General features: G+C 69.0%; 103 protein-coding genes, 1 tRNA gene and 3 pseudogenes (2 of these 107 running past the window's edge). 70 read left to right on the top strand and 37 right to left on the bottom strand.

Going from position 1 to position 115,343, the window contains the following annotated elements:
* The 15 genes and pseudogenes from IPJ78_10295 to IPJ78_10225 form a co-directional block, all read left to right on the top strand.
* Positions 1 to 1,992: the 3' portion of a hypothetical protein gene (locus IPJ78_10295; protein MBK7906937.1), read on the top strand. 96 nt of this gene lie to the left of the window's left edge; 1,992 of the gene's 2,088 nt are visible here — the last part of the coding sequence; the start codon falls outside the window, past its left edge; it ends in the stop codon at positions 1,990 to 1,992.
* On the top strand, positions 1,989 to 2,390 hold the full coding sequence (locus IPJ78_10290; protein MBK7906936.1) for a hypothetical protein: 402 nt from the start codon (positions 1,989 to 1,991) through the stop codon (positions 2,388 to 2,390). The genes IPJ78_10295 and IPJ78_10290 overlap by 4 nt, the downstream gene beginning before the upstream one ends.
* On the top strand, positions 2,390 to 3,532 hold the full coding sequence (locus IPJ78_10285; protein MBK7906935.1) for a hypothetical protein: 1,143 nt from the start codon (positions 2,390 to 2,392) through the stop codon (positions 3,530 to 3,532). The genes IPJ78_10290 and IPJ78_10285 overlap by 1 nt, the downstream gene beginning before the upstream one ends.
* Positions 3,533 to 3,536: 4 nt before the next feature.
* The gene (locus IPJ78_10280; protein MBK7906934.1) at positions 3,537 to 4,562 is read left to right on the top strand and encodes a hypothetical protein; all 1,026 of its coding nucleotides are present in this window, start codon (positions 3,537 to 3,539) and stop codon (positions 4,560 to 4,562) included.
* On the top strand, positions 4,522 to 4,839 hold the full coding sequence (locus IPJ78_10275; GenBank protein MBK7906933.1) for a hypothetical protein: 318 nt from the start codon (positions 4,522 to 4,524) through the stop codon (positions 4,837 to 4,839). The genes IPJ78_10280 and IPJ78_10275 overlap by 41 nt, the downstream gene beginning before the upstream one ends.
* Positions 4,840 to 5,081: 242 nt before the next feature.
* Positions 5,082 to 6,673, top strand: a pseudogene (locus tag IPJ78_10270) (DEAD/DEAH box helicase).
* A 23-nt stretch (positions 6,674 to 6,696) separates the two neighbouring features.
* Positions 6,697 to 7,968 carry a hypothetical protein gene (locus IPJ78_10265; GenBank protein ID MBK7906932.1) on the top strand — a complete coding sequence of 424 codons (1,272 nt, stop codon included), beginning with the start codon at positions 6,697 to 6,699 and terminating at the stop codon, positions 7,966 to 7,968.
* A 4-nt stretch (positions 7,969 to 7,972) separates the two neighbouring features.
* Complete coding sequence (locus IPJ78_10260; protein ID MBK7906931.1) at positions 7,973 to 8,326, top strand: hypothetical protein; 354 nt, start codon at positions 7,973 to 7,975, stop codon at positions 8,324 to 8,326.
* Complete coding sequence (locus IPJ78_10255) at positions 8,326 to 9,072, top strand: hypothetical protein (GenBank protein ID MBK7906930.1); 747 nt, start codon at positions 8,326 to 8,328, stop codon at positions 9,070 to 9,072. The genes IPJ78_10260 and IPJ78_10255 overlap by 1 nt, the downstream gene beginning before the upstream one ends.
* A gap of 807 nt (positions 9,073 to 9,879) precedes the next feature.
* Positions 9,880 to 10,419, top strand: coding sequence for an N-6 DNA methylase (locus tag IPJ78_10250; GenBank protein ID MBK7906929.1), 540 nt, complete (start codon positions 9,880 to 9,882; stop codon positions 10,417 to 10,419).
* Positions 10,307 to 12,193, top strand: a complete 1,887-nt coding sequence (locus tag IPJ78_10245) for a hypothetical protein (GenBank protein MBK7906928.1) — start codon at positions 10,307 to 10,309, stop codon at positions 12,191 to 12,193. The genes IPJ78_10250 and IPJ78_10245 overlap by 113 nt, the downstream gene beginning before the upstream one ends.
* 30 nt (positions 12,194 to 12,223) lie before the next feature.
* A pseudogene (locus tag IPJ78_10240) lies at positions 12,224 to 15,386 on the top strand (hypothetical protein).
* The gene (locus IPJ78_10235; protein MBK7906927.1) at positions 15,386 to 17,155 is read left to right on the top strand and encodes a DUF1998 domain-containing protein; all 1,770 of its coding nucleotides are present in this window, start codon (positions 15,386 to 15,388) and stop codon (positions 17,153 to 17,155) included. The pseudogene IPJ78_10240 and the gene IPJ78_10235 overlap by 1 nt, the downstream one beginning before the upstream one ends.
* 388 nt (positions 17,156 to 17,543) lie before the next feature.
* Entirely contained in the window at positions 17,544 to 17,888 is a 345-nt protein-coding gene (locus IPJ78_10230; GenBank protein MBK7906926.1) for a hypothetical protein, read from the top strand.
* A 246-nt stretch (positions 17,889 to 18,134) separates the two neighbouring features.
* Complete coding sequence (locus tag IPJ78_10225; GenBank protein ID MBK7906925.1) at positions 18,135 to 18,899, top strand: helix-turn-helix domain-containing protein; 765 nt, start codon at positions 18,135 to 18,137, stop codon at positions 18,897 to 18,899.
* A gap of 730 nt (positions 18,900 to 19,629) precedes the next feature.
* On the opposite strand, the pseudogene IPJ78_10220 reads toward IPJ78_10225, so the two are convergent.
* A pseudogene (locus IPJ78_10220) lies at positions 19,630 to 20,172 on the bottom strand (dCTP deaminase).
* Between the two features lie 240 nt (positions 20,173 to 20,412).
* On the opposite strand from IPJ78_10220, the gene IPJ78_10215 reads away from it, so the two are divergent.
* From IPJ78_10215 to IPJ78_10035, 37 genes are all read left to right on the top strand, one after another.
* Positions 20,413 to 20,817 carry an NADH-quinone oxidoreductase subunit A gene (locus IPJ78_10215; GenBank protein MBK7906924.1) on the top strand — a complete coding sequence of 135 codons (405 nt, stop codon included), beginning with the start codon at positions 20,413 to 20,415 and terminating at the stop codon, positions 20,815 to 20,817.
* Between the two features lie 8 nt (positions 20,818 to 20,825).
* A complete protein-coding gene (locus IPJ78_10210) occupies positions 20,826 to 21,455 on the top strand; it encodes an NADH-quinone oxidoreductase subunit B (GenBank protein ID MBK7906923.1) in 630 nt (209 codons plus the stop codon).
* Between the two features lie 11 nt (positions 21,456 to 21,466).
* Complete coding sequence (locus IPJ78_10205; protein ID MBK7906922.1) at positions 21,467 to 22,171, top strand: NADH-quinone oxidoreductase subunit C; 705 nt, start codon at positions 21,467 to 21,469, stop codon at positions 22,169 to 22,171.
* A gap of 23 nt (positions 22,172 to 22,194) precedes the next feature.
* Positions 22,195 to 23,409 (top strand): NADH dehydrogenase (quinone) subunit D, encoded by a 1,215-nt coding sequence (gene nuoD / locus IPJ78_10200; GenBank protein MBK7906921.1) that lies wholly within the window; start codon positions 22,195 to 22,197, stop codon positions 23,407 to 23,409.
* Between the two features lie 68 nt (positions 23,410 to 23,477).
* Complete coding sequence (locus tag IPJ78_10195; protein MBK7906920.1) at positions 23,478 to 23,972, top strand: NAD(P)H-dependent oxidoreductase subunit E; 495 nt, start codon at positions 23,478 to 23,480, stop codon at positions 23,970 to 23,972.
* Between the two features lie 121 nt (positions 23,973 to 24,093).
* Positions 24,094 to 25,410: an NADH-quinone oxidoreductase subunit NuoF gene (nuoF, locus tag IPJ78_10190; protein ID MBK7906919.1), complete on the top strand. Its 1,317-nt coding sequence runs from the start codon at positions 24,094 to 24,096 to the stop codon at positions 25,408 to 25,410.
* The gene (locus IPJ78_10185) at positions 25,407 to 26,999 is read left to right on the top strand and encodes a (2Fe-2S)-binding protein (protein ID MBK7906918.1); all 1,593 of its coding nucleotides are present in this window, start codon (positions 25,407 to 25,409) and stop codon (positions 26,997 to 26,999) included. Before nuoF ends, IPJ78_10185 begins: the two co-directional genes overlap by 4 nt.
* The gene (nuoH, locus tag IPJ78_10180) at positions 26,999 to 28,258 is read left to right on the top strand and encodes an NADH-quinone oxidoreductase subunit NuoH (protein ID MBK7906917.1); all 1,260 of its coding nucleotides are present in this window, start codon (positions 26,999 to 27,001) and stop codon (positions 28,256 to 28,258) included. Before IPJ78_10185 ends, nuoH begins: the two co-directional genes overlap by 1 nt.
* A 20-nt stretch (positions 28,259 to 28,278) precedes the next feature.
* Positions 28,279 to 28,755 (top strand): NADH-quinone oxidoreductase subunit I, encoded by a 477-nt coding sequence (locus tag IPJ78_10175; GenBank protein MBK7906916.1) that lies wholly within the window; start codon positions 28,279 to 28,281, stop codon positions 28,753 to 28,755.
* The gene (locus tag IPJ78_10170; protein ID MBK7906915.1) at positions 28,752 to 29,321 is read left to right on the top strand and encodes an NADH-quinone oxidoreductase subunit J; all 570 of its coding nucleotides are present in this window, start codon (positions 28,752 to 28,754) and stop codon (positions 29,319 to 29,321) included. Before IPJ78_10175 ends, IPJ78_10170 begins: the two co-directional genes overlap by 4 nt.
* Positions 29,308 to 29,604, top strand: coding sequence for an NADH-quinone oxidoreductase subunit NuoK (gene nuoK / locus IPJ78_10165; protein MBK7906914.1), 297 nt, complete (start codon positions 29,308 to 29,310; stop codon positions 29,602 to 29,604). Before IPJ78_10170 ends, nuoK begins: the two co-directional genes overlap by 14 nt.
* Before the next feature lie 313 nt (positions 29,605 to 29,917).
* Positions 29,918 to 31,831 carry an NADH-quinone oxidoreductase subunit L gene (gene nuoL, locus IPJ78_10160; GenBank protein ID MBK7906913.1) on the top strand — a complete coding sequence of 638 codons (1,914 nt, stop codon included), beginning with the start codon at positions 29,918 to 29,920 and terminating at the stop codon, positions 31,829 to 31,831.
* Positions 31,832 to 31,926: 95 nt separating this feature from the next.
* Positions 31,927 to 33,441 (top strand): NADH-quinone oxidoreductase subunit M, encoded by a 1,515-nt coding sequence (locus IPJ78_10155; protein MBK7906912.1) that lies wholly within the window; start codon positions 31,927 to 31,929, stop codon positions 33,439 to 33,441.
* Position 33,442: 1 nt separating this feature from the next.
* Positions 33,443 to 34,975, top strand: coding sequence for an NADH-quinone oxidoreductase subunit N (locus tag IPJ78_10150; protein ID MBK7906911.1), 1,533 nt, complete (start codon positions 33,443 to 33,445; stop codon positions 34,973 to 34,975).
* 123 nt (positions 34,976 to 35,098) lie between these two features.
* Positions 35,099 to 36,478, top strand: coding sequence for a phosphomannomutase/phosphoglucomutase (locus IPJ78_10145; GenBank protein ID MBK7906910.1), 1,380 nt, complete (start codon positions 35,099 to 35,101; stop codon positions 36,476 to 36,478).
* A gap of 1 nt (position 36,479) precedes the next feature.
* Positions 36,480 to 38,969 (top strand): UPF0182 family protein, encoded by a 2,490-nt coding sequence (locus tag IPJ78_10140; GenBank protein MBK7906909.1) that lies wholly within the window; start codon positions 36,480 to 36,482, stop codon positions 38,967 to 38,969.
* Positions 38,970 to 39,106: 137 nt separating this feature from the next.
* A complete protein-coding gene (locus tag IPJ78_10135) occupies positions 39,107 to 39,397 on the top strand; it encodes a nucleotidyltransferase family protein (GenBank protein ID MBK7906908.1) in 291 nt (96 codons plus the stop codon).
* Positions 39,398 to 39,431: 34 nt separating this feature from the next.
* Positions 39,432 to 39,746, top strand: a complete 315-nt coding sequence (locus IPJ78_10130) for a DUF86 domain-containing protein (protein MBK7906907.1) — start codon at positions 39,432 to 39,434, stop codon at positions 39,744 to 39,746.
* A gap of 430 nt (positions 39,747 to 40,176) precedes the next feature.
* Positions 40,177 to 41,316, top strand: coding sequence for an ADP-forming succinate--CoA ligase subunit beta (gene sucC, locus IPJ78_10125; GenBank protein ID MBK7906906.1), 1,140 nt, complete (start codon positions 40,177 to 40,179; stop codon positions 41,314 to 41,316).
* Between the two features lies 1 nt (position 41,317).
* On the top strand, positions 41,318 to 42,190 hold the full coding sequence (sucD, locus tag IPJ78_10120; protein MBK7906905.1) for a succinate--CoA ligase subunit alpha: 873 nt from the start codon (positions 41,318 to 41,320) through the stop codon (positions 42,188 to 42,190).
* Positions 42,191 to 42,345: 155 nt separating this feature from the next.
* The gene (gene ndk / locus IPJ78_10115; GenBank protein ID MBK7906904.1) at positions 42,346 to 42,765 is read left to right on the top strand and encodes a nucleoside-diphosphate kinase; all 420 of its coding nucleotides are present in this window, start codon (positions 42,346 to 42,348) and stop codon (positions 42,763 to 42,765) included.
* A gap of 228 nt (positions 42,766 to 42,993) precedes the next feature.
* Entirely contained in the window at positions 42,994 to 43,464 is a 471-nt protein-coding gene (locus IPJ78_10110) for a DUF177 domain-containing protein (GenBank protein ID MBK7906903.1), read from the top strand.
* A gap of 24 nt (positions 43,465 to 43,488) precedes the next feature.
* The gene (gene rpmF, locus IPJ78_10105) at positions 43,489 to 43,671 is read left to right on the top strand and encodes a 50S ribosomal protein L32 (protein ID MBK7906902.1); all 183 of its coding nucleotides are present in this window, start codon (positions 43,489 to 43,491) and stop codon (positions 43,669 to 43,671) included.
* 2 nt (positions 43,672 to 43,673) lie between these two features.
* The gene (plsX, locus tag IPJ78_10100; GenBank protein MBK7906901.1) at positions 43,674 to 44,675 is read left to right on the top strand and encodes a phosphate acyltransferase PlsX; all 1,002 of its coding nucleotides are present in this window, start codon (positions 43,674 to 43,676) and stop codon (positions 44,673 to 44,675) included.
* 14 nt (positions 44,676 to 44,689) lie between these two features.
* The gene (locus IPJ78_10095; protein MBK7906900.1) at positions 44,690 to 45,661 is read left to right on the top strand and encodes a ketoacyl-ACP synthase III; all 972 of its coding nucleotides are present in this window, start codon (positions 44,690 to 44,692) and stop codon (positions 45,659 to 45,661) included.
* A gap of 120 nt (positions 45,662 to 45,781) precedes the next feature.
* Positions 45,782 to 46,717, top strand: coding sequence for an ACP S-malonyltransferase (gene fabD / locus IPJ78_10090; GenBank protein MBK7906899.1), 936 nt, complete (start codon positions 45,782 to 45,784; stop codon positions 46,715 to 46,717).
* A gap of 83 nt (positions 46,718 to 46,800) precedes the next feature.
* Entirely contained in the window at positions 46,801 to 47,535 is a 735-nt protein-coding gene (gene fabG, locus IPJ78_10085) for a 3-oxoacyl-[acyl-carrier-protein] reductase (protein ID MBK7906898.1), read from the top strand.
* 211 nt (positions 47,536 to 47,746) lie between these two features.
* Positions 47,747 to 47,986, top strand: a complete 240-nt coding sequence (locus IPJ78_10080; GenBank protein ID MBK7906897.1) for an acyl carrier protein — start codon at positions 47,747 to 47,749, stop codon at positions 47,984 to 47,986.
* Position 47,987: 1 nt separating this feature from the next.
* Positions 47,988 to 49,241, top strand: a complete 1,254-nt coding sequence (fabF, locus tag IPJ78_10075) for a beta-ketoacyl-ACP synthase II (GenBank protein MBK7906896.1) — start codon at positions 47,988 to 47,990, stop codon at positions 49,239 to 49,241.
* A 7-nt stretch (positions 49,242 to 49,248) separates the two neighbouring features.
* Positions 49,249 to 50,457 carry an aminofutalosine synthase MqnE gene (gene mqnE / locus IPJ78_10070; GenBank protein ID MBK7906895.1) on the top strand — a complete coding sequence of 403 codons (1,209 nt, stop codon included), beginning with the start codon at positions 49,249 to 49,251 and terminating at the stop codon, positions 50,455 to 50,457.
* 3 nt (positions 50,458 to 50,460) lie between these two features.
* Entirely contained in the window at positions 50,461 to 51,327 is an 867-nt protein-coding gene (locus IPJ78_10065) for a menaquinone biosynthesis protein (GenBank protein MBK7906894.1), read from the top strand.
* A 36-nt stretch (positions 51,328 to 51,363) separates the two neighbouring features.
* Complete coding sequence (mqnC, locus tag IPJ78_10060) at positions 51,364 to 52,407, top strand: dehypoxanthine futalosine cyclase (protein MBK7906893.1); 1,044 nt, start codon at positions 51,364 to 51,366, stop codon at positions 52,405 to 52,407.
* A gap of 7 nt (positions 52,408 to 52,414) precedes the next feature.
* Positions 52,415 to 52,909, top strand: coding sequence for a 2-C-methyl-D-erythritol 2,4-cyclodiphosphate synthase (gene ispF / locus IPJ78_10055; GenBank protein MBK7906892.1), 495 nt, complete (start codon positions 52,415 to 52,417; stop codon positions 52,907 to 52,909).
* A 1-nt stretch (position 52,910) separates the two neighbouring features.
* On the top strand, positions 52,911 to 53,600 hold the full coding sequence (locus IPJ78_10050) for a DedA family protein (protein ID MBK7906891.1): 690 nt from the start codon (positions 52,911 to 52,913) through the stop codon (positions 53,598 to 53,600).
* A complete protein-coding gene (xerD, locus tag IPJ78_10045; protein MBK7906890.1) occupies positions 53,601 to 54,527 on the top strand; it encodes a site-specific tyrosine recombinase XerD in 927 nt (308 codons plus the stop codon).
* Between the two features lie 226 nt (positions 54,528 to 54,753).
* Entirely contained in the window at positions 54,754 to 55,341 is a 588-nt protein-coding gene (locus IPJ78_10040; GenBank protein ID MBK7906889.1) for an aminodeoxychorismate/anthranilate synthase component II, read from the top strand.
* Entirely contained in the window at positions 55,341 to 56,633 is a 1,293-nt protein-coding gene (locus IPJ78_10035) for a 6-bladed beta-propeller (protein ID MBK7906888.1), read from the top strand. The genes IPJ78_10040 and IPJ78_10035 overlap by 1 nt, the downstream gene beginning before the upstream one ends.
* Here IPJ78_10035 and IPJ78_10030 read toward each other — a convergent pair.
* Positions 56,527 to 59,016 carry a HAMP domain-containing protein gene (locus tag IPJ78_10030; GenBank protein ID MBK7906887.1) on the bottom strand — a complete coding sequence of 830 codons (2,490 nt, stop codon included), beginning with the start codon at positions 59,014 to 59,016 and terminating at the stop codon, positions 56,527 to 56,529. The genes IPJ78_10035 and IPJ78_10030 overlap by 107 nt on opposite strands.
* Before the next feature lie 5 nt (positions 59,017 to 59,021).
* A complete protein-coding gene (locus IPJ78_10025) occupies positions 59,022 to 59,354 on the bottom strand; it encodes an energy transducer TonB (protein ID MBK7906886.1) in 333 nt (110 codons plus the stop codon).
* A gap of 312 nt (positions 59,355 to 59,666) precedes the next feature.
* Here IPJ78_10025 and kdsB point away from each other — a divergent pair, with 312 nt between their 5' ends.
* The 17 genes from kdsB to dapF all read left to right on the top strand — a co-directional run bounded on the left by kdsB (position 59,667) and on the right by dapF (position 78,817).
* Entirely contained in the window at positions 59,667 to 60,431 is a 765-nt protein-coding gene (kdsB, locus tag IPJ78_10020) for a 3-deoxy-manno-octulosonate cytidylyltransferase (protein ID MBK7906885.1), read from the top strand.
* On the top strand, positions 60,428 to 62,095 hold the full coding sequence (locus IPJ78_10015; GenBank protein MBK7906884.1) for a CTP synthase: 1,668 nt from the start codon (positions 60,428 to 60,430) through the stop codon (positions 62,093 to 62,095). Before kdsB ends, IPJ78_10015 begins: the two co-directional genes overlap by 4 nt.
* Entirely contained in the window at positions 62,095 to 62,925 is an 831-nt protein-coding gene (kdsA, locus tag IPJ78_10010) for a 3-deoxy-8-phosphooctulonate synthase (GenBank protein MBK7906883.1), read from the top strand. Before IPJ78_10015 ends, kdsA begins: the two co-directional genes overlap by 1 nt.
* A complete protein-coding gene (locus IPJ78_10005; GenBank protein ID MBK7906882.1) occupies positions 62,922 to 63,497 on the top strand; it encodes an HAD-IIIA family hydrolase in 576 nt (191 codons plus the stop codon). Before kdsA ends, IPJ78_10005 begins: the two co-directional genes overlap by 4 nt.
* On the top strand, positions 63,494 to 64,459 hold the full coding sequence (locus tag IPJ78_10000) for a KpsF/GutQ family sugar-phosphate isomerase (protein ID MBK7906881.1): 966 nt from the start codon (positions 63,494 to 63,496) through the stop codon (positions 64,457 to 64,459). The genes IPJ78_10005 and IPJ78_10000 overlap by 4 nt, the downstream gene beginning before the upstream one ends.
* Positions 64,459 to 65,043, top strand: a complete 585-nt coding sequence (gene lptC / locus IPJ78_09995) for an LPS export ABC transporter periplasmic protein LptC (protein ID MBK7906880.1) — start codon at positions 64,459 to 64,461, stop codon at positions 65,041 to 65,043. Before IPJ78_10000 ends, lptC begins: the two co-directional genes overlap by 1 nt.
* Positions 65,040 to 66,491: a hypothetical protein gene (locus IPJ78_09990; GenBank protein ID MBK7906879.1), complete on the top strand. Its 1,452-nt coding sequence runs from the start codon at positions 65,040 to 65,042 to the stop codon at positions 66,489 to 66,491. The genes lptC and IPJ78_09990 overlap by 4 nt, the downstream gene beginning before the upstream one ends.
* A gap of 170 nt (positions 66,492 to 66,661) precedes the next feature.
* On the top strand, positions 66,662 to 67,738 hold the full coding sequence (lptB, locus tag IPJ78_09985) for an LPS export ABC transporter ATP-binding protein (protein ID MBK7906878.1): 1,077 nt from the start codon (positions 66,662 to 66,664) through the stop codon (positions 67,736 to 67,738).
* On the top strand, positions 67,735 to 69,222 hold the full coding sequence (gene rpoN / locus IPJ78_09980; GenBank protein ID MBK7906877.1) for an RNA polymerase factor sigma-54: 1,488 nt from the start codon (positions 67,735 to 67,737) through the stop codon (positions 69,220 to 69,222). The genes lptB and rpoN overlap by 4 nt, the downstream gene beginning before the upstream one ends.
* A 31-nt stretch (positions 69,223 to 69,253) precedes the next feature.
* Complete coding sequence (locus IPJ78_09975) at positions 69,254 to 70,240, top strand: glycosyltransferase family 2 protein (protein MBK7906876.1); 987 nt, start codon at positions 69,254 to 69,256, stop codon at positions 70,238 to 70,240.
* A gap of 117 nt (positions 70,241 to 70,357) precedes the next feature.
* Positions 70,358 to 71,416, top strand: a complete 1,059-nt coding sequence (locus tag IPJ78_09970) for a glycosyltransferase (protein MBK7906875.1) — start codon at positions 70,358 to 70,360, stop codon at positions 71,414 to 71,416.
* Positions 71,403 to 72,749 (top strand): hypothetical protein, encoded by a 1,347-nt coding sequence (locus tag IPJ78_09965; GenBank protein MBK7906874.1) that lies wholly within the window; start codon positions 71,403 to 71,405, stop codon positions 72,747 to 72,749. The genes IPJ78_09970 and IPJ78_09965 overlap by 14 nt, the downstream gene beginning before the upstream one ends.
* Positions 72,750 to 72,807: 58 nt before the next feature.
* A complete protein-coding gene (locus IPJ78_09960; GenBank protein ID MBK7906873.1) occupies positions 72,808 to 75,177 on the top strand; it encodes a hypothetical protein in 2,370 nt (789 codons plus the stop codon).
* On the top strand, positions 75,174 to 76,193 hold the full coding sequence (locus tag IPJ78_09955) for a hypothetical protein (GenBank protein ID MBK7906872.1): 1,020 nt from the start codon (positions 75,174 to 75,176) through the stop codon (positions 76,191 to 76,193). Before IPJ78_09960 ends, IPJ78_09955 begins: the two co-directional genes overlap by 4 nt.
* Positions 76,180 to 77,268: a hypothetical protein gene (locus IPJ78_09950; protein MBK7906871.1), complete on the top strand. Its 1,089-nt coding sequence runs from the start codon at positions 76,180 to 76,182 to the stop codon at positions 77,266 to 77,268. Before IPJ78_09955 ends, IPJ78_09950 begins: the two co-directional genes overlap by 14 nt.
* Positions 77,269 to 77,273: 5 nt before the next feature.
* On the top strand, positions 77,274 to 78,011 hold the full coding sequence (locus IPJ78_09945) for a polyprenol monophosphomannose synthase (GenBank protein ID MBK7906870.1): 738 nt from the start codon (positions 77,274 to 77,276) through the stop codon (positions 78,009 to 78,011).
* Complete coding sequence (gene dapF / locus IPJ78_09940) at positions 78,008 to 78,817, top strand: diaminopimelate epimerase (GenBank protein MBK7906869.1); 810 nt, start codon at positions 78,008 to 78,010, stop codon at positions 78,815 to 78,817. The genes IPJ78_09945 and dapF overlap by 4 nt, the downstream gene beginning before the upstream one ends.
* A gap of 192 nt (positions 78,818 to 79,009) precedes the next feature.
* Here the strand turns inward: dapF and IPJ78_09935 are convergent, their stop codons facing one another.
* From IPJ78_09935 to larC, 14 genes are all read right to left on the bottom strand, one after another.
* Positions 79,010 to 79,735: a tetratricopeptide repeat protein gene (locus IPJ78_09935; GenBank protein ID MBK7906868.1), complete on the bottom strand. Its 726-nt coding sequence runs from the start codon at positions 79,733 to 79,735 to the stop codon at positions 79,010 to 79,012.
* Positions 79,736 to 79,776: 41 nt separating this feature from the next.
* Positions 79,777 to 79,850, bottom strand: a tRNA-Arg gene (locus IPJ78_09930).
* A 72-nt stretch (positions 79,851 to 79,922) separates the two neighbouring features.
* On the bottom strand, positions 79,923 to 81,104 hold the full coding sequence (locus IPJ78_09925; protein ID MBK7906867.1) for a hypothetical protein: 1,182 nt from the start codon (positions 81,102 to 81,104) through the stop codon (positions 79,923 to 79,925).
* Between the two features lie 7 nt (positions 81,105 to 81,111).
* Positions 81,112 to 81,867, bottom strand: a complete 756-nt coding sequence (locus IPJ78_09920) for a hypothetical protein (protein MBK7906866.1) — start codon at positions 81,865 to 81,867, stop codon at positions 81,112 to 81,114.
* 66 nt (positions 81,868 to 81,933) lie between these two features.
* The gene (locus IPJ78_09915; GenBank protein ID MBK7906865.1) at positions 81,934 to 82,473 is read right to left on the bottom strand and encodes an adenine phosphoribosyltransferase; all 540 of its coding nucleotides are present in this window, start codon (positions 82,471 to 82,473) and stop codon (positions 81,934 to 81,936) included.
* A gap of 4 nt (positions 82,474 to 82,477) precedes the next feature.
* Positions 82,478 to 83,137: a protein-L-isoaspartate(D-aspartate) O-methyltransferase gene (locus IPJ78_09910; GenBank protein ID MBK7906864.1), complete on the bottom strand. Its 660-nt coding sequence runs from the start codon at positions 83,135 to 83,137 to the stop codon at positions 82,478 to 82,480.
* Positions 83,119 to 83,880, bottom strand: coding sequence for a 5'/3'-nucleotidase SurE (gene surE / locus IPJ78_09905; protein ID MBK7906863.1), 762 nt, complete (start codon positions 83,878 to 83,880; stop codon positions 83,119 to 83,121). Before surE ends, IPJ78_09910 begins: the two co-directional genes overlap by 19 nt.
* Before the next feature lie 41 nt (positions 83,881 to 83,921).
* The gene (locus tag IPJ78_09900) at positions 83,922 to 84,284 is read right to left on the bottom strand and encodes a MerR family transcriptional regulator (GenBank protein MBK7906862.1); all 363 of its coding nucleotides are present in this window, start codon (positions 84,282 to 84,284) and stop codon (positions 83,922 to 83,924) included.
* Positions 84,281 to 85,273: an NAD(P)-dependent glycerol-3-phosphate dehydrogenase gene (locus tag IPJ78_09895; protein ID MBK7906861.1), complete on the bottom strand. Its 993-nt coding sequence runs from the start codon at positions 85,271 to 85,273 to the stop codon at positions 84,281 to 84,283. Before IPJ78_09895 ends, IPJ78_09900 begins: the two co-directional genes overlap by 4 nt.
* Complete coding sequence (gene plsY / locus IPJ78_09890) at positions 85,270 to 85,908, bottom strand: glycerol-3-phosphate 1-O-acyltransferase PlsY (protein ID MBK7906860.1); 639 nt, start codon at positions 85,906 to 85,908, stop codon at positions 85,270 to 85,272. The genes IPJ78_09895 and plsY overlap by 4 nt, the downstream gene beginning before the upstream one ends.
* On the bottom strand, positions 85,908 to 87,227 hold the full coding sequence (der, locus tag IPJ78_09885) for a ribosome biogenesis GTPase Der (protein ID MBK7906859.1): 1,320 nt from the start codon (positions 87,225 to 87,227) through the stop codon (positions 85,908 to 85,910). The genes plsY and der overlap by 1 nt, the downstream gene beginning before the upstream one ends.
* The gene (locus IPJ78_09880; GenBank protein MBK7906858.1) at positions 87,220 to 88,524 is read right to left on the bottom strand and encodes a DUF512 domain-containing protein; all 1,305 of its coding nucleotides are present in this window, start codon (positions 88,522 to 88,524) and stop codon (positions 87,220 to 87,222) included. Before IPJ78_09880 ends, der begins: the two co-directional genes overlap by 8 nt.
* 117 nt (positions 88,525 to 88,641) lie before the next feature.
* The gene (locus tag IPJ78_09875) at positions 88,642 to 90,222 is read right to left on the bottom strand and encodes a glycosyltransferase family 39 protein (protein ID MBK7906857.1); all 1,581 of its coding nucleotides are present in this window, start codon (positions 90,220 to 90,222) and stop codon (positions 88,642 to 88,644) included.
* Positions 90,206 to 91,390 (bottom strand): nickel pincer cofactor biosynthesis protein LarC, encoded by a 1,185-nt coding sequence (larC, locus tag IPJ78_09870; protein ID MBK7906856.1) that lies wholly within the window; start codon positions 91,388 to 91,390, stop codon positions 90,206 to 90,208. Before larC ends, IPJ78_09875 begins: the two co-directional genes overlap by 17 nt.
* A 52-nt stretch (positions 91,391 to 91,442) precedes the next feature.
* On the opposite strand from larC, the gene IPJ78_09865 reads away from it, so the two are divergent.
* Positions 91,443 to 91,814, top strand: a complete 372-nt coding sequence (locus tag IPJ78_09865) for a hypothetical protein (GenBank protein MBK7906855.1) — start codon at positions 91,443 to 91,445, stop codon at positions 91,812 to 91,814.
* Between the two features lie 30 nt (positions 91,815 to 91,844).
* Here the strand turns inward: IPJ78_09865 and IPJ78_09860 are convergent, their stop codons facing one another.
* The 20 genes from IPJ78_09860 to IPJ78_09765 all read right to left on the bottom strand — a co-directional run.
* A complete protein-coding gene (locus tag IPJ78_09860) occupies positions 91,845 to 92,987 on the bottom strand; it encodes a threonine synthase (protein ID MBK7906854.1) in 1,143 nt (380 codons plus the stop codon).
* A gap of 57 nt (positions 92,988 to 93,044) precedes the next feature.
* The gene (gene uvrC, locus IPJ78_09855; GenBank protein MBK7906853.1) at positions 93,045 to 94,925 is read right to left on the bottom strand and encodes an excinuclease ABC subunit UvrC; all 1,881 of its coding nucleotides are present in this window, start codon (positions 94,923 to 94,925) and stop codon (positions 93,045 to 93,047) included.
* Positions 94,909 to 96,450, bottom strand: coding sequence for a murein biosynthesis integral membrane protein MurJ (murJ, locus tag IPJ78_09850; GenBank protein ID MBK7906852.1), 1,542 nt, complete (start codon positions 96,448 to 96,450; stop codon positions 94,909 to 94,911). The genes uvrC and murJ overlap by 17 nt, the downstream gene beginning before the upstream one ends.
* Before the next feature lie 7 nt (positions 96,451 to 96,457).
* Entirely contained in the window at positions 96,458 to 97,828 is a 1,371-nt protein-coding gene (gene bshC / locus IPJ78_09845; protein MBK7906851.1) for a bacillithiol biosynthesis cysteine-adding enzyme BshC, read from the bottom strand.
* 237 nt (positions 97,829 to 98,065) lie between these two features.
* Positions 98,066 to 98,530 (bottom strand): 23S rRNA (pseudouridine(1915)-N(3))-methyltransferase RlmH, encoded by a 465-nt coding sequence (locus tag IPJ78_09840; protein ID MBK7906850.1) that lies wholly within the window; start codon positions 98,528 to 98,530, stop codon positions 98,066 to 98,068.
* Between the two features lie 33 nt (positions 98,531 to 98,563).
* Positions 98,564 to 99,868, bottom strand: a complete 1,305-nt coding sequence (locus IPJ78_09835; GenBank protein MBK7906849.1) for a Glu/Leu/Phe/Val dehydrogenase — start codon at positions 99,866 to 99,868, stop codon at positions 98,564 to 98,566.
* A gap of 60 nt (positions 99,869 to 99,928) precedes the next feature.
* The gene (gene lpxK, locus IPJ78_09830) at positions 99,929 to 100,963 is read right to left on the bottom strand and encodes a tetraacyldisaccharide 4'-kinase (GenBank protein ID MBK7906848.1); all 1,035 of its coding nucleotides are present in this window, start codon (positions 100,961 to 100,963) and stop codon (positions 99,929 to 99,931) included.
* Entirely contained in the window at positions 100,960 to 101,634 is a 675-nt protein-coding gene (locus IPJ78_09825) for a lysophospholipid acyltransferase family protein (protein MBK7906847.1), read from the bottom strand. The genes lpxK and IPJ78_09825 overlap by 4 nt, the downstream gene beginning before the upstream one ends.
* On the bottom strand, positions 101,631 to 102,737 hold the full coding sequence (gene lpxB / locus IPJ78_09820) for a lipid-A-disaccharide synthase (protein ID MBK7906846.1): 1,107 nt from the start codon (positions 102,735 to 102,737) through the stop codon (positions 101,631 to 101,633). Before lpxB ends, IPJ78_09825 begins: the two co-directional genes overlap by 4 nt.
* On the bottom strand, positions 102,730 to 103,734 hold the full coding sequence (locus IPJ78_09815) for a Gfo/Idh/MocA family oxidoreductase (protein MBK7906845.1): 1,005 nt from the start codon (positions 103,732 to 103,734) through the stop codon (positions 102,730 to 102,732). The genes lpxB and IPJ78_09815 overlap by 8 nt, the downstream gene beginning before the upstream one ends.
* A complete protein-coding gene (gene lpxA / locus IPJ78_09810) occupies positions 103,731 to 104,507 on the bottom strand; it encodes an acyl-ACP--UDP-N-acetylglucosamine O-acyltransferase (GenBank protein ID MBK7906844.1) in 777 nt (258 codons plus the stop codon). Before lpxA ends, IPJ78_09815 begins: the two co-directional genes overlap by 4 nt.
* Positions 104,504 to 105,784, bottom strand: coding sequence for a bifunctional UDP-3-O-[3-hydroxymyristoyl] N-acetylglucosamine deacetylase/3-hydroxyacyl-ACP dehydratase (locus IPJ78_09805; protein MBK7906843.1), 1,281 nt, complete (start codon positions 105,782 to 105,784; stop codon positions 104,504 to 104,506). The genes lpxA and IPJ78_09805 overlap by 4 nt, the downstream gene beginning before the upstream one ends.
* A complete protein-coding gene (gene lpxD, locus IPJ78_09800) occupies positions 105,781 to 106,824 on the bottom strand; it encodes a UDP-3-O-(3-hydroxymyristoyl)glucosamine N-acyltransferase (GenBank protein ID MBK7906842.1) in 1,044 nt (347 codons plus the stop codon). Before lpxD ends, IPJ78_09805 begins: the two co-directional genes overlap by 4 nt.
* 27 nt (positions 106,825 to 106,851) lie before the next feature.
* Complete coding sequence (locus IPJ78_09795) at positions 106,852 to 107,466, bottom strand: OmpH family outer membrane protein (protein MBK7906841.1); 615 nt, start codon at positions 107,464 to 107,466, stop codon at positions 106,852 to 106,854.
* Between the two features lie 16 nt (positions 107,467 to 107,482).
* A complete protein-coding gene (gene bamA / locus IPJ78_09790) occupies positions 107,483 to 109,900 on the bottom strand; it encodes an outer membrane protein assembly factor BamA (protein MBK7906840.1) in 2,418 nt (805 codons plus the stop codon).
* Between the two features lie 74 nt (positions 109,901 to 109,974).
* Entirely contained in the window at positions 109,975 to 112,467 is a 2,493-nt protein-coding gene (locus tag IPJ78_09785) for an ATP-dependent Clp protease ATP-binding subunit (protein MBK7906839.1), read from the bottom strand.
* Positions 112,468 to 112,495: 28 nt separating this feature from the next.
* On the bottom strand, positions 112,496 to 113,587 hold the full coding sequence (locus IPJ78_09780) for an ATP--guanido phosphotransferase (protein ID MBK7906838.1): 1,092 nt from the start codon (positions 113,585 to 113,587) through the stop codon (positions 112,496 to 112,498).
* Positions 113,584 to 114,069, bottom strand: coding sequence for a UvrB/UvrC motif-containing protein (locus tag IPJ78_09775; GenBank protein ID MBK7906837.1), 486 nt, complete (start codon positions 114,067 to 114,069; stop codon positions 113,584 to 113,586). Before IPJ78_09775 ends, IPJ78_09780 begins: the two co-directional genes overlap by 4 nt.
* Positions 114,069 to 114,824, bottom strand: coding sequence for an ABC transporter ATP-binding protein (locus IPJ78_09770; GenBank protein ID MBK7906836.1), 756 nt, complete (start codon positions 114,822 to 114,824; stop codon positions 114,069 to 114,071). The genes IPJ78_09775 and IPJ78_09770 overlap by 1 nt, the downstream gene beginning before the upstream one ends.
* On the bottom strand, positions 114,821 to 115,343 hold the 3' end of the coding sequence (locus tag IPJ78_09765) for an ABC transporter permease (GenBank protein MBK7906835.1). 734 nt of this gene lie beyond the right edge of the window; 523 of the gene's 1,257 nt are visible here — the last part of the coding sequence; its start codon lies beyond the right edge, outside the window; its stop codon occupies positions 114,821 to 114,823. The genes IPJ78_09770 and IPJ78_09765 overlap by 4 nt, the downstream gene beginning before the upstream one ends.

Below are 115,343 nucleotides of genomic sequence, written 5' to 3'. Positions count from 1 at the left end.
TTCACCTTCGACTCGACCCTCTTCGAGGAGCAGTGTCTCGGTCGGTTCCTCGGCGTCGAGACGCTGACGGAACGGGACGGGCTCGTGTCGATGCTCGAGCGGGAGAACGCGCTCGGTGGGATCTTCGCCGGCGTCCTCGTCGATCACCAGCGCGCCGGTGTGAACCACTCCATGCGGTGGGACGTCCTTCCCGTGCGGATCACCGGGGGCATACAGCATGCCAAGCTCTCCGTGCTCGCTTGGCAGCGCCACGTCCGCGTGATCGTGGCATCCGCCAATCTCACCGAGCCGGGCTATCGGTCGAATCAGGAGATCGCGACGACGGTCGCACTGACGCCCTCCGAGGTGGACCGCGTCCTGTGGCAGGACGTGAGCCACTTCCTTCGCGAGCTGCTCGAGTTCACACCGTCGTGCGCGGCACGGTCGCGCGCCGAAGCGTTCCTGGCGCGAGTGGAGACCCTCATCGCCGACTGGGCACCGATCGCATCGCGACGCGACTTGCACCAGCGCCTGGTCTGCACGCTCCCGGCGCGTGGGACGGAGGTCGCGGCGCGGAGCACGCTCAGTGAGAGCCTCGCGCTCTGCCAGCGCCTTGGGGGATACTCGCCGACCCGCGTCGCGGTCGCCTCTCCGTTCTTCGATCAATCGGACCACGAGAGGACCGCGATGCAGGCGTTGGGGCGCGCGATGGGTCGCGGGACGCGGCGACGCGTGGAGCTCGCCGTCCCGATGGAGCACATCACGGATGCGACGCAAGCACGCGTGAAGGCGCCGCGGTTCCTGCTGACTCTCGCGCAGGAGTACGCGGACGAGGTCACCGTGACGGCCCTCCCTGCGGTGGATGAGGAGAAGAACCCGCGGGAGTGGCACGCGAAGATGCTCCGGCTGGCCGATGACGGGTACGTGGCGCTCATTGTCGGGTCGTCCAACTTCACGACCGCCGGGCTCGGCACCGATTCTCGCTTCAACGCCGAAGCCAATCTGCTCACGGTGATCCGGGATGGCGACCGGAGAGGTGATGCGGGGGCGTTGGAGGCCATCTGGCCGCCGACGACGACCGTGGCCGAACCCGGCGCTGCTGAGTGGATCGGGAGTGGTGACGAGGAGGGCACCGCAGGGCCCGAGTTGGACCGGATCCCCATGGGCTTCGTGTCGGCAACCTTCCACGCCGGTCCCCCGGACCGGATCGAGCTGGTCCTCGCGGAGAGTGCGCTCCCCGCGCAGTGGAGCGTGTGGGCCACGGGAGAGCCCGTGCGGCAGCTGGTGTCGTCGGATGACGCGATCGGTCCCGAGGGCCCCGGCTGCCGACATATCGCTTGGGTCGGCGCTTCGCCGCCCGACACGCTGATGGTGCGCTGGGACGACGACCGGAAGGGCATCCTGCCGGTGAACGTCGAGGACCCGAGCCGTCTCGCCGCGCCGGCTGACCTCGACGCCCTCGACAGCGAAGCGATGCTACGACTGCTGGCGGCGACGAATCCTGCGGCCGAACTCCGGCTCCTGCTGCGCGAACGCATCGCGGGCGACGAATCCGAGGATCTGCTCGACACCGCGCTCTCGCCCGAGCTGGACCCGCTCCGTCGCTTCGATCTCCGGGAGACCTTCCTGTACCGGGTGAGGGCCCGGGCGCGGCTGATGGAGGGTGTTCGCGCGAACCTTGAGCGCCCGGTCTGGAGCGCGACTGCCTTCGAGTGGCGCCTGCGCGGGATGATCGGACCGCAGGAGGTCGCGCGGCGGCTGGTGCGGGAAGCAGAGACTGCCGCCGATCCCACCGATGCGCTCTTCGCCGCGGCGGACCTCGTGATCGTCCTGCGGGAGGTCACGTTCCGCGACGAGCAGGGAGGACTCCCGGTGTCGCACGTCAGGCGCACCTTCTCGGCGTTCCGGAAGGAGCTGGCGCGGGACCTGGATGCAGCGCTGCGCCCGCTACGCCCGAGGATCGCCGCCAACGTGCTCGCCTTCTGGGACGGGATCGTGGAGGAAGCCAAGTGAGCCGCGTCAGATTCGCACCCGCCGAAGCCCTGCTGCTCGGCAGGAAGCTCAACGACCGCGTCGCGGAAGCCGACCAGCGCCGCCAGCGGACGGAGGTGGAGGAGATCCTCCGGCGCTTTCGGGAGCAGCCGGGCGTGATCCTGGCGGACGAGGTCGGGATGGGGAAGACCTTCGTCGCGCTCGGAGTCGCGGTGTCAGTCGCACTGTCGGAGGCGTCCGGCCCGGTGATCGTAATGGCACCTCCCGCCCTCCTCACGAAGTGGGCAGGCGACCTGAAGGCGTTCGCCGAGCTGTACGTGAGGATGCGACGGTGTGTGACGTCGCGGAGCGTCCCTCGGGCGGGCGGAGCCGGGGGACGGTCATCCGGTTCGGCGTCGCGCGGCACAGCATCGACTTGATGCGGCTCCTCGACGACGCGCCGCGCGAGCGGGCGCACCTCATCTTCCTCGCCCAAGGCGCCATGCGCCGCAAGCAGACCGACAAGTGGATCCGGCTGGCGCTGGTCGCCGAGACGCTTCGCCGCCACGCACGGGGAGGGGCGAAGCGGCTCATCGCGGTGAAGGCCCAGATCCATCGCTTCATGGCGCCCCTCATCTCGGCGCTGGGAGAGGAACGTCAGCACGACCTCGGCGAGCAGCTCTGGAATCATCTGCTTTCCAGCGCGCCGGAATCGTGGCGCGAGACGTACAACGCCGAGGTCACGGACCCGAAGGCGATGCTCCGGGACGATCCGGTCCCGAAGGCGATCGCGCGGGTGCTGCAGCGCGGTGACCTCGATCTGAAGCCGCTCGCGGATGCGCTCGCCGAGATGCCGCTCCGGGCGCGCGGCACGGAGGCGCAGGTCCGCGCGCGCATCAAGGACGTCCAGTCCAGCCTGCGCGAGCTCGAGGGCCGGCTGTGGGCCGATCTGCTCCATCAAGCGCGGTGGCGGTCCCCGCTGCTGATCCTCGATGAGGCGCACCACCTCAAGAACGTCGACGCCGGTCCCGCCCGTCAGCTCAAGCCGTTCGATGACACGGCAGAGCTGAGGACCGGGGACGGGGCGATGGCGAACGTCTTTGACCGCATGCTCTTCCTCACGGCCACCCCCTTCCAGCTCGGCCACAACGAACTGGTGAACGTCCTCAGCCGCTTCGCGGACGTGCGGAAGGGCCAGCCCGAACTTCCGGAGATCGAGCCCCTGCGCGCCGGCCTGAAGCAGCTGGGCGAGGCGCTGACGGCCACCCAGGAGGCCGCGCTGCGGTTCCAGAAGGCGTGGACCCGCCTGGAACTCGCACCCGACACGGATACCGAGGCATGGTGGGCCGCGACGAGTCGAGCGGAGCGGGAGCAGCTGACGCTCCACGAGCGCGCCTGCCGGGATGCCTACGAGGCCGTCGCCACCGCACGGGGCGAGGCGGAACGACTACTTCGACGCTGGGTGATCCGGCACGGGAAGGGTGTTCGGTGGGCCGGGACCGAGGTGGTGCGCCGCGAGCGGCAGGACGGCGCGCGGATGCTCGATGCCGCTCGGCGGGGCGGCCTCGAGATCCCCGGTTGATCGCGTGCTCCCGTTCTACCTTGCCGCCCGCAGCGCCGCACGGCCCTCGCAGGACCTGCTCGGAGAGGCGCTCTCCTCCTCATTCGAGGCGTTCCGGCACACGCGTCAGTCGCGGAGCGAGTTGCGGGACTCCGAGGGAGACGAGAAGGTCGAGGCGAGAGTGCTGTCCGAGGCCGCGTGGTACCTCAAGGCGTTCGACGACGCGATCGCCGGCTCGGCGCTGAAGGAGCATCCGAAGGTCGAGGCGACGGTCCGGCGCGTGGTCGAGCTGTGGGAGTCCGGGGAGAAGGTGGTCGTCTTCGCGTTCTATGTGCACACCTGCCGCGCGCTGCGGGTGCACATCAGTGCCGCGCTGGAGCAGCGGCTGATGGATGCCGTGCGGCGGCGGTTCGAGGCGGCGGGACTCCGGGCCGATGAGCGATCGGTCGAACGAGCCATCACCACCGCTCAGGACCGGTACTTCGACAAGCCGAAGAGCCCGGGACGACGGGCACTGGATGCTCGACTGGAGGCGCTGATCGACGGCGCAGCAGCAAGGGCGCGTGAGGCCGGGGCGCTGGACGGGATACGGGAGGAGCTGCTCGATGTGATGCGCCGGTTCCTGCGGGCCACCTCATCGCTGGCGCGGTCGTTCCCGCTCGAGCACCTGGACGACTGGGAGCACGAGGCGTGTGTCGATGCCTTCCTTGGGAGAGCGGACCGCTCCGGCGTGACCTGGCTGGCGAAGCTCGGGCGGTTCCTGCACTTCATCGCGGACGAGTGCGGTGCTGCCGAGCGTGCAGCCTACCTCGAGGCCATCGCAGACATCAAGGTGGGAGGCATCCAGGTCGAGGATGGGGAGGCCGACGGCACCCGTGTGGTGACCCTGGCGAACATCCAGGTCGCGATGGGGGAGACGAAGCGCGAGACGCGAGAGCGGCTCATGCGGGCGTTCAATACGCCGTTCTTCCCCGAGATCCTCGTGTGCAGCCAGGTGATGGGGGAAGGGGGTGGACCTGCAGCGGCACTGCCGGCATGTCATCCACCATGACCTGGACTGGAATCCGAGCACGATCGAGCAGCGGACAGGACGGATCGACCGGCTGGGGTGCAAGGCCGAGGGGACGAGCACGATCGTGACGGACCTGCCCTACATCGCGGGCGCGTCGGATGAGCGGCAGTACCACGTGATGACCGAGCGGGAGCGGTGGTTCCGGGTGGTGATGGGTGAGGATGCGGTGAAGAGCCTGATCACACCGGATGCGGAGTTGAGGGCGCCGTTGCCCGAGGCGGTGGTGGAGGGGTTGTCGTTCGATCTTTCGCTCTGAGGGGGCCGGGCACATCATGCGAGGCAGGTCGATTGTCCGGAATGCGGCAAGCGCCCTGAACATGCTAGGGTGCCGACGAGATGCGTCGGGTTGCATTCGAGCATCTCAAGTTGGTAGCGACTCGCCGTACTGCCGCGCATCTTTCCCCTCAGGCAGCCAGCAACTGCTTGCGCTTCGCCTGGTCGATCTACCCCACGCGCCGCTCGCGCTCACCATGTCAAGCTGTCTGGAGACGTCCTGGGATGCCGCTTCGACAGATCGCCGTTGATGACTTGCCAAAGCCGGGGCTGTTGGTGCGCTGCCGCACCCGCCGGCACATCGTCGAAGGCGTCACGCCATCCCATGATGGCGGCACCGACACCCTCGTCAGGCTCTCCTGCATCGAAGACGATGCCCTCGGCGACGTCTCCGAAGTCCTCTGGGAGCGCGAGGTCGCCGCAGAATTCATCGCCGACGCAGGCTGGGACCGCATCGGCGAACGTGGGTTCGATGCCCCGGGCCTCTTCGCCGCCTACCTGAATACGATCCGCTGGAATACGGTCACCGCCACGGACCCAGAGCTGTTCCAGGCCCCATTCCGCGCCGGCATCGAGGTGATGGCCTACCAGCTCGAGCCGCTCCGCAAGGCGCTGAAGCTGCCGCGCGTGAATCTGTTCATCGCCGACGATGTCGGTCTCGGCAAGACGATCGAGGCGGGGCTCATCCTGCGCGAGCTCATGCTGAGACAGCGCGTGCAGCGCGTCGTGGTGGCGGCACCGCCTTCCGTCGTACCGCAGTGGCGTGAGGAGCTCGAGCAACGCTTCGGCCTCACCTTCGAGGTCTATGACCGCGCCTACGTGCAGCGGCAGAGGATGGATCGCGGCTACGGCATCAACCCGTGGACGACCCACTCCCGGTTCATCATCTCGCACAGCTTGCTCTCTGACGAGTCGTACGCCAGTGGGCTGCGGGACTGGCTGGGCGAATCAGCTCCGGGAACGCTTCTGATCCTCGACGAGGCGCATCACGCGGCACCCGCGAGCGGTTCCCGGTACGCGATCGATTCGCAGTTCACGCGAACTATCCGTGACCTCGCAGGACGATTCGAGCACCGACTCTTCCTCTCCGCGACTCCACACAACGGGCACTCGAATAGCTTCGCCGCTCTGCTCGAGCTGTTGGATCCCCAGCGATTCACACGCGGGGTGCCGGTCAAGAGCGCCAAGGAGCTCGATGCGATCATGGTCCGCCGGCTGAAGGAGGACCTGCGGCAGCTTCAGGGCGGTTTCCCGCTGAGGCACGTACCGAAGATCTCCATCGATGGGCTCCTCCGGACGCTCCGGAGTTGGTCCTCGCCGCGAAGCTCGATGACCTCGACAAGCTGCGCCGCACGCGGCTCGAGGGGGCTCGGAAGACCGCGCAGGCGGCTGGCCGGCTGACGATCATCAACCTGCAGAAGCGGCTGCTCTCGTCACTTGAGGCTTTCGCTCGCACGGCCACTGTACACGCCGCCACGCTCGATCGAATGGTCGCGGCCGCTCCCGACTCCTCGATCGTGCAGGCGCAGGTATCGATGCGCGATCTGCTCCCGCCGGGATCGGACGACGACGAGGCGGAGGACTCTGAAGAGCGGCGCGACGCTTCCGAGGCCGACGCGATGGAGCGCGCGACGAAGGCATCGGCCGAAGGTGAAAGGTCGCTCCTGATGCGCGAGCGCGACCTGGTGCGTGAGATGGCCACCATCGCGGATGAGCACCGACACGCTCCGGACGCGCGCGTGCGAGCCCTCGTGGATTGGATTCGAACGAACCAGTGCCCCTACGGGACATCGACGAGGCCCACCGCGGAGGAGTGACCGCTGAGTGGGCGCCGCGCCGCGTGATCATCTTCACGGAGTATGCCGATACGAAGGGGTATCTAGTCCGGAAGCTTGAGTCGGCAATCGCCGGGACGGATCGAGCGGACGAACGCATCGCCGTCTTCCATGGTGGTATGGGCGAGGACGCTCGAGAGGCGGTCAAGCGCGCGTTCAATGAGGAACCCGAGCGCCATCCACTTCGGATTCTCGTCGCCACCGACGCGGCGCGGGAAGGTCTCAACCTCCAACATCATTGCGCCGACCTGTTCCACTTCGACCTGCCTTGGAACCCGGCGCGTCTGGAGCAGCGGAACGGTCGTATCGACAGAAAGGGCCAACCAGCAGCCGAGGTGCGCTGCCACTACTTCGTGCTGAAGCAGCGGCCAGAGGATCGCGTGCTCGAGACGCTTGTGCTCAAGACCGAGCGGATCCGGCAGCAACTGGGCAGTCTCGCTCCCGTGCTGGAGCGCGATGTCGAGAACCTGCTCGTGAAGGGGATCGCGCGCGATTCGGTCGACGAGCTCGTGCGGAAGATCGATGGTGTGGAGGCGGATCCTACGAAGAAGGCTCGCGCGCTCGAAGAGCTCGAGTCGTCTCGAGTCGCCAAACAGGACCTCGAGCGTCAGATCGACGTCCTGCAAGGGCTGCGCGACAAAGCGCAGGATCACCTGAACTTCCGCGAACCCGCATTCCGCGCCGCGCTCGACCGAGCACTCGGTCTCGCCGGTGTCGGTCCGCTGCGTGAAGCGGTCGAGCGCGACAGGACGGTCTGGCACGTGCCTATTCCGGCCAACGATCCGAGCTGGCAGGAGACGCTCGATACCCTCCGTCCGCCGCGCGACCGGAAGCAGGCCGTCGCTGAGTGGCGGAACCGCAGCAGCCTGCGCCCTGTGATCTTTCAGGACCGCGGGCTGGGAGACCCGGCTGCCGTGCACCTGCATCTCGAGCAGCGGCTGGTGCAACGGCTTCTTGGTCGGTTCACGGCCCAAGGGCTGGTGCAGTACGATCTGGCACGTGCCTGCGTGGGCTACGTCGAGGATTCGTTGCCCCGGGTCGTGCTGCTCGGTCGGCTCTCGCTGTATGGACCACAGGCAGGACGGCTGCACGACGAGATCATCGCCGTCGCCGCACGGTGGCGTCCACTCGCAGCGGAAGGCGCCGCTGGAGCCCTTCGCGGAGGGCGGTGTCGGCGAATCCAAGACGCTCGACCTGCTGGACCGGACTCTTCCGGAGGCCGATGCCCGGCCCGTTCCCGCGGAGGCCGCCGCGCGGCTCCGAGAATCGCTAGATGAGGACGTGAAAGTCCTGCGTCCGTTCCTCGAGAAGCGCGCCACGGAGGTCGGTGCGGTGGCCACGCGCGTGCTCTCTGAGCGGGGCGAGCGCGAGTCCAAGGAGCTGGCTCGACTGATTGGCGACCGGATCGCGCGTATCCGCGAAACTTCAGACGAGAGTCCTCAGCTCGAGCTCACGCTCGGTTCGGAGGACGAACGTCGACAGTTGCAGGCCGAGCGTCGGCATTGGCAGCGCAGGCTCGAGGCGCTCGAGCGCGAGTCCACGGCGGAGCCGGCGCGGATCCGCGAGTCATACGACGTCAAGCACGCGCGCGTGGAGCCGCTCGGGCTCGTGTACCTCTGGCCGGTGAGCGGCTGATGGCTGAAGCGACGATTCGTGCGCATCGGGATTGGCTCGGGCTCATCCAGCCGGTGGGCCTCGTCGTGGTGCCATCCGCGTTGGTGGATGCCGGGATCATCATCGAGGAGACCGAGCGATCGCGTTGGTCGGCCTACTGCGCACTGCTCCGCGCAGGGAGTGACAAGGACGCGCTCGAGCTGCCTGATTTCGCGGTCTTCGCAGAGCAGGTGCTTGGGTGGGAGTTGAGCTCGGTCGCGGGTTCGGCTTCGGGACCGGTGATGCCCGCAGAGCTCGCGATCGCGCTGCCAGAGCTGAACACCCATCTCGCGCCCACGTACGCGGTCCCCGATCCGGAGAGTCCCGGGACGTGGCAGCTGCTGGTGAAGGCGCTGCCGGCCGGCACGGCGCTCGATCGTTCGAGCAACGTCGGAACGTGGTCAGCGAGCCCACACGATCAGTTCGAGCGTCTGCTTCGCGAGACGGGGGTCGGCATTGGCGTGATCGCCAACGAGCACACCATTCGCCTGGTCTACGCCCCCCGCGGTGAGTCGTCCGGCTACGTGTCGTTCCCCGTGTCGGCGATGGCGCCGGTCGCCGGACGTCCGATGTTCTTGGCGATGGTCGAGCTATTGAAATGGTGGCGCCTCTCGCGTGCCTGTCCTCGCGCGGGCCGCCTGGGGCGGTGCTCCGCGACTCGCGGAAGTACCAGAACACCGTGTCGAACCAGCTGGCAGCACAGGTCCTCGAGGCGCTGTATCACCTGATGCGCGGCTTCCAAGCGGCCGACGAGGCTGTCGAAGGGCGTGTGGTACGGGAGACGCTGAGCCACGCGCCGCAGGAGGTGTACGGTGGATTGCTCACCACCATCATGCGTCTCGTCTTTGTGCTCTACTCGGAAGAGCGTGGGATGCTTCCGCAGGACGCCGCGTGGGTCGAGCACTATGGGGTCGGAGCACTCTATCACAGGCTGTCGCAGGATCGGGCACGGTTCCCTGATACCATGGATCAGCGATTCGGCGCGTGGGCCCGGTTCCTCACGCTGACCAGGATCCTCCACGACGGCGCACATCACGGCAGCATCCGCATCCCGGCACGAGCGGGTGAGTTGTTCGACCCAGACCGATATCCGTTCCTCGAGGGTCGAGCCTGGAGCTCTCGTCGGGTGATGGGAGAGCGACTCAAGGACGTGCCGCGCGTGAGCGACGGTGCGGTCCTCCGCGTGCTCGAGCAGTTGCTGGTGTTGCACGGCGAACGCCTGTCGTATCGCGCGCTCGATGTCGAACAGATCGGTTCGGTCTACGAGGCGATGATGGGCTTCGAGGTGCGCCCGGCGTTGGGCGCGTCGATCTCCGTGATCCCGAAGACGAAGGCCAAGGGGAGTCCCAGCCATCCCGTCTGCGACATCGACGCGCTCCTGCGCGTCACAGGGAAGGACCGAGCGAAGTGGCTCAAAGACTCGTGCGACTGCGAGGTACCAGCCGCGCAGGCCGAGCAACTCAAGCAGGCCTCATCGGTCGAGGGCCTCCTCGAGGCCTCTGCAGCGGCGCGTCTCGCCATACACGCCGCTTCCCGTGCGACCGGGCGGGCTCACCCTGCATCCCTCAGAAGAACGCCGACGGTCTGGCTCGCACTACACGCCACGGGAGCTCACCGAGCCGATCGTGGCCACCACGCTGCGCCCGATCTTCGAAGCGATGGGCGACAGCCCGACACCTCAGCAGATCCTCTCGCTCAAGGTGTGCGACCCGGCGATGGGCTCCGGCGCGTTCCTCGTTGGGGCCTGCCGCTATCTCGGCGACGCGCTCGTTCAAGCGTGGCAGCGCAGCGGTGAGATGCCGACCATTCCACCGGACGAAGACCCGCAGCTCTTCGCACGTCGGCTTGTGGCACAGCGGTGCCTGTATGGCGTGGACCGCAATCCGTATGCGGTTCAGCTTGCCAAGCTTTCGCTCTGGCTCGTGACGCTTGCCCGTGAGCATCCGTTCACGTTCCTCGATCATGCCCTTCGTCACGGGGACTCGCTGGTCGGGCTCACGCGTCGCGATCCAGACCTTCCACTGGGCACCGGGTGGAGGTGGAGCGCCGCAGTTGTGGTCTCAGGTGGTGGATGAGAGGCTGCGCGAAGCGGATGCACTTCGAGACGAGATCGAGGCGCTTGCCGGGTCAGACGACACGCGCGAGAAGCAGCGGCTACTCAAGGACGCGGACGGCGCGCTCCGGAATACGCGGCTCGTGGGCGACGCGGTGATTGCGGCCTTCTTCGGCGCGGACCGAGATCGGAGGCGCGAAGGACTGCGTCAAGAGTACGAGCAACTCGCGGGGCAGGCGCTCGGCGGGAAGGACCTCTTCCGATTGGAGGAACTGGCTGCTGACCTCCGCCGCAGACACCTTGAGCCGTTCCATTGGGAGGTCGAGTTCCCCGAGGTCTTCGCTGGGACGACAGGCGGCTTCGACGCGATCATCGGCAATCCGCCGTTCGCGGGTCACGTGATGATCGTTTCGGCCAATCCACCCGAATACACTTCGTGGCTTCGGATGGTCTATGCCGGTGCAGAGGGGAAGTGCGATCTCGTAGCCTATTTCTTCCGCCGGTCATTCGAACTTTTGCGAGCAGGAGGCGCTTTCGGCCTGATCGCTACCAACACAATTGCGCAAGGAGACACCCGAAACTCTGGCCTGCGTCGCATGTGTGAAGCTGGCTGCACGCTCTTCTCTGTGAGGCGGCGGTATCGTTGGCCGGGAATGGCAGCAGTTGTTGTGAGCGTCGTACACGGTATTCGCGGGGATTACATCGGCCAGAAGGACATCGATGGTTCCCGGGTGGATACCATTACCGCCTTCCTCTTTCATGCGGGAGGCAACGAAGATCCGCGCAGACTTCCTGAGAATGTGGGTGGAAGCTTCGTCGGCAGTTACATCTTGGGAATGGGCTTCACTTTTGATGATGATAGCAGGGGAGCAGCGTCTTCTCTGGAGGAGATGCGTGTACTGTTAGCCGCTGAGCCTCGTTATCAAGCCGTGATCAAGCCATTTCTCGGCGGAGAGGAAATCAATTCTCAGTCGACGCACACTCATCGCCGATACGTTATCGATCTCGGCGTCTTGACCGAAGAGGCCGCGTGGCATGAGTGGCCGCGCGCAATGGAGATTCTCGAGCGGAGAGTGAAGCCAGAGCGTTTACGGTCGAGCGCCGAGAGTGGCTCATCTCATGGCGGACGGGCGCTATTGTGGTGGCAGCACTATCACGGGGCTGCTGAGCTCTACAGGACCCTGAGTGGAAAGGCGCGAACATTGGCGTGCTCTGCGGTGAGCTCGCGCTTCCAGGTGACGTTCGTAAAGACCGGCAGTGTCTTTGCCCACTCCGCAATCGTGTTCCCCAGTGACCGGTACGAGACGTTCGCATGTCTACAATCACGACCACACGAACTTTGGGCTCGATTCTTCGGCTCATCGATGAAGGACGACTTGCGCTACACGCCCACCGACTGTTTTGAGACGTTTCCGTTCCCGCTCGATCATCGGGAGTCAACAGACCTCGAGCAGGCTGGAAGGGAGTGCTATGAGTATCGGGCTGAGCTCATGGTTGCTCGCAATCAGGGACTTACAGACACCTATAATCGCTTCCACGATCCGGCTGACACCTCAGGCGATACGGAGCGACTGCGAGTCTTGCACGCGGCTATGGACCGTGCGGTACTCGACGCCTATGGCTGGACAGACCTCCTGCCGGAGGCAGAGTCCGTTCCCGAGTTCGATGAGGATGAAATCGAACCCGGCACTCGGGCTCGCAGGAAGTACCGGCTTCGCTGGCCGGACGAGGTGCGAGACGAGGTCCTCGCGCGCCTTCTTAAGTTGAACCGCCAACGATCGACTGGCCAGCACTGAGATGTCACACACGCCATTCGCCGGATGACAATGTCCCAGACCTCACGCGAAGTTCGCTCGAATCTCGTTCGTGCGCTCCGGCTCGACCTCATTGGTCCAGACGCTGCGCGTTTTGCGGAGGACCGAGAGTATGAGCAAGAGCGCCTGCCGATGCGCCCCTCGCGGTGGTACCTCACCGGATTTCTGGTACCGCGCGATGCACCCGAGGAAGAGCGCGCCGACGAGACGTCGCAAGACGAGCTCGAGATGGCCGGCGACAGCGATGCGAGCGGCGACGACGATGCTGCGACCGAGAAGGGAGCGGCAAAGCGCGTCTTCCTTCCCTCGTCGTTGGGGATGAGCGTGCTGGTGCCCGCTGGAGCCAGCTCGCTTGAAGCGACTCTTCGATGGGGAGACTACGTCGCCGAGGGGGCCGCCGAGGGTGGCGAAGTCGGTGGGGACGGGCATCAAGGCGTTGCAAGTCGGCCCGACGACATTTGGCGCCGGGAGCCCCGAGAGGTGCGCCTCTCGCTGATCCTCCCAAGTGCGGGCGCGAAGCCTACGGTGGTAGAGGTGCCGGGGAGCGCAGGACTCCGCGTGTATGCGTACGCGCGTGCCGCGGACGGACCGGGCTCCGCACTACCCGCTGGCGCCGCCGCTGTGGCGGTCTTCCTCGTGAACGAGCGCCCTCCGGCAGAAAAGGAGCGCCCTGATCCCTCCTACGCGTTCCAGGCCTCGCTTCAACTGGAGTGTGCCGCCGGATTCCTGGGACGCCCGGACCCGCGGCGCGGCACTCGGGATGAGTGGGACGAGCAGGTGGCGGAGCTCCAGTACGCTGACGTCCTTGAGTTCGGAACGGGGCACAACGTCGGCTGTGATTGGGTCGCAGAAGGTGCCACCTGCCGGACGGTGTGGACGACGTGGATGCCTTCGGCGGTCGTGCCCTTCACCGAGCCGACCAAGCTCGCGGGCGTGATGTTGGGGATGGAGCCGCTGGCAGCGGCGACTCCCAAGGAGCTACAGGCCGGCCTTACTCCGATCGTCGCGCAGTATCGCGCGTGGATCTCAGCCCGGCGTACCGCCCTGCCAGATGATCGCGAGTTGGTGGACCTCCTGTTCTTTCCGACCGGCGGCGGCAAGACCGAAGCCTATCTGGGACTCGCGGCTTTCACCCTGCTGATGCGGCGGCTGAAGAACCCTGGGATCACCGGAGCGGGAGTGTCCGTTCTCATGCGGTACACGCTGCGTCTCCTCACGCTGGACCAGCTTGGTCGCGCAGCGGGGTTGATCTGTGCGCTCGAGCAGCTTCGTGCGCGCGAGATGGATCTGTTGGGCTCTTGGCCGTTCGAGATCGGACTCTGGGTCGGACGTGCGGCTACCCCGAACCGGATGGGCGCATCCGGGGACCAGGACCAAAGCACGGCTCGCAAACGGGTACAGCGCTTTCAGAGCAACCCGAGGAACGGGAGCCCGATTCCGCTCGAGAGCTGTCCGTGGTGCGGTACGCCGTTCTCCAGAGACTCCTTCCGCCTGACGCCGAACGCCAACAGGCCGACGAATCTCGTGCTGACCTGCGAGGCGCGAGTTGCGACTTTCCCGGTGACCGGCCCCTACCGATCGTGGCTGTCGACGAGCCGCTGTATCGTCGCCTTCCGTGCTTCGTGATCGCCACGGTCGACAAGTTCGCGAGCCTGCCCTTCGAGGCGCGGGCTGGAACCCTCTTCGGGCATGTCAGCCGACACGATGCCGAGGGCTTCTACGGAGCGGCGGACCCCGGAATCGGCGGGCCGATCGCTGGCGGGTGCCTGCCGCCCATGGATCTGATCATCCAAGACGAGTTGCACCTCATCTCGGGGCCGCTTGGCACGATCGCTGGTCTCTACGAGACGGCGATCGACCACTTCGCATCACGTACGCTGGACGGTCAGCGCATCAGGCCGAAGATCATCGCGTCCACCGCGACCGTTCGTCGAGCTGAGTCGCAAAGCCGAGCCCTGTTCGCGCGTCCAGGCGTTGAGCTATTTCCTCCGGCCTCACCTGATCGGGCCGACTCCTTCTTTGCGCGTACCGCCGATGTCACCGCGCAGGCACCACGCCAATACGTGGGTGTAGCTGCTCCCGGCCGAAGCCTACGGGTCGTGATGCTCCGGGCTTACGTGGCGCTGCTGTCCTCTGCGCTGAAGGCATACCTACGGAACGGTGGCGACGCTCAGGCCGAGAGCCCGGCTGGCAATCCGGCCGATCCGTACCTGTCGCTGCTCGGTTACTTCAATGCGCTTCGTGAGCTTGGTGGTGCCCGCCGAATCGTGGAGGGCGAGGTCGTCGACCGTGTACGGAGCTACTCGGAGCGCAAGCGAGTCGGAGAGGCAGAGGGGCTCTTCGCTGACCGCGCGGTGGCGTATGAAGTCTGGGAACTCACCTCCCGCGTTGATACTAGCGCGATCGCGACGGCCAAACGACGTCTGGAGCAGACCTGGCGAAAGGCGGACAACGGCCGCAGTGTCGATGTCGCCCTCGCGACCAACATGATCTCAGTTGGCCTCGACATCACGCGGCTTGGGTTGATGGCCGTGCTCGGCCAGCCAAAGGGGAGCGCCGAGTATATCCAGTCGACGAGCCGTGTCGGTCGTGATCCGGAGCGGCCCGGACTCGTGGTGACGCTCCTGACGCTCAACAAGCCGCGCGACCGCTCGCACTTCGAACGCTTCGCGTTCTATCACAAGACGTTCTACCGCTCCGTCGAGCCACTAGCGTGACGCCATTCGCGCCGCGAGCGATCGATCGCGTACTGCCGGCGATCGTCGTTGCGATGGCGCGGCACAGTATCGCGGAAATGACACCGGCGGCGAAGGCGATCGACATCGGTGCGATGCGACATCGCATGGGATTCATTGCGGAGGTACTGGCCGCTCGCGTGACCGAGCACGATCCGTACCTGGAGCAGCCCGCACGCGATGCGCTGAGGACGAAGATCCAAGGCTTGGTCAACGAGCTACTCGATCAGTGGGCGGAGTTCGCCCATCAGCAGAGTGCCGTGGGCGCGGGGCTCAAGTATCAGGAGTTCGAGAAGGTGGAACGAGCGAAGCCGCTGCTGCGGGATCCGCTTGATCTCGAGCTCCCTGCACTTCAGCGCTACGAGCGTGCTTTCAAGGCAGCTCGTTCGATGCGTGACGTCGAGCCCGAAGTGCTTCTGCTCAAGCGAGGAGGCAACTGATGACCAGAGGCATCGGCGCGCTTCGACGCAGCCAGATGGTAACGAGCTTTGGTCCTGGGGCGACGATCGACCTCCCTGATCATTCGGTCATCATCGGTGGCTTGGATTGGTGGCCGGCTCATCGGTGCGAGCGTATCGTCGAGCCACGGCTCGAAGAGGTGTTGGCGCGCGCTCTCAGCATTCCACGGGTCGACTTGCGATCGCCTCCGGCGGACGATGACAAGCCGGGAAGCTCGCCTGTTGGGGTTGGTGTCGAGATCTTCCCACTCTGGTTCGTCGCCGAGCATGTCGTGAAGCGAGGAGCGGGGCGGAGTCGACCGCTGGCGCACCGGAATCACCTGACCGACGGCAAGTACGAAGTCGCACGAGGCGTCAAAGTCCCGGTGACGCCGGTGCGCTTCGTGCAGGCGTGCCTGAATGGTCACATCGCCGATATCGAGTGGTTCGATTTCACGCATGGTGGTCCCACTAGCTGCCGTCGGCAGCTGTGGCTGGATGAGGTCGGGACCAGTGGCGACCTGACCGATCAACAGGTGCGCTGTGAGTGTGGGAAAGAGCGTGCGCTCGTGCTGGCGACCCGCCCCGACGTCCTCGGTGTGTGCAAGGGGCAGCGCCCGTGGCTGCCGCGAGGCGAGCAATGTGGCGCCGGCGGTGCAGGTGGGCAAATGATGCGCTTGCTCATTCGCACGGCGTCGAATGCGTACTACCCGCAAAAGCTTTCGGTCCTCTCACTCCCTGAGTCCGGCGACCGAGCCCGCAACGCCGTGCAGTCAGTGTGGGACGTACTGGTGGCGGTTGAGGATGCAGCGACGCTCGGCGCCTTCAGGAACATCCCGAAGGTGAAAGAGGCGCTGGCTGATTTCAGCGATGAGATCGTGCTGCAGCACATCCACGCAGTCCGGAGCGGAGAGCGGCCTCCTCGCCGGAAGATCAAGATCGAAGAGTTTGAAGCGCTTAACGGAGCAGGGGAGAGCCTCGGAGAGGACCGGCCAGAAGGGATCTTCTTCGCGCGGCGTCATCCCATGCCGTCTCCGACACCCACGGTGCTCGCAGCGGTGGACCACGTCGTCCTCGTGCATCGGCTGCGAGAGGTCACGGCGCAGCTGGGATTCACGCGATTCGAACCCGTCGTCCCTGACCTCCAAGGCGAGTTGGACTTGGCAGTCCGCCGCGCGGCGCTTGCTACTGAGGTATCCTGGCTGCCGGCAATGGAGGCGCGCGGCGAGGGGTTCTTCCTGTCCTTCAAGGACGATGTCCTGGAAGCGTGGCGTCAACGACCAGAGGTTCAGCGCCGCGAGGCCGCGTTCCGAAGGACGCCGAAGGCTGACGCGCTTCCGATCAACTTCGACGCCAGGTACGTCTTCCTCCATTCGCTGGCGCATCTGCTCATCACCGCCGTCTCGCTCGACTGCGGATACAATGCCAGCTCACTGCGAGAACGCGTGTATGTGACGCCACAGGGATGTGGAATCCTCATTTATACGGGCACCACGGACGCGGAAGGCACGCTCGGAGGGCTGGTCGCCGCCGGTCGGCGAATCGAGAAGTACCTTGCGATGGCCTTGGAGCTGGCGAGGCTCTGCTCGAACGACCCCATCTGTGCGCAGCACTCTCCCGATCAGTTGCTCGAGGAGAAATACACCCTTGGAGCTGCCTGTCACGGGTGCCTCTTGATCGCGGAGACGAGCTGCGAGCGGCGCAATGAGTTGCTCGATCGTTCGCTCGTTGTGTCGACCGTTGAGCAGCTTGGCTGCGAGTTCTTCGGTTAGGCGAATGCGAATCCTTCCCGAGCACTCGTACGCAGCCCTCCTCGAGCTCGCTGCGCGTGTCCGTGCGGGCCAAAGCGCTCCGCCGGAACTGCGCCAGTTCGTTGCGCAGCTCGGTAGAGATGGCACAGCGGCATTGCTCGACGCGGTGGCTGCGGAGCGCAAGCAAGCTGAGTCGAAGGCAGACAAGCGGCTTGAGCTCGTCTGGTCCGGACCCGAGAGAGAGGGGCAGGATCGCGAGACACGGCAGCTCTCGTGCGCGAGCTGTTCAGATCGGCACACCGTTCGGTTGATGTCTCGGGCTACGCCGTTCATGACGGCGAGAACATCTTTGCCGAGCTAGCTCAGCGGATGCGCGACATACCTGAGTTGTCTGTTCGCTTGTTCATCAATGTCCACCGACCGACAGGCGATCCGAGGGGATGCAGGGTCGATCGTCGAGCAGTACCGGCAGCGCTTCTTCCAACGGCACTGGCCGTGGGAGCGGCGCCCGGAGGTCTACTATGACCCGCGATCCCTCGATTCAGATCCGGAGACCAGGGCCGTTCTGCACGCCAAGTGCGTCATCGTTGACGAACAGTGCGCCTTGGTAACGTCGGCGAACCTCACGGAGGCCGCACAGTATCGGAATATCGAGGCGGGCGTTCTGGTGAACGATCATTTGTTCGCCAGGCAACTCCGGCAGCAGTTTCGCGGACTGCTCGAGATGCGCATGCTGGCTCCCCTCGACGCGTAAGGACTGCGCCCAGCCGCAGCTCCCACCCCAGAAGTTCGGCTTGGCGGGCTCGGCCCCACTGCGAGGTAATTTGGCCGCGTTCGCTCGAGCCGAAGCAGGCGCACTTCATTGTCCTTGCCGGTCGCGCGAGTCGCGCGACAAGGGAAACCCTTACGTGGCACAGCCCGTGTGGTCTTGCAAATAGTGAAATGCAAGCTCATATTGTGTGTTATGCCCGATGCATCGCAGCTCCTGTTGGCTCGCCGCGTGAAGTGGTTTCGAGAGCAGGCGAAGATGACACAGGATGAGCTGGCAACTGCGCTTCAGCTCAAGGACCGCCAGTCGGTCTCCGACATCGAGAACGGTAAGCGTCGCGTTGACGCGGAGGAGCTGGTCTCCCTCTCGAGGCTCTTCCACGTTCCCGTCGAGGCTCTCCTCGATCCCTTTAAGCTCGTTGGTGAGGGCTGTTTCAACTTCCGAGTTGAGGCGCTATCCCCGAGTGCCGTCGATGAGTTCGCCGAGCGCGCGGGGTCGTGGATTGCCACGTACCGTGAGCTCGGACGACAGGCGGGGATTGAGCCGACGTTTCTGGGCCAAAAGCTCGAACTAAGCAAGTATTCGTCTTTCGAGGATGCGGCTGCCAGCGCCGAGGGAATTCGAGAGCGATGGAGGCTGGGCGAATCTCCTGCTGAGTCACTACAGCACGCAATCGAGCGCGAGCTTGGAGTGCTGGTGCTCTACGTGGATGCTCCGCACGGCCTTTCGGGGGCGGCGTCGCATCTCCCGGGGCTCCAGACGATCCTTGTGAATCGCAGCGAGGTGCCCAGCCGCCGAGCCTTTGACCTCGCTCACGAACTGTTCCATGTGCTGACCTGGGATGCGATGCCTCCGGGACGCGTGGAGTCATGGGAACCTGCTGCGACCAAAGGCAATCGCGTGGAACAGTTAGCGAATGTCTTCGCCGCTTCCCTGCTCATGCCGGAGAAGTCAGTGCGCTCGTTTTGCGAACCGCGCCGGAGCCAACCTTCGTGATTGGCTTTCTTTCAACGCACGTTCGCTGCGCGTAAGCGCCAGCGCGCTACAGTACCGCTGCGTGAACCTTGGCCTCCTCTCGAAATCCGAGATGGTGTCTGTGACGGGCCTCTCGGCTGAGCTCTCAGGTGGGCCGCCGCCACTCTTCAGCGCGGCCTTTGTCGAACGTGTCCATGGCGCGCTCGAGGCGGGACGTCTGTCTGTGAGACGTGCTTCTAGCCTCCTCGGACTGACTCCGTCGGACCTCGCGGACCTCTGCCGATCGTATGGCAGGCCTCTCTCCTTCGATTCTTAGGCGAAAGTACGGAGAGAGCTTTGCTGATTGACGACATTCCGCTGAGCAGAACCGTTGTGCTCGTCGATACGAACGTCATCATAGAAGCAGTGCGAACAGGCACCTGGAACGCTCTGTCAGGCGCATTGCTCGTGCAGACGGTGGAGGAGTGTCGAGCGGAGTCTCTGCGGGGCGATTCCGGAGCCTCGGGGTATGTTGTCGTCACAGACTCTGACCTTTCACGACTCGACGCCGTTCATCGAGTCGCAGAGGCTGAACGCGCGGAGTATCTGCTAGCCGATCCAGCCGCCGTAGGACTCGACCGCGGAGAACAGGACCTCTTCGCGCATGCCTTCGCCCGGTTGCGTGCTGGAGATCGAGCCTGGATTCTATGCTCCGGCGACATCGCAGCAATCGCTGCGGCCGCACGCTCAAAGATCGAGGACAGTCTTTTCGCGCTCGAGGCAGTCTGTGCCCCTGATACTTCCCCTTCTTGTCGCGGTAGGAAACCAGCGGCCCCTCATCCCCCTCGAAGAAGAGCACCTGCGCAATCCCTTCATTCGAATAGATCTTGGCCGGCAGGGGAGTGGTATTCGAGATCTCGAGCGTGACGTAACCTTCCCACTCGGGCTCAAAGGGCGTCACGTTCGTAATGATCCCGCACCGCGCATACGTCGACTTCCCGACCGTGATCGTCATGACATTCCGCGGAATCCGGAAGTACTCAACGGACCGCGCGAGCGCGAACGAGTTCGGCGGCACGATGCAAACCGGCCCCTCGAACTCCACGAAGCTCTTCGGATCGAAATGCTTCGGATCCACGATCGAGCTCAGCACATTCGTGAAGATCTTGTACTCCGGCGCCACCCGCATGTCGTACCCGTACGCCGACACGCCATAGGACACCACCCCGTCGCGCTGCTGCGACGACTCGAACGGCTCGATCATCCCGTGCTTCGTCGCCATCTCCGTGATCCAGCGGTCGTTCTTGATTGACACGTGCCCTTTGGGGTGTGGGGTGGGGAACTGCCTGCCGATACTGGGCTAATCCTCGCCCCGCGACCTCCCCCCGTCAATCAGTCCCGGGGCATTCCGAACCCACCGCTCGGGATTTTCCACCCATCCCCTTCACCCGCTTCAACTTGGGTTGCCTCCCGCACCCCCCGCGGCTACTTTCCCACCCGAAAGTATGAAGCTCGTGAAATAATTCACGAACCCCAACGCCCGCTCTCCCCCCCTATGGAACGGACGTACCTGCCCGTCCTGCTCCTCGTCGGCTTCGTCGCCGTCAACGCGGTCCTCATCCTCGGCCTCGCGCACCTCATCACGCGCAGCCGCCCGACCCCGGTCAAGCAGCAGCCCTACGAGTCCGGCATCCCCGTCATCAACGACGCGCGGGAACGGTTCTCCGTGAAGTTCTACATGGTGGCCATGCTCTTCATCGTCTTCGACATCGAGACGGTGTTCATGATCCCCTGGGGCGCCTACTTCCGCCAACTCTCCTGCTCGGTGGCCCTCGTGGGCGGCGCCTGCCCGGCAGGCTCCATCTCGTTCTTCGGCCTCGGCGAGATGCTGGTCTTCATGACCATCCTCCTCGCCGGCTACGTCTACATCTGGAAGAAGGGAGCCCTCCAATGGGATTGAAGCAGTGGATGGCCTCGGGGTCCAATCCCGACGGCAAGCTCAAGTACGAGTACGACGCCGCAGGCGACCAGCCCTTCGTCACCACGTCGCTCGACTTCGTGGTCAACTGGGGACGCGCCAACTCCCTCTGGCCCATGCCCTTCGGCACCGCCTGCTGCGCCATCGAGTTCATGGCCTCGGCGGCCTCCCACTTCGACCTCGCGCGCTTCGGCATGGAGCGCATGTCCTTCTCGCCGCGCCAGTCGGACGTCCTCATCTGCGCCGGCCGCGTCCCGTTCAAGCTCGCCCCGGTCATCCGCCGCATCTACCAGCAGATGCCGCAGCCCAAGTGGGTCATCTCCATGGGCGCCTGCGCCTCCTCGGGCGGCATGTTCGACTCCTACGCGGTGGTGCAGGGGATCGACACGATCATCCCGGTGGACGTCTACGTCCCGGGATGCCCGCCGCGCCCGGAAGGCCTCATCTACGGCATCATGATGCTGCAGAAGAAGGTCAGGGAAGAGCGCATGGGCAACGAAGCCATCCGTGACGAGCTGATGCCGGACCCCACGTCGCAGCTCTACATCCCGCCGTCGAGGATCGACGAGCTCTCTGAGCCCTTCGGTAACTCCGTGCATCAGACGCGGTCGACGCCATGAGTGGAGAAAGGATGAAGGCTCTGTCGGAGCCTACGTTCGAGATCGTCATGCCGGGCGGGGATCAGCCGGTGACGCCGAAGAAAGTGGCCTACAAAGGCGGTCCGGCCAACCCTTCCGTCGCGGCCTTGCGAGCGAAGTTCGGCGGAGCCATCGGGCGCTCCGAAGTGGGGTGGGGGGAGACCACCGTGTTCGTCGAGCGGACGAAGGTCGGGGAGATCTGCGCCTGGCTGCAGTCGGACCCGTCGCAGTCCTACGAGTACCTCTCGGACGTCACTGCGGTCGAGTATCGCGACCACGTGCGTCCCATCGAAGTGGTCTGGCACATCCGCTCCATCAAGTACCGGCGCTTCCTGCGCCTCAAGGCGGAGATCCCGAAGGACGGGAAGACGCCGCTCGAAGTGCCGTCGGTGTGGCCGGTGTGGAAGGGCGCGGATTGGCTCGAGCGCGAGTGCTACGACATGTTCGGCATCACCTTCGCGGGGCACCCGGACCTGCGCCGGATCCTGCTCTGGGAGCAGTACAAGGAAGGGTTCCCCCTCCGGAAGGATTTCCCGCTGCGCGGCCGGTTCTCGCGCTCGGAGCAGCTCAAGAACGCGCTCAGCCAGGACCCCGAGGCGAAGTACTCCATGGAAGAACTCAGCGTGGCCGAGGCGTTCGGTCACCTCCCGGCGGACATGCGCAAGCGGCTCGCCGGCGGCGAGAAGGTGGGGGAATAGCGATGGCCACCCGCATGGTGGAGATGGAGATCAAGCACCGCACGCCCGAGGAGGCCTTCGGGCCGGAGCTCGAAGGCGAGCACATGCTCATCAACATCGGCCCGCAGCACCCGGCGACGCACGGCGTGCTCCGGCTGGTGCTGGAGCTCGATGGCGAGACGGTGGTCCGCTGCATCCCGCACGTGGGCTACCTGCACTGCGGCTTCGAGAAGATCGGCGAGTACCGGCAGTACAACCAGATCATCCCGTGGACGGACCGCGAGGACTACCTCAACTCGATGGGCAACAACGTCGCCTTCGTGCTGGGCGCCGAGCGGCTCTTCGGGATCGAGATCACGGAGCGGTGCACGGTCCTGCGGGTGATCGCGATGGAGCTGTCGCGCATCATCTCGCACCTGGTCTGGCTGGGGACGACCTGCATCGACATCGGCGCGTTCACGCCCTTCCTGTGGAGCTTCCAGGAGCGCGAGAACGTCTACAAGCTGCTCGAAGGGTGGACGGGCGCGCGGCTCACGACGAGCGGCACCCGCGTGGGCGGCATGATCGCCGACGTGCCGGACGGCTGGGTGGACGGGCTCAAGGGCTTCCTGGAGCGCTTCCCCAAGACGCTGGACCAGGTCGATCGGATGCTCACGCGCAACGCGATCTGGGTGGGGCGCACGGTGGGCCTGGGCGTGATGTCGCCGCAGGAGGCGCTGAACTACGGCCTCTCGGGTCCGATGCTCCGCGCCTCGGGCGTGGCGTACGACGTCCGCAAGGACTTCCCGTACCTCGACTACGAGACCTACGACTTCGACGTGCCGGTGGGGACGAACGGCGACGTCTATGACCGCTTCCTGGTGCGCTCGGAGGAGCTCAAGCAGTCGGTGCGCATCCTGGAGCAGGCGGTGAAGCGGCTGCCGGACGGGCCGGTGAACGTGGACGACCCGCGCGTGATCCTGCCGCACAAGCACAAGGCGACGAGCGAGATGGAGAGCATGATCCATCACTTCAAGCTCGTCATGGAAGGCCCCCGGCCGCCGATCGGCGAGACGTACGTGCCGATCGAGTCGCCGAAGGGGGAGAAGGGCTACTACTTCGTCTCGGACGGGACGTCGAAGCCGGTGCGCTGGCGCATCCGGCCGCCGAGCTATGTGAACCTCTCGGCGATCCCGAAGATGGTGGAGGGGCACCTGCTCTCCGACGTCATCGCGATCAACGCCTCCATCGACATCGTCATGGGAGAGATCGACCGGTGAGCCACGGACCTTCGGCGCCCGGGCACGGGCACGCCGCTCCTTCGCATGGGCATGAGCCGTACGAGCCGGTGTTCACGGCCGGGTCGGCGCGGCGCAAGGAGCTGGATGACATCATCTCGCGGTATCCCGAGAAGCGGGCGGCCTTGTTGCCGGCCCTTTGGATGATCCAGCAGGAGCGGGGGTGGATCTCTGAAGACTCGATGAAGGAAGTAGGAGAACAGCTAGGGTGTACGGCGGCGTACGTGAAGGGCGTCGTCACCTTCTACACGATGTACCACCAGCATCCGGTGGGGCGGAACTTCATCCAGGTGTGCACGACGTCGCCCTGCCTCTGTGCCGGGGCCGATGACGTGGTGAAGGCGTTCCTCGAGCTCACGGGGTGCCGGGAGCTGGGGCTGACGTCGCCGGATGGGAAGTACACGGTGATCGAGGTCGAGTGCCTCGGGGCGTGCGGGTTCGCGACGCCGGTGCAGATCAATGAGGACTATGTCGAGAATGTGACGCCGGCAAAAGTGCCGGAGATACTGGCGGACTCGTTAAAGGCGATCAAGGCAGAGGGATAAGGGGCGAAAGGCGGACCGGCGATGCCTTTCCAACAGGGCTGCCCGGTTCTCTTGTCCTCTGTGGCCTCTGAGCCTTCCTCCCTGCTCAGCAGCAATCACAGCCAGTCCCAAGAGCATTCCCATGGGTTATCCCCATAAGTCGCACCCTCGCGAGACTCCGATCCTCAGCAAGCACTTCGGCGACCCCGAAGCGCGGACGCTTGATGGGTGGAAGGCGCGTGGCGGGTACAAGGCGCTCGCGCAGGCGCTCCATATGGAGCCGACGGCCATCGTCGACATCGTGAAGGCTTCGGGGCTGCGTGGGCGCGGCGGGGCGGGGTTCCCGACCGGGCTCAAGTGGTCGTTCATGAAGCCGGGCGACGGGAAGCAGCATTACCTCTGCTGCAACGCCGACGAGTCGGAGCCGGGGACGTTCAAGGACCGGGAGATCATGCGCTGGACGCCGCACGCCCTCATCGAGGGGGTGGCGATCGGGGCGTACGCGATCGGCGCGACGAAGGCCTACATCTACATCCGCGGCGAGTTCTCGGAGCCGATCCAGGTGATGGAGAAGGCGCTCGCCGAGGCGCGGGCGGCCGGGATCATCGGGAAGAACGCGATGGGCTCGGGGAAGGACGTGGAGATCTGGGTGCACAAGGGCGCCGGCGCGTACATCTGCGGCGAAGAGACGGCCCTGATGAACTCGATCGAAGGGAAGCGCGGGAACCCGCGGATCAAGCCGCCGTTCCCGGCCGTCGCGGGGCTCTTCGGCATGCCGACGACGATCAACAACGTCGAGACGCTGGCGGCGGTGCCGCACATCATGAACAACGGCGCCGAGTGGTACAAGGCGATGTGCCTGTCGAGCCCGAAGAGCATGGGGTCGAAGCTCTTCTCGGTGTGCGGCAACGTGGCGAAGCCGGGCAACTACGAAGTGGTGATGGGCTTCTCGTTCAAGGAGTTCCTGTACGACCTGTGCGGCGGACCGCCGGCGGGCCGGAAGTTCAAGGCGCTCATCCCCGGCGGGAGTTCGGTGCCGGTGATCACGATCGAGGAAGCCGAGCAGGTGAAGATGGACTACGAAGGGTTCATGGAAGTCGGGACGATGCTGGGGTCCGGCGGCGTGATCATCTTCGACGATGCGCAATCGATGCCGAGGCAGTTGGCGCGGCTGGCGCGGTTCTACGCGCACGAGAGCTGTGCGCAGTGCACGCAGTGCCGTGAAGGGACGGCGTGGATGACGAAGATCCTGGAGCGGATCGTGGCGGGTCAGGGGACGTTCGAGGATCTCGATACGATCTTCGAGCTCTCCGAGTCCATGACCGGCAAGACGATTTGTGTGCTTTCTGACTCCTGCGGTGCGCCGGTGGTGAGCGGGATCAAGAAGTTCCGCGGGGAGTTTGAAGCATTGATAAAGGGACGCCGATCTTCCACCGTGGCGATGGCGGGGGCTCGATGACGCTGAAGGATGAAGGGGGAAAGATGGTGAACCTCGTCATCGAGGGGCGTGGAGTCTCGGTGCCGGAGGGCACCACGATCCTCGAGGCGGCGAAGCATGCGGGGGTGCTCATTCCCCACTACTGCTATCACCCGGGGCTCCCGGTCGCCGGCGTGTGCCGCATGTGCCTCGTCGAGGTGGAGAAGATGCCGAAGCTGGCCCCGTCCTGCGCCACGGCGGTGGGCGAGGGGCAGGTGGTGCATGTCTACTCCGAGAAGGCGCTCGAGGCGCGCAAGGGCGTGCTGGAGCTGCTGCTCATCAATCATCCGCTCGACTGCCCGATCTGCGACCAGGCCGGGGAGTGCGAGCTGCAGGACTACACCTTCCAGGAAGGGCGCGCGGACTCGCGGTACCAGGAGCCGAAGCGCTTCAACCCGGTGGAGGACTTCGGCGGCGACGTCCTGTACGTCACCAACCGCTGCATCCTCTGCACGCGCTGCGTGCGGTTCATGGACGACGTGCACCACGAGCCGGTGCTCTGCGTGAGCGAGCGCGGCGACCGGGCGATGATCTCGAAGGCGCCGGACGCCGACCTGGTGCAGCCGTGGGCGGCGAACGTGATCGACCTTTGCCCCGTGGGCGCGCTGGTCTCGAAGGACTTCCTGAACAAGGCGCGCGCGTGGGAGCTCGATCGCACGGCGTCGGTGTGCACCGGCTGCTCGCAGGGGTGCAACAGCGTGCTCGAGACGCGCGACAACGTCGTGGTGCGCATGAAGCCGCGGTCGAACGACGACGTGAACAAGTTCTATCTCTGCGATGCGGGACGACTCGACTATCGCTGGATGAGTCGTGCTGACCGGATCGAAGTGCCCCAGATCCGCGTGCACGATGAGCTCAAGCCGGTGGATTGGGAGGTAGCCTTGAGGGAAGTAGGCTCAAGGATGAAGGGGAGGCGCGCGTATGTCGTGGCGAGCCCCAAGCTTTCCAACGAGGCCCTGTTCCTCCTGCGTCGCATCATCAAGGCGACCGGGGGCGAGGGCGTGTTCCGCTGCGCCACCGGGCCTGAGGCGCCGCTGCCGGGGGTGAAGGATCTCTCGCTCCGCGCGGACCGCGCGCCGAACGTGAACGGGGCCGAGCTGCTCGGCTTCGCGCGGCGCGATGCCGATGTGCTCGCCGGGCTCAAGGACGGCGATGTGCTCGTGCTCGCGGACGATGCGCTGGACGGGATGGATGCGAAGGCGGTGGCGAAGGCGAGCGCGGTGATCGTGGTTGGGACGGTGCTCCCCATGACCGTCGGCACGCCGGCGGTGGTGCTGCCGATCGCGAACGTCGCGGAGGAAGAGGGGACCTTCACCAACCTCCGCGGACGGGTGCAGCGGTTCCTGCAGGCGAAGGCGGCGCCGGGGATGGCGCGGCCGAGCTGGTATGCGCTGGCGGACCTCGCCACGGCCGTCGGGGCGGACTCCGACGACTGCAGCCTGCCGCAGACGGTCTTCGCGAAGCTCGCGGGCGAGGTGCCCGCCTTCGCCGGCCTCTCCTACGACCAGCTGGGGCTGCGCGGCGCGACCGTCGCGGGCGCCACGGCCGGTTCCACCGCAGGGGCCCACTGATGCAAGAGATCTCGCAGCTCCCACCGCAGACGCTGGCGTTCCTCGTCTTCACGGTGATCAAGATGCTCGCGATCTTCACGCTCTACATGGTCGTCGTGGCGTACACGACGCTCGCGGAGCGGAAGGTGTCGGCGTGGATCCAGGACCGTCATGGTCCCAACCGCGTCGGTCCGTGGGGCCTGCTGCAGGTGGCGGCCGACGGCGTGAAGAACTTCATGAAGGAAGAGACGATGCCGGGGGAGGTGAACAAGCCGCTGTTCATCCTCGCGCCGGCGCTGGCGTTCACCACGGCGATGATCGCGTGGGCGGTGATCCCCTTCGGGGCGCCGCTGCCGACGCCCTGGGGGAAGATCGACCTCGTGGTCGCCGACCTGCCGATCGGGTTCCTCTACGTGCTCGCGATCACCTCGCTGGGCGTGTACGGGATCGTGCTCGCGGGCTGGTCCTCGAACAACAAGTACTCGCTCCTCGGCGGCCTCCGCTCCTCGGCGCAGATGGTGAGCTACGAGATCGCGATGGGGATGAGCCTCGTCTGCGTCCTGCTCATGTCGGGGAACGTCTCGCTGAACGGGATCATCGCGCAGCAGCAGGCGAGCGCGTGGAACATCGTGCTGCTCTCGATCGCGGGGTTCCTGTTCATCGTGAGTGCCTTCGCCGAGACGAACCGCGTGCCGTTCGACCTGCCGGAAGCGGAGTCGGAGCTGGTCGCCGGGTACCACGCCGAGTACAGCGGGATGAAGTTCTCGATGTTCTTCATCGCCGAGTACGCGAACATGATCACGGCGAGCGCGATGTTCGTGACGCTGTTCTTCGGCGGCTGGGACATCCCGTTCACGCAGTGGGACAACAGCGGGCCGGCGACGGTGCTCAAGTCGCTGGTGACGTTCGGGGCGTTCGCGCTCAAGCTGTACTTCTTCGTCTTCTTCTACATCTGGATCCGCTGGACGCTGCCGCGGTTCCGGTATGACCAGCTGATGTCGCTCGGGTGGAAGTTCATGCTCCCGGTGGCGCTGGCGTACATCGTGATCGTCGCGAGCGCGGTGCTGGGGCTGGATGCGGCCGGCGTGGCGCGGACGAGCGCGACCTTCTGGATGGTGATGGGCGTGATGAACATCGCGATCGCCATCCTGCTCTTCGTGATCATCGACCGCGGGCGGATCATCAGCCCGGCGTCGTCGCGTCTGGACCGTGAGAAGGTGGCGCGGCTGCGCCAGACGGCGACCGATCGCACCACGCTCGTGCAGGGGGAGACCCGCTGATGGCGATCAACGTGAAGGTGATGGAACGGCCGGTGGGCGAGGTGAGCTACGTGCGCGCCACGCTCAAGGGGCTGGCCCTCACCCTGAAGCACCTCGTGGACCCGCACCGGGTGACGATCCAGTACCCGGAAGAGAAGTGGGACCTCTCGCCGCGGTGGCGCGGGACGCACCGGATGCTGACCACGGAGGACGGCAAGGCGAAGTGCGTGGCCTGCGGTCTCTGTCCGACGGTCTGTCCGGCGAACTGCATCAAGCTGGTGCCGGGCGAGGACGAGGAAGGGAACCGCTACCCGCTCGTGTTCGAGATCGACGAGTTCCGGTGCATCTTCTGCGGCTATTGCCAGGAAGTGTGCCCGGAGGAAGCGATCCACCTGGGGCGGCACTACGAGAACGCGGAGTTTAATAGGCAGAAATTCGTCTATGACCTGGAGCGGCTCACGGCGCAGACGCACCCGGTGAGCGAGCTGTGGGATCCCATGCACCCCAAGGGGGAGTGACCCCCTTGGGCAACGACTTCTTCACGCTGTTCTACAGCTTCCACTTCTATCTCTTCGGGCTGATCGCGATCGCCTCGGCGATCCTGTTCGTGACGCGGAAGAGCCCGGTGGCGGCGGCGATGTGGCTGGTGAACGTGATGTTCTGCCTGGCGGCGCTGTACATGCTGCTCGATGCGCAGTTCATCGGCGCGATCCAGGTGCTGGTGTATGCCGGCGCGATCATGGTGGTGTTCCTCTTCGTGGTCATGCTGCTCAACCTGGGCAGCGCGGACGCGGTGACGGACATCCGCGGGAACGCGGGGCGGCTGGCGGCGGGCGCGGTGGGGCTGGCGATGCTGGCGGAGATCATGGTGCTGGCGCGGTCGAGCTTCCCGGCGACGCTGAAGCTGAAGGCGGCGGAGACGGCGATGGCGATCGACGGGCCGGGTGGGGTGATCGGGCCGATCGCGGCGCCGCTGTTCCGGGAACACCTGCTGGCGTTCGAACTCACCTCGATGCTCCTGCTCACGGCGATCGTGGGCGCGGTGGTCATCGGCAAGAAGAAGGGAGCGAATGATGCTCGCTGAGTCGCTGGCGCTCTCGGCGGTGCTGTTCACCATCGGCGTGGTGGGCGTGCTGACGCGCCGGAACGCCATCATCCTGTTCATGTGCGTGGAGCTGATGCTCAACGCGGTGAACCTGTCCTTCGTCGCGCTGTCCAAGCTCTACGGGGCCACGGGGCAGGTGTTCGTCATCTTCGTGATGACGGTCGCTGCTGCCGAGGCCGCGGTGGGGCTCGCGATCATCATCGCGATCTTCCGTCACCGGCAGTCGGTGAATCTCGAGGACATCAACTTGCTGAAGGGATGATGCAAGTCGAACACGCTTCTACGGGGCATCCCCTGGCTGATACCGTTGCTCGGTTCGCTTGGGTGGTGCCGGTGTTGCCGCTGCTGGGGTTCGTGCTCAATGGGTGGCTTTCTCTGCGTGCGGCTGGGCGGCCTGGGCCTTCTGATCCGAGTGCGGGCGGGCATGGGCACGGCAACGGCGGTCACCACAGAGGGGACACAGAGGGCACAGAGAACGGCGGAGGGGGGCATGGGGGGCATGATGACCATGGCCCATGCATGATCATCCGGTGCGGCATGCGGCGGCTGGGTTGGTTTCGATCATTGGGCCTTCCGTGCTGGCGCTCAGTTTTGCGCTGACTCTGGCCATCTTCTTTGCGATGCGTGGGGCTGGCGAAGGGATGCATGTGCCCTACGTCCTTACGCTCTTTGAGTGGATGCCGACTGGGAAGTTGTCGGTTGATGTCGCGTTCCAGTTGGATCAGCTCTCGATGGTGATGATGCTGATCATCACGGGGATCGGGACGCTCATCCACATCTTCTCCGTTGGGTACATGCAGGAGGATCCGGGGTATCCGCGGTATTTCGCGTACCTCAATCTCTTCGTGTTCTTCATGCTCCTGCTGGTCATGGGGTCGAGCTATCCGCTGATGTTCGTGGGGTGGGAAGGGGTCGGGCTGTGCTCCTACCTGCTGATCGGGTTCTGGTTCTCCGAGAAGGCGAATGCGGATGCGGGGAAGAAGGCGTTCATCGTCAATCGCATCGGTGACTTCGGGTTCCTGGTGGCGATGTTCCTGATGTTCGCGAACTTCGGGTCGCTCACGTACGCCGGGGTCGGGGCGGCGGCGCCTGAGGCTGCGTTCGGCGGGGCGCTGATCACGGCGATCTGCCTCTTCCTGTTCCTGGGTGCCACGGGCAAGTCGGCGCAGATCCCGCTCTTCATCTGGCTGCCGGACGCGATGGCGGGTCCGACGCCGGTCTCGGCGCTCATCCATGCGGCGACGATGGTGACGGCGGGCGTGTACCTCATCGCCCGCAGCGCGATCCTCTTCTCGATGGCGCCGACGGCGCAGCTCACGGTCGCGGTGATCGGGGCGCTCACGGCGGTGTTCGCGGCGACGATCGGGCTCAAGCAGTGGGACATCAAGAAGGTGCTCGCGTACTCCACGGTCTCGCAGCTCGGCTACATGTTCGTGGGCGTGGGCGTCGGGGCGTACACGGCGGGCGTGTTCCATCTCATGACGCACGCGTTCTTCAAGGCGCTCCTGTTCCTCGGGTCGGGCTCGGTGATCTACGCCATGCACCAGGCGTATCACGCGACGCACAACCACGAGGATGCGCAGGACATGCGGAACATGGGCGGGCTCAAGGCCTACATGCCCATCACGTTCACGCTGATGTGGATCGCGACGCTCGCGATCGCGGGCATCCCGCCGTTCTCGGGGTTCTTCTCCAAGGACGAGATCCTCGCGTCGGTCTTCGCGCGGACGCACGGCTCGACGCTGGCCGAGGCGAGCCTGCTGGGCGTGCCGGGGTCGGCGGTGCTGATGATCGTCTACGTGCTCGGGCTCGCGGCGGCGCTCATGACGGCGGTCTACATGACGCGCATGATGCTCTACACCTTCCACGGCCCCAACCGGACCGGCGAGAAGGAGCAGCCGCACCTGAAGGAAGCGCCCTGGGTGATGACCGGTCCGCTGGTCGTGCTCGGCGTGCTCTCGGCGCTCGGCGGGTTCTTCAACCTCCCGGCGCTCTTCGGCGGCGGGTCGGCGGAGATCCTGCACCACTGGCTGGAGCCGGTGGTGGGCGAAGGGACGAAGCTGGTGCTGCACGGTGAGGAGGCGGCGCACCTGTCGCACAGCACCGAGTACGCGTTGATCGGGACGGCGATCGCGATCGCGGTGGCGGGCATCGCCTTCGCGTGGACGCGCCTCAAGCCCGAGGTGCTGGTGCCGGCGAAGGATTCGCCGGCCGAAGCGGGGATCGAGAAGACCCTGCTCAACAAGTGGTACGTCGACGAGGCCTATGCCACCACGGTGGTGAAGCCGACGCTCGGCATCTCCCGCAACCTGCTCTGGAAGGGGATCGACACCGGCATCATCGACGGGCTGCTCGTGAATGGCAGCGCGGTGGTGACCCGCTTCGCCGGTTGGTGCGGATCGCAGCTGCAGTCCGGCCGCGTGGGGACGTACGCCTGGGTGCTGCTGCTGGGCGTGCTGTCCGTGCTCTCCGCCTTCTCCTTCCGCTGAGGCCATAGAACGTGACATCGCTCCTCGACGGAATCGGCTACAACGGATGGATCCTGCCCGCTTTGCTCGGCCTTCCTCTGGTCGGAGCTTTGCTGATGGTGATGCAAGGCTCAATGATGAAGGATGAAAGCAACAACGATGCGGGAAAGGCGATGGCTTCCTCCCGCTCGCTGGCGCTTTGGATATTCGGCATTGAGGCGCTGCTCTCCCTCGGGCTCTGGTGGTCGGTGGATGCCTCCAGCCCGGACTGGACGGGGCGGATCGACCTCGCGTGGATCCCCGAGTGGGGGGTGCGCTTCACGATCGGCATCGACGGGATCGCGCAGATGCTGATCCTGCTCACCACGATCATCATGCCGCTCGCCGTGCTCGGCGGGTGGACGAGCATCCGCGAGAAGACGCACGCGTACTACGCGCTGCTGCTCGTGCTCACCACGGGCATGCTCGGCGTGTTCATGTCGCTCGACCTGGTGCTGTTCTACGTGATGTGGGAAGTGATGCTCGTCCCGATGTACCTGATCATCGGCATCTGGGGCGGCCAGCGCCGGCTCTATGCGTCGCTCAAGTTCTTCCTCTACACGATGATCGGCTCGCTGCTGATGCTGGTGGCGATCGTGAAGCTCGGGCTCTACGCGGGACAGGGCGGCCCGCCGGTGTTCGGCTACGACGCGATCCTCGTGGCGGTGCAGGCGGGGAGCGTGCCCGGGGCCTTCTGGCTCTTCGGCGCGTTCGCGGTGGCCTTCGCGGTGAAGGTGCCGATGTTCCCCTTCCATACGTGGCTGCCCGACGCGCACGTCGAGGCGCCGACCGCCGGGTCGGTGATCCTGGCGGCGATCATGCTCAAGATGGGCACGTTCGGCTTCGTGCGGTTCGCGGTGCCGCTCTTCCCCGAGGTCGCCATGCACCCCACGGTGCGGATGGTGATGCTCGTGCTCGCGGTGATCGGCATCGTGTACGGCGCGCTGGTGGCGCTGGTGCAGCCGGACTTCAAGAAGCTCGTCGCCTACTCGTCGGTCTCGCACCTCGGCTTCGTGATGCTCGGCATCTTCGCCATGACGGTGGAGTCGATGCAGGGGGCGCTGATGGTGACGATCAGCCACGGCGTCTCCACCGGCGCGCTCTTCCTGCTGATCGGCATGATCTACGAGCGGCGGCACACGCGGCAGATCGAGGACTTCGGCGGCATCGCGAAGGTGATGCCGATCTTCGCCCTCTGCCTCACGGTCGTCGCCCTCAGCTCGATCGGCGTCCCCGGGACGAACGGGTTCGTGGGCGAGTTCCTCGTCCTGCTCGGCTCGTTCCCCACGCAGCCCTGGTACAGCGTGGTGGCCGCGACGAGCGTGATCTTCGCCGCCGCGTACATGCTGTGGGCGGTGCAGCGCATCATCTACAACCCGCTCGTGAAGCCCGAGAACGAAGCCCTCAAGGGGCATGACCTGAACTGGCGCGAGATCGGCCTGCTGACGCCGCTGCTCATCGCGATCGTCTGGCTGGGCGTGTATCCCAAGCCGGTGCTGCACAAGACCGAGGCCGCCGCCGACCGACTCGTGCGGCGCGTGGAGGCCACGCGGTTGAGCACGTTGCCCGCGCCGCGCGAGGGAGAGCGCTGACATGACCTACGATCTCAGCATCCCCGCGCAGCTCTCGGCCGCGCTCATGCCCGACCTGCTCCTCATGGCCGGCGCGATGGTCCTCATGCTCTTCGCCGCCTGGCGCCCCGACTCGGACGAGCACCAGCGCGCGGTGGGCTACGGCTCGCTCGGGCTCGTGCTCCTGACGATGGTCGCCGTGGTCTACATGGGCCTGAGCGGCGCGACCGCCGAGAAGGGCGGGGTGATCGCCATCGACGGCTACCGCTGGCTGGTGGACCTCGTGATCCTGCTCGGCGCCGCCGGGACGATCGCGCTGGCCATCGAGCACAACGGGAAGGACTCGATCACGCAGCCCGAGTCGCATGTGCTGGTGCTCTTCGCCGCCTCGGGGATGATGATCCTCGCCGCGGCGCGCGACCTGATGGTCGTCTTCCTCGGCATCGAGATCATGTCGGTCGCGATCTACGTGCTGGCGGGGATGAACCGCCGGAGCGTGCGGTCGGCCGAGGCATCGTTGAAGTACTTCCTGCTGGGCGCGTTCGCGACCGGGTTCCTGCTGTACGGGATCGCGCTGATCTACGGCGCGACGGGGCAGACGCAGCTGAACGAGATCGGCGCGCAGGTGCAGCGGCTCGAGCTGGTGAGCGACCCGATGTTCCTCATCGGGTGCGGCCTGCTGCTCATCGGGCTCGGGTTCAAGGTGGCGGCGGCGCCGTTCCACATGTGGGCGCCGGACGTGTACGACGGCGCGCCGACGCCGATCACCGCCTTCATGGCGGCGACGGTGAAGGCGGCGGCGTTCGCGACCTTCCTGCGCATCTGGTACGAGTCGTTCTACTACGCCTTCAACGGCTGGGCGAACGTCGTCGCGGCGCTCGCGGTGCTCACGATGATCGTGGGCAACGTGGTGGCGCTGCAGCAGAAGAACATCAAGCGGATGCTCGCCTACTCGAGCATCGTGCATTCGGGATACCTGCTCGTCGCGGTGGTGGCCTCGTCGGCGCTGGCGAGCACGGCCTTCACGTTCTACGTGCTGGCGTACACGCTGGCGACCTTCGGCGCGTTCGCCGTGGTCGCGGCGATGCAGCCGGCGGGCGAGACGGACGCGCGGATCGCCGACTACGAGGGGCTCTGGCATGTGCGCCCCTGGCTGGCGACGGCGATGGGGGTGTACCTGCTCGCGCTCCTCGGCTTCCCGGTGTTCGGCGGCATCGGGTTCTTCGCGAAGTGGTACCTGGTGCAGGCGGCGCTGGCGTCGCCGGCCGGGCTCACGCGGCTGGCGGTGATCCTCGTGGTGACGTCGGTGATCTCCGCGGGCTACTACCTGTCGGTGGTCCGAGCGATGTTCATGAAGCCGCGCCCCGACGGGGCGGCGGCGCCGGGGCCGGTGGGGCCGCTGTCGCGGGCGGTGATGGCCGTGACCGTCGTGCTCATCCTCGGGCTCGGGCTCTTCCCGTCCAGGCTGGTGGGGATCTCGTCCGCGAGCGGCTTCCGGCCGTACCCCTTCTCGCCGGCGCTGCAGATCGGCACGCCGTTCGGTCCGGGGCGTTGAGCCGGGCGAACCCGTAGCGTTCCGCGTGACAATCTCGCAGGTTCCACGGGGCGTCGGAAACGGCGCCCCGTGTCGCATCCAGACGTGACCACACCCGCTCACACCCACCGCACCATTCCGATGATCCAGCCCGGCATCTTCCGCCAGTACGACATCCGCGGCATCTATGGCAAGGACCTCACCGTGGAGGCCGCCGAGGCGATCGGCCGCGGGTATGCGATCATCCTGGCCGAGCATGGGCTGAAGGGGGCGGTGGCGGTGGGGCGCGACAACCGGCCGAGCGGTGCGGCGTTGCGCGACGCGCTGGTGAAGGGGCTCACGTCCACCGGCCTCGACGTGATCGACATCGGGATCGTGCCGACGCCGCTGCTCTACTGGGCGCTGCACAACCTGCCGGTGGTGGCGGGGATCCAGATCACGGGGTCGCACAATCCGCCGCAGTACAACGGCTTCAAGTGCTGCGTGGGGACGGGCTCGCTGCATGGCGAGGGGATCCTCCACCTGCGCGACATCATCGCGAAGGGGATCTTCCCGACGGGCGCAGGCACCGTGGCGCACGAGGCGGTGATCGACCGCTACGTGGCGGACGTGGTGCAGCGCATCGGTCCGCTCCCGAAGGAGATGAAGGTCGTGATCGACTGCGGCAACGGCGCGGGCGCGGTGGTCGCGCCGCAGCTCTTCAAGGCGCTCGGCCCCAACGCGACGATGCTGTTCGCCGAGAGCGACGGGACGTTCCCGAACCATCATCCGGACCCGACGGTCGTGGAGAATCTCCAGGACCTGATCAAGGCCGTGCGTGAGACCGGAAGCGAAGTGGGCATCGGCTTCGACGGCGACGCCGACCGCATCGGGATCGTGGATGGCGACGGGACGATCATCTGGGGTGATTATCTGCTGCTGCTCTACGCCCGCGACGTGCTGAAGCGGACGGGGGCGGGGCAGGCGATCATCTTCGACGTGAAGTGCTCGCAGGCGCTGCCGGACGGGATCGAGAAGGCGGGCGGCCAAGCGGTGATGTGGAAGACGGGGCACTCGCTCATCAAGGACAAGATGAAGGAGATGCACGCGCCGCTCGCCGGCGAGATGTCGGGGCACATGTTCTTCGGCGAAGGGTTCTACGGGCATGACGACGCGCTCTACGGCGCGGCGCGCCTGCTGCGCATCCTCGCCGACGCCAAGCAGACGGTGAAGCAGTACCTCGCCGACGTGCCGCGGTTCGTGTCGACGCCCGAGCTGCGCATCGACTGCCCGGACGACCAGAAGGAAGGGATCGTGCGCGACGCGCTCGCGCACTTCCGCGCGAAGTACCAGGTGTCGGACGTGGACGGCGTGCGGATCCTGTTCGACGGCGGGTGGGGCTTGATCCGGAGCAGCAACACGCAGCCGATCCTCGTGATGCGGTTCGAGGCCGACACGGCGAAGCGGCTCGCGGAGATCCAGGGCGAGGTGGAGGCGTGGATGCACGCCAAGGGCATCGACACCACGCCGGGCACCGGGCACTGAGATGACGGGGCGGCGCGGGCTCCTCTGGCTCGTCGCGGGGCTCGCGCTCACCCTTCTCTTCGGGCGCTGGGTCGCCGGGCTGTACGGCGACTGGGCGTTCCATCATGCGCTGGGCGCGGACGCGCTCTGGCGCGAGCGCGTGGCCCTCACGGCGCTCATGCGCGTGGGGACCTTCGCGCTGGTGTTCGGGTTCGCGTTCGCGAACCTCTTCGCGGTGCGGCAGAGCATCGTCGCGCTCGTGCTGCCGCGCGTGGTGGGGGGCGTGGAGTTCGGCGAGGCGATCCCCACGCGACGGCTGACGCTCCTCGCGCTCGCCGTTTCGGTGTTGCTGGCGGTGCTGTTCGCGCTCACCGAGCAGGACTGGACGCTGCTGGGGCAGGCGATCCACGGCGTGCCGTTCGTCGAGTTCGATCCGTACCTCGACCGCGACCTCGGCTTCTACGTGCACTGGCTGCCGTTCGAGCGCTACCTCGCGCAGCTCGTGGCCGTGCTCGTGGCCGTCACGGCGGCGGTGGTGGTGGCGAGTTATGTGGTGACGCCGAGCGTGCGGTGGGACGCGCAGGGGCTGTACGTCTCGACGTGGGTGCGCCGGCATCTCGGGATCCTCGGCGCGGTGGGGATCGCGTGCATCGCGTGGGAGTGGCGGCTCGACAAGTTCGCGCTGCTGATGGCGGGGACCGGGGACAGCATGTTCGCGATGGAGGTGCCGACGTTCAGCCCCTTCGACCATCGCGTGATGATGCCGTACCTGACGGTGCTGAGCTTCGTGGCGGTGCCGCTGGCGGTGGTGTTCGCGCTGGCGGTGTGGCGCGGGCACCTGCGCATCGCGGTGGGGCTGCTCACGGCGCTGTTCGTGTTCGGGCCGTTGGCGCGGGTGCTGCTGCCGACGATGCTGTGGACGCTGTCGGAGGAGCGGCGGTCGGCGGCGGCGCTGCGGCCGTACGCGCGGACGCGGATGCTGTTCACGCGGCGGGCGTACGGCGTGGACCAGGTCGCGTGGCCGGACACGATGCCGCTCGCGCCATTGAGCGAGGCGGAGGCGGCGCGGTGGGTGAGCACGTGGGATCCGGCGGCGCTCACGCGCTCATTGGAACGGGAACGCCGCGGCGAGGACGTGGTCGCGCTCTCGTGGACGATGGGCGAGAGCGGGCTCGAGGCGCAGCTGCTGCGGCGCGCGCCGAGTGATGCGCTGCCGGGGACGCGGTGGCCGTCGGACCGCCTTCGCGCCGACGCGGCCGATGTGTCCGGGTATCCCGTCCCGGGCGAGGCGGGCGTGGCGGGGATCGACGGCGTGCTCGTGCATCCCGGGGCGCCGCGCTACGCGCTGGTGGCGGATACGCTGGGCCGCCTCGCGGCGCCGTCGTACGAGCATCCGATCGAACGGCTGCTGCTCGCGTGGGACCAGCAGAACCCGCGCCTGCTGACGGCCGAGGCGCCGCAGCCACGGCCGCGGCTGCTGACCGAGCGCGATGCGATGGCGCGCGTGGCGCGGCTGACGCCGTTCCTCGGGCAGGGGGAGCGCGTGACGCCGCTCGTGCGCGGCGACTCGCTGTTCTGGGTGGTGGAGCTGTTCGCGACGGCGGAGGAGTATCCGCTGAGCGAGCGGCTGCTGGTGGACGGCGGGGCGGTGCACTACGCGCAGCATGCGGCGACGGCGGTGGTGCAGGCGCAGACCGGGGCGGTGCTGCTGCTGCCGGTGGAGCGCCCGGACCCGGTGATGCGGACCTGGATGTCGCGCTTCCCCACGTTGTTCACGCCGCGCGAGCGGGCGCCGCGGTGGATGGCGAACGCGCTGCCGCCGGCGGTGGACTGGGCGCTGGTGCAGGGGGCGCTGATCGGGCGGACGGGAGTGAACGGGGACACGCTGCCGGTGAGCCAGCTGGCGCGGATCGATGACGCTGACCCGGACCTCGCGACGGGACCGCCGACCTTCTTCGTGCTCGACTCGCTCGGCACGCCGGGCTGGGGTGTGCCGGTGGCGAATGCGCAGCGGCTGGTGGGGGTGCCGGACTCGGACCGGCTGGTGGGGCTGCTGGTGGCGCGCGGCGGGCTCTGGCCGCGGACGACGATGCTCGAGCCGGGGGTGGGGCTCAACTGGAAGGAGTTGCTGGAGGACCTGCAGGAGGCGGCGGACGGGGCCGGGGTGGGGCGCGGGCTCAAGGACGCGCGCCGGGGGAGGGTGCAGGCGATCCCGACGGCCAAGGGGGCGCTGTTCGTGCAGAGCTTCTACGAGTGGCCACAGGACGGGCCGCCGAGGCTGGCGGGGGTCGTGACGATCCGGGGGTCGCAGGTGCGGGTGGGGCGGACGCTCGCGGAGGCGCTGGGGCAGGCGAATGCGGGGGCGGGGGCGGTGCGGTCGCCGGAGGCGTTTCGGGCGCAGGCGGGGAAGCTGTACGATGCGATGGGGGCGGCGCTGCGGGCTGGGGACTGGAAGGCGTATGGGGAGGCTTGGGCGGGGCTGGGGCGGTTGCTGGGGCGGCCGCCTAGATAGGGGTGCGGAGTGCGGGGGGAACCGCGGCGATGCGGGGGGAACCGCGATGCGGGGTGCACGGGCGGGGGGGTGGCGGGGGGACCTGACTTGCCCGCATTGGGTTGCGGGGGGGGGGGGGGGGGTGCTACCTTTCCCCCATGACCGTCCGCGAGCAAGTCCGCCTGCTCCGCCGCGAGATCCTGGATGCCGCTGAGGCCAATGGCGCGCGTCGGATCCGGCTCTTCGGTTCTGCCGCGCGCGGCCAGGAGACCGGGGAGAGCGACGTCGACCTCCTCGTGACCCTCGAACCGGGGCGGACGCTGATGGACCTCGCTCGGCTCGAGGCCCGGCTCGAGCGGCTCCTGAACCGCATCGTGGACGTGGTCCCGGAGTCGGGGCTGCGGGAGCCGTTCCGGTCCTCGGTGCTCCGGGACGCCATCGATGTCTGAGGCGCGCGAGATCGTCCTCGAGCGGATGCAGCACATGGTCGAGGCCGCGGACGCGATCGCCGAATATGTGACACGGGGTCGGCGAGTGTACGATGCCGACCCCGCCGTCCGCGACGCGATCCTGTTCCGCATCGTGGTGATCGGCGAGGCCGCCAAGGCTGTCGTGCAGCGAGATCCCAGTCTCGCGAAGGAACTCTCGGAGGTCGAGTGGTCCGCCTTGGCGAAGATGCGCGACCGGATCACGCATCAGTACTGGGCCGTCGACCCCCAGATCGTCTGGGACACCGCATTGGATGAGATTCCGGAGATTCGGGCGATCCTCGCGACGGCGCTCGACCGGTTGAGCTGAGCTGGCCGTCAGAAGCGGGCGTAGGGCAGCCGCTCGGACGATGCCGCCACCCCGTCGCTGGCTCGGGCGGACCCTTCGCCAGGGCCGACGGCAACCCCGATGCGGGGTGCACGGGCGGTACGGAGTACGGAATTGGGACGGGATGCGCGGACCATCGACTTCTGCCCGCCCTTCGGAGTTCTCGGATGCGAGGGCCTCCAGGCCCGACGGGGCGCAGAGAGAACGGCCGCGACTGGAAGGACGGCAGTCCCCATCCGAGGCCCGATGAAAGGGCGGATGTTGAGGTCCCCCCCCCCCCCCCCCCCCCCCCGTACCGCCCGTGCACCCCGCATCGCGGTTCCCCCCGCATCGCCTTTCGAGCCTGCCCGGAGGAAGCGAGCTCCGCTATCTTTGGGTGCTAGGCTGAGAACATCACCCCCCTGGAGCTCCAGTGAACCTCCACGAATACCAAGCGAAGGACATCCTCCGCGGCTACGGCGTGAACATCCCGCCGGGCAAGATCGCCACCACGCCGGCCGAGGCCGAGTCGATCGCGAAGGAATACGGCACCGCCGTGATGGTGAAGGCGCAGGTGCATGCGGGCGGCCGCGGCAAGGCCGGCGGCGTGAAGTTCTGCAAGACGCCCGCGGACGCCAAGGAGAAGGCGACCGCCATCCTCGGCATGAAGATCAAGGACCTCACGGTCGAGAAGGTCCTCGTGACCGTCGCCGCCGACATCGGCAGCGAGGCGTACGTGGGGATCATCGTCGATCGCGCGACCAAGAAGCCGGTGTTCATGGTGTCCGCCGCGGGCGGCATCGACATCGAGCAGGTCGCGGCGGAGACGCCGGAGAAGATCCTCTACCTGCCGGTCGATCCGCGCTACGGGCTGCCGACGTACGACGCGATGCGCATGGGCTTCTTCCTCTACGAGGACGTGAAGCTGGCGCGCGGCGCGGCGAAGATCATGCAGCAGCTCTACGCCGCCTTCATGGCGAGCGGGTGCTCGCTGGCGGAGATCAACCCGCTGGTGGTGACGCCGCAGGGCGAGCTGGTGGCGGTGGACGGGAAGATGGTGATCGACGACAACGAGCTCGACCGCCTGCCCGCGATCGCGGCGCTGCGCGACGAGTCGAGCGAGGAGCCGTCCGAGGTGGACGCGCGCAACGCGAACCTCACGTTCATCAAGCTCGACGGCAACGTGGGCTGCGTGGTGAACGGCGCGGGCCTGGCGATGGCGACGATGGACCTGGTGAAGTACTACGGCGGCGAGCCGGCGAACTTCCTGGACATCGGCGGGTCGTCGAACCCGGAGAAGGTCGTGAACGCGCTGCGGATCATCACCGCGGACCCGAACGTGAAGGCGATCCTGTTCAACATCTTCGGCGGCATCACGCGCACCGATGACGTGGCCAACGGCATCGTGACGGCGACCAAGGCGAACCCGCTGAAGGTGCCGATCGTCATCCGCCTCACCGGCACCAACGAAGAGATCGCGATGCAGATCCTCAAGGACAACGGCTTCACCGCCTCGAGCGACATGGACACCGCGGTGCAGGAAGCGGTGAAGCTCGCCAAGGGAGGGAAGTGAGATGAGCATCTTCATCGACAAGAACACCAAGCTCGTCATCCAGGGCATCACGGGCCGTGACGGCTCGTTCCATGCCAAGCAGATGATGGAGTACGGCACGCAGGTCGTGGCCGGCGTGACGCCGGGCAAGGGCGGCCAGAAGTTCGAGGGGACGGTGCCGATCTTCAACACGGTGATGGACGCCGTGAAGGCGACGGGCGCGAACACGAGCGTGATCTACGTGCCGCCGCCGTTCGCCGCCGACGCGATCATGGAAGCGGCCGCCGCGGGCGTGGAGCTCGTGGTCTGCATCACCGAAGGCGTGCCGGTGCTGGACATGACGAAGGTCTATCCGTTCGTGAAGGAGAAGGGCGTGCGGCTGCTCGGGCCGAACTGCCCGGGGCTCATCACGCCGGGCGAGTCGAAGGTCGGCATCATCCCGGGGCGGATCTGCCTGCCGGGCCCGGTGGGCGTGGTCTCGCGCTCGGGGACGCTGACGTACGAAGTGGTCTACCAGCTCACGCGCGCGGGGATCGGCCAGACGACCTGCGTCGGCATCGGCGGCGACCCGATCAACGGGACGAACTTCATCGACTGCCTCGCGGCGTTCGAGAAGGACCCGAAGACGAAGGCGATCGCGATGATGGGCGAGATCGGCGGCACGGACGAGCAGGAAGCGGCCGAGTACGTCAAGAAGCACATGAAGAAGCCGGTGGTGGGCTTCATCGCCGGGCAGACGGCTCCGCCGGGGCGTCGGATGGGGCATGCCGGGGCGATCATCTCCGGGTCTGCCGGTACCGCCGCCGAGAAGATCGATGCGTTCAAGGCGGCTGGGATGGGGGTCGCGGCGCGGCCCATGGATTTCGTCGAGCTCATCAAGGCTCGGCTGGCGTAACGGCAACCGCTTTCACCACAGAGGGCACAGAGGGCACAGAGAAGGGCGGAGCACTGCCTTTTTTTTCAACAGCGCCTCTCCGCTGGTCTCTGTGTCCTCTGTGGCCTCTGTGGTGAACGTCGTTGGCTCCACTCACACTTACCTGTAATCAACCGATGGCTCTCAACTATACGTTCTCGATCATCAAGCCGGACGCCTTCAACGCCGGGAAGGCGGGGAAGATCATCGCGCACCTCGAAGCCCAGGGGTTCACGCTCAAGAGCGCGCGGGTCATGCAGCTCACGAAGAAGCAGGCGGAGGAGTTCTACGCCGTGCACCGCGGGCGCCCGTTCTACGGGGAGCTCGTGGAGTTCATGAGCTCGGCCCCCTGCATGCCGTTCGTGCTCCAGAAGGACAACGCCGTCTCGGCGCTGCGCGAGGCGATCGGGGCGACGGACCCGGCCGAGGCGGCCGCGGGCACGGTGCGGAAGCTCTACGCCGAGTCGAAGGGCAAGAACGCGATCCATGCGTCGGACTCGGATGAGAACGCCACGCGGGAAGCGCGGTTCTTCTTTGCCGAGGCGGACGCGCTGTAAGCGCGGATGAAGGCTCAAGGATGAAGGGGGAAAGTGACCCCCGCATCCGAGAAGCCGGGGGTACGGGCAAAAGTCGATGGTCCCCGCATCCGGTCCCAGGTCCGTACCCCGTACCGCCCGTGCGCCCCGCATCGGGGTTCCCCCCGGATCCCGCCCCCGCCTAAGTCCCGGACAGACCGCAACTTGCCCCCTTGAACGGGTAGGCGGGGCGGACTAGGTTTCAGTGCTATGCTGTCGTTTGACATCCGCACCCTGTCCCAAGGCGCCGTCCAGGTCGAAGGGGACCTGCACGCCGACGATTCGGTGTGGCTGGAACACGATATCCGCCCCGTGGGGAACGTCCATGTCACCGGACGTTTGAGCGGGGCTGGCAGCGGTCGGTACTACTTCAGCGGGGCCTTCACCGGCACCGCGAATGGGGAGTGCCGTCGGTGCCTGGTGCCGGTGGAGAGCGCGGTGAGCGGCGACGCCCATCTCCTCTTCGCCGATGCCGATGACGAGAACGCGGACGAGCCGGATGTCTTCCCGATCGGTGAACTGGGAACGATGCTCGACCTGAAGCCCGCGATCCGTGAGCAGTGGCTCCTCGAGGTCCCGCAGCTCCCGTTGTGCCGGCCCGACTGTCTCGGGTTGTGCCCGACGTGCGGCGTGGACCTCAACAGCGCAGGACTGCACGTCTGCGACAAGTCCCCGTCCTGACATTCCCTTTCCGACGAGTTCCCGATGGCCGTCCCGAAGCGCCGCACCTCCAAGCGCAAGAAGCGCGCGCGTAACACGCACAAGGTCGCTCCCAAGATCGTCACGCAGGCGTGCCCGAAGTGCGGCGAGAGCAAGCGCCCGCACCATGTCTGCGAGAACTGCGGCTTCTACGCCGGCGAGCAGCGGGTCGCGGCGCGCGAAGCGTAGCCATGGCGCGCATCGCGCTGGACGTCATGGGGGGCGATCATGCGCCCTCCGCGCCGATCGCCGCCGCGCTGCTCGCCATCCAGGAGCTGGGTCCTGAGCACACGATCCAGCTCGTCGGGCGCGAGAGCGTCATCCGGGAGCAACTGAACGCCCAGCTCGCTGCCGCCCCCGCCATCCTGGTGGAGGCGGCTACGCGTTTCGAGATCATCGACGCGCCGGACGTCATCGAGATGACCGACAAGCCCTCGGTCGCCATCCGGGGGAAGCCCAACTCCTCCATGGCCGTGGGCATCAAGCTCCAGGCCGAAGGGAAGTCCGACGCGTTCGTCTCCGCCGGGAACACCGGCGCGCAGATGGCCGCGTCGACGTTCATCCTGCGCCTGCACGACGGGCTCTCGCGCCCCGCCATCGGCACCGTCTTCCCGACCGCCAAGCAGCCTGTCGTCGTGCTCGACTCGGGCGCCAATGTCGATTGCTCCGCCGCCGAGCTCGTCCAGTTCGCCCGCCTCGGGCATGTGTACGCCCGCGACATCCTCGGCCGCGAGAACCCTGCCGTCGGGCTGCTGTCGATCGGCGAGGAGGCGGAGAAGGGGAACGCCGCCGTGAAGGAGGCGCACCAGCTCCTCCTCGGCGCCGGGCTCAACTTCATCGGCAACGTCGAAGGGCGTGACGTGCCGATGGGCGCGTGCGACCGCGGCCCGATCGACGTGGTGGTCTGCGACGGCTTCACCGGCAACGTCCTCCTCAAGTTCTACGAGGCGGTGGGGCCGATGCTCTTCGGGATGCTGATGAAGAACGGCGTCACGAAGGAGCAGATCGGCGCCATCGTCCATGCGCTCGACTACGCCAAGTACGGCGGCGCGCCCCTGCTGGGCCTGAAGGGCGTGAGCATCATCTGCCACGGGAAGTCGAGCCCCGAGGCGATCAAGAACGGTGTGTTCGCCGGCCTGCGCGCGGTCGAGACGCGCATGAGCCAGCACATCGGGGAGCAGCTCGCCAAGTGAAGCGTCCCGTCGCCATGCTCGCCGCCACCGGGCACGCCGTGCCCAAGCGGATCCTGACCAACGCCGAGTTCCCGGCGATGGGGATCGACACGTCGGACGAGTGGATCCGTGAACGGACGGGCATCGGCCAGCGGCACATCGCGGGCGAGGGCGAGACGCTCACGTCGATCAGCACCGAGGCCGCGCGCCTCGCGATGCAGCGCGCCGGCGTGACCGCGAGCGAGCTCGACTGCATCATCCTCGGCACCGCGAGCCCGGACCGGCTGCTGCCGAGCACGGCGGTGGAAGTGCAGGCGGCGCTCGGCGCCACGCGCGCCGTCGCGTTCGACCTCGATGCGGCCTGCTCGGGCTGGCTCTACAGCATCCAGGTGGCCGAAGGGCTCATCGCGACGGGTGCGTACGAGACGATCCTCGTGATCGGCGGCGAAGTGCTGTCGCGGATCATCAACTGGAAGGACCGCAACACCTGCGTCCTCTTCGGCGACGGCGCCGGCGCGACGATCATCAAGCGGAGCACCAAGGGGCGCGGGATCCTCTCGGCGTACATGCGCTCCGACGGCACGCTGGCCGACCTGCTGCATCGCCCCAAGGGCGCTGGCGCGGCGCCGATCACCCCCGAGATCATCCTCGAAGGGTCGCACTGGATCCAGATGGCGGGGCGCGAGGTGTTCAAGAACGCCGTCCGCTCGATGGCCGACGCCTCCGACCGCGCCCTCGACGGCGCGAAGCTCTCGGCGGGCGACATCGACCTGATGATCCCGCACCAGGCGAACATCCGCATCATCGAGGCGACGGCGAAGCACGCCGGGATCTCGATGGACAAGGTCTACGTGAACGTGGACCGGTTCGGCAACACGTCGGCGGCCTCGATCCCGATCGCGCTGAGCGAGGCGCAGGAGAAGGGGCTGATCAAGGACGGGTCGACGGTGATGTTCGTGGCGTTCGGGGCGGGGTTCACCTGGGGATCGATGGTGGTGAGGTTCTAGGGGCTTCACTGCCACGGCGATGTGAGCTGTGAGCTATGAGCTGTAAGTTTCTGCCGCTCTCCGGCCCCGCATTCCGTCGCAGTTTCTCATGGCTCACCACTCACAACTCACCGCGCCGTCATGTTCTTGCTCTTTCCGGGCCAAGGCTCGCAGAAGCCGGGTATGGCGAAGGACCTCGCCGCCGCCTTTCCCGCCGCCGCTGACGTCTTCGCGCGGGCGGATGAGGCGCTCGGCGCTCCGCTCAGCACGCTCTGCTTCGAGGGGCCGGCCGAGGAGCTGACGCTCACGCACAACGCGCAGCCGGCGCTCCTGGCGCATGGCGCGGCGGTGTGGGCGGTGGTGAAGGACCAGCTCTCGGCGAAGGCGCAGGGGGCGGCGGGGCACTCGCTCGGGGAGTTCTCGGCGTATCATGCCGCCGGCGCGCTCCCGCTCGAGGATGCGCTGCGGCTGGTGCGGCGGCGCGGGGAGCTCATGTACGAGACGGGGGTGAAGGTCCCCGGCGCGATGGCGGCGATCCTCGGCGAGCTGCAGCGGCCGATCGAGGAGATCTGCGGCGAGGCGAGCGCGAAGGGCGTCTGCGTGCCGGCGAACTACAACAACACCGAGCAGATCGTGATCTCGGGCGAGGTCGCGTCGGTGGAGGCGGCGATGGAGCTGGCGAAGGCGGCCGGCGCCAAGCGCGCGATGCGCCTCCCGGTGAGCGGCGCCTTCCACAGCCCGCTGATGCAGCCGGCGCAGGCCGGACTCGGCGAGGCGCTGCAGGCGGCCCAGTGGCGCGACCCGAACATGCCCGTCTGGAGCAACGTGACCGCCGAGGCGGTCGGCGACGCCGCGACGGCGCGCGACCTGCTGCTCAAGCAGCTGACGTCGCCGGTGCGGTGGGTGGAAGTGGTGCGCAACGTGGCCGCCCGCTTCCCCGGCACGACGTTCGTCGAGATGGGCCCGGGCGCGGTGCTGAGCGGGCTGGTGAAGCGACTGGCGCCGGATTGTCGCACCATGACCTGTGGGACGGTTTCCGAGGTTGAGAGCCTGATGGCGATGAAGGCTGAAGGTTGAAGGATGAAAGTTGAACCGCGTTCCTCCCCTCGCTTCGCATCGTCCGTCGCACTTTCCACCTTCATCCTTCAGCCTTCATCCCCATGAAAGTCGACCTCACCGGCAAAGTCGCCCTCGTCACCGGCTCCACCCGCGGCATCGGCCGCGCCATCGCGGCGGAGCTGGTCGGCTGCGGCGCGAAGGTCGCGGTGGTCGGGCGTGACCTTGCCAAGGCCGAGCAGGTGGCCGAGCAGCTCGGCGAGGCGCGCGGCTTCGCGTGCGACATCAGCGTGCCGGCGGATGTCACGATGCTCGTCCAGACCGTGGAGGACGCGTTCGGCTCGTGCGACATCCTCGTGAACAACGCGGGCATCACGAAGGACAACCTGATGCTGCGGATGAAGGACGAGGACTGGGACGCGGTGCTGGACACGAACCTGCGGTCGGCGTTCATCGCGATCCGGGCGGTCCAGCGCGGGATGATGAAGCGGCGCTGGGGCCGGATCATCAACATCGCGTCGGTGGTGGGGCTGATCGGGAACAAGGGGCAGGCGAACTACGCCGCCTCGAAGGCCGGACTGATCGGGCTGAGCAAGTCGGTGGCGAAGGAGCTGTCGAGCCGGAACATCCTCTGCAACGTGGTGGCGCCGGGGTTCATCAAGACGGACATGACCGACGCGATGACGGAGGAGGCGGTGAAGGCGCTCTCGGCGCAGATCCCGCTCGAGCGGTTCGGAACTCCCGAGGACATTGCGGGGTTGGTGGCGTTCCTGGCGTCGGACCGGGCTGCCTATATCACAGGACAGGTCATCGCCTGTGATGGCGGCATGGTGATGTGAGAAGGAGCGAGGAGCGAGGGGAAGGGGAAGGGGCGAGAGGAAGGGGGAGGGCCCAGCGGGAGGGCCCAGCGGGGAGGGCGGCCTCTCCCTCGAGGTTCCCCCCTCGGCCCTCCCGCTTCCCCTTGACCCTCGGTCTTTCCCCTCGCTCCTCGCTCCTTCGTCCACCTATATTTAGGCGTTGGCAATCCCACCCAATTCGGAGCGTTTTCGCATGGCCGACCATACCGCGAAGGTCAAGGACATCATCGAGAAGGAGCTGGGCGTCGAGCGTGAGAAGCTGACCGATGGCGCGAGCTTCATCGAGGACCTGGGCGCCGACTCGCTCGACATCGTCGAGCTGGTCATGGAGTTCGAGAAGGAGTTCAACATCGACATCCCCGACGAGGATGCGGAGAAGCTCCGCACGGTCGGCGACGCGATCACGTACCTGAACGCCAAGATCGGAAGCTGAGATGGGGTCCTTGAAGCGCCGGGTGGTCATCACGGGAGCCGGGTGCGTCACGTCGGTGGGCAACGACGTGGCCTCCACGTGGCAGGCGCTGCTCGACGGGAAGTCGGGCGGCGGACCGATCACGCGATTCGACGCCACGGCGTTCAAGGTGCGCTTCGCCCATGAGGTGAAGGGCTTCGACGTGACGCAGTACATGGAGAAGAAGGAAGCGAAGCGCAGCGACCTGTACACCCAGTACGCGATGGCGGCGTCGGTGCAGGCGATGCGGGACGCGGGGTTCGGCGACAAGACGGGATACGACCCGGAGCGCACGGGCGTGATCATCGGCTCGGGCATCGGCGGGATCGCGACGTTCGAGGAGCAGTGCCGGATCTGCGAGCGGGACGGCCCGAACCGGATCTCGCCGTTCTTCATCCCGATGTTCATCGGCGACATCGCGGCGGGGGTGGTGTCGATGAAGTTCGGCGCGAAGGGGCCGAACTACGCGACGCAGTCGGCGTGCGCGACGTCGGCGCACGCGATCGGGGATGCGTTCCGGATGATCGCGTACGGCGACGCGGACGTGATCATCGCCGGCGGGTCGGAGGCGGCGGTGTCGCCGGTGTCGATCGGCGGCTTCGCGAACATGCAGGCGCTGTCGACGCGGAACGAGTCGCCGGAGACGGCGTCGCGGCCGTTCGACCAGACGCGCGACGGGTTCGTGCTGGGCGAGGGGGCGGCGAGCGTCATCCTCGAGGAGTACGAGCACGCGAAGGCGCGCGGCGCCAACATCTACTGCGAGATCGTGGGCTACGGCGCGACCGGCGACGCATACCACCTCACGGGCCAGCCGGAGGACCATGAGGGGCTGCAGCGCGCGATGCGCCGCGCCCTCCAGGACGGCGGTCTCACGCCGGCGGACGTGCAGTACGTGAACGCGCACGGCACGTCCACGCCGCTGAACGACCCGAACGAGATCCGCGCGATCAAGAAGGTCTTCGGCCCGCAGGCGACGGGGCTCAACGTGAGCTCCACGAAGTCGTCCACCGGGCACATGCTCGGCGCCGCCGGCGCGGTGGAGGCGATCTTCTCGGCGATGGCGATCCGGCACGGCATCATCCCGCCGACGATCAACCTCACGACGCCGGATCCCGAGTGCGACCTGGACTGCACGGCGAACGTGCCGGTGAAGCGGGAGGTGCATGCGGTGCTCTCCAACTCCTCCGGGTTCGGCGGGCACAACGTCTCGATCGCGTTGCGACGGCTGACGGACTGACGGGATCATGGCGACCGCGCTGACGATCCCCTTCGAGCGCATCGCCGACCCCGCGGTGCGCCGTATCGCGGAGCAGGTGGCCGCGGGCACCCGCCTCACGCAGGCGGACGGTGTCACCCTCTTCGCCTCGCCGGACCTCACGGGCGTCGGCCTCCTGGCCGACGCGGTGAACCGGGCGAAGCACGGGGACGTGGTCACGTTCGCGTCCAACCAGCACATCAACCCGACGAACATCTGCACGCTGCGCACGACCTGCGTGTTCTGCGGGTATGCGCGGCTGCCCAAGGAAGCGGGCGCCTACCGCTACACGCTCGAGCAGGTGATGGCCGAGGCGCGGAGCGGCAACAACGGGATGACGCGCGAGTTCCACATCGTGGGCGGCCTCGACATGCAGGCGGGGCTGGAGTACTACACGACGATGTTCCGGGCGCTGAAGGCGGAGCTGCCGAACATCCACATCAAGGCGCTCACGGCGGTGGAGATCGCGCACATCGCGCGGATCGAGAAGCTGAGCTGGGCCGAGGTGCTGACGGCGCTGCGCGAGGCGGGGCTCGACACGATGCCCGGCGGCGGCGCGGAGACGTTCAGCGCGGCGGTGCGCGAGGAGATCGCGCGCAAGAAGCTCGGCGCCGGCGACTATGTGGGCGTGCACCGCACGGCGCACGGGCTCGGCATCCGGACCAACACCACGATGCTCTACGGGCATGTGGAGTCGTTCGCCGACCGGATGGAGCACCTGCAGATGCTGCGCGACCTCCAGGACGAGACGGGGGGCTTCCTCGCCTACATCCCGCTCGCCTACCACCCCGACGACAACGAGCTGGGGAAGAAGCTCGGGCGGCAGGGGATCGCGACGTCGGGCGTGGACGATCTGAAGAACATCGCGGTGGGACGGCTGTTCCTCGACAACGTGGCGCACGTGAAGAGCCACTGGATCATGGTGACGCCGGCGATCTCGCAGGTCGCGCTGCACTACGGGGCGAACGACCTCGAAGGGACGGTGGTGCGGGAGAAGATCTACCATGCGGTGGGGGCGCATACGCCGCAGGCGATGACGCTCGATGACCTCCTTCGGCTGATCAGGGGCGCGGGGAAGATCCCGGTGGAGCGAGATTCATTTTACCAGACCATTCGGGCGTTTGACGGGGACGGGATGAAGGCTGAAGGAGGAAGGATGAAAGATGCCGCCGCCTCTGCTTCCTCCCTCGTCGCCTAGCCCATGCGCCTCGGCCGGATCCCCTACATCAACTGCTTCCCCGTGTACGGGGCGGTGGACCGGGGGATCGTGCCGATCGATGCGGAGCTGGTGGATGGGGTGCCCACCGCGCTCAATCGCATGATGGCCGAGGGGGCGCTCGACGTGTCGGTGGTGTCGGCGGTGGAGTATGCGCGGGACAGTGCGCGGTACCTGCTGCTCCCCGACCTCGCGATCAGCTGCGACGGGCCGGTGCGGAGCGTGATGCTCTTCTCGCACCTGCCGGCCGAGCAGCTCGGGGGGAAGCGGGTGCTCGTGAGCCGCTCGTCGATGACGTCGGTGCACCTGCTGGAACTGCTCTTCGAGCATGTCTGGCATGCGCAGCCGGAGTTCGTGCCGGGCGACGCCGAGGCGGACTCGATCGGGAAGGACGACCCGTCGGAGGTCGCGGCGCGACTGGTGATCGGCGACGCGGCGCTCATGCTGCAGAGCGCGGAGCATCCGCTCGCGCAGGCGCATGGCGGGTTCTACCAGCACGTGTACGACCTGGGTGCGGAGTGGAAGGCGTGGACGGGCCTGCCGTTCGTCTTCGCGGTCTGGGTGGCGCAGCGGACGACGCCGGTGGACGAGGCGCTGCGCCTGCATGCGAAGCTCATCGCCTCGCGGGACTGGGGGCTGCAGCACCTGCCGGAACTCTCGGCGCAGGCCTCGCGCGCGACGGGGGTGCCGGTGACCGAATGCCGACACTATTTCGACGGACTCGACTGGCGGCTGGGCCTCGCCGAGCTGGAGGGGCTGACGGAGTTCTTCCGCCGGCTCGAGTTGGCGGGTCGCGTTCCGAGGGGCAAGCTGGCGTTCCTGCCCGCATCCGCCGGCAGCCGCGGGAAGTAGTTCGCTTTCATCCTTCATCATTCAGCCTTCATCCCGATGTCGTACGAGTCCGACCTCCTCGAGTACTACACCAAGGCCCCCTTGCTGGAGCTGGGCGCCGCCGCCGACACCATCCGCCGCCAGCTCCACCCGGAGCCGGTGGTCACGTACATCGTCGACCGCAACATCAACTACACGAACGTCTGCGTGGCCGACTGCGGCTTCTGCGCGTTCTATCGGCGCCCGAAGGACGGCGAAGGGTGGACGCTGAGCTACGAGCAGATCGGGCAGAAGATCGACGAGGTGAAGGCGCTGGGCGGGGTGCAGATCCTCATCCAGGGCGGCCACAACCCGTACATCCCGTTCGAGTGGTACCTCGAGCTGCTCAAGTACATCAAGCGGCATCACCCGATCCACATCCACGGCTTCTCGCCGTCGGAGGTGGACTTCTGGGCGACGCTGTACCGGATGGACGCGCGGACGGTGATCCAGGAGCTGGTGAAGGCGGGGCTCGACTCGATCCCGGGCGGCGGCGGGGAGATCCTCGTGCAGCGGGTGCGCGACATCGTGGCCAAGAAGAAGGCCGGCGCGGACCGCTGGCTGGAGATCATGGAGATGGCGCACAACGAGGGGCTCAAGACCTCGTGCACCATGATGTACGGGATCGGCGAGACGATGGCGGAGCGGGTGGAGCACCTGCTGCGGCTGAAGGCGGTGCAGGACCGCACGAAGGGGTTCACGGCGTTCATCTGCTGGCCGCTGCAGCCGGAGAACACGCCGGAGATGAGCCACATGCAGAAGACCGACGCGGTGGAGTACCTCCGCACGACGGCCTTCGCGCGGACGGTGCTCGACAGCATCCCGAACATCCAGGCGAGCTGGGTGACGATGGGGATGAAGGTGGGGCAGACGGCGCTGCACTACGGGTGCAACGACTTCGGCTCGCTGATGCTCGAGGAGAACGTGGTGTCGGCGGCGAACACGACGCACCGGACGTCGATCGAGGAGATGGAACAGTTGATCCGCGAAGCCGGTTTCACTCCCATGCGCCGTCGCCAGGACTACAGCATCATCGCCCCGGCCTCGTCGGCCGCGGCGTGAGGCGCGCGTGACCCTCGACCTCCGCGTCGGCATCGGCTACGACTCGCACCGCTTCGCCGAAGGGCATGGGGTGATCCTCGGCGGCGTGCTGATCCCGGCCGCGGTGCGGTGCACCGGGCACAGCGACGCCGATGCCGTCTGCCACGCGCTCACCGACGCGCTGCTGGGCGGCGCGGGGATCGGGGACATCGGCGAGATGTTCCCCGACACCAAGGCCGAGAACGCGGGGCGCGACAGCATCGAGATGCTCGTGCTCGCCGTGGCGCGCCTCAAGGCCGCCGGGTGGGCACCGGCGCAGGCGGACATCACGGTGATCGCGGAGACGCCGAAGATCGGACCGCACCGCCCGGCGATCCGCGAGCGGCTCGCCGCGGCGCTCGGCGTGACGCCGGACGCGGTGATGGTGAAGGGGAAGACGAACGAGGGGATGGGGTGGATCGGGCACGGCGAGGGACTCGCCTGCATCGCGGTGGCCACGCTGCAGCGCATTCGGCAGGGGTGAGGTGGAGACGCTCCTCGGCTGGCTGTCGGACGCCTCGACCGGATCGCTGTACGCGCTGATCTTCCTCGCCTCGCTCATCGAGGGCGTGGTGCCGATCATGCCGGGCGACCTCGCGGCGGCGCTGCTGGCGTTCTACGCCGCGCGCTCGGGGGGCCAGCTCGCGCCGACGATCCTCGCGGTGACGGCGGGGAGCGTGCTGGGCGCGCTCATCATGTGGTCGATCGGCCGGAAGTTCGGCGCGGAGTGGGTGGCCAAGCGGATCGGCAAGTTCAAGTTCGCGGGCGGCGAGGAGAAGATCGAGGCGGCCGAGCATCGGGTGGAGGACGCGTACCAGCAGTACGGCTGGGTGGCGCTCTTCGTGAGCCGCTTCCTCCCCGGCATCCGGGCGATCGTGCCGGCGGCGGCGGGGGCCCTCAAGATCCCGTTCTGGGAAGTGACGCTGATCTTCAGCGTGGCGTCGGGGCTCTGGTACGGCGCGATCTCGTGGATCGCGTTCCGCGTGGGCGAGGACTGGGCGGCGGTGCGGCACCAGATGGAGGTGCTCGCGCGCGACGTGGGGCTGGGCGCGGTGGCGGCGGCGATCGTGCTCGGCTACTTCGGCTGGAAGCTCTGGAAGCGGCGCCGCGCCCAGATGCAGACGCGGCAACCGCAGGACACGCAGAAGCCGCAGGACACGCAGACGCCGCAGTAGATTCCGCGCGTGAGTGATCCCGCGCCGATCGACATCGCCCGCGCGTTCCTGCTGGAGCGCTTCGACGAGTTCCTCTCGCTGGAACAGGGGAGCAGCGCGCGCACGAACGAAGCGTACGGGCGCGACCTCGCGCGCCTCGCGACGTGGGCGGTGGTGAAGGGCGTCCGCGAGCCGGCGGGACTGCTGCCGGCGCACCTGCGCGAGTACGTCTATCACCTGAAGGACCTCGGCCTGGCCCCGAGCAGCATCCGGCGCGGCATCAGCGCGGTGCGGACCTGGTACCGGTTCCTGCTGGCCGAGGGCGTGGTGACGAAGGACCCGAGCGAGCAGCTGGAGACGCCGAAGAAGTGGCGGGTGCTGCCGGAGGTGCTCACCCCCGAGGAGGTGGACCGGATCATCGGGGCGATCACGCTCGACGAGCCGCTGGCGTTCCGTGACCGGGCGATGCTGGAGCTCGCGTACGCGGCGGGGCTGCGCGTGAGCGAGTGGATCGGCATCGAGTCGAAGGACGTGCTGCTGGAGGATCTCGTCGTGCGGGTCTTCGGCAAGGGCCAGAAGGAGCGGCTGGTGCCGATCGGGCGAAAGGCGGCGGGCGCGCTGGCGATGTACGCGCGGGAGCTGCGGCCGCGGCTGGAGAAGGGAAAGGGCCAGGGCCGGCTCTTCCTGAACGCGCGCGGCGAGCCGCTGAGCCGGATGGGGGCGTGGAAGATCCTGCGGAAGTACGTGGAGATGTCGGGGGTGACGAAGCCGGTGTCCCCGCACACGCTCCGGCATTCGTTCGCCACGCACCTGCTGGAAGGCGGCGCTGATCTCAGAGCCGTGCAGGAGATGCTCGGGCATGCGGACATCTCGACGACGCAGATCTATACGCATGTGGATCGGGAGCACCTCAGGCAGGTGCACAAGCAGTTCCATCCGCGCGGGTGAGTCGGTGAACGAAGGAGCGAGGAGCGAGGGGAAGGGGAAGGGGTGAAGAGAAGGGTGAGGGGCGAGTGAGAGAGAGAAGGGGGAAGGCGCCCCGCATCCGAGAACCCCGCTGAGCCGGGCTGATGTCGATGGTCCCCGTATCCCGTCCCAGTCCCGTACCCCGTACCGCCCGTGCACCCCGCATCGGGGTTCCCTCCGTATCCCGCTCCTCCTCTACATTTCCGCGATGCTTCTCGTCATCGACAACTACGACTCCTTCACCTACAACCTCGTGCAGTACTTCGGGGAGTTGGGTGAGGATCCGCTCGTCGTCCGGAACGATGCGCTCACGTTGGACGCGATCGCCGCGCTCTCGCCCGAGGCGATCGTGCTGGGGCCGGGGCCTGGGGAGCCGGCCGATGCGGGGATCACGATTCCCGTCATCCAACGCTTCGGGGCGACCGTGCCGATCCTCGGGGTGTGCCTGGGGCATCAGGCGATCGGGGAGGCGTACGGGGGTCGCGTGATCCGCGCGCCGCGCGGGGTGATGCATGGCAAGACTTCCCGCATCCGGCATGACGCAACGGGACTGTTCGAGGGGGTGTCGAACCCGCTGGAGGTGATGCGGTACCACTCGCTGGTGGTGGAGCACGGCACGCTGCCGTCGGTGCTCGAGGCGACGGCGGTGGCGACGGACGATGCGACGGAGATCCACGCGCTCAAGCATCGCGTGCATCCGGTCCATGGCGTACAGTTCCACCCCGAGTCCATCGGCACGCCCGAGGGACGGCGGCTGCTCGAGAACTTCCTCACCCTCGCCCGGAGCTCGGCCTGATGCGCCCCATCGTCCCGCTCTCGTTCGCGCTCGCGCTCTTCCTGTTCGGTACCGCGACCGCCTGCGGTGGCGGCGATGCCGCGAGCGGCGGCGACGTCCCGTGGGTCACGCAGGTCGATTCGACCGGCGACACCGTGCGGATCCGGATCACCGGCGAGATCCCCGCGGCGAAGGTGCACACGCTCGTGTCGGCGATGGAGATCGGCGCGGAGGACGGGACGGAGGAGGAGACGTTCGGCTGGATCCCGACGATGGTGCCGGCGGCGGACGGCGGCGTGTACGTGTACGACGACCAGGCGAGCGCGATCCGGCAGTTCGATTCGAGCGGGACGTTCGTGCGGAACATCGGGCGGAAGGGCGGGGGCCCGGGGGAGTTCGGGCAGGTGAACGGGCTCACGCGGATGTACGACGGGCGCTTCCTCGTGTGGGACGCGACGGGTGGGCGGATCAACGTCTACTCCGACACCGGCGCATTCGAGACGATCTGGCGCGTGCCGTTCACGAGCCACTTCGGGCAGAACATGCTCTGGACGGATCGCGCGGGGCGCACCTACAGCTGGGCGATCCTCGAGCGCGACTCGGTGGACTTCACGAAGGGTGTGCGCGGCGTGATCGTCTACGACAGCGCGGGGACGGTACTCGACTCGGTGCCGTGGCCCAAGTGGGGCGAGGATCCGCCGTCGCTCATCGCGCGCAGCGCGGATGGCCGCAGCGCATCGGCGTACAGCTTCCCGTTCTGGCCGACGAGCGTGGCGGCGGTATCGCCGATGGGCGGGTTCGTGTCGGGGCCGGGCGATCCATACGTGCTGTACTTCACGGGGCGCGCGGGCGCGAAGCCGGTCCGCGTGGAGCGCGTGACCGCGCCAGTGCCGGTGTCGGCGACGGAGCGGAGCGAGGAGCGCGCGATGGTGGAGTTCGGGCTGCGGCGCCTCGACCCCAAGTGGACCTGGACCGTCGCGGACATCCCGGCGAACAAGCCGGCGTACGAGCAGCTCAAGATCGACCGCGACGGTCGGGTGTGGGTGGAGCTGAGCACGCCGGCGGAACCGATCCCCGAGGCGGAACGCGCGCCGGTGCGCGAAGGGGACGAGGCGCGGCCGCGGCGGTCGACGCGCACGCCGACCGTGTACGACGTGTTCTCCGCCGACGGGCGACTGCTCGGGCGCGTGGCGTTGCCGCGTCGCGTCACGCTCTACGATGCCGCGGGGGATGCGGTGTACGCGGTGCGGCGCGACTCGTCGGACGTGGAGTACGTGGTGCGCTATCGCCTGGAGCCGTCGCTGCCGCGCTGACCGGCCCGGCGTCCTGCGAGGAATGGGCGGGATCGCGCCGAGCCTGTCGGGCGGGGCCGCGGTGCATGGAGCGGGGAACGGTCGCGCCGGCGCGCCCGGGCGCGCCGCTCGAGCTGCGGGCGGTGAGTTCGAAGCCGGACACGAGGTCCGACAACTGCTCCGCCTGTGACGCCATCTCGACCGCCGCGCTCGCCGACTCCTCGGAGTTGGCCGCGACCTCCTGGGTGGTCGTGTTCATCCGGTCGATGGCGCCGTTGATCTGGTCGACGCCGAGCCGCTGCTGCGTGGCGGCCTCGGCGATGGCGGCGATGACCTCGCCGACCTTGCCGACGCGCTCGTTGATCTCGGCGAGCTGCTGCGTGACCTCGTGGTTGATGCTCACGCCGCTGTCGGCGTTCTGCACCGACTCCTCGATGAGGTTCGAGGTGTTGCGGGCGGCGTCGGCGGAGCGGATGGCGAGGTTGCGGACCTCCTCGGCCACGACGGCGAAGCCCTTGCCGGCGTCTCCGGCGCGCGCGGCCTCGACGGCGGCGTTGAGCGCGAGGAGGTTGGTCTGGAAGGCGATCTCGTCGATCGTCTTCACGATCTTCGCGGTCGCGTCGCTGGAGGCCTTGATGCGCCCGATCGCCTCGGAGAGCCGGTGCATGGAGGCGGCGCCGTTCTCGGCGCTGGCGCGGGCCTCTCCGGCGAGGTCGCGGACCTGCGCGGCGTTGGTGGCGGTGGTGCGCGTGCCGCTGGCGAGTTCGTTGAGCGAGGCCGAGACCTCTTCGAGCGCCGCGGCCTGCTGCGAGGCGCGCGAGGCGAGCGCCTCGCTGCCGGAGCCGATCTGGCCGGAGGCACTCGCGACCTGCTCGGAGGTGCTCGCGACCGCGGAGAGCGCGCCGTCGAGGTTCTCGGCGGCCATGTTCACGGCGTCCTTGATGCGCGCGTGGTCGCCCTGATAGTCGCCGTCCACGCGGGCCGTGAGGTCGCGCTGGGCGAGGCGCTCGAGCACGACCGACGCCTCGTTGATGGGCGCGAGGATCGCGTCGAGCGTGTCGTTCACGCCGGTGATGATGTCGCGGTAGTCGCCCTCGAAGCGCGACGCGTCGGCGCGGGCCTCGAGATGGCCGGCCGCGGCCTGCTCGGTGATGACGCCGAGCTCCTTGGTGAGGTCGGCGTTGACACGGACGACGGTGGCGAAGGCGCGCGAGAGCGAGTCGTGCTCGGACTTGGGCTCGACGACGATGTGCATGTTGCCGCGCGCGACCTCCTGCGACGCGGCGGTGAGGCCGCGGAGGTAGGCGAGGAGATGGCGGAGCGATCCGCTGAGCTGCGCGACCTCGTCCTCGCCCGGGACCGGCGCGACATCGGTGCGCGTGTCGCCGACGGCGAGCCGCTCGGCGAGGTGGGCGGCGTCGACGATCGGCGCGGCGAGCCTGCCGGCGATGAGGCGTGCCACCCAGGCGACGACGATGGTGACGCCGAAGGCGACGAGGATGAGGAGGTTGGCGAGGCTCGTCGCGGCCGCGAAGGCGGACCGCGACGGCTCGACGATGAGGACGCTCGCCTTGCCGTCGCCGAAGCCGGTGTAGATGCCGGGATTGTTGCCCGACGGCTGGATGGGCGCGAAGCCGGCGAGGGAGGCGGTACCGCGGAAGTCGGCGGTGGTGGAGCCGACCGCGTGGGTGCCGATGGCGTCCTTCAGTGCGGGATCGTCGAAGGCGGAGGTGAAGAGATGCGTCGGGTCGCTCGCCGCGACGATGCGTCCGTCGGCATCGAGCACGAAGGCGGCGACGGTGGTGCCGTCCTGCGACGTGCGCTCGACCATGTGGAGCGCGGCGGCGGTGAGGGCCTGCCAGTCGAGGTCGACGACCATGACGCCGGAGATGCCGGTGGCCGACTCGACCCCTTCGGCCAGGCGAACGCGGAGGGTGCCATCCGCGGTGCGCTCAGGCTCACCGACGAAGGCGGGGGCTGACGGGGCAACGGACGAAGTGAACCAGGCGCTGCCCTTGGCCGCGGCCGGATCCGCCTGACCGCTCTCGGCGATGAGGGAACCGTCGAGCCCATAGATGCGCGCCGCGTTCACGAGCCCCGAGCGGGCCCGGAAGGCGTCGAGCGTGTTGCGGGTGGCGGTCGGATCCCCGAACCCCATCGCCGCGGCGACGACCTCGCCCGTGGCCGCGCTGGCGCGCAGCTCGAGGGCCCGCTCGTAGAGGACACGGTCGAGATAGCGCGCGACCTGACCGGCAGCATCCGCCCGGGCCGCGCCCACCTGCTCGGCGACGGCGCGACGGGAGTTGCTCACGGCGAGCGCGAGCGACAGCACGAGCGGCACGAGGGCCGCGACGAGCAGCGCCGCCTGCAGCTTGCGGCTGATGGTGTTCAGGAAGCGCGACATCCCGGTCAGCGGTAGACGATGGGAAGGAGGACCACCGACTTCACCGGCTGGCCGTTGAGCTGACCCGGCTTGAAGCGGATCTCGGGGACGACACCCTTGGCGGCCTCGGCGAGCGCCGGGACGGTGCTGCTGAGGACCTGGATGGTGGCCGGATCGACCTTGCCGGTCTGGTCGACGACGAACTGGACCTGGACGGTCCCGGTGACGCCGGCGCGCTGGAGGGCGGCGGGGTAGGAGCGGGCGAGGAGCCGCGCGGTCATCTCCTGCGAGGAGAGCTTGGCGGGCGAGTCGAGCTCCGAGGGGCTATAAACGGTCGCGTCCTGAGCCTGTGCGGCCATGGGGACGATGAAGGCCAGGACGGCCAAAAGCCGCCCAAGCGACTTTCCGGTGAGGAGGGACATGACGAACTCCGTGGGAGGGTCTGGGGCAGAGGTGCTGACACCCCCAGTGTCGGCGGACGAGGCCCGAACATGACCCGTTGTCACTGTATCGTCCGTGGACACCGAGACAGGCCGCCAGCAGCGCTCCGCACGAGTGGAAAGCCTTTCATGCGAACAGCTTTGTGAGCCCCACTTGTCCACCGCCGTGCCCCCCATAGATTCGACTGGCGTGGATTTTGCGTACGCGCGACCCCTTCCGGTGAGCTCCGAATGACCACGCTCGCCGTCATCCCCGCCAGACTCGGGGCCACCCGGCTCCCCCGCAAACCGCTCCGCGAACTCGGCGGCGCCCCCCTCGTGGTCCGAGTCCTCGAGCGCGTCCAGTCGCTCGGATTGGCCGACGAGGTCGTCGTGGCGACCGAGGCCGAGGAGGTCGCCGACGTGGTCCGCCGTGCCGGCGGCCGCGCGATGATCACCTCCGACCAGCACCCGTCAGGGACGGATCGCGTGGCCGAGGTGGCGATGCATCCGGACTTCCTGCGGCATGACGTGATCGTGAACGTGCAGGGGGACGAGCCCTTCATGCGCGGCGACGCGATGGCCGGCTCGATCGCGATGGTGCGCGACCATGGGTTCGACCTGGGGACCGCTGCCGGGAAGCGCACCGCGGCGATCATGGACGACCCGAACTGCGTGAAGGTCGTGCGCGCCGACGACGGGCGCGCGCTCTACTTCTCGCGCGCGCCCATCCCGTTCCTCCGCGACGAGTCGGACGCGCCCACGCGCGACGCGCTCGTGCTGCAGCACATGGGGATCTACGCCGCCCGCCGCGAGGCGCTCGCCAAGTGGGTCTCGCTCCCGCCGCACCCGCTCGAGCTCGTCGAGAAGCTCGAGCAGCTCCGCGCCCTCGCCGCCGGCCTGGCGATGGGCGTGGCGATCGTCGATGCCCCGTCGTGGGGCGAAGTGAACACCGAGGACGACCTCGTGCGCGCGAACGCGCACTGGGCAACCTCCGCCACCGGACCCACCCGATGACGCCGACCACCCCGCATTCCTCCCCCAAGTACATCTTCGTCACCGGCGGCGTGGTCTCGTCGCTCGGCAAGGGCATCGCGGCGGCCTCGCTCGCGCGGCTGCTCGTGGAGCGCGGCCTGCGCGTCACGATGATGAAGCTCGACCCGTACCTCAACGTGGACCCGGGGACGATGTCGCCGTTCCAGCACGGCGAGGTGTTCGTGACGGACGACGGCGCCGAGACGGACCTCGACCTGGGGCACTACGAGCGGTTCATCGACCGGCCGCTGACGCAGGCGAACAACATCACGACGGGGCGCATCTACTCCAACGTGATCACGAAGGAGCGTCGCGGCGAGTACCTCGGCTCGACGGTGCAGGTGATCCCGCACATCACCGACGAGATCAAGAGCGCGGTGCGCCGCGTGGCGCCGGAGAACGACGTGGTGCTCGTCGAGGTGGGCGGCACGGTGGGCGACATCGAGTCGCTGCCGTTCCTCGAGGCGATCCGCCAGTTCCGCCATGACGTGGGGCGCGAGAACACGCTGTTCATCCACCTCACGCTCGTGCCGTGGATCGCCGCGGCGGGCGAGGTGAAGACGAAGCCGACGCAGCACTCGGTGCGCGACCTGATGGAGATCGGCATCCAGCCGGACATCCTCATCTGCCGCAGCGAGCGGCCGCTGGCGGAGGACGTGAAGCGGAAGATCGCGCTCTTCTGCAACGTGGAGTTCGGGGCGGTGATCGAGAGCCGCGACGTGAAGACGATCTACCAGATCCCGCTGGTGTTCCGCGAGCAGAACTTCGATGATCTGGTGTGCCGCAAGCTGGGGCTCGAGACGAAGCAGCCGGACATGACGGCGTGGAAGGCGCTGGTGGACCGGGTGATCGCGCCGAGCCGGAAGGTGCGGATCGCGGTGGTGGGCAAGTACACCGACTACGTGGACTCGTACAAGAGCGTGCAGGAGTCGCTCATCCACGGCGGGATCGCGAACGACGTGGGGGTGGAGATCGCCTGGACGTCGAGCGACCTGTTCACCGACGCGGCGAAGGCGCGCGAGATCGTGCTCGGGTTCGACGGTGTGCTGGTGCCGGGCGGCTTCGGCGTGCGCGGCGTGGAAGGGATGGTCGAGTGCATCCGCGCCTGCCGCGAGACGCAGACGCCGTTCTTCGGCATCTGCCTCGGGATGCAGGTGGCGATCATCGAGTTCGCGCGGCACGTCTGCGGGATCGACGACTCCAACTCGAGCGAGTTCGCGCCGGAGTGCAGCAACCCGGTGATCTCGCTGCTGGAGAGCCAGCAGAACGTGAAGGACATGGGCGGCACGATGCGGCTGGGCTCGTACGCCTGCCGCCTCAAGCCCGGCTCCAAGGCGGCGGAGATCTACGGCCAGCCGGAGATCAGCGAGCGGCACCGGCATCGCTACGAGGTCTCCAACCAGTATCGCGAGACCTTCCAGCAGCACGGGATGCGGCTCTCGGGGCTCTCGCCCGACGGGTCGCTCGTGGAGATGATCGAGCTGCCGGACCATCCGCACTTCGTGGCCTGCCAGTTCCATCCGGAGCTGAAGTCGCGGCCGACGCGCCCGCATCCGCTCTTCTCGGCGTTCGTCGCCGCGGCGGCGCAGAAGGCGAGCGCCGCCGGCGCCGCGCGCGGTCCCGCCCAGCTCGCCGAGGCGAACTGATGCCGGCGACCTTCCCGACCGACCGGCTCTTCCTGATCGCGGGGCCCTGCCAGGTGGAGGGCGACGAGCTGATGTTCCGCGTCGCCGACCACCTCGCGCGGCTCGCGGAGAAGGTGCCGGGCGGGATCATCTTCAAGGCGAGCTTCGACAAGGCCAACCGCTCCAACGCGGGCGCGATGCGCGGCCCGGGGATCGAGGCGGGGCTGGCGTCGCTCGTGCGGGTGCGCGAGCGGAGCGGGCTGCCGGTGGTGACCGACGTGCATCTCCCCGAGCAGTGCGCGATGGCGGCGCAGGCGGTGGACGTGCTGCAGATCCCGGCGTTCCTCTGCCGCCAGACGGACCTGCTCGAGGCGGCCGGCGCGACGGGGAAGCCGGTGAACGTGAAGAAGGGGCAGTTCCTGCACCCCGAGGGCATGGCGGGTGCGGTCGCGAAGGTGCGCGCCGCGTACGCGACCTCGCCGCAGGCGGCCGAGGGACCCTGCGAGATCGCGGTCACGGAGCGCGGCTCGTTCTTCGGGTACGGGGACCTCGTGGTGGACATGCGGAGCTTCATGCGGATGCGCGAGGCGACCTCGGCGCCGGTGATCTTCGACGCGACGCACTCGGTGCAGCGGCCGGGGCAGGGACAGGGCGGCGCCTCGGGCGGGGCGCGCGAGTTCATCCCGCCGCTCGCGCTCGCGGCCATCGCCGCCGGTGCCGACGGGCTCTTCATGGAGACGCACCCCGACCCGGACCATGCGCCGAGCGACGGGCCGAACATGGTGCCGCTGCACGAGCTCGACGCGCTGATCGAGAAGTGCGTGGCCACCTGGGAGCTGGTGCGCGGATGATCCTCGGCACGAGCGGGGTCACGATCGATCCGGCGCAGGCGCGGCGCATCCGCCTCGTCTGTTTCGACGTGGACGGCGTGCTCACCGACGGCGGGGTGATCCTCGGCGACGCGGCGGGGCAGCGCGTGGAGCTCAAGCGCTACGACATCCAGGACGGGCTGGGGATCGTGATGCTCAAGCAGGCGGGGATCCTCACCGCGATCATCACCGGGCGCGAGTCGGAGAGCGTGCGGCTGCGCGGGATCGAGCTGGGCGTGGACGACTGCATCCAGGACAACAAGGCGCGGAAGGTCTCGGCGCTGCGGCAGCTGCTCGAGCGGCGCGGGCTCCAGTGGGAGGAGGTCGCGTTCGTCGGCGACGACCTGCCCGACCTGGGCGTGCTGCGGCGCGTGGGGATGCCGGTGTGCGTGGCGAACGCGACGGCCGAGGCGCGGCGGACGGCGACGGTGCAGCTGACGAAGAGCGGCGGGGCGGGGGCGGTGCGCGAGTTCTGCGAGGCGCTGCTGCGCGCGCGCGGCGAGTGGGACACGCAGGTGGAAGCGTACGTCGCGGCGCGGATGGAGGAACTGTGAGCCAGGAACGGATCGTCGAGCGCGGGCGTCGCGTGCTGCGGCTGGAGCAGGAAGCGATCGGCGTGGCCGTGGAGCGGCTGGGCCCGTCGTTCGCGCGGGCGGTGGAGCTCATCAAGGGATCGAGCGGGCGCGTGATCGTGTCGGGGATCGGGAAGTCGGGGCTGATCGGCCGGAAGATCGCCGCGACGATGACCTCTACCGGGACGCCCGCGTACTTCCTGCATCCGACCGAGAGCGTGCACGGCGACCTGGGCATCGTGACGGACAAGGACATCGCGATCCTGCTCTCCAAGAGCGGCGAGACGGTGGAGCTGCTGCCGCTGCTGGAGCAGCTGACGCGGCTCGGCGTGCCCTGCATCGCGATCACCGGCGACGCGGCCTCGACGCTGGCGCGCACCTGCACGGTCTCGCTCGACGGCTGGGTGCGCGAGGAGGCGTGCCCGCACGACCTCGCCCCCACGACGAGCACGACGCTGGCCCTCGCCCTCGGGGACGCGCTCGCGGTGGCGTTGCTGGAGGAGAAGGGGTTCCGGCGGGAGGACTTCGCGCGGTTCCATCCGGGCGGGTCGCTGGGACGGAAGCTGCTGCTCCGCGTGCGCGACGTGATGGTGAGCGACGCCCTCCCGATCCTGCCCGGCACGGCGACCATGCGCGAGGCGGTGGTGCAACTCGCCGAGCGGCGGGGTATCTGCGTGATCGCCGCGCCGGATGGCCGGTTGCTCGGCGTCATCACCACCGGAGACCTCTCGCGCCTCATGGAGCAGGAACAGGAGATCTTCCCCATCCCCGTCGAACGCGTCATGACGCGCACGCCCAAGTCGATCCGCGCCGACGAGCTCGGCAGCGCCGCGGTGCACCTGATGGAGACGAAGGGCATCATCGCCCTGCCGGTGCTCGACGACGCGGAGCGCGTGGTGGGGGTGGTGCACCTGCACGACCTCATGCGCGCGGGAGCGGTCTGATGCGGCGTCACCTGCATGGCATGCCGCGCCTCGTCGCGGTGCTGGCGCTGGCCGCCGCCGCGAGTGCGGGCGCCTGTTCGAGTCCCGGCGGGGAGCCGGCTGTCGGCACGGACGAGCTCGCGATCCTCGACTCGGCCGACCAGGTGGCGTTCGGCTTCCGGACCCTCGTGACCGACGGCGGCCTGCTGCGCGCCGAGGTGTTCGCCGACACGGCGCTCTTCCTCGACCAGAACACGCGCGCCTCGCTGCGCAACGTGCACGGCGACTTCTTCGGGGCCACGGGCTCGAAGGAGGCGACGATGACGGGGCGGCTCGGTTCGATCAACACGCGGGCGAACGTGCTGGAGGCGTGGGGGAACGTGGTGATCACGTCGGTGGACGGCCGCGTGCTGAAGACCTCGATGATCCGCTACATCCAGTCGCAGAACCTGGTGATGTCCGACTCGGCCTTCGTGCTCACCGAGCCGGGGGAGAAGGAGATGCGCGGGATCGGCTTCCGGACGGACCCGAGCCTGAACGCGGTGCAGGTGCTGCAGGTGGAGCGTGGGCGCGGTGGTGCCGTGCGCCTTCCGGACGGTGCGTGAGCCGTTCGCGCCTCGCCTCCCTGGCCGCGCTCGTCGCGCTCGCGCTGCTGCCCGCCGCGGCGGCGGCGCAGGAGTCGCGCGGGGTGTGCGAGGTGGAGATCCGGGGCGTGGTGCGGGGCGGGGTGCTGGTGACGACGATGAACCGCTCCAAGATGCCCGACGGCACGAGCCGCACCTTCTTCGGCGGCGGCGTGGACGCGATCTGCATCGGGCAGGGGAACCGGTTGCTCGCCGACAGCGCCGAGCACTATGAGGACCGGGGCGAGCTGATCCTGATCAACCGCGTGCGGTACACCGAGCCGCGGATGAACATGCAGTCGGACCGGATGGTGTACTTCACGCGCGACGAGCGGCTGATCGCGACGGGGAACGTGCGGGGCAAGACGAACACCGGGACGCGGTTCACCGGTCCGTTGATGGAGTACTTCCGGGCCAAGCCGGGCCTGCGCGCGACGCCGTCGTGGCGGGCGCCGGGGCGTCCGTTCGTTCGGATGGCGCCGCAGGACTCCGCCGCGTCGCGACCGGCGCGGGCCGCTGCCGCCCCGTCGACGGGGGCGCCGCGCGACAGCTCCACCCGAGGCGACTCCACCGACATCACCGCCGACCTGGTGATCTCGGAGAATGACTCGCTGGTGTGGATGTCGGGGACGGTGGTGATCGAGCGGACCGACATGCGCGCCACCGGCGACTCGGCGACGCTCGACCAGGGGACCGGCTTCGCCCGGTTGCTCGAGGACCCGAAGGTGGTGGGACATGGCCAGCGCCCCTTCACGATGGACGGGATCGAGATCGACATCTGGTCGCAGGAGCAGAAGCTCGAGCGGGTGCGGTCGTCGGGCGAGGCGCAGGTGGTGAGCGACTCGCTCAACCTGAAGGGGGACACGATCGACCTCCGGTTCGCCGACCAGCTCATGCAGCGGGTGTACACGTGGGGTGGCCGTGCGATCGCGATCACGCCGCAGCAGGAGATGGAGGCCGACTCGCTCGACATCCGGATGCCCGGCCAGAAGATCCGGGAGTTGCACGCCCTCGGCCGGGCGGTGGCCTTCACCGTGACCGACTCGCTCCGGATCGAATCGACGGAGCGGGACTGGATCCGCGGGGACACGATCGTCGCCCTGTTCGACAGCGCGGCGGTGGACGACACCGCCTCGGCGCGGATGAAGCAGGTGACGGCGACGGGGACGGCGCGGGCCTACTACCAGCTCGCCCCCTCATCCGGGGTGAAGGGGCCGCCGAACATCAGTTATAACACGGGGCGGCTGATCGTCGTCTCCTTTGAGGCCGGTGAGGTCTCGAAGGTGGACGTGAAGGACGGGGCGCGTGGGCTCTACCTGGAGCCCGTGGCGGCCCCCGCCCCCAGCGACACCGTCCGCGGTCCCACCGCGAAGCCGGACCCGAAGCCCTCCGCCAAGCCCGTCCCGAAGCCAGCCCCCGAGCGTCCGTGACCGATCCCACCGCCTCCGGCGGCCCTGACCGCGCCCTGATCCTCCGCCTCACCGGCGGGGACCGGTCGACCGCGCTCTGCCTCCTCGCGATCTGCCAGCGCGCGGACGCCGAGGGCGTGGCGCCGTTCCATGAGGTGGCGATCGCGTACCGCGACGACCACCTCAATGCGATGCGCGCCGAGGGCCGCGACGTGGAGGCCGAAGCGGGCCGCCTGTCGGTGGACGAGGTGCGGGACCACCTGCGGCGCGTGGCGCTGCCGCGGCTGGTGGCCTCGGGTGCGCTCGCTGCGGTGGACTTCTCCCGCGCGGACGCCGAGTTGCGGATCCGACTGGGGGACGAGCTCCGGGCGCGGCACGGCGCCGAGCCGGAGGCGCTGCAGGCGCAGCTCCGGCTCACCGGCGAGCACCCGGCCCCTGCGCGGCGGACGCCGCCCCTGGCGCAGGCCGCGGTGGGGAAGGCCAGCGTCCTCTCGGCGCACGGCCTGGTGAAGACGTACAAGAAGCGGAACGTGGTGAACAACGTCCAGCTGGAGCTGCGGCAGGGCGAGATCGTCGGCCTGCTGGGTCCCAACGGCGCGGGCAAGACGACGACGTTCTACATGATCGCCGGGTTGATCCCGCCGGCCGCGGGCACGATCCGGCTGGACGGCGACGACATCACGCGGATGCCGATGTTCCAGCGCGCGCGGCGCGGCATCGGCTACCTGTCGCAGGAACCCTCGATCTTCCGGAAGCTGTCGGTCGAGGAGAACATCATGGCGATCCTCGAGACGCTGCCGATCGACCGGCAGGAGCGGGAGCGCCGGCTCGAGGGGCTGCTCGACGAGCTGAGCATCAAGCACCTGCGGGCGAGCAAGGCGTACGCGCTCTCGGGCGGCGAGCGCCGCCGGCTGGAGATCACGCGCGCGCTCGTGACCGAGCCGAAGTTCATGATGCTCGACGAGCCGTTCGCGGGCGTGGACCCGATCGCGGTGCACGACATCCAGCAGATCGTCGCGTCGCTGAAGGACCGCGGCATCGGCGTGCTCATCTCGGACCACAACGTGGAGCAGACGCTCGACATCGTGGACCGGGCGTACATCATGTTCGACGGGACGGTGAAGGTGTCCGGCCCGGTGCGCGAACTGATCTTCGACGACACGGTGTCGAAGGTCTACTTCGGCCCGACGCTCACGGCGCGCCTGCGCGAGCGGTTCCGCTCCGAGCATCCGGAGACGGAACCTCCCTCGACCGGAGAGGCACCGTGAAGGCAGGGCTGCAGCAGTCGGCGAGGCTCGGCCAGGAGCTGAAGGTCAATCCACGCCTGTACCAGGCGATGGACATGCTCTACATGCCGCTCCTCGACCTGCAGCAGCACCTGAAGCAGGAACTGATGGTGAACCCGTTCCTCGACCTCGTGGAGCCCGAGGACGACGAGGCGGAGCAGGAGGAGGAGACGGCGGCGGAAGCGGACGCGACCGCCGAGGCGGAGCAGCCCGAGACGCCGGCGCCGGCCGACAGCGACGACGAGTCGCAGTGGGAGGAGATCCTCCTCAACGGCTTCGAGGTGGGCGGGGTGCGCGAGGAACGCGACGACCGCGAGCACTACGAGCCGGTGACGATCGCGACGCGCGGCCTCGACGACCACCTGCGCGACCAGGTGCGGCTGCTCGACCTCTCGGAGCGCGAGGAGCTGCTGGCCGACGAGTTCATCGGGAACATCAACGAGGACGGCTGGCTCGCGGCGTCGCTGGACGAGATCCTCACGGGGATCAACAACGAGCTCAAGCGCGCCGCCGAGGCGGCCGACGTGGAGCGCGAACTGCCGCTGTTCACGATGCCCGAGGCGGAGCGGATGCTGCGCACGATCCAGGCGCTCGATCCGGCCGGCATCGGGGCGCGGGACCTGCACGAGTGCCTCGTGCTGCAGCTCAAGGACTCGGGGCTGGTCGGGACGCTGTCGGAGACGCTCGTGCGCGAGCACTTCCCGGAGCTCATCGCGCACCGCTGGGTGGAGATCGGTCGCAAGCTCGGGATCCCGCCCGGCGAGGTGCAGACCGCCGCCGACGCGATCGCGAAGCTGAACCCCAAGCCGGGGCGCGCCTACGCCGAGGGCGGGGACAACTACGTCGTGCCGGACCTGATCGTGGAGAAGGTCGAAGGGGAATACCTCGTCTTCATCAACGACGCGAACCTGCCGCGGCTCAAGCTGAGCAAGTCGTACCAGGAGATCGCGCGGGACAAGAAGAAGTTCGACGGCGAGAGCAAGGAGTTCATCACGAGCCGGCTGAGCGCGGCGCAGTGGCTGATCCAGGCGATCGAGCAGCGGCGGCAGACGATGCTGAAGGTGATGCACTTCATCGTGGACCGGCAGCGCGAGTTCTTCGAGAAGGGGGAGCAGGCGCTGCGGCCGCTGACGCTGCGCGAGGTGGCCGAGGCGATCGGGATGCACGAGTCGACGGTGTCGCGCGTGACGAACGAGAAGTTCGCGCAGACGCCGCGCGGCGTGCTCCCGCTCAAGTACTTCTTCTCGTCGGCGCTCAAGAGCTCCGACGGCGAGGACGTGTCGGCGCGCGCCATCCGCTCGACGATCGAGAAGCTCGTGGCCGACGAGGATCCGAAGAGTCCGCTCACCGACCAGGCGCTCGTGGAGCTCCTGGAGCGCGACGGCGTGCAGATCGCCCGGCGCACGGTGGCGAAGTACCGCGACCAGCTCGGCGTGCTCCCGGCGCGCATGCGCAAGCGCCTCTAGTACCGCCTCTCGCACCGTCTTTCGCTCCCCCATGACCGCGACCGCCCGTCCCGCACCGTCCGTGCCCGCCGTCGACGCCCCGTTGCCGCGCGTGTCGATCCTCGTCCCGGCGAAGGACGAGGCCGAGAACCTCCCGCTCTTCGTGCAGCTCTGCGCCGAGATGATCGCGCGGCAGTCGGTCGGCTACGAGGTGGTGGTGGTGAACGACGGCTCACGGGACGACACCGTGCGGGTGCTCGCGGCGCTCGAGGCGCAGCATCCGTTCCTGCGCGTGGTGCATCATCGCGCCCAGCGGGGGATCGCCGACGCGCTGCGCACCGGCTTCCTGCACGCGAGCGGCGACATCCTCGTCTTCTATCCGGCCGACCTGCAGTTCAAGCCCGAGGACATCCCGAGCCTCGTGCAGCCGATCCTCGAGGACCGGTCGGACATGGTCACCGGCTACAAGCAGGGCGTGTACGAGAAGGCGTTCGTCTCGGGGATCTACAACCGGCTCTCGCGCTCGCTGTTCGACGTGCCGGTGCGCGACCTCAACAACGTGAAGGCGTACCGCCGCGTGATCATGGAGGAGCAGCCGGTGCGGCCGGACTGGCACCGCTACATGATCGTGCTCGCGCACGCCAAGGGCTACACCGTCACCGAGGTGCCGATCCCGCTCTACCCGCGCCATGCGGGGAAGTCGAAGTTCGGGCTCAGCCGCATCCCCATCGGGGTGCTCGACATGCTGGCGGTCTGGTTCGAGCTGCGCTTCGGGCAGAAGCCGCTGCTCGCGTTCGGCATGCTCGGCGCGGGGCTCTTCGCGCTCGGACTGCTCGCCGGGCTCGTCGCCCTCGTGCTGCTCTTCACGCGCGACATCGGCCTGCGCTGGGTGTGGACGCTCATCCAGACCTGCCTGCTGCTGGGCTCGGTCTTCTTCGCGACGGGCCTGCTCGGCGAGCAGATCGCGGTGATGCGCGCCGAACAGCGGGAACTGCGGCGGATCCTCGACGAGGTCTTGCTGGACCGCCGCGCGCGGTGACCGCGATGCGCGTGCTCTTCGTGGCGCACGCGTATCCGCGATTCCCGGCGGACGCGGCGGGCTCCTTCCTGCACCGCCTGGCGCTGGCGCTGCGAGGCCGAAGGGGCGGTGGTGGAGGTGCTCGCGCCCGCCGGCGCGGGCCTCGCCGAGCGGGAGACGATCGACGGCGTCCCGGTGCGCCGCTTCCGCTACGCGCCGCGCGGGCTGGAGACGCTCGCCTACACGGGGACGATGGCCGAGCAGGTGCTCGGGTCGCTCGGTGGCAAGGCCGCGCTCGCCGGGTTCCTCGCCGCCGGGAGCTGGGCGCTGCGCCGCGAGCTCGCGCGCTTCGCGCCCGACGTGGTGCATGCGCACTGGTGGTTCCCGGCCGGGCTGCTCGCGCTCGCGGGGGGCGGCGGCAAGCCGTTGATCACGACCATGCACGGCTCCGATGTGCGCCTCGCGCGGAAGGTCTCGGTGGTGCACCCGTTGATGCGCGCGGTGCTCCGGCGGTCGCGCGCGGTGACGTCGGTCTCGAGCTGGCTCGCGGACGAGGCGCGCGCGATGGCTCCGGAGGCGCGGATCGTCGTCGCGCCGATGCCGGCGGACACGGCGGCCTTCGCGCCGGAGGGGACGCCGGTGGCGGGGCGGTTCCTGTTCGTCGGGCGGCTGAACGCGCAGAAGGGGGTCGCCGACCTGCTCGACGCGTTCGCGCAGTTGCCGGCCGACGCGACGCTCGACGTGGTGGGCGATGGCGATGATCGCGCGGCGCTGCATGCGCGCGCCGCGAGCCTCGGCGTCGCCGGGCGCGTGCGGTGGATCGGGCACATCGACCGGTCGGCGCTCGGGGATGCGTATCGGAGCGCGATCGCGGTGGTCATGCCGTCGCGCGACGAAGGGCTCGGGCTCGTGGGCGTGGAGGCGCAGCTCTGCGGCACGCCGGTGATCGCGTATCGGTCCGGCGGCCTGCCGGACGTGGTGGACGCCGCGTGGGGCGGGACGCTCGTCGAGCCGGGTGACCTGACGGGACTCGCGGCGGCGATGCGGGCGCGACTCGTCGCGCGGAGCGCGGCGGGTGGCGTGGATGCCTCCGCCGGCGCGGCGCGCGCGCGGATGCTGGAGCGGTTCGCCCCGCGCGAAGTGGCGTCGCGCTATCTCGCGCTGTACGAACAGGCGGTGCGTGATGCGACTGCCTGACCTGCGAGAAGCGTGGGCGATGGCGCGCGGCCGCGGCGACCCGGACTCGGCGCGGGCACGCACCGCGCGCCTCATGCTCGCCGTCGCGGCGGGGCAGGCGATCTCGCTCGCGGTCTCGCCGCTCCTCACGCGCCTCTTCCCGCCCGCGGCGTGGGGCATCTTCGGGGTGTATCTCGCCGCGCTCGGCTCACTGAGCACCGCGGCGTCGTGGCGGCTGGGGATCGCGGTGGCATTGCCGGAGTCGGATGACGAGGCGGTCGCGGTGGTGGGCGCCGGGCTCTTCGCGTCGCTCGTCTCGGCGCTCGTGGCAGTGGTGGTGCTCGCCGTGGCCGGCCGGTGGATCGCCGGCGACCTGCTGCGCGCCCCGGCCGCGTACGCCACGCTCTGGCTCGTGCCACTGGGGATGTTCGGCGCGGGCGTGGCCGACGTGCTCTCCGGGTGGTGCCTGCGGCACCGCTCGTTCGATGCGCTCGTGCGGCTGCGCGTGTCGCGTTCGGTGGGGATCGCGGCGGGACAGGTGGTCACCGCGTTCCTCACGCGCGCCTCGGCGGTGGGACTGGCCCTCGGCGACGCAGCGGGACGGGTCTACAGCGCGGTGGAGATGGGCATCGTCGTGCGCCGCGCCGAGCGGGCGCGGGGCGGACGGTTCACCTGGGCCGCCACCAAGGCGGCGCTCTGGCGCTACCGCGAGTACCCGTTCGTCTCGGCGCCCTCGACGATGATCAATGCGATCGGCCTCTGGGCGCCGGTGTTCCTGCTGACGTACTGGTGGGGACCGGTCGCGAGCGGGCTCTTCGTGGTGGGACAGCGCGTGATCGGCGTGCCGATCGGGCTGCTGGGCGACTCGGCGGGGCAGGTGTACATCAGCGAGCTCGCGGCGCGGTCACGGACCTCGCGCGAGACGATGCCGGCGCTCTTCGCGAAGACCGCACGCGCACTGCTGCTGGTGGGCCTCGTGCCGATGCTCGCGATGGCGACACTGTCGCCGGTGGTGTTCCGGTTGGTGTTCGGCGCGGAGTGGACCGACGCGGGGGTGATGGTGCAGTGGCAGTCGCTCGCGCTCCTGGCGCAGCTGGTGGCGATCCCGCTCGCGCACACGTTGCTGGTCCTGCAGCACCAGCGTCGCCAACTCGGCTGGGACGTCGCGCGATTCGCGCTCACGGTGGGCGGGTTCTGGTGGGCCCACCGGTCGGGGATGGACGCCATCGCGGCCGTTGCGGTGTACAGTGCGGTGACCGCGGTGACGTACGGCCTGCTCATCGTCCTGAGCTGGCACGCGGTAGGGGAGCGGGCCGGTGTCGCGAGAGGTGACAGTCCTCCGGCGGCCGGGTAAGTTTCCCCTCGTCCGTGGCAGCGCCCGTCGCGCCCGTTCCCCTCTTCAGCACCGACCCGTGACGTCCACATCCGCCCGCCGCTGGTACGCGCATCCGGTCCTCGTCTTCGGCGTGGTCTGGGCCGTGATCCTCGGGATCTTCTTCGCCCCGCTGCTGGCCGGCGGCGTGATCATGAACCCGATGAGCGACGGCAAGGACGGCTACGTGACGCGCCACTTCGCCGCCGAGGTGATCCGGCAGTGGGGCGAGGTTCCGCGGTGGAACCCGTACATCTTCGGTGGCCTGCCGTTCCTCGGCGCGATGCACGGCGACCAGGTCTATCCGTTCTCCGTCGCGCTGCGCGCGATCTTCTCGCCGGCGCTCGGCATCGGCCTGGGCATGGTGCTGCACCTGTGGCTCGGCGCGGTGGGCCTGCTCGTGTTCCTCCGGACCCAGCGGCTCACCTGGACGGCGGCGGTGGTGGGCGCGACCGCGTACGGGATCGGTGGACCGTTCATCGGACTGTTCTATCCCGGGCATGACGGCAAGATCTACGTGCTCGGCCTGCTGCCGTGGGGGCTGATCGCGCTCACGCAGGCGACGCGCACACTGCGCCCGCTCTGGTTCGCGCTGTGGGGCGCGATCGTCGGGCTGATGCTGCTCTCGCCGCACTTCCAGATGACGTACTACGCGTCGATGCTGATGGGCGCGTTCCTCATCCTCAGCCTCGTCACCGAGACGGCGAAGTCGGCCCGGCTGAAGGTGCTCGTGATGATGGCGGTGGCGAGCGTCTTCGCGGTCGCGCTCGCGGGCGCGCAGCTGATGCCGTTCGCCGAGTACCTGCCGTTCAGTCCGCGCAGCGCGGCGGGTGGGACGTCCACCGGCTGGGAGTTCGCGACGAGCTGGGCGATGTCCGGGCTCGAGATGATCGGGTCGCTGTGGGGCGGGTTCGACGGATGGCACTCGACCTACTGGGGCGCCAATCCGTTCAAGCTCCACTCCGACTACCTCGGCCTGCTCACGGGCGTCCTCGCCATCACGGCGCTGCTGACCGTGCCGAAGGGCGGCGACCGGACGCGCGTCTGGTTCTGGAGCGGCGCCGTGGTGTTCGGGGCGCTCTGGTCGCTCGCGGCGCACACGCCGTTCTACCGGATCCCGTACACGCTGCTGCCGGGCATCTCCAAGACGCGCGCCGCGTCGATGATGTGGGGCCAGGTGTCGATGTGCGTCGCGGTGCTCGCCGCGTACGGCGTGGGGCAGCTCGAGGCGATGGGCGCCGAGGCGCGCGTTCGGTTCGCGAAGCGCGCCGGACTGGTGGTCGGCATCGGTGCGGCCTTCTTCGTGCTCGCGAGCGGGAACCTGCTGCCGGCGCTCGCCGACTCGGCCCGTCAGGGGGCCGCGTTCGAGGCGGTGTACGGCGCGCGGGTGGGCTTGCTGCTCGGCGCGGGCACCGTGCTCGCGTTCCTCATCATCGCGGCGCGCCAGCCGCGTTGGCTCGCGATCGCCGCGGCGGTGCTGCTCCTCGCCGACCTGGGCACGCAGGGTCGCCGCTTCGTGGTGATCGAGCCGCGTGGCGACGAGTACTTCGCCGCGGATCCGGCCGTCGTCGCGATGCAGGCCGACGCGAAGGAGACCACGCAGCCGTGGCGCGTGCTCCCGTTCGGGCGCGCGTTCTCGGACGACTATCTCATCGAGCACCGCGTCCGCAATGTGCTCGGGTATCACGGCAACGAACCGCACCACTACGACGAGCTGCTCGGCGGGAAGGGGCAGTGGTCCAACCTCTCCGACCAGCGCACCTGGCGCCTGCTCGGCGTGCGGTACCTCGTGGTGGACCAGGCGATCGAGGCCCCGGGCTTCGTGCCGATCGCGCAGAACGTCCGCACCTGGCTCGGTGAGCCGGCGTGGGTCTATCGCGTGCCGAACCCGACGCCGTGGGCGTGGGTCGCGCCGGTCGCGGTGAAGGTGCCGGATGAGGCGCAGGTGGTGCAGCTCGTGACCAAGGCGCCGAGTTTCTCGCCGGACCGGCTGGTGCTCGTCTCGGGCGACGCGCCGTTCGGCTCGACCGTGCCGCCCGCGGCCATGCCGGAGCCGCTCGCGGCACAGCCGGATATCCGTGTCACCGAGGGCGCACCGGGCGACTACACGCTCGCGATCACCGGCCTCGCGCAGGCGGGCGTGCTCGTGGTGAGCGAGAACTGGATGCCGTGGTGGACGGCGACGGTGGACGGCACGGCGGCACCGGTCGCGCGCGCCAACGGCGCCTTCCTCGGGATCGAGGTCCCCGCCGGCGCACGCGAGGTGCGGCTGCATCTCGACTCGCGCGGCGATGCGCGCGGCCTGCAGGCGTCGCTGTTCGGCGCCGGCGCGCTCGTGCTCCTCGCACTGAGCGGACTCCTCAAGCGGCGCGCACCGACGGGAGCCGACGCATCGGAGGCGACGGCGTGAGCGACGTCCGGGTCGTGCCGTTCGAGGCGCGGCACCTGGACGCCACGCTCGCGATGATGCGGCAGTGGAGCCCGGAGCACCCCGAGCTCGGGGAGCGCGCGCTCGTCGAGTGGCAGCGGTGCGCGCGCTACGTCGCGCTCAAGGACGAGACGGTGGTGGGGCAGATCTGCCAGGTCTCGCATGAGTTCCGCTACGGGAGCGGCACGAACGCGGGGAGCGCGCCGGTGCGGATCGGGTGGGGCATCACGCTCGTGCTCGACATGTCCGACGATGCGACGCGGAAGGCGGCCGGGCGGCAGCTGCTCGCGACGTGCGAGGAGGCGCCCGGGCTCAAGTACGCGGCGGTGGGCGTCGTCCCCGCGATCGAGCCGGCCTACCTCCGCCGCGGGCACCAGCTCACGCGCGACGCGAGCAGCTACTTCGCGCGCTTCTTCGCGCCCTCGAAGGCGCTCGCGTACTGGAAGAAGGCCACCTGGCTCGCGCCGGCGGTGCATGCGGCGAACCTCGTGTTCCAGCCCGAGACGCGCGTCCGGCACGGGAGCGTGGAGCGGATCACGCGCTTCGATCCCGCGTGGGACGCGACCTGGGACCGGCTCCTCTCCGCGCGCTACGAGCTCTACGGCCAGCGCGACGCCGAGTACCTGAACTACAAGCTCGCGCAGCCGAGCCGGGACTACCACGCGTATGTCCATCGTGGGCGCGATGGCGCGGTGGACGGGTACGTGGTCTTCCGGCGCGCCCGGCATCGCACACGGGACATGGACCTCGTGAAGATCTGCGACTTCGCCGGCACCGCGGAGAGCCTGCAGGACCTCTTCGCGACGGCGGTGGCGTTCGCGCGAACGGAGGCCCGTGGCACGTACGGCATCGTCGCGCTGAGCGCCGCCGTGGATGCGCCGCTGCTCAAGCGGGCCGGGCTGTTCGTCGCGCAGCCGTATCCGGTCGTCGTCGCCGCCGGTGTGCCGGGGAAGATGCGCGTCTCGTTCTTCGATTCGGATCTCGATGACCTCTGGTGACCGGACGGCACCACCACGGTCCGTGCGGATCGTGATCGGCTGCGACACGGACCCGGATCGCGAGGGGCTCGTCGGACCGATCCCGGCGGGTCGGCTCCAGTGGCGCGGCGTGGAGGAAGGGATCCCCGCGCTCAAGTCGCTGCTGCACGGGATCCATGATGCCCGCGGGCGCGAGCCGGTGTTCACCTGGCTCCTGCGGGCGGACGAGCAGGTGCGGGAGCTCTGCGGCGAGTACGCCTGGGTGGTCGGGGCGCATGGCGCGCTGCTGAAGAGCCTCGAGGCCTCCGGCGACGAGCTCGGCTGGCATCCGCACTTCTGGCGGCGGACCGGCCGCGACGGGAGCTGGATGCAGGAGCTCGAGGACGTCGAGTGGCAGCTGGAGATGCTGCGGTCGGCGCATGCGGCGCTCCATCCCGCGCTGCCCAACGGCGTCCGCAGCGTGCGCATGGGGTGGAACTACCACAACCTCCGCACCTTCGCCGCCCTCGATGCGCTCGGGATCCAGGTCGAGTTCTCGGCGCTGCCGGGGATGCGGACCCTCTTCGCCGACCCGCCCGCGCACCGCGAGAATCTGTTCGACTGGGTGTCCGCCCCTCGGCTCCCGTACCACGCCGCGCGGACGGATCATCGGCGCCGCGCGGGCGCCGGCGAGCCGGCCTTCGCGATGCTCGAAGTGCCGACCTTCGTCTCCGGGTCCCGCGTCTGGAGCTTGGCGTCCGGGCTGCAGCTGGCGCGGAAGACGCGCCGGACGGCGCCGTTCATGGATGCCTTGAAGCGTCCGACCTACTGGATCAACCTGACCGCCCGCCCGAATCTGTTCGGGCCGCTGGTCGCATCGCTCCGCCGCGCGCTCGTGCGGCGGGACGATCAGCCATTGGTCTTCGCGACATATTTCCACCCGGACGAGCTGCTGCCCAACCGCAGCTCCCTGTACGACCTGCCGAGCGTCCGCACCAACCTCCTCGCGCTCCTGCGCGTGTGCGAGGAGGCCGGTGTCCCGGCGGAATTCCTCCGGGCGCGGGAGCTCGCCGCGCCCGCTCCCGTCCCGAACGCCGTCCGACCGATCGCCCCGTGAGTGCCATGTCGCAGTCCGAGGAGGGGTTCCGCGCCCTCGTGGTGACCCCCACCTACAATGAGAAGGCCAATGTCCCGACGCTCGTCGAGCGCGTCCTCGCCCAGGATCCGCGGCTCGAGATGCTGTTCGTGGACGACAACTCGCCCGACGGGACCGGCGACCTGATCGCGGGGATCGCGGCCGACAATCCGCGGGTGCACCTGCTGCGGAGGGCAGGGAAGCTCGGCCTGGGCACCGCCTACCTCGACGGGTTCCGGTGGGCGCTGGCTCGGGACTACGAGCTCATCTTCGAGATGGACGCCGATTTCAGCCACGACCCGGCGCACCTGCCGCAGTTCCTGGCGGCGGCCGAGACCGCGGACTTCGTGCTGGGATCGCGGTACCTGAACGCCAAGGTGACGGTGGTCAACTGGCCGATCACCCGGCTCATGCTGAGCTACGGGGCGAACATCTACGCCCGGTGGGTGACGGGGATGCAGCTGTGGGACGCGACCGGGGGCTTCAAGTGCTTCCACCGGCGCGTCCTCGCGGCGATCGACCTCGGCGACGTCCGGTCCAATGGCTACGCCTTCCAGATCGAGATGTCGTTCCGGGCGATGCGGAAGGGGTTCAAGCCGGTGGAGATCCCCATCGTCTTCGCGGACCGGACCGAAGGGGAGAGCAAGATGAGCGGCCACATCGTCCGGGAGGCCATCTTCATGGTCTGGCGGCTCCGGTTGTGGGCGCTCACGGGGCGGCTATGAAGTTCTGGAAGATGTCGGGGTCGGGGAACGATTTCGTCTTCCTCGACGCCCGCGGGGACGACCTGCTGGCCAAGCGGGCCTCCGATCCGGACTTCGTGCGCGCCGTCTGCACACCCCACACGGGTGTAGGTGCTGATGGAGTTGCCATCATCCAAGACGCTCACGCGCATGACTTTAGGCTCACGTACCTCAACCGGGACGGGAGCTTCGGCGAGTTGTGCGGCAACGCCTCACTCTGCGCCACTCGGCTTGCAGTGGAACTCGAGCTCGCGAGCCCGCAGGCCCTGACCTTCGCTACGGACGCCGGAACGATCCGCGGCCGGATCCGCGAAGGGCAGCCGGAGATCGACCTGCAACCGCCCCAGAACGCGCGGACTGATGCCGGCATCAGCCGCCTTCATGGGGAGATCCGGATGGGATTCGTGGAGGTCGGCGTGCCGCACTTGGTGGTGCGGACGACCTCGTCGGACCTGGCGGAGCTTTCGGTCCGAGGGCCGGAGCTCCGGTACCACGAGAGCCTTCGTGCGGGCGCCAACGTGAACTGGGTATCCCCGGACTCGGATGGCAGCTGGCGGATCCGGACCTACGAGCGTGGGGTCGAGGCGGAGACGCTGGCGTGCGGGACCGGCGCGGTCGCCAGCGCGGTCCTGTTGGGATCGTGGGGCGAGGCCGGCGGCGTGACCCGGCTCCGGACTCGATCCGGCCGGACGCTGACGGTCACGCTGCGCCCAGGTCCGGGCGGCGAAACGCCGTCCTTGGCAGGCGAGGGGCGGATCGTTTTCGAGGGCAAGCTGCGGGAACTCTGATTTCCACAGCTTATCCAGCGCCTTAGGTTACATAATACATATTAGCCATTTGGTTCGGCGAGCCGCAGATCTGGCAGGGCTGGCCTGAGCCTGTCCAGATAGCGCGCCACCAACGGCGCACTGGTCCCCCGAAAACGCGAAGGGCCCGGCATTTCTGCCGGGCCCCGGACCTCAAGTGTTACGTGAGGTGCTCTACTTCTTGCCGATCACTTCACCCAAGCGGACCCGAGCCTCGCCGGCGAAGGGCGAGTCCTCGCGACGCGCCATCTCGGCGTAGATCTTCTCGGCGCCGGCCAGGTCGTTCGCCGCGACCAGATTCCGGGCCTGCTCGATCAGGTGCATGTCGCGGTCCTGAACGAAGGCCGATGCGGCGGCCGCCCGAGCGTACGCCGCGGCTGCTTCCGTCGGCTTGCCCTGCGACTCGTAGGCCGCGCCGATCAGGCTCTGGACCCCGGCCGTGAGCGCCTTGGGCGCCGACCGGAGGGCGGACTCGAGGACCGTGACGGCTTCCGGACCCTTGCCCTGGTCCATGAGCGACTGGGCGATGAGCATCGCCGCCTGGGTGCCGGCCGTCGTGCCCTGGTACCGGCTCACGACCTTCTCGAGCTCCGGGATCGCGATCGCCTGGTTGCCACCCATGAAGGAGGCTTCGGCGGCCGCGTAGGCCAGGCCGCCCTTCTCTTCCTTGATCTGGCCGGAGCGCTGGTACAGCCAGAACCCACCCGCGCTGGCGGCGACGACGATCGCGCCGACGAGGATCTTCTTCTGGTGGATGATCCACAGCTCGCCGAGGGACTCGGCTTCGATGGTCGGCGTGGGGCGCGCCGCCTCTCCGGTGTTCGTCATGGGGTGTTCGTCGGTGGTGATGGCCGCGGCAGGCCCTGCGCCGCGCGGCAGCCGTGAAAGGTAGTCGTACACGGCCTCCTATAGAAGAGAAGCCGCGCGCGACGTGCCAGCAGTGCCCCCGGGCAGACTCGAACTGCCGACCTGCGGTTTAGGAAACCGTCGCTCTATCCACCTGAGCTACGGGGGCGAAGCACCGGAAAGTAATGAGGGGGCCCATCGCCTGTGGATGGGCCCCCTCATGCGCGCCGGTGAGGCGCGGTCAGGGGCGCGGCTTGGCCGTCCTGGGTGCGGCGGCGCCGCTCGACGCGCCGGCCGAGCCGCTCGAACCACTGGAGCCACCCGAACCCTGAACCGTGGACGTGCTGCTGGTGGTCCCGACGCTCGTCCGCGGGGTCGCGGTGCCACCGCCGGTGCCGCCGCTGCCCGACTGCGTGTATCCGCGCCCGCGCACGGCGCGGCCGCCGGAGGTACCGGCCGTCTCGGACGGCGGCGTGACCGGACGGACGACCACGGGGATCCCGTAGCCCGGGACGCCATAGCCTCCCCAGCCGCCGAACGCGCCCCAGCCATAGCGGCCGCCGTACCCGTACATGGACGAGCCGTACATGTTGTAGCCGAGCGGGCAACCGATGCCGATACGCGAGCACTCGTACATCATCTGCCAGTCGTACATCGTGAGCATCGGGTAGCCGTTCATGTAACCGAACGGGTTCGCGGCGAAGGCGGCCTGCCGGGCCGTCTGGCCCTGGTCCACCGTTCCGGTGACCCCGCCGCTCACCCCGTCGATCACGAAGCTCTGCGGATACGACGCGGCGACGAGCAGGTCGATGATCGGCGTCGCGACGCCCAGCCGCTCGAACTCGACGAGGTCCGTGGCGGAGACGGTGTGCGCCCGCACGTCCAGTCGGGTGCGTTCCGCGTCGACGAGGTACGGCATCAGCTGCTCACGCGTCGCGGGCGGGATCTCCGCGTAGGACTCCACGGGCGCGAAGATGCGCAACTGCGTCGTCGCGACCTGCGAGAGCCCCGACCCCGTCATCTGGAGCAGATGACCGCTCGGCGCGATGGTGAAGGCCGTGGTGCGGAGCTGCTTGGGGTCGGTGCCGCAGGTGATCTCGGCGTTGACGAGCAGGCGCTCGCCATCCGAGGTCAGCCGCCCCTCCTCCCAGCCGCTGCAGGACTCGCCGCGCACCTCGATGCGCTTGCCGTCGAGGCTGAGCATGGAGACCGTCGCCTTGCCGTCGGCGGTGATCGAGGTGAACTCGACGATCGCCGAGGCGGTCGGCGTGAGGCAGATGCGGTTGCGCGCGGAGAGGCCATCGGCCGGCGCCCAGCAGCCGGCGAAGGCGAGTCCGGCGGGACGCGTCTGCGCGGACGCCGGTGCGGCGAGCGAGGCGCTCAGCAGCCCGGCGGCGATCAGAACCTGGATTCGCATGGTCATGGCCTCTTCAGAAACGTACGGTGAAGCCGATCACGGTGCTGACCCCCGAGAGGTCCACCCGGTAACCGGCGAACTCGCCGTTCGGGGCATCGCCGTCACCGGACGCGTTCAGATAGCGCGCCTGCGCGGTGACGAGGTACCGCTGGTTGAGATTCCACTGCGCCCCCGCCCCGAGCGAGAAGGTGCGCGCCCAGCCGGTGGAGGTGAGCCGGTCGGTGAAGACGTTGAGCGTCTGCTGGTCGATGAAATCGCCCTGCTGCTCGAAGCGATAGCGGGTGACGCCGGCCCCGGCCTGGACGAAGGGCACGAACTGCGCGGGGATCCACGCCACCGAGCCGATCTGGCGACCGCGGTCCCGCAGGTAGTAGCGCACCGAGGCGCTGAGCGGGACGCGATCGAAGCGGGTCGTCTGGCGGATGGGCTGGTCGAGGTTGTCGACCCAGTCGCGGTACTCGGACGGCGTCACGCTCCGGGAGCGCTCGGCGGCGAGCACGAGGTCGTAGCGCGGCCGGATCCCGATCGCGAGTTCCCCGCCCCACGATCCGACACCGAAGTCACCGCGATCGAGCGTGAGCTCGCGCGTGGCCAGCTCGTGCACACCGCCGCTGGCGAACGGGGCGGCGAAGCCGCCGAAGAGCGTGAGCGATCCCGGCGGGGGCCGGAAGAGGAAGCCGTCGCCGGCCCCCTGCTGCGCCGCGAGCGGCGCGGCGACGAGCGACAACACCAACAGTCCTGCGGTTCGTGCGGGCGTGCCGATGGACATTGCCCGGCCCTCGGTAGGGGTATGCACCATACTACTCGTGCCTCCCGCGGAACGTTCCGGCAGCGGTCAGTACCGGACCAATGCCTGCACGATACGTCCTTCCAGCGCCTCGCGCCACGGGAGGAAGCTGAGGTCGATCACGACCGCCACCCCGGCGACATCCGCGCCGCACCGCTCGGCGAGACGCACCGCGGCCGCCGCGGTCCCACCGGTCGCCAGCACGTCGTCGACGATCAGGGTGCGAGCCCCCGCGCCCACGGCGTCGGCATGGATTTCGAGGGCGTCGGTCCCGTACTCGAGCGCGTAGCGTTCCGACACACGCTCGCGCGGGAGCTTCCCCGGTTTCCGGAGCGGCACGAGCGCCGCGCCGAGCGCCTGGGCGACCGGCGCGCCGAAGAGGAAGCCCCGGCTCTCGATGGCCAGCACGTGGGTGATGCCGGCCGGCCGCCAGTGCGCGGCGATGGCGTCGGTGACGCGCCGGAAGAGCGCGGGGTCGTGCAGGACCGGGGTGATGTCCTTGAATCCGACGCCCGGCTTGGGGAAGTCGGGCACGTGGAGGATGGCCGCCGAGAGCGCCGCCGCGAGGTCCGGTGCGTGCTGGGTCATGAGGTCAGTTCTCGAAGCCGTGGGCGCCGATGAGGGGCACGAATCGCATCGCGTCGAGCCGGGTCCGCTCGAAGCCCGACTCGGTCCGTCGCACGCGGACGAGGACCTGCTCCTCGCGGCCGCCGACGGGGACCAGCAGCTGGCCGCCGACCGCCAACTGCTCGAGGAGCGGCGCCGGCACGTCGGGCGACGCGGCCCCGACGAGGATCGCATCGAAGGGGGCGAACTCCTTCCAGCCGAGCGTGCCATCGCCGACGCGCTGCACCACGTGCTCGATGCCGCACGCCTTGAGCGCGACGCGCGCCTCCTCGGCGAGCGCCGCGATCCGCTCGATGGTGAACACCTGTCCGGCGAGCTTGGTGAGGAGCGCCGTCTGGAACCCGGAGCCGGTCCCGATCTCGAGCACGCGCTCCTCGCCGGTGAGCTGCAGCAGCTCGAGGTACTTGGCGTGCACCCACGGTTGCGAGATGGTCTGTGCGTGGCCGATGGGGAGCGGCGCATCCTCGTACGCGCGATGCTGCACGCCGGTGGGCACGAAGAGGTGGCGCGGCACCTCGTCGAAGGCCTTCAGCACCGCGAGGTCGCGGATCCCCTTCGCCTGCAGCTCCTCGATGAGGCGCCGGCGCGCCCCGCCGAACTGCCGGATCAGAGGGGACGCCACCAGCGCTCCGCGTCGTCGAGCCGGTCCTTGGCGGTGAGGTCGAGGTGCAGCGGCGTGACCGAGACGTAGCCGTCGCGCACGGCGCGGAAGTCGGAATCGTCGCTGCCGCTCCAGGCGACGGAGCCGCCGCCGATCCAGACGATCTCGCGCCCCCACGGGTCCTTCATCTTCGTGAGCGAGTCGGAGAAGACGCGACGCCCGAGGCGCGTGAGCTTGATGCCCTTCACCTCGTTGGCCGGGACCGCCGGGATGTTCACGTTCAGCAGCGTGTCTGCGGGGAACGCGTTGAGGCTCGTGAGGTGCTGGAGCAGGCGCGTGAGCGTGGGGATGTGATCCTCGAGCAGGTGATCGTCGGAGCGCAGGATCCGTCCGGCGAACGACACGGCGATGCTCGGCACGCCGAGGGCGAGCCCTTCCATCGCGGCGGCCACGGTGCCCGAGTAGAGCACGTCCTCGCCCATGTTGGGGCCATGGTTGATGCCGCTCAGCACGAAGTCGGGGCGATGCGGGAGCAGCGCCTCGATGGCGACCATCACGCAGTCGGTGGGCGTGCCGTCGATCTGCCAGCGCTGCGGCCCGAGCTGCACGGGGCGCAACGGGTGATGCAGGGTGAGCGAGTGGCTGGTCGCGCTCTGCTCGCGATCGGGTGCGACGACCCAGACGTCGCCGAGCGGGGCGGCGGCCTTCTCGAGGGTCTCGAGGCCGCGGGCGAGGATGCCGTCGTCGTTGCTGAGCAGGAGGCGCATTCCAGGATCAAGGCTGAAGGATGAAGGAGGAAGGCCCGCGGTCAGTCGCGTGCTTCGAGGATCGCGAGGATCCCCCTGAGGTCCTGCTCGAGCAGCTGCACGGTCTCGGCGTCGAGTCCCATCCGCGCCGCGGGCTTCACGCCCCCGCCCTTCCGGTGCTCGTCGATCTTCTGCTTCGCACCCTCGATCGTGTACTTCTCCGTGTAGAGCAGGTGCTTGATCAGGTGCACGAACTCGACCTCGCGCCTGGTGTAGACGCGATTGCCGGAGCGGTTCTTGGCCGGGCTGAGCACGCGGAACTGGCTCTCCCAGTACCGCAGCACGTGCGGCTTGAGCTCGGTGAGCTCGCAGACGTCGCCGATGGAGAAGAACTCGCGGACCGGCTCGCCCTTGGGCGTGGTCACTCGTGCTCTCCCTTCAGGTCGCGCGTCATGAGCTCGACGAGCGCCCAGCGCGCCGGCTGCTTCTCGAAGAGCACGCGGTGGACGGCGTTCACGATGGGCATCTCGATCCCCTCGCGCGCGGCGAGGGCCTTCGCGCTCTCGGTGGTCGTCACGCCCTCGGCGACGGTCTCACGCCCCTGCAACACCTCCGAGAGCGTGGCGCCGCGACCGATCTCGATGCCGACCGAGCGGTTGCGCGAGAGCGACCCCGTGCAGGTGAGCACGAGGTCGCCGACGCCCGCGAGGCCAGCGAAGGTGGCCGGCTCGGCGCCGAGCTTCACACCGAGGCGCGTCATCTCGGCGAGCCCGCGCGTGATGAGGGCGGCGCGGGCGTTGAACCCCAGCTGCAGGCCGTCCGCGATCCCCGTCGCGACCGCCATCACGTTCTTGAGGGCGCCCCCGAGCTCGACGCCGATGACGTCGGTCTGCGTGTAGACGCGGAAGGCCGAGGTGCTGAGCGCCTGCTGGGTGTGGAGCGCCGCCGCGGCATCGGCCGACGCGGCGACGATCGCCGTGGGCAGGTGCTGCGCGACCTCGATCGCGAAGCTGGGACCGGAGAGCGCGACGATCGCGCGACCCGGGATCTCCTCGCCCACCACATCGGTCATGAGCGCGAGCCGGTCGCGCTCGATGCCCTTGGTGGCGACGACGAGGCGTGCGGACTCCGGGATCCAGCGCGCGGCCTGGGCGGCCACCTGCCGCAGCACGTGGCTCGGCGGCGCGAAGAGCACCAGCTCGGCGCCCTCGCAGGCCAGATCGAGGGCCGAGCTCGCGCGCAGCTCGGGATGCAACGGGATGCCGGGCAGGAAGCGGCGGTTCTCGCGGTGGGCGCTGACGGACTCGGAGACGTCGGGCTCGAACGCCCACAGCGTGGTCTGGTGGCCGTTCTCGGCCAGCAGGTTGGCGAGTGCGGTACCCCACGCGCCCGCGCCGACGACGGTGCACTTCATCGCGTGCCCTCCTTGGGTGCCCGCGTGATGCGCGGTTCGGTCCCCGCGCGGAGCCGCTGGATGTTCGTGCGGTGCGACCAGACGACGAAGAGCCCGATGGCGCACGCCACCGCGAAGACGGGCGACGTGGCGCCGATCGTGAACGCGACGGCGAGCGGCAGCAGCAGGGCGGCGCTGATGGACGCGAGCGAGACGATCCGCGACCGCCACACCACCGCGATGAACGCGACGAGCGCGATGCCGAGCGCGGCCGGGGCGAGCGCCGCGAAGACACCGGCCGCGGTCGCGACGCCCTTCCCGCCGCCCTTCCAGAGGAGGAAGATGGGCTTCGCGTGGCCGGCGATGGCGGCGATGCCGAAGGCGAGCCCCCACCAGAGCGCGGTGGTCGGGTCACCCGCGTACGCGGGGTCGAGTCGCGCGGGCAGGAGCGCCACGGGCAGCCCCCCCTTGAGCGCGTCGAGCAGCAGCACGACGGCGGCGGCCTCGCCCCCGAGGTTCCGATAGACGTTCGTGGCGCCGAGGTTCCCCGACCCGATGGTCCGGAGGTCCACGCCCTTGAGGGCGCGTCCGGCCAGATAGGCGAACGGGATCGAGCCCGCGAGGTACGCGATGCCGACCGCGAGCGCCGGGTGCATCAGTCGCGCCCGCCCTTGCGGCGCATGACGATGTTGAGCGGGTTGCCGATGAAGCCCCACTTCTCGCGGAAGCCGTTGTGCAGGTAGCGGATGTAGTGCTCCGCGACGAGGTCCGGGTTGTTGCCGAAGACGAGGATCTGCGGCGGCGCGGTCTCCACCTGCGTGGCGTAGTTGAGCTTGATCTCGTGCCCCGCCGCCTGCGGCGGCTGCCGGCGCGCGAGGAGCTCCTGCAGCGCGTCGTTCACGTCGCTCGTGGAGATGCGCTTGTCGCGCTCGGCCTCGACCTCGACGATGAGCTCCAGCACCTTGTTCACGCGCTGGCCGCTGATGGCGGACGTGAAGAGGAACGGCACCCACTTGAGGTACGGCACCTTCTCACCGGCGTCCTTCACGAACTTCGCCGAGGTCTTGTCGTCCTTCTCCTTGAGGTCCCACTTGTTCACGACGACGATGAGGCCGCGCCCCGCCTCCCACGCGAGCGTCGCGATCTTCAGGTCCTGGTTGTGCAGGCCCTCGGTCGCGTCGATCATCAGGATGCAGATGTCGGCGCGGTCGATCGCGCGGCGCGTGCGGAGCGACGAGTAGAACTCGACGCCATCGTCCACCTTGCTCTGGCGGCGCAGGCCCGCCGTGTCGACGAAGATGAACTGCCTGCCGTGGTAGGTGAACGGCGTGTCGATCGAATCGCGCGTGGTGCCCGCGATGTCCGAGACGACGAGCCGCTCCTCGCCGAGGAGCTTGTTGATGAACGACGACTTCCCGACGTTCGGACGCCCCACGACGGCGACCCGGAGGGCCTCGACGCGTCCGTCGCCGTCGGTGTTCGGCAGCTGCTTCACGACGATGTCGAGCAGGTCGCCGGAGTTCTTGCCGTTCGCCGCCGAGACGGGGACGACGTCCCCCGCCCCGAGGTTGAAGAACTCGAAGTAGTCGGACTTCTGCGGGTCGTCGACCTTGTTGGCGACGAGGACCCAGGGCTTCCGCGCATTGCGCAGCAGGTCGATGATCCGCGAATCGCTCGGATGCACGCCGGCCTTGGCGTCGACGATGAGCAGCATCAAGTCGGCCTCGGCGATCGCCTCCTTCACCTGGCGCTTGATCGCGACGTCCATCGGAAGGTCGGAGTCCTCCACGAGGCCGCCGGTGTCCACGAGCCAGAAGGGGCGCCCCTGCCACTCGGCGAGCGCGAAGTGGCGGTCACGCGTGGTGCCCGCCTCCTCGCTGACGATGGCGGTGTCGTCCCCGATGATGCGGTTGAAGAGCGCCGACTTGCCCACGTTGGGGCGGCCGACGAGCGCGACGACCGGGATATCAGCCATTGCGCGCGCTCCCGGCGAGCGCAGGGCTCCCCTCGTGCTCGAGCACGTCGATGAAGTCGTAGGACGGGTAGACCGGCATCGGCAGCGCCTCGCGGACGGCGACGAACGTCTGGTCGTCGAGGAAGAGCCCGGCGTCGTTGATCGTCTCGGCGGGGATGAGCGCGAGGTCGAGGTCGGTGCGGTGCGCGAGGGCCGAGGTGATGTCGGCGCCCACGAGGAGGCCGGCGGTCGTGACCGTCGGGCCGAAGAGGGAGTTCACGGTGGGGATGAGTTCGAAGTGCGCGCCGGTCGCGGCGGTCAGCTGATGGATCAGCTCGGGCATGAGGGCCGCCATCGCTGAACCCGTCACGACACCGATGCGCTTACCATCGAGTCGCGGGAGACGCGCAACGCCGGAACGGACGCGATCGCGGAGCGAGGTCACGGCACCCACGCCGTTCTCGATCTGCGCGAAATCGCGGTAGTGCGCGGCCGCGGGGAGTTCGCGGCCGGCCAGCAGGTACAGCTCGTCCGACCCGTAGACCCACGGGTCACCGCGTTCCGCCTCGGCCTTCGCGGCCCAGCGCTCCGCCGCCTCGAGGATCCGGTTGGCGTTCGCGGCGTCCATCGACTCGCCGGTGTAGATGTGCGAGAACTGCGTGAGACCCACCGGGACGAGCGCGACGCTGAGGCAGGCGTCGCCGAACGCGTAGAGGTCGGCGAGCGACTGTTCGAGCACGTCGCCGTCGTTGAGCCCCGGCACCACCACCATCTGGCCGTGGAACTGGATGCCGCCCTCGGTGAGCCGCGTGAGCTGCTCGACGATGTTCGGGACGCGCGGATTGTTGAGGAGCTTCTTGCGCGCCTCCCAAGGGGTCGCGTGCACCGAGACGTAGAGCGGCGAGAGCCGGTACTCGAGGATCCGCGCGAAGTCCTTGTCCTTCAGGTTCGAGAGCGTCGCGAAGTTGCCGTAGGCGAACGAGAGCCGGTAGTCGTCGTCGCGGACGTAGAGCGGCTTCCGGAGGCCCTTCGGCAGGCCCTCGATGAAGCAGAACTCGCAGCGGTTGGCGCAGCGCCGGACATTCGGCGGCTCGAGCTCGACCCCCATCGGGTCCCCGCCCTCGCGCTCGATCTCGTAGATCACGTGCTCCCCGTCGGGGAGCTTCGCTTCGAGCTCGAACGCGTCGTCCGCGGTGAGGAACTCCCAATCGAGGAAATCCTCGAGCGCCCGTCCGTCCACGGACAGCAGCTCCGTGCCCGGGACGATCCCGAGCTCGGCGGCGATGCTGTCAGGTTGGACGCGAAGGACGCGGACCATGCGAAGGCTAGTCTGGGGACAAAAAAAGGCCGCGACGCGCGGCTCATTCAATGTATCAGACGGGCGAACCGAACACAATGCAGGACAGACACTTGCACCGTCTCGTTCACGCGACTCTCAATCCCATTCCGGACCGATGGACGGCCACACCTCCGCGAGCGGCGCGCGCGGACGACGGCAGAGGAAGATGTGCACTTCCCGCTCTTCGAAGACGCGGCGTTCGTCGGTGAGCCGGCGCACGACCTCCACCTCCGCATAGAGCCGTTCGAGGTCCGGGCGGGCGTCGGGGGAGGCGGCCACGATCAGCACGTCGCCGCGCCGCTCTCCCGCACCCCACGCGTGGAAGTCGCCCGACGAGCTGACCGGGTACGGCAAGTGGAACCGGTGCCGGTAGATCGCGAGCGCCCCGGTCTGTCCGTAGTTGCCGCCGGCGATCGTCGCCACGAGCTGGTCGGCCGGGGAGAGGCCGCGATAGACCTCGGCGACCGCCTCCGCCTCTGCATGCCAGCCGAGCATGTCGGCGTAGTCCTGCGGGAGGGCGAGGGTGCCGCCCTGGTTCGTCCGGTTCCCCGCACCGATCCACGCGCTGTAGCGCGCCATCGTCTCGGGGCGAAGCAGCGGGATGCCCAACGGCAGGAGGATGAGGGCCCCTGCGCCCAGACCGAGCAGGAGGCCCGCGCGGCCGACGCGGCCGAGTCGCTCGGTGAGCCAGACCGCGCCGACCGCGAGCAGCGCGGGATGCCCCGGTGCCGCGTAGTAGTCCTTCCCTTCCCGCCAGAGCACGGTCGCGAGCAGTCCGAGGGCGAAGAGCGCGGCCACCTGCGATGCGACGCCAAGCCCTTCGGTCTGCAGCTCGGCGCTCCCCTCGTCGCGTCCGGTGAACGCGCTGCGTCCGGCGGCCCAGAGAGCCGCGACCGCGAGCAGGGTCGCCGCCCCGAGCAGCAAGCCCTGCCCACCGATCGTGCCCAGGGTCGAGGTGTGCTGGAGCTGTCCTTCCTCGAGGACCCGGAGCTGCGCGAGGAACGGCCAGCCGTATCGCACTTGCCCCAGCACCGAGGGGGCACCGATCACGAGCGCTGTCGCGGCGGCGATCCAGGGCCAGCGGGTCCCGAGCTGGCCACGAAGCCGCGGGTGCAGGAGCGTGACGCCGAGGATGACCGCGCCGTACATCACCGCCGATGCCTTGGTGAGCAGGCCGAGACCGAGCGCCACACCGACCCAGACCCATCGCTGCGGTTTGGCGTCGCGCGCGGCGAGGGCGAGCGCCGCGACCGCGATGGCGGTCCACAGCTGGTCGAAGATCACCGGTTGGAAGAGGACGCTCGGCCGAACGAAGACGGGCGCTGCAATGAGACCCAACCATGCCGTGAGCGCGGCGTAGCGCCCGCCGCCGAGCCGACGCACGAGCAGGAGGACCACGAGGGTGAGCGCACCCCCGCCGAGCGCCGCCGGCACGCGGGCGGCCCAGACGGTGTCGCCGAGGAGCGCCGACGAGGCGCGCGCCACGGCCGCGATGAAGGGCGGGAATTGCATCCGCCACTCGAGATGGTCGCCCATCGCGAAGTAGAGCAACTCGTCGCGGTGGAAATCCCAGGGCGGCGCGAGCAGGACGAGCGGAAGCAGGATCCGCGCGAGCACGAGGGCCGCGATGAAGCGGCCCGGGATCAGGACGGGCCGGGCCTCAGGCTCCGGCTGCACGCCACGCCGCGTCGGCGATCTCCAGGACCGTGCGGGCGGTCGCTGCCGCGACGCGCTGCACATCGTCGAACTCGGGCTTCGACCGGGTCGTACCGTCGGGGAGGGTCACGACCTTCACCCGGATGCTTTCGCCGTGCACCGTCACGTCGCGGAAGGTGCGCGGCAACGCGCGGCGCGTGACGAGCTGCCGCCGCACGCCGATGGTGGTGCTCGCGGTGAACAGCAGTCGCTCCAACCCCTCGGCCGCTCCCGGGACCGCGAGCACCTCGATCCGCGTCCCGGGCCGTCCCTTCTTCATGAGGGTCGTGAGCACGGTCACGTCGAGCGCCCCCGCGTCGCGCAGCGCGTCCGCGGCCGCCGCGATCTGCTCGCCGGTCGCGTCGTCGATGTCAGCCGCGAGCAGCACCAACGTCTCCGCGGCGGTACCCGGGGCCGTGCGGCCGGCATCGTCGCGATCGGCGATGACGATGCGCAGCGCATTCGCGCGGTCCTTGAAGTCCTTGGTCCCCGCCCCGAACCCGCTCGCGCGCGGGACGTACTCCGCAGGGGGCGGCCCGACGCTCAGCACACGCACGAGCGCCGCGCCGGTGGGCGTGACGAGCTCGCCCGCGCCCTCCGGACCCGGGCGGACCGGGAGCCCTTCGAGCAGCCGCAGCGTCGCCGCGGTGGGGACCGCCATGCGCCCGTGCTGCGTGTCCACGAACCCGTCGCCGACCGAGAGCGTCCCGCAGTGCACGGCTTCGACCCCGAGTCGCTCGAGTCCCCAGATGCTGCCGACGATGTCGAGGATCGCATCGACGCTCCCGACCTCATGCAGGTGGACGCGCTCGACGGTGGTGCCGTGGATGGCGGCCTCGCACTCGGTGATGAGCGTGAAGGCCTGCATCGCCTTCGTCTTGACCGACTCCGGCGCCGGGGTCGCCTCGACGATGGCCTTGATGTGCTTCAGGTGCCGCCCGTGGGGCTGCGGCGGGATGGTGAAGTCGACCTTGCGGCAGGAGATCTGCCCGCGCAGGACGCGGGTCACCTGCGCCGTCACGCCGTCGAGGCCGAGCGTCGCCGGCAACCCGGTGATGAACGCCTCGTCGAGGCCCGCGTCGAGCAGGGCGCCGAGGAACATGTCGCCCGAGATGCCGGAGAACGGGTCGAGGATGGCGATGCGCGTCATGTAGGGGAATCTATTATCCTTGACCGTTCGTGTCACCAAGCGGAGCGCCCGGATGCCGGCCAGCTACACTCACGACAACGGATTCATCCGGGACCGATACGCCGGTCCCGTGGCGATCGACGAGCTCACCGCGCACTGGCGCGTCGTGCTCGCGGATCCGTTCGTCCGGGCCTGCGGTCGCTCGCTGGCGGACATCCGCGACGTGGAACTCACGTTCATCGGCACCGACCTCGCCGCGGCGCTCCGCGGGGTCATGGCGCCGCAGACGCCGCCGGGCGGGTGGCAGGTCGCGGTCGTCGTGTCCCGACCGATCGAGATGGGGATCGCGCGCCAACTGCAACTGCTCGCCGGCGACCTGATGCGTTGCCGGATCTTCACCGACGAGACCGAAGCGGCCGCCTGGCTCCTCTCCGACGGCGCGTGAGTCCCGCGCTCCGTCGGGCGCGGCCCGCGCTCACCAGCGATAGCTGGCCCCGGAACCGGTGTTGAAGACCACGACCTCGGCGTCCTTCGAGAGCCGTCCGGCCGCGACGAGCTGACGGGTCGCCTCGAGCGCGGCCCCGCCCTCCGGCGCCGCATCGATGCCGCTCTTCGACGCGAGCAGGAACGTGCCGTGCCGGATCCGCTCCTCGCTCACCGCCTCGGCCTCGCCGCGGCTCTCGCGGAGCGTGCGCAGGGTCATGCGGTCGCCGAGCGGGCCGGGCACGCGCAGGCCGCTCGCGTGCGTCGCGGGGGACTCCCACGGCGTGGCCTTCCCCTCACCGGCGTGGAAGGCGCGCACGAGAGGCGCGCAACCGGACGCCTGCGCGATGATCATGCGCGGCAGCGGTGCGTCAGCGGGCAGCCAGCCCCACGCGACCATCTCGGCCATCGCCTTCCAGATCCCGATCGTCCCCTCGCCGCCGCCGGTCGGATAGACGATCGCGTCGGGCAGCCGCCAGCCGAGCTGCTCGGCGACCTCGTAGCCCATCGTCTTCATGCCCTCCACGCGATACGGCTCGCGCACGGTGGCGACGTTGAAGTGGCCGCTCTCCTTCGCGAAGGCCATCGTGGCCTTCCCCGCATCGCCGATGTGCCCCGCGACGAGGACGAGCTCGGCGCCGAACGCGCGGATCGATCCGAGGATCGGGGGCGGCGTGGTCTCGGGTGCGAAGATGCGACAGGGAATCCCGGCCGCGGCGGCGTACGCGGCCAGCGCGATCCCCGCGTTCCCGGCCGTGGGCACGCACACGCCGGGCAGGCGCAACGCCTTGGCGCGGGTCACCGCCATCATGAGGCCACGCGCCTTGAAGCTCGCGGTGGGGTTGATCCCCTCGTCCTTCACCCAGAGCCGCCGCACGCCGACGTCGGCCGCGAGATGTGGCAGCTCGATCATCGGCGTCATCCCCTCGCCCAGCGTCACCGCGGCCTCGTGCGCCGCGAGCGGCAGCGCCGCGCGGTAGCGCCAGAGGCTCGCGTCGCCCGTGATCGCGCTGCGCGGCACCGCGGTCGCGTAGCGCGCGAGCAGGGGCTGGCCGCAGTCGGGGCAGAGCGACGCGAGCTTGAGGCCGTCAGGCTGGGTGTAGGCGCAGGCGGAACACTGGAGCGACCAGGTCATGCGGCGAGGAAGGCTGAAGGATGAAGGAGGAAGGACTGATACGCGATGCGGGGCGCCTCACTCGGAGGTCGGTTCCGTGGCCGCCGGGGGGATCGGCTCGACCGGTCCGGTCGCGGGCAGCACGCCCAGTGCCTGCAATACCCGCTTCGCACTCGTTTCGCTGAACCCCTCCACGCCGGCGATCTGCTCGAGACTCGCCTCCTTCACGCCCTGGAGCGAGCCGAAGGTGGCGAGGAGCATGCTGCGCTTCTTCGGGCCCACGCCCGGGATGCTGAGGAGCTCGCTCGTGAGCGTCCGCATGGAGCGGCGCTTCCGGTTGTAGCCGACCGCGGTGCGGTGCGCCTCGTCGCGCGCCTGCTGCATGAGCCGCAATGCGGGCGAGCGTCTCGAGAGCCGCAGTGGCTCCGAGCGACCGCGCACGAAGATCTCCTCCTCGCGCTTCGCGAGGCTCACGAGTGGCAAGGCGCCGAGGCCGAGCGCCTGGAGCGCCTCGTCGGCGGCGCTGAGCTGCCCCTTCCCGCCGTCCACCACCACCAGGTCGGGGAGCGGCTTCCGCTCCTCGAGTCGGCGACGGAAGTACCGGCCGACCACCTCGCGCATCGACTGGAAGTCATCCGGCCCCGCGGCCTCGTCGACGGTCTTCACCTTCATCGTGCGATACTCCGCGCGACGCGGCCGGCCGTTCTCGAACCAGACGATGCTCCCGACGCTGTCCTTGCCCTGCGCCGTGGAGTTGTCGAAGCAGACGAGCGAGCGCGGGAGCTTCTCGAGCCCGAGCTGCTGGCCGAGCTCGTACACGGGATCCGCAGCGCGCTGGTCGATCTCCTGGTCGGCGAGCTTGAACTCCTCCAACAGGTGCCGGGCGTTCTGTTCGGCGAGGTCGAGCAGCTCGCGCTTGGGGCCGCGCTGCGGGTAGAGCACCTTCGCCTCGCCGGCCAGCGCCTGCTCGAAGAGCTCGCGGTCCTCGAAGTCGAAGGGGATGAGCAGTTCGCGCGCGCGAGCCGGCGCCTTCAGGTACGAGCCGACGAGGTACGCCGAGAGCACATTGCCGTCGGTCTCGCCCTCCACGCCCTCGAGGAAGCGATGCTCGCGTGCGACGAGCTTCCCCTGGCGGATGCGGAGGAGCGTGGCCGCGGCGTCATCGCCGTCGCGCGCGTACCCGACCACATCGCGGTCACCTCCCTCGACCTCCATCACCACGGTCGGCTCCTCCAGCCGCTGCAGCCGGGCGATCGCGTCGCGCAGCTCCGCCGCGCGCTCGAACTCGAGCGCCTCGGCCGCCTGCTCCATCCGCGCCTTCACGCGCTTCACGACGTCGTCGGTCCGCCCGTCGAGGAAGTCGACCACCTCGTCGATCATCGCGCGATACTCCGCCTGCGACTGGAGGCCGATGCAGGGCGCCTTGCAGAGCCCGATGTGATGGTCGAGACAGGCACGATCCGGCATCTCGCGCGGCATGTCGTAGCGACACGAGCGGACGGTGAAGACGCGCTTCACCACATCGAGCGCGCGGCGCATCGCGGCCACGTCGGTGTACGGCCCGAAGTAGCGGGCCCCCTCGCCCTTGAGCTGCCGGGTGACGAGGACGCGCGGATACGGTTCCTGCACCGTCACCTTGATGTACGGGTACGACTTGTCGTCCCGCAGCATCACGTTGTACTTGGGCCGGTGCTCCTTGATGAGGTTCTGTTCGAGGACGAGCGCGTGCGCCTCGTCGGGCACCACGATCGTCTCGACGTCGGCGATCCGCTCGACGAGGCGCTGGGTCTTGGGATTGTCCCAATGGTCGCTCGCGAAGTAGCTGCGGACGCGGGGCCGCAGCCGCTTCGCCTTGCCGACGTAGAGGATCTCCCCTGCCGCGTCCATCCAGAGGTAGACCCCTGGCGACTCGGGCAGGTGCGCGAGCTTGAGGACGACGGCCTCAGGCGCGTCGCGCATCGTCCACCTTGAGGAGCCGGGCCCCGCCGAGGTACGCGGCGCCGAACACCGCGACGGCCGCCGTCGCCTGCACGATCGCATTGACGCCCTCGGCCTGGAGCGGGAGCCGCGTACCGAATGCGAGGAGTCCCGCGACGAGCGCGAGCGCCCACAGCGTCGCCAAGCGGCGGCCCGGCACGCCGGTCGGGCCCACCCGCCGTCCGATGGCGCGGCGCAGCAGCTGGTACTCCACCCAGGCGGCGATGCCCGAGCCGGCGGTGAGCGCGAAGATCGCGTAGCGCGGATCGAGCGTGGTGGCCCGCGTGATGAGCAGGACTCCCGTTGCACCGAGGCAGGCGCCGAGCACCACGCGGATGAGCGCGTAGCGCAGCGGGGTCGTCGCATCGCCCATCGCGTAACTCGCCGAGGAGTAGAGCCGCCCCATCGTCCCCGCCACGAGGCCGATCGCGCTCCCCGCGAGCGCCATCCACACCCAGAGCCCGCTCTGCACCGTGAACGCGCCGCCGCGGTACAGCCCCGCGGCGAGCACGTCGCCGATGAGCAGGAAGGCCGCGGCCGACGGCACGACAAAGAAGGCGATCCGCGCGAGCCCGCGGTCGAGGCGCGTGCGGATCGCCGCGGCGACCTGCGCCTCGTCCCCCACCTCGCCGGACATCGCCGGCAGCTCGGCGGCCGACACCGACATGCCGAAGAGCGAAACGGGCAGCATCGAGATGGCCTGAGCGTACCCGAGCGTCGCCACCGACCCCACGCTGATGAACGACGCGATCGCGGTGTCGACGAAGGCGCTCACCTGCACCACGCCGCGGCCGAACACGACCGTGCCGAACCGTGTCGCCACGCTGCGCACCAACGGCGACGAGAGGTCGGGCGTGAAGCGCAGCCCTGGCTCGCTTCGAAGCACGAGCGGCAGCTGGACCGCGAACTGCAGCGCGCTCCCCGCGACGCTCGCCACCGCCGCGATCCACGCGATGCGGTCGGCCGTCTCCCCGTTCCCCTGCGCGAGCAGCGCGACGATCACCGTGAGGTTGAACAGCACCGGCGACGCGTACGACAGGAAGAAGCGGCGGTGCGAGTTGAGCACGCCGAGGCACCAGGCGGAGAGCACGAGCATGCCCACACCGGGGAAGATCAGGCGGACGAGCCGCACCGCGAGGGCGCGAGCATCGCCGGCGAAGCCCGGCGCGATCAGGTCGACGAGCAGCGGCGTCGCCGCCATGCCGCCGAGGACGAGCACGGCGGTCGTGAGCGCGAGCAGTGCGAAGACCGCGCCGGCGACGCGCCCCGCCTCCTCGCGCTTCCCGTCGGCGAGGAGCCGTGAGTAGACCGGGATGAACGACGCCGAGAGCACGCCTTCACCGAACAGGTTCTGCAGGAAGTTCGGGATGCGGAAGGCGGCGGTGAGCACGTCGGCCGCCATCCCGTCGCCAAGGAAGAACGCCAACACCTTCTGGCGCACGAGCCCGAAGATGCGGCTGAGCAGGATCCCCGCGGCGATCAGGCGGGCGCCGCCCCAGGTGCTCACGGGCGGCTCACGCGCCGACCAGCGTCCCCGCGTGCATCGCGGCGCCCGCCTTGAGCTGCGCGACGAGCAGGTCGCCATGTCGTGCGAGCATCGGCACCGGGTTGAGGCGGCGCTCCTGACGCTGCCCCTCGGGCATGAGCGCGGCGCGGACGGCGGCGAGGTCCTGCACCGCCTCGGTCTGCCGGGCGCGCGCGGCGGCCCGCAAGCGGCGCTCCAGCCGATCGACGCGATGGAGGAGCTGGTGCCGCGCGCCCTCGATCACGCGCTCGGGCACGAGATCGTCGATCGCGGCGGATGACTCGCGCAGCGCGCCGAGGCGTTTCGCGAGATCCTCGCGCAGCCCTTCGAGCCCGGCACGGATGTCCGCCGGCACGGCCCGGTCGCCCAACCGCCGCTCCGCGTCGTGCGGGGCGCGCACGTCCTCGATCACCATCCCGAGGCGACCGAGCCGCCGGTCGACGGCGGGCTCGACGATCGTCGCGGCCCAGCGCGGGACGACGAGCGGCACCGCGGTGCCGAGCGCCTCGGCGACGGCGCCCACCTGCGCGAAGTACGCGATCTCGCCGGGCCCGGCCACATAGGCGACCGTGGGGAGGATGCGCCGTTCGACGATGGGGCGGAGCAGCACATTGGGCGAGAGGACGGCGTCGGCGCGGTCGGCGACGTCGGTCGCCTGCAGGATCGGCACGCGCTCCTTCACGCCCACGACGCCGCGGAAGACGAGGGAGAGGCGCGGCACGCGCGCGACCTGCGCGCGGAAGCCGGCGCGTTCGATGGCCACGGTGCGGAGCGCGAGGGCCTCGTCCACGACCGGCGCGCGGCGCAGCGCCTGCACGAGCGTGGGTCGCGCCGCGGCCCGCGTCGCCGGATGCCACGCATCGAGCACGGCGATGCCGTGCGGTTCGAGCAGGGCGCGCAGGAACCGCACGTACGCCGACCCGACGGTCGCCTCCGGGTCGTACGCGGCCTTGAGCGCCTCGAGCACACCGGCGTGCGGCGCCGAGCCCGCCGCGGCGACCAGTGCCGCGTACTGCTCAGACGTGTCGCCTATGGGCATCTCGGCCATGACGAGTCCGTCCTTGCCCGCCCGCTGGACCGAGAGCCGCTTCACGACGCCGTCCTCCGCGATGGCGGTCCAGGAGGCTTCGGCGAAGTCGGCGTCATCGGTCGCGGCCCAGAACACCGGCGCCGTCGGGATCCCTGTCTCGCGCTCGATGCGGTCGGCGAGCGCGAGCGCACTGAAGGCCTTGAGCAGCGTATAGGTGGGGCCGCCGAAGAGGCCGGGCTGCTGGCCGGTGGTGACGACGATCCCGTTCGCCGCGGCGACACGTTCGAGCCGCTCGGCCGCCGCGCCCGACGCGTCGAAGGCGGGCCGCAACCCGGCCAGCCACCGGCTGGCGGCGAACTCGCCGCGGACCTGCTCCGCGTGCTCCTTCCACGCGTCTGCGCCTCGGGGCGCTCCCGGTACCACTCGCGCGGCGCCTGGCCGTCCTGCGCGGCGCGCGAGAGCGGTCCGCCGCCCAGCGACTCGGTGACGACGCGCGGCGCGCTCATCGACAGGACTCGGCGCGGCGCGCCAGGCGGAGGCAGGAGCAGGACAGCACGGGTGGGCGCGTCACTTGTGGTAGGGTTCGTTCCGGCCGATGGTGCCGGCGCGGTAGAGCTGTTCGGCGAGCACGAGGCGCGCCAGTTCGTGCGGGAGCGTCCAGGGGGCGATCGCGAGCCGGCGATGGGGCCGCGCGCGCACGACGTCGCCCAGCCCATGCGCGCCGCCGATCACGAACGCCACGTCCTGCGCCCGCTCGCGCTGCTGCCGGAGCATCGCGGCGAAGGCGCGGGAGTCCATCGTCTCCCCGCCCGGGTCGCAGAGCACGAGGCGCGCGGTGTTCGGGAGCCGCTCGAGCAGGCGTTCCCCCTCCTTCCGCATCACCACGGCCTCGCTCGCCGTGCGGGCCGACTCCTCCTTCACTTCCACCACCTCGAGCGGCCAATAGCGCGCCGCCCGGGTCTCGTACTCGCGAATGGCCGCCGCCAGCGCCGCATCGCGCGGCTTCCCGACGGCGGCCAGCCAGACCTTCACCGCCGCCCCGTCATGCGCGGGGCGACGCCCGCATCACGCATAGATGCCGCGCAGGCGGTGCACCGTCGCGACGCGACTGATCGCGACCATGTATGCCGCGGTCCGCATGTTCACCTTGTGCTGCATCGAGAGCTTGAGCACGTCGCGGAAGCTGTTCACCATGATGTCGCGCAGGCGGTCGTTCACCACCTGCTCGGTCCAGTAGTAGCCGCCCCGGTTCTGCACCCACTCGAAGTAGCTGACCGTGACGCCGCCCGCGTTCGCGAGGATGTCCGGCACGACGAAGATGCCCTTCTCGTCGAGGATCGCGTCGGCGGCCGCCGTCGTGGGGCCGTTGGCGCCCTCGCAGATCACCTTCGCCTTGATGTTCTTGGCGTTCTTCGACGTGATCACGTTCTCGAGCGCGGCCGGCACGAGCACGTCCACCTCGAGCTCGAGGAGTTGCTCGTTCGTGATGGCCGTGCCCTTGTTGTAGCCGTCGAGCGTCTTGTTCTTCTTGACGTACGCCATGGCGTCGTCGACATCGAAGCCCTTCGGGTCGTGCCACCCGCCGGTGCGGTCGCTGATCGCGACGATCTTGCAACCCGCCTGCTGGATCAGCTGCGCGCCGATGGAGCCGACGTTCCCGAAGCCCTGCACCGCGACGGTCGCGCCCTTCACGTCCATCTTGAGGTGCTCGAGCGACTGGAGGACGCAGAACATCACGCCGCGGCCCGTGGCCTCGCGCCGCCCGAGTGACCCGCCCATCTCCACCGGCTTGCCCGTCGTCACGGCGTTGACCGTGTGACCGACATGCATCGAGTAGGTGTCCATGAGCCACGCCATCACGCGCTCGTTCGTGTTGACGTCCGGCGCCGGCACGTCCGAGTCGGGACCCAGCGTCTGGATGATGCCCGACGTGTAGCGGCGCGTCACGCGCTCGAGCTCGCCGACCGACATCTTGAGCGGGTCGCAGATCACGCCGCCCTTCGCCCCGCCGAACGGGATGTTCACCACCGCGCACTTCCAGGTCATCCACGCGGCGAGCGCCTTCACCTCGTCCAGCGTGACGTTCATGTCGAAGCGGATGCCGCCCTTGGCCGGGCCACGCGACGTGTTGTGCAGGACACGGATGCCGGTGAAGACCTCCACCTCGCCGTTGTCCATCATCACCGGGATCGACACGGTGATCTCCTTCTCGGGGCTGCGCAGGACCTTGTAGATGCCCGGCTCGAGGTCGAGCAGCGAGGCGGCCCGGTCGAGGCGCGACATCATCGCCTCGAAGGGGTTCTCCTCGTTGAGGAAACGGTCCTTGTCGGGACGGACGATCTGGTTGGTCGGAAGGCGGAGGTCTGCCATGGGATTCGGGCACTGAACCGGCGGGGGGCCGGCGATTGGGGTCGATGGAGCTGGACCGGGTCAGGAACGAGACGCGGTCACCAGCCGCTCGAGGAGGGCGTCCAGCGCCTCCGCCCCTCGCTCGACCGTGACCGCTTGGGAAAGATACCACAACGCCACACCGCCGCGAGGCCAGCGCGGGGCCAGCTTGACGGCGTCCTTGAGCGTGCAGACGAGCAGGTCCTGCCCCGCCGCGCGGGACGTGAGCCCCGTCACATCGGCCGCGGTGAACGCGTGGTGGTCGTCGAAATCGGCCGAGGTGACGCGGGCGCCGAGTGCGACCATCTGAGCCTCGAACGCCGCCGGCGCGCCGATGGCCGAGATCGCGAGCACGCGCGCGCCGTCGAGGGCGCCCAAGGGGAGCACCGCCGGCGCGTCATCCGCTCCGGCGAACCCCGCACCGGCGACGCGCACGAGGCCGTCCGGCGCGAGTGCGACCACCGCCTGGACCGCCGCCGGGGCCTCGCGCACATGCACGCGCAGCACCGACTCCGCGGTCGCGAGGTCAGCGGTCTTCCGCGTCACGACGACGGCCTGCGCGCGCCGTAGCGACCGGGGCCCCTCGCGGGACGGGCCCGCAGGGAGCAGGCGCGTCGGCCCGCCCTGCTCCGCCGCGACGAGCACGAGGTCCACGTCGCGCCGAGCCCGTCGGTGCTGGAAGGCGTCGTCGAGCACCAGCACCTGCGCCCCCTGCGCACGCGCCGTCGCGGCGCCACGCACGCGGTCGGGGTCGACCACGACCACCGCGCCCGGTGTGAGCCGGGCGTGCACCAGCGGCTCGTCGTTCCCATAGCCGCGTAGCACGATGGCGGGACGCAGCCCGCGCGCGAGGAGCCGCTGCGCGACCCACGAGGCGACCGGCGTCTTGCCCGTGCCGCCGACCGTCAGGTTGCCGATGCTGATGGACGGCAATCCCAGCGCGTGTGCCCTGAACACGCCATGGTCGTACGCCAGGTTCCGGATCGCCGTCACCGCGCCGTAGAGCCAAGCCAAGGGCAGCAGCGCGCGCGCGCCGAGCCCATCGCGCGCCCAGATGCGCTCGACCGCGTGGCTCACGGGGCCCCGGTCGGCGGCGCCGGCGCCGGGCCCATGCGCGCGATCAGCTCCTGCTTGGCCGCCTCGTCGGTCCCTGTCGCCACCCAAGGCTCGCCGTAGATCACCCGCACGCGCGCGAATGGCTTGGGGAGCTGGAAGCGGTCCCAGCTTCGGAAGTGCCACGCGCGCGAGCTCTCCGTGCGCATGGGGATGATGGGAACCCCGGACCGCTGCGACGCGATCAGGATGCCGCTCTGGGGGATCCCCGCCGGCCCACGCGGGCCGTCCGGGGTCAGCGCGAAGGCGCTGCCCTGCTCCAGCTCACGGATCATCGCGATGAGCGCCTCCTTGCCCCCGCGCGAGCTCGACCCGCGCACATGCCGGTACCCCCACCGCTGCATGATGCGCGTGATGATCTCGCCGTCACCGTGCTGGCTCACCATCGCGCAGACGCCGCGAAAGCGGTTCGCCCATATGTGCGTGATGAGCTGCCCGTGCCAGCTCGAGAGGATGTACGGCTTGCCTGAGGAGAAGAGCGCCTCGAAGGCCGGGTGCCGGTCCTCGCGCACGCGCCAGGTGTTGCCGAGCATCGTGATGAGGGGGAACCCGATGAGCGGACCCCAGCGCACCTTCCGCGCGTCCCGCTTGGCGCGCGCCTCGGCCTTCGCCGCCTCGGCTCTCGCGTCGCTCATCCCACCATCCCGGCCGCCATCTCGGCGACACGCATCGTCGCCCCCGGCTCGCCGAGCCGACGCCGGACCTCCGCGAGGCCGTCGACCATCGCGCGGCGCGCCGCGCTCGTGGGATCGAAGAGCGGGTCGAGCGCATCGGCGACCGGCACGGGCTGGAACGCGTCCTGGACGAACTCCGGTGCCACCGCGCGGCCGGCGACGATGTTGAGCAGGCCGATGTGCGGGATGCGCACGAGTCGCCGCGCGATGGCGTACGAGATGGGACTGGTACGATAGACGATGGCGCAGGGCGTGCCGGCCACGGCCGCTTCGAGCGTCGTCGTCCCGCTCTTGCAGAGGGCGACGTCGGCGGCGCGCAGCACGTCGAACGACTGCGACCGGACGAGCGGGAACGGTACCTCGTCGTCCCGCAGCTGGATCGTCGGCGCCACGCTCAGCACGACACGCAGGCCAGGGCGGCGTCGCTGCAGTTCGCGCGCGACGGCGACGAAGTCGGCGAGGTGCCGCCGGATCTCCTCCGCTCGGCTCCCCGGGAAGAGCGCGAGTACCCCACCTTCCGCCGGAAGCCCGAGCGAGGCGCGGGCGGAGGCGCGGGACGGCATCGCGACCGCCCGGTCGAGCAGCGGATGGCCGACGAAGGTCGCGTTCACGCCGGCCCCGCGGAGCAACGCCTCCTCGAAGGGGAGGATCACCGCGGCCTTGGTGAAGATGCGCGCCATCGTCCGCATGCGACCCGCGCGCCACGCCCAGACCTGCGGCGTGATGTAATACAGCACCGGAATGCCGCGCTCGTGCGCCGCAGCCGCGACGCGCATGTTGAAGCCCGGATAGTCGATGCACAGCACGAGCGCGACCCGACCGGTGTCGAGGCGCGCCTTGATCCGGCGCAGCAGACGCAGATGGGCCGGGATGTGCTTGATGACCTCCACGAACCCGACCACGCCCTCGTGCTCGACGAGCATCTCCACGCCGGCGGCGCGCATCCGCGTGCCGCCCGTTCCGACGAGCGCGAGATCCGGACGCAGGCCGTGCAGCCGCTCGGCCAGGATCGACCCGTGCAGGTCGCCCGAGGCCTCGCCGGCGAGGATCAGGATCTCACGCACCGCGGCCGGGCTGCAACGCGCCCACCGCGGGGCGGGACCGCTCGATGTCGGCGACGATCCGGAGCGCGACGGCGAGCGCATCGCGCCCCGCGCGGCCGCTCACCGCCACTTCCTGCTCGCCCCGCAGCGCGGCCACGAAGCTCTCGAGCTCCAGCCGCAACGGCTCCCCTTCCGGGGCGTCGATCGCGACTCGCTCGACGAACGCCTCGAGCGGCTGCGCGGTCTTCGCGAGCACCGCGAGGTCCACGTCGCCGCGCAGGCGGTACATCTCCCCGGTGCCGGCGGCGAGATCGAGGGAGAGGTAGCCGTTCCGCTGGAAGATGCGGAGCTTCCGCATCCGATCCTTCGAGACACGGCTCGACGTGATCGTCGCCACGGCACCCGTCGCGAAGGTGATGCGCGCATCGGCGATGTCGATCGACGGCGTGAGCACGCCGAGACCGGCCGCCGAGACGTCCTTCACCGGCGCGCCGGTGAGGGTCAGCACCAGGTCGATGTCGTGGATCATGAGGTCGAGCACGACGGCGACATCGGAACCGCGCGGGTTGAACGGCGCGAGCCGGTCGCTGTCGATGAAGAGCGGGTCCTTCACGTGCGGCAGCGCGGCGCGGATGGCGCGGTTGAACCGCTCGATGTGCCCGATCTGGATCCGCAGGCCGTTCCGCTCCGCGAGCGCGAGCAGCTCGTCGGCCTCGGCGAGCGTCACCGTGATCGGCTTCTCGATGAGCAGGTGCTTGCCCTTGGCGAGCGCCGCCATCGCGACCTCGTGATGCTTCGACGTCGGCACGACGATGGAGACCGCATCGACCTCGTCGAGCAGCGCGTCGAGCGACGGATACGCCCGCACGCCGAGTTCGCGCTGCACGGCGCCCGCGCGCTCCGGGTTGGCCTCGTAGAATCCCCGGAACGCCACGCCCGGGATCTCGCGCAGGATACGCGCGTGGTGGTAGCCGAGGCTGCCCGTGCCCACCACGCCGATGCGGAGGGGCTGGTTCATATCACGATCCCCCGGCCGCTCGCCTCGACGAAGGCGATGAAGGCCTTCACCTCGGGGAAGTCCTTGAGTTCCGTGGTCGCCTTCTCCATCGCCTGCGAGATGTTCATGTCCGACCGGAAGAAGAGCCGGTAGGCCTTCTTGAGCTCCGAGACGACCGGGTCGGGGAAGCCGCTGCGCTGGAGGCCGACCGAGTTGAGCCCGTAGAGCTTCACCGGGTTACCGACGGCCTTCACGTAGGGCGGGATGTCCTTCGCCACGCGGCTCATGCCGCCGACGAACGCATGGCGCCCGATCTTCGCGAACTGGTGCACCGCGCAGAGTCCCGAGATGATCGCCCGGTCGTCGATCTTCACGTGGCCCGCGAGCTGCGTCCCGTTCGAGATGATCACGCCGTCGCCGATGTGGCAGTCGTGTGCGAGGTGCACGTACGACATCAGGAAGCACCCCTTCCCGACCGTCGTCTTGAACGACTCGCTCGTGCCCCGGTTGATCGTCGCGTACTCGCGGATCGTCGTCCCCTCGCCGACCTCGACCGTGGTGACCTCGCCCTTGAACTTGAGGTCCTGTGGCCGGCCGCCGAGCACGCTGCCGACACCGACCGTCACCTTCGCCCCGAGGTGCACGTGCTCCTCGAGCGTCGCGCGCATCTGGATGACGGTGCCCGCACCGACCGTGCAGTGCGGACCGACGTACGCCCACGGCCCGACCTCGACGTCGTCCGCGAGCTGGGCGTCCGGGTGGACGACCGCGGTGGGATGGATGCGCGCGCTCATCGGTCGCGCACCACGGCCGCCATCTCGGCCTCGCACACCACGCCGTCGTCGACCTTCGCGACGCCCTTGATGCGGCAGACCGTGTTGCGCAGCTGGACGATGTCGACCTCGATGCGCACCTGGTCACCGGGCTTCACCGGCTTCCGGAACTTCACGTTGTCGAGCGACATGAAGTAGACGACCTTCGTCTCCGGGTCATCGACCGTCCCCATGAGCAGCACGCCCCCGACCTGCGCCATCGCCTCGACGATGAGCACGCCGGGCATGATCGGATGCCCCGGGAAGTGGCCCTGGAAGAAGGGTTCGTTGATCGTCACGTTCTTGATGCCGACGATCCGCTTCTTCTCCTCCATCTCCACGATCCGGTCCACCAGCAGGAACGGATAACGGTGAGGAAGGATCTTCATGATGTCCTCGATGCCCAGCACTCGTGCCTCCGATCGTTGTGGCAACGCATGCGCGAGCATCTCGCGCACCAGCGTCACGGTTCCGCGGTGACTCGGCTTGGTCGCCGTGATGCGCGCCGCGACGCGCATCCCTGCAAGGGCCAGATCGCCCACCACATCCATCGCCTTGTGCCGGACGAACTCGTCCGGCCACCGCAGCGTCGTACCCACCACCGCGCGCTCATCGAGCACGATCGTGTTCTCCGCCGACGCTCCCTGGATGAGCCCCTTCCCGCGCAGCTCCTCCACCCAGCTCAGCATCCCGAATGTGCGCGCGGGCGCGAGTTCGCGCGAGAAGACGTCGGGCGAGACCTTCCAGTGGCCGCGCTGGGCACCGATCGCCGGATGCGGGAAATCGATCGACACCTCGAGCTCCAGCGCCTCCGCCGGGTGCGCGACGTAGACGGATTCCCCATCCACCACGCGCACCGCCTCGCGCAGCCGGAGCACCGGCGCCTCGCCGGCATGCTCCAACGGCTCCGCGCCGAGCAGCGCCTGGCGGAACGGCTCGGCCGAGCCGTCCATGATCGGCGGCTCGGCCGCATCCATCTCGATCACGAGATCGTCGATCGCGAGGCCCGCGACCGCGGCGAGCACATGCTCGACCGTGTGCAGCGCGCCCTCCCCCGTGCCGAGCTGCGTGCGCCGTTCGGCCGCGATCGCCACCGACACCGAGGCGGGCGTCTCCGGCGCGCCGGCGAGGTCGGTGCGGCGGAAGCGGATGCCCGTGCCGGAGGCGGCCGGAGCGAACGTGAGCGTGCAGGGGCGGCCGAGGTGGAGGCCCACGCCCGAGACCGTCACCGCACGGCGGATCGTCCGGCGGGCGCTCACGAGCCCTCCTCGCGCGCCAGCAACGCCTCGAGCCGCTTGATCAGGTCCGGGAGCTTCGTCAGCGCCGCGTAGCCGCGCAGCGTCTCCCGCTGCGGCCGCGACGGGAACCCGCCCCAGGTCTCGCCCGCGGGCACGCTCTTGAGCACGCCCGACTGCGCCGTGATGATCGCCCGGTCGCCGATCGTGAGGTGGCCGGCCACCCCCACCTGGCCCGCGAGCATCACGCCATCGCCGATGCGCGAGCTGCCCGCGATCCCGACCCCCGCGGCGAAGAGGCACAGGCGCCCGATCCGGCAGTTGTGCGCGACATGGACGAGGTTGTCGAGCTTGCTCCCCGCCCCGATCTCGGTGTCGTCGATGCTGCCGCGGTCGATCGTGCTGTTCGCCCCGATCTCCACGTCGTCACCGATGATGCACCGCCCCACGTGCGGGAGCTTCTGGTGCGCGCCCTCGTGGAAGACGAAGCCGAACCCGTCGCTGCCGATGCGCACACCGGCATGCAGCAGGACCCGGGCCCCGATCCGCGCGCCATGATACAGCGTCACCTGGCTCACGAGGCGGGTATCGGCACCGACCGTCACGTCCTCGCCGATGACGCAGTGCGGACCGATCCAGCAGCCCTTGGCGATGGAGGCCCCTGGCCCGACGACGACGTAGGGCTCGATGCAGACATCCGGATCGACGCTCGCGGTCGGGTCGACGAGCGCGGTCGGATGCACGCCGGTGAACGGGCGCGCGGGCATCTTGTAGAAACGGGGCAGGAGCGCGAGGATCGCCTCTTGCGGTCGCGCGACGATGATGCGATTGCCGCAGGCCGAGGGCGTCTCGGCGAGCTCCGGCGTGACGAGCACCGCCGTCGCGCGCGTGTCCGTGAACAGCGCCGCGTACTTGCTCGAGGCGAGGAAGCTCAGCGCGCCCGGCCCGGCCCGGTCGAGCGAGGCGATCGCCCCGACGAGCGCCTCGCCGTCACCGACGACCGTCCCGCCGACGGCGCGGGCGACGTCGGCGAGGCGGAGGGCGGCGGGAGGCGCGGCGGACATCGGGGGTGGGGACCGATGCAGCGCCGGTTACGGCTTGCGGACCCCTGCCGGCTGCGAGACCGGACCCGCCGGCGCGGGACGCTGCGGGGCGGGCTGGGGGGCCGGGCGCGCCGCCGGGGCCGCCGTCTGCGTCCGGAGCCGCGCGATCACCTTGTCCGAGACATCGAGGTTCTTGTCCATCGCGACGATGGAGTTGCCCTGCGCGCTGATGTCGAAGATGAACGCGAGGCCGTCCGCGGCCCGCACCTCGTCGAGCGCCAGCTTCACCTGGTCGAACAGCGGCTGCATCGCGGCCGCCTGCTTCTCCTGCGCTTCCGTCTGGAGCGCCTGGAGCGTGTCGCGGTACTGGGCGTCATACGCCTGGAGCGCCGTGAAGCGCTTCGTGCGATCCTCCTGCGTCAGCGTCGCGGAGTCCTTCTCGAAGGCGGCGACCATGACGTTGAGCGAGTCGATCATCTTCTTCTCGCGCGCGCCCAGCGCCTCGATCTCGGTGCGCAGTCGCGCCTCGACCGCCGCGCGAGCCGGCATCTCCTGGAGGATCTTGCGCGTGTCGACGAAGCCGAAGCGCGCCTGGGCCGAGAGCGGCGCGGCGGCGACGAGGACGACGAGGGCGGCAAGGATGCCGCGCGAACGGACGTTCATGTGGTGCTCCGAGGGATTAGAAGATCTGGCCAAGCCGGAAGTGCAGCTGCCACCGGGGAGCCGGCAGGCCGTTCACGTCGCGGCGATCGAAACCGTACGCGTAGTCGATCCCCAGTGGACCGAGCGGCGTGACGGTGGACACACCGATGCCGGAACCGCGGAACAGGCGCGTGGGATCGAAGTCCCGCGCGCGCGCCCAGAGGTTGCCCGCATCGTAGAACACATTCACGTACACCGACTGGTTGAACCGCAGGCCCACCTCCGCCGTCGACGCGAAGAAGGCATTGCCGAACGACGCGCGTTGCGCGTTGAAAGTCCCGGTGCCGGCGAGATACCCCGTCGGCGTGATCGAGAACTCGGGGTAGCCGCGCAGCATCTCGCCGAACTGCACACCGCCGAGCGAGAACTGCTGCGACCAGAAGAAGTCCCCGGGGTCGCCGAAGACCGCGCCGGCCCGCGACGTGAGTCCGAAGGTCAGGCGCAGCGGCTGCGAACCCGGCTTCTTGCCGCCGAGGCGCGCCAGCACGGTGTACGAGCGGAACTCCGAGGTGTAGCGCTGATAGGTCGCCGAGCCGCCCAGCGGTCCGCCGTTGAACTGCGCACTCAGGCTCTGCAGCTGGCCCTCGGTCGCGAAGGGCATATCGAGGCGCGTGTCGCGGCTCACGTCGAGGCCGACCGTGCTGCGGATGCAACCGGCGCATGAGTTGGTCGAGATGGTGCCGAGCAGACCGTCCTGCCCGTATCGCACCGCCTCCATGCCGTAGGAGACGAAGACGCGCGTGAAGCGGCTCTGCGGGAACGGGAACCCCACCCGCACATTGCCGCCGGTGCGCGTCGTGCGTCCGAGGTCCGCGATGCGGAATCGTGCCTGCGAGCGATAGCCCGTCACCTGCGTCGAGATCAGAGACCCGCGCACCTGCGGGTCGGTGTACGAGGCGTTGAAGTCGTTGATGAACTGCCCGAACTGCCACTGCAGCGACCCGCGCTTGCACTTGCCGAACAGGTTCGGCTGCTCGAGGCCGATGAAGCCGCCGAGCCCCGTCCCCTGCCCGACCGACGCGCCGAAGTTCACGTTGCCCGTCCGCTTCTCCTTCACGCGGAAGATGATGTCGACGTCGCCAGCCTCGTTCGCCGGACGGACGTCGGGGAACGGCAACGGGCTCTCGAAGAAGCCGAGATTCGAGATACTGCGCCAGCTGCGGATCATCCGCTCCTGGTTGAAGACGTCGCCCGGGATGATGACGAGCTGGTCGCGGATGCAGTTCTCGACCGTGTAGTCGTTCCCGAGGATCTCGACCCGATTGATGATCGCCGGCGTGTTCTCGACGATGTCCCAGCGGAGCCGCACGTATCCGGCCGAGTCGGTGGGATCGCGCTCGACCACCGGGCGGATCTGCGCGTAGATGTAGCCTTCGTTGTTGTAGAGCGTGCTGACCGCCTGGGTCGCCTCCTCCCAGCGGGTCCGGTCGAACACGTTGGTCGCCGGCGGCCGGCGCTTCACGAGCGCCTGCGCACGCTCGGTGAGCGAGGGCGCGCGATCGGTGAACGGATAGAGCGCCGCGATCTGCTCGCTGGTGAAGCGACGGTTCCCCACCACCTCGAACTGCTTCACCCGGTACTGCTCCCCCTCGCGGATGTCGAGCTGGATCATGGCCTTTCCGCGCTCGCGATCCACCATCAGGGTGTCGCGATCGAGCTGGAAGTCGACGTAGCCGCGCTCGGCGAAGAGCTTCGGGATCCGCTCGCCGAGGTCGGTCGCGTACTTGTCCTCGTCGAACTCCCCCTTCCGGAAGAAGAGGAATCCCTCGGGGCGGGTCTTCATCGCTCCGACCACCTGTCCGTCCGAGACCGCGCGGTTGCCCTCGACCCGGATGCCGGAGATGGCAAGGCGCCGCCCCTCGTCCACGCGGAAGACGATCCCGATCCGGTCCGCGACGACGGTGGTCTCCGGCGTCACGCGCGCCAGATAGTAGCCGTTCGCCTGATAGAGCGAGTCAATGCGCTTCATCGCGAGGGCGACCTTGGCCGGGTCCACCGGACGGCCAAGGAGCAGTTCCACACGGTCCTGCACGGACCGGTTGCTGATCCGCTGCGGCCCCTGCACGTCCACCGAGGCCAGCAGGGGGCGCTCCTTCACCCCGATGACGAGGGTCGCGCCGGTCGGCCCGACGACATCGCACGTGATGTCGACCTCGTCGAAATCCCCCGTCGCGAACAGGTCGCGGATCGCCCGCTGGATGGAGGGGAAGTTCAAGGTGGTTCCCGTCACGATCCCGGAGGACGCGACGATGGCCTCACGGGAGACGCGCACCTGCCCCCGGACGTCGAGCGAGTCCGGGGTGAGGCAGCGGCCCGTGATGCCGGATTGGTCCTGCGCGGCCAGGGGCGCGGCCACCACGAGGGCGGCGAGCGCGAGGCTCGGAAGTCGAAGCATCCTTGGAATATACACGGTCGGGGCCGGACGGTTCAGTCCGGCCCCGGTGGCCGCAGGGAGGGTCTACGCGCGGCTCAGGCCTTGGGGGAGCTGGCCGGGACCCGGAACTCGAGCTTGGCGCCGTCCGCTGCGACGTCCACCGTGATCTCATCGCCGCGGCTGAACTCCGCGAGGAGGATCTTCTCCGAGAGGGGGTCCTCGATCCAGCGCTGGATGGCCCGCTTGAGGGGCCGCGCGCCGTAACTCACGTCATACCCGTGCTTCACCAGGAAGTCCACGGCCGGGTCGGTCAGCCGCAGCGTCAGCTCTTCGTCACCCAGCCGCTTCTGCACGTCCTTCAGCAGGATCGAGACGATCTGCGCGATGTGCTGGCGGTCGAGCGGGTGGAACACGATCACATCATCCAACCGGTTCAGGAACTCGGGGTTGAAGGCGTGCTGCAACTCCTCCTTCACCTTGTCCGCGATCCGGTCGAAGTTCTGCGTCACGTCCAGCGTGTTGCCGAACCCGAGGGTGCGGTTCTTCGTGATGTCCTTGGCGCCGACGTTCGACGTCATGATCACGACCGTGTTCTTGAAGTCGATCACGCGGCCGTAGTTGTCGGTCAGGTGCCCCTCATCCAGCACCTGGAGCAGGATGTTGAAGACATCCGGGTGCGCCTTCTCGATCTCGTCGAGCAGGATCACGCTGTACGGCTTGCGGCGCACCGCCTTGGTGAGCGTGCCCGAGTCCTCGTAACCCACGTACCCCGGCGGTGCGCCGATGAGCCGCGAGACCGAGAACTTCTCCATGTACTCGCTCATGTCCACGCGGATGAGCGCCGAGGCGTCGGCGAAGAGGAACTTCGCGAGCGCACGAGCGAGTTCGGTCTTGCCGACGCCGGTGGGCCCCGAGAAGATGAACGAGCCGATCGGTCGCCGCGGGTCCTTGAGCCCGGCGCGGCTGCGGCGGATCGCCTTGGCGATCGCCTTGATCGCGTCCTCCTGCGCCACCACCTGCGTGTGGAGCTCCTCCTCCATCCGCAGCAGGCGCGCCGTCTCCGCCTCCTGCAGTCGCGTCACCGGGATCCCCGTCCAGCGGCTGACGATGAACGCGATCTCCTCCTCCCCGAGCACCGGGCGCAGCGAGAGCCGCTTCTGCTCCCACTCCTCCTGGCGCGCGCGGATCTGGCCCTGGAGCTCGCGCTCCGTATCGCGCAGCGCCGCCGCGCGCTCGAAGTTCTGGTCCCGAACCGCCGCGTCCTTCTCGGCGTTCACCTTCTCCAACTGCGTCTTGAGGTCGGCCACCTCCGGCGGCGGCACCTGTGCCGCGAGCCGCGCTCGCGCCCCCGCCTCGTCGATCACGTCGATCGCCTTGTCGGGCAGGAACCGGTCGGTGATGTAGCGCTCGGAGAGCTTCGCCGCGATGGCGAGCGTCTCGTCCGGGATCGTCACGCGATGGTGGTCCTCGTACTTCGCGCGCAGGCCCTTCAGGATCTCCACCGTCTCGTCGATCGAGGGCGGATCCACGACGACCGTCTGGAAGCGGCGCTCGAGCGCCCCGTCCTTCTCGATGTACTTGCGGTACTCATTGAGCGTCGAGGCACCGACGCACTGCAGTTCGCCGCGCGCAAGCGCCGGCTTGAGCATGTTGCTCGCGTCGATCGCGCCTTCGGCCGCGCCCGCGCCGACCAGCGTGTGCAACTCGTCGATGAAGAGGATGATCTGCTTGTTCTGCGCGATCTCGTTCATCACCGCCTTGAGCCGCTCCTCGAACTGGCCGCGGTACTTGGTCCCCGCGATCACCGCCGCCATGTCGAGCGACAGCACCCGATGGTCGCGCAACGAGTCCGGGCAGGTGTTGTTCGCGATCATCTGGGCAAGGCCCTCGACGATCGCCGTCTTGCCCACGCCAGGCTCGCCGATGAGGACCGGATTGTTCTTCTTCCGGCGCGAGAGCACCTCCATCACGCGCTCGATCTCCTTGAAGCGCCCGATCGTCGGATCGAGCTGCCCCTCGGACGCGAGTGTCGTCAGGTCACGGCAGAAATGGTCGAGCGCGGGCGTCTTGGACTTCTTCTCGCCCTTCGCGACCGCCGGCGCGGGCGGAGTGCCGGGCGCGGCCGGCGTCCCGCCCTGCGGCATCTCGGTACCGAGCAGGCGCAGCGTCTCCGCACGCGCCGCCTCGAGGTTCACCCCCGCCTCCGTCAGCACCTGCGCGGCGATCCCCTTCTCCTCGCGCAGCAGCCCGAGCAGCAGGTGCTCCGTGCCGACGTACGAGTGGTTCAACTCACGCGCTTCGCCCATGGCGAGCTCGAGCACCTTCTTCGCCCGCGACGTGTACGGGAGGTCCGGGCCGGAGGCCTGCGCCGCCTTCCCCTTCTTCACCGTGTCCTCGATCTTCTGCTGGATCTCCTCGAGGTCGACGCTGAGGTTGTTCAGCACCGCGGCCGCCACCCCCTCGCCCTCGCGGATGAGGCCGAGCAGGATGTGCTCGGTGCCGACGTACTCGTGATGCAGCCGTGCGGCTTCCTCGCGCGCCATCGCCAGGACCTTCCGCACCCGCTCCGTGAAGTTGTACCCGTTCATCGCTGGCCTCGATTCCTCGCCCGGCGGGTCAGCCGGGCAGCTTCGCTTCGTTGGCGAGCACCGTGCGCACGTACTTGGCCCGCGCCAGGTTCGCCTCGCCGTCGGTGAGCGCGCGCCCCTCTGCCTGGGCGAGATGCGCCGACTGGCTGAAGATCAGGAGCTTGTTGAGCGTGTATACACTGAGCCCGGGGATCAGGTTCAGCCCAGCGGCCAGCCGTACCCCGCTCAGCAGGTTCATCGCCTCGTCCGCTGGCAGGTTGCGCGCGTGCCGGAGCGTCCCGAACGCCCGCCACAACTTGTCCTCGATAATATAACCCGCGTCGCGCAACAGGACACGACGGGCCTCCTCCTCCCGCTCGATCACGCGCCGCACGACTCGGACCAGCTGGTCCGCGAGATCCGCCTCGGCGCGCCCGAGCGTCGTCTGGTTCGAGATCTGGAAGAAGTTGCCGAGGACGTCGCTCCCCTCACCGTAGAGCCCGCGATAGGTCAGCCCCATGTGCTGCAGCCCCTGCAGCACCTTGCCGATCTCCTGCGTGAGCACGAGCCCCGGCAGGTGGATGAGCACCGACGCCCGCATCCCCGTTCCCGTGTTCGTCGGGCACGCGGTCAGGAAGCCGAACTCCTTGTGCCAGGCATAGGGCAACTCGGCACCGAGCTCCTGATCGATCCGCTCCGCCTCGCGCAGCGCCCCGGGGATGTCGAACCCGGATCGGAACACCTGCAGTCGCAGATGGTCCTCCTCGTTCACCATCAGGCCCGCCTCGCCCGTGAGCAGCACGGCCCCGGCCCCGGTCGCCATCACCCCCTGCTGCCGGTCCAGCCCGGCCAACTCGCGGCTGACGAGATGTCGCTCGTGCAGCAGCAGCCGCTCCTGCGCGGTGCACTCGTCCACGCGCACGAGCGCCGCTGATCGCAGGGACGCCGACCGCGACGCGGCATCGCGCAGCTGGTGCAGGACCCGCAACCGCTCCCCCTCGCGCGCGCGCGTCGGGAACGCGAAGCCGGCGATGTTCCGCGCGAGCCGGATCCGCGACGAGAGTACGATCCCGGCATGCTCCCCCGACGCGGTGAGCCAGTGCAGGCCGCCATCCGGGATGAGGCTCAGGTCGAGCGTCACTCGAGCCCCCGGATCTCGTCCCGCAACGTCGCCGCCGCCTCGAACGCCTCGTCCGCCACTGCCTTCTGCAGCCGGACCCGGAGGTCCTGCAGCTTGAGGTCGCGCGTCATGATCCCCGGATCGCGCGGGGCGTACTCCCAGCCCTGGTGCCGCGTCGACCCGTGCACCCGCCGCAGCAGCTCGCGCAGGCTCTGCTCGAAGGCGCCGTAGCAGTGGGCGCAGCCGAGCCGCCCGCTCGCGCGGAAGTCGCGCAGCGACGTGCCGCAGTAGGCGCACCGCGCCGCATCCCCGGGCATCTGCGCCGCCTGCTGCTGGACCGCGTGCAGGAAATCCCCCAAGGGGTGCTTCGGCTCCGGCGCCGCCGTCTCGATCCCGCGCTCCGCCGCGCAGCGCTCGCACAGATGCACGTGCGTCACCGCGTTCTCGACGATCTGCGTGAGGTGCACCCGCGCCTCGAGCTCCTTGCACTGCTCGCAGATCATCAGACGCCCCCCGCCGACGCGAGCGCGGGCGCGAGGCGCCCATCCTCGAGGTGGAGCACGCGCGACGCGCGCGCCGCGAGCGAGCGATTGTGCGTCACCACCACGAGCCCGACCGACATCTCCGCCGTCAGCTCCGCGAAGAGGTCATGCAGGCGCTCGGCGTTCTGGTGGTCCAGGTTCCCCGAGGGCTCATCGGCCAGCAGCAGTGGCGGCCGCGCCGCGAGCGCGCGCGCGACCGCGGCGCGCTGCTGCTCGCCGCCCGAGAGCTCCGCCGGACGGTGCTGCATGCGCGCGCCGAGCCCCACGCGCACCAACAATGCTTCGGCGCGCGCCCGGGCCTCGTCGATCGGCATCGCCGCGATCCGCAGCGGCATCATCACGTTCTCCAGCGCCGAGAACTCCTTCAGGAGATGGTGGAACTGGAAGACGAATCCCACCGTGCGGTTCCGAAGTTCCGCGAGGGCCTCGTCGGTCGCGGACCGCGTGGCCAGGCCACCCAGACGCACCTCGCCCGCGTCCGGCCGGTCGAGCGCGCCCAGCACGTGGAGGAAGGTGCTCTTCCCCGCACCGCTCGCGCCGACGACCGCGACCATCTCGCCTCGGGAGACCGTCAGGTCCACGCCCGCGAGGACCTGGATCCGCGCGCCGTCGCCGCCACGGTAGGCCTTCTCGACGCCCACGGCCTCGAGGACGGGTGGGAGCGCCGGTGCCGCGGTCGACTCCGCCACCGCCGGGGGGATCGGGGCGCCGGTCATTCGCTGCGGATCGCCTCGATCGGGTAAAGCTTGGCCGCCGACGCCGCGGGATGCAGCGTCGCCAGCACCGCCACCGCGACGCTGAGCACCGCGATGAGCGCGATGTCGCCCGCGTCGAGCAGGACCGGCAGATGGTCGATGAAGTACACCGAGGGGTCGAGATAGATCAGCCGACCCTTCTCGATCGCCAGGCCGGTCGTCACGCCGAGCGCGAGACCGAGGCCGGTACCGAGGACACCGATGAAGAGCCCCTGCAGCAGGAAGATCGCGCGCACCGATTCGGCGCGGAGCCCCATCGCCTTGAGGATCCCGATCTCGCGCGTCTTGTCGCGCACGACCATCGTCAGCGTGCTCACGATGTTGAACGCGGCCACCATGATGATGAGGCCGAGGATCACGGACATCCCGAGCTTCTCCAGCTTGAGCGCGCGGAAAAGCGAGCTGTTCTGCTGCTGCCAGTCCCGCGTCCAGTACGACGGCCCCATCGCGGAGTCGATCCGTGCGGCCACGGCGGGCGCC

Source organism: Gemmatimonadota bacterium (assembly GCA_016714015.1).
Lineage (GTDB): Bacteria > Gemmatimonadota > Gemmatimonadetes > Gemmatimonadales > Gemmatimonadaceae > Pseudogemmatithrix.
This window is presented reverse-complemented; position numbering and strand designations above follow the sequence as displayed.

Coding starts and splice junctions, on each gene's coding strand:
- IPJ78_10285 (MBK7906935.1), top strand. CDS start 2,390: ATGCGGCTCCTCGACGACGCGCCGCGCGAGCGGGCGCACCTCATCTTC.
- IPJ78_10255 (MBK7906930.1), top strand. CDS start 8,326: ATGGCTGAAGCGACGATTCGTGCGCATCGGGATTGGCTCGGGCTCATC.
- IPJ78_10245 (MBK7906928.1), top strand. CDS start 10,307: ATGCCCTTCGTCACGGGGACTCGCTGGTCGGGCTCACGCGTCGCGATC.
- IPJ78_10235 (MBK7906927.1), top strand. CDS start 15,386: ATGACCAGAGGCATCGGCGCGCTTCGACGCAGCCAGATGGTAACGAGC.
- IPJ78_10230 (MBK7906926.1), top strand. CDS start 17,544: ATGTCCACCGACCGACAGGCGATCCGAGGGGATGCAGGGTCGATCGTC.
- IPJ78_10215 (MBK7906924.1), top strand. CDS start 20,413: ATGGAACGGACGTACCTGCCCGTCCTGCTCCTCGTCGGCTTCGTCGCC.
- IPJ78_10210 (MBK7906923.1), top strand. CDS start 20,826: ATGGCCTCGGGGTCCAATCCCGACGGCAAGCTCAAGTACGAGTACGAC.
- IPJ78_10205 (MBK7906922.1), top strand. CDS start 21,467: ATGAAGGCTCTGTCGGAGCCTACGTTCGAGATCGTCATGCCGGGCGGG.
- nuoD (MBK7906921.1), top strand. CDS start 22,195: ATGGAGATCAAGCACCGCACGCCCGAGGAGGCCTTCGGGCCGGAGCTC.
- nuoF (MBK7906919.1), top strand. CDS start 24,094: ATGGGTTATCCCCATAAGTCGCACCCTCGCGAGACTCCGATCCTCAGC.
- IPJ78_10185 (MBK7906918.1), top strand. CDS start 25,407: ATGACGCTGAAGGATGAAGGGGGAAAGATGGTGAACCTCGTCATCGAG.
- nuoH (MBK7906917.1), top strand. CDS start 26,999: ATGCAAGAGATCTCGCAGCTCCCACCGCAGACGCTGGCGTTCCTCGTC.
- IPJ78_10175 (MBK7906916.1), top strand. CDS start 28,279: ATGGAACGGCCGGTGGGCGAGGTGAGCTACGTGCGCGCCACGCTCAAG.
- nuoK (MBK7906914.1), top strand. CDS start 29,308: ATGATGCTCGCTGAGTCGCTGGCGCTCTCGGCGGTGCTGTTCACCATC.
- IPJ78_10155 (MBK7906912.1), top strand. CDS start 31,927: ATGGTGATGCAAGGCTCAATGATGAAGGATGAAAGCAACAACGATGCG.
- IPJ78_10150 (MBK7906911.1), top strand. CDS start 33,443: ATGACCTACGATCTCAGCATCCCCGCGCAGCTCTCGGCCGCGCTCATG.
- IPJ78_10140 (MBK7906909.1), top strand. CDS start 36,480: ATGACGGGGCGGCGCGGGCTCCTCTGGCTCGTCGCGGGGCTCGCGCTC.
- IPJ78_10135 (MBK7906908.1), top strand. CDS start 39,107: ATGACCGTCCGCGAGCAAGTCCGCCTGCTCCGCCGCGAGATCCTGGAT.
- IPJ78_10130 (MBK7906907.1), top strand. CDS start 39,432: ATGGTCGAGGCCGCGGACGCGATCGCCGAATATGTGACACGGGGTCGG.
- sucD (MBK7906905.1), top strand. CDS start 41,318: ATGAGCATCTTCATCGACAAGAACACCAAGCTCGTCATCCAGGGCATC.
- ndk (MBK7906904.1), top strand. CDS start 42,346: ATGGCTCTCAACTATACGTTCTCGATCATCAAGCCGGACGCCTTCAAC.
- IPJ78_10110 (MBK7906903.1), top strand. CDS start 42,994: ATGCTGTCGTTTGACATCCGCACCCTGTCCCAAGGCGCCGTCCAGGTC.
- rpmF (MBK7906902.1), top strand. CDS start 43,489: ATGGCCGTCCCGAAGCGCCGCACCTCCAAGCGCAAGAAGCGCGCGCGT.
- plsX (MBK7906901.1), top strand. CDS start 43,674: ATGGCGCGCATCGCGCTGGACGTCATGGGGGGCGATCATGCGCCCTCC.
- IPJ78_10095 (MBK7906900.1), top strand. CDS start 44,690: ATGCTCGCCGCCACCGGGCACGCCGTGCCCAAGCGGATCCTGACCAAC.
- fabD (MBK7906899.1), top strand. CDS start 45,782: ATGTTCTTGCTCTTTCCGGGCCAAGGCTCGCAGAAGCCGGGTATGGCG.
- fabG (MBK7906898.1), top strand. CDS start 46,801: ATGAAAGTCGACCTCACCGGCAAAGTCGCCCTCGTCACCGGCTCCACC.
- IPJ78_10080 (MBK7906897.1), top strand. CDS start 47,747: ATGGCCGACCATACCGCGAAGGTCAAGGACATCATCGAGAAGGAGCTG.
- fabF (MBK7906896.1), top strand. CDS start 47,988: ATGGGGTCCTTGAAGCGCCGGGTGGTCATCACGGGAGCCGGGTGCGTC.
- mqnE (MBK7906895.1), top strand. CDS start 49,249: ATGGCGACCGCGCTGACGATCCCCTTCGAGCGCATCGCCGACCCCGCG.
- IPJ78_10065 (MBK7906894.1), top strand. CDS start 50,461: ATGCGCCTCGGCCGGATCCCCTACATCAACTGCTTCCCCGTGTACGGG.
- mqnC (MBK7906893.1), top strand. CDS start 51,364: ATGTCGTACGAGTCCGACCTCCTCGAGTACTACACCAAGGCCCCCTTG.
- IPJ78_10040 (MBK7906889.1), top strand. CDS start 54,754: ATGCTTCTCGTCATCGACAACTACGACTCCTTCACCTACAACCTCGTG.
- IPJ78_10035 (MBK7906888.1), top strand. CDS start 55,341: ATGCGCCCCATCGTCCCGCTCTCGTTCGCGCTCGCGCTCTTCCTGTTC.
- IPJ78_10030 (MBK7906887.1), bottom strand. CDS start 59,016: ATGTCGCGCTTCCTGAACACCATCAGCCGCAAGCTGCAGGCGGCGCTG.
- IPJ78_10025 (MBK7906886.1), bottom strand. CDS start 59,354: ATGGCCGCACAGGCTCAGGACGCGACCGTTTATAGCCCCTCGGAGCTC.
- kdsB (MBK7906885.1), top strand. CDS start 59,667: ATGACCACGCTCGCCGTCATCCCCGCCAGACTCGGGGCCACCCGGCTC.
- IPJ78_10015 (MBK7906884.1), top strand. CDS start 60,428: ATGACGCCGACCACCCCGCATTCCTCCCCCAAGTACATCTTCGTCACC.
- kdsA (MBK7906883.1), top strand. CDS start 62,095: ATGCCGGCGACCTTCCCGACCGACCGGCTCTTCCTGATCGCGGGGCCC.
- IPJ78_10005 (MBK7906882.1), top strand. CDS start 62,922: ATGATCCTCGGCACGAGCGGGGTCACGATCGATCCGGCGCAGGCGCGG.
- lptC (MBK7906880.1), top strand. CDS start 64,459: ATGCGGCGTCACCTGCATGGCATGCCGCGCCTCGTCGCGGTGCTGGCG.
- lptB (MBK7906878.1), top strand. CDS start 66,662: ATGCGCGCCGAGGGCCGCGACGTGGAGGCCGAAGCGGGCCGCCTGTCG.
- IPJ78_09975 (MBK7906876.1), top strand. CDS start 69,254: ATGACCGCGACCGCCCGTCCCGCACCGTCCGTGCCCGCCGTCGACGCC.
- IPJ78_09965 (MBK7906874.1), top strand. CDS start 71,403: ATGCGACTGCCTGACCTGCGAGAAGCGTGGGCGATGGCGCGCGGCCGC.
- IPJ78_09950 (MBK7906871.1), top strand. CDS start 76,180: ATGACCTCTGGTGACCGGACGGCACCACCACGGTCCGTGCGGATCGTG.
- IPJ78_09945 (MBK7906870.1), top strand. CDS start 77,274: ATGTCGCAGTCCGAGGAGGGGTTCCGCGCCCTCGTGGTGACCCCCACC.
- dapF (MBK7906869.1), top strand. CDS start 78,008: ATGAAGTTCTGGAAGATGTCGGGGTCGGGGAACGATTTCGTCTTCCTC.
- IPJ78_09925 (MBK7906867.1), bottom strand. CDS start 81,104: ATGACCATGCGAATCCAGGTTCTGATCGCCGCCGGGCTGCTGAGCGCC.
- IPJ78_09920 (MBK7906866.1), bottom strand. CDS start 81,867: ATGTCCATCGGCACGCCCGCACGAACCGCAGGACTGTTGGTGTTGTCG.
- IPJ78_09915 (MBK7906865.1), bottom strand. CDS start 82,473: ATGACCCAGCACGCACCGGACCTCGCGGCGGCGCTCTCGGCGGCCATC.
- surE (MBK7906863.1), bottom strand. CDS start 83,880: ATGCGCCTCCTGCTCAGCAACGACGACGGCATCCTCGCCCGCGGCCTC.
- IPJ78_09895 (MBK7906861.1), bottom strand. CDS start 85,273: ATGAAGTGCACCGTCGTCGGCGCGGGCGCGTGGGGTACCGCACTCGCC.
- plsY (MBK7906860.1), bottom strand. CDS start 85,908: ATGCACCCGGCGCTCGCGGTCGGCATCGCGTACCTCGCGGGCTCGATC.
- der (MBK7906859.1), bottom strand. CDS start 87,227: ATGGCTGATATCCCGGTCGTCGCGCTCGTCGGCCGCCCCAACGTGGGC.
- IPJ78_09880 (MBK7906858.1), bottom strand. CDS start 88,524: ATGGTCCGCGTCCTTCGCGTCCAACCTGACAGCATCGCCGCCGAGCTC.
- larC (MBK7906856.1), bottom strand. CDS start 91,390: ATGACGCGCATCGCCATCCTCGACCCGTTCTCCGGCATCTCGGGCGAC.
- IPJ78_09865 (MBK7906855.1), top strand. CDS start 91,443: ATGCCGGCCAGCTACACTCACGACAACGGATTCATCCGGGACCGATAC.
- IPJ78_09860 (MBK7906854.1), bottom strand. CDS start 92,987: ATGACCTGGTCGCTCCAGTGTTCCGCCTGCGCCTACACCCAGCCTGAC.
- uvrC (MBK7906853.1), bottom strand. CDS start 94,925: ATGCGCGACGCGCCTGAGGCCGTCGTCCTCAAGCTCGCGCACCTGCCC.
- IPJ78_09835 (MBK7906849.1), bottom strand. CDS start 99,868: ATGGCAGACCTCCGCCTTCCGACCAACCAGATCGTCCGTCCCGACAAG.
- IPJ78_09825 (MBK7906847.1), bottom strand. CDS start 101,634: ATGAGCGACGCGAGAGCCGAGGCGGCGAAGGCCGAGGCGCGCGCCAAG.
- IPJ78_09815 (MBK7906845.1), bottom strand. CDS start 103,734: ATGAACCAGCCCCTCCGCATCGGCGTGGTGGGCACGGGCAGCCTCGGC.
- lpxA (MBK7906844.1), bottom strand. CDS start 104,507: ATGAGCGCGCGCATCCATCCCACCGCGGTCGTCCACCCGGACGCCCAG.
- lpxD (MBK7906842.1), bottom strand. CDS start 106,824: ATGTCCGCCGCGCCTCCCGCCGCCCTCCGCCTCGCCGACGTCGCCCGC.
- IPJ78_09795 (MBK7906841.1), bottom strand. CDS start 107,466: ATGAACGTCCGTTCGCGCGGCATCCTTGCCGCCCTCGTCGTCCTCGTC.
- bamA (MBK7906840.1), bottom strand. CDS start 109,900: ATGCTTCGACTTCCGAGCCTCGCGCTCGCCGCCCTCGTGGTGGCCGCG.
- IPJ78_09785 (MBK7906839.1), bottom strand. CDS start 112,467: ATGAACGGGTACAACTTCACGGAGCGGGTGCGGAAGGTCCTGGCGATG.
- IPJ78_09775 (MBK7906837.1), bottom strand. CDS start 114,069: ATGATCTGCGAGCAGTGCAAGGAGCTCGAGGCGCGGGTGCACCTCACG.
- IPJ78_09770 (MBK7906836.1), bottom strand. CDS start 114,824: ATGACCGGCGCCCCGATCCCCCCGGCGGTGGCGGAGTCGACCGCGGCA.